Annotated in this window: 92 protein-coding genes (1 of these 92 running past the window's edge); 39 read left to right on the top strand and 53 right to left on the bottom strand. The window is 44.7% G+C overall.

The annotated features are described in order from the left end of the window. Positions 1–511: the 3' end of a TrlF family AAA-like ATPase gene (locus AB6D58_RS05250; protein WP_372156622.1), read on the top strand. 2,372 nt of this gene lie to the left of the window's left edge; only the last 511 of its 2,883 coding nucleotides appear in the window; its start codon lies off the left edge, out of view; its stop codon occupies positions 509–511. 166 nt (positions 512–677) lie between these two features. Here the strand turns inward: AB6D58_RS05250 and pheT are convergent, their stop codons facing one another. From pheT to AB6D58_RS05215, 7 genes are all read right to left on the bottom strand, one after another. After that, complete coding sequence (gene pheT, locus AB6D58_RS05245) at positions 678–3,065, bottom strand: phenylalanine--tRNA ligase subunit beta (protein ID WP_372156619.1); 2,388 nt, start codon at positions 3,063–3,065, stop codon at positions 678–680. Positions 3,066–3,083: 18 nt separating this feature from the next. Continuing rightward, complete coding sequence (pheS, locus tag AB6D58_RS05240; RefSeq protein ID WP_004734764.1) at positions 3,084–4,067, bottom strand: phenylalanine--tRNA ligase subunit alpha; 984 nt, start codon at positions 4,065–4,067, stop codon at positions 3,084–3,086. A 218-nt stretch (positions 4,068–4,285) separates the two neighbouring features. After that, entirely contained in the window at positions 4,286–5,395 is a 1,110-nt protein-coding gene (locus tag AB6D58_RS05235) for a GGDEF domain-containing protein (RefSeq protein WP_029235308.1), read from the bottom strand. A gap of 202 nt (positions 5,396–5,597) precedes the next feature. After that, positions 5,598–6,806, bottom strand: a complete 1,209-nt coding sequence (locus AB6D58_RS05230; RefSeq protein WP_017060449.1) for a hypothetical protein — start codon at positions 6,804–6,806, stop codon at positions 5,598–5,600. Positions 6,807–6,815: 9 nt separating this feature from the next. Beyond that, the gene (locus AB6D58_RS05225; RefSeq protein WP_017060448.1) at positions 6,816–7,622 is read right to left on the bottom strand and encodes an outer membrane lipoprotein-sorting protein; all 807 of its coding nucleotides are present in this window, start codon (positions 7,620–7,622) and stop codon (positions 6,816–6,818) included. A 44-nt stretch (positions 7,623–7,666) separates the two neighbouring features. Then, positions 7,667–10,129: an RND family transporter gene (locus tag AB6D58_RS05220; RefSeq protein ID WP_372156617.1), complete on the bottom strand. Its 2,463-nt coding sequence runs from the start codon at positions 10,127–10,129 to the stop codon at positions 7,667–7,669. Between the two features lie 170 nt (positions 10,130–10,299). Then, entirely contained in the window at positions 10,300–11,085 is a 786-nt protein-coding gene (locus AB6D58_RS05215) for a TetR/AcrR family transcriptional regulator (RefSeq protein ID WP_004741595.1), read from the bottom strand. A gap of 545 nt (positions 11,086–11,630) precedes the next feature. Between AB6D58_RS05215 and AB6D58_RS05210 the strand changes: the two genes are divergently transcribed. Then, positions 11,631–12,404 (top strand): hypothetical protein, encoded by a 774-nt coding sequence (locus tag AB6D58_RS05210; RefSeq protein ID WP_017070878.1) that lies wholly within the window; start codon positions 11,631–11,633, stop codon positions 12,402–12,404. Then, a complete protein-coding gene (locus AB6D58_RS05205; RefSeq protein WP_136974838.1) occupies positions 12,325–13,107 on the top strand; it encodes a hypothetical protein in 783 nt (260 codons plus the stop codon). The genes AB6D58_RS05210 and AB6D58_RS05205 overlap by 80 nt, the downstream gene beginning before the upstream one ends. Before the next feature lie 155 nt (positions 13,108–13,262). Here the strand turns inward: AB6D58_RS05205 and AB6D58_RS05200 are convergent, their stop codons facing one another. The 3 genes from AB6D58_RS05200 to AB6D58_RS05190 all read right to left on the bottom strand — a co-directional run bounded on the left by AB6D58_RS05200 (position 13,263) and on the right by AB6D58_RS05190 (position 19,471). Next, positions 13,263–13,757: an outer membrane beta-barrel protein gene (locus tag AB6D58_RS05200; RefSeq protein WP_372156614.1), complete on the bottom strand. Its 495-nt coding sequence runs from the start codon at positions 13,755–13,757 to the stop codon at positions 13,263–13,265. Positions 13,758–13,900: 143 nt separating this feature from the next. Continuing rightward, positions 13,901–17,944 carry an ATP-dependent RNA helicase HrpA gene (gene hrpA, locus AB6D58_RS05195; protein ID WP_017065439.1) on the bottom strand — a complete coding sequence of 1,348 codons (4,044 nt, stop codon included), beginning with the start codon at positions 17,942–17,944 and terminating at the stop codon, positions 13,901–13,903. 198 nt (positions 17,945–18,142) lie between these two features. Further along, entirely contained in the window at positions 18,143–19,471 is a 1,329-nt protein-coding gene (locus AB6D58_RS05190; protein WP_017068787.1) for a MipA/OmpV family protein, read from the bottom strand. An 80-nt stretch (positions 19,472–19,551) separates the two neighbouring features. Here AB6D58_RS05190 and AB6D58_RS05185 point away from each other — a divergent pair, with 80 nt between their 5' ends. From AB6D58_RS05185 to AB6D58_RS05175, 3 genes are all read left to right on the top strand, one after another. Continuing rightward, complete coding sequence (locus AB6D58_RS05185) at positions 19,552–20,037, top strand: hypothetical protein (protein ID WP_372156612.1); 486 nt, start codon at positions 19,552–19,554, stop codon at positions 20,035–20,037. A gap of 24 nt (positions 20,038–20,061) precedes the next feature. Next, entirely contained in the window at positions 20,062–22,089 is a 2,028-nt protein-coding gene (locus tag AB6D58_RS05180; RefSeq protein WP_372156610.1) for an alkaline phosphatase family protein, read from the top strand. Positions 22,090–22,242: 153 nt separating this feature from the next. Then, positions 22,243–22,692 (top strand): TerB family tellurite resistance protein, encoded by a 450-nt coding sequence (locus tag AB6D58_RS05175; RefSeq protein WP_017060439.1) that lies wholly within the window; start codon positions 22,243–22,245, stop codon positions 22,690–22,692. Positions 22,693–22,814: 122 nt separating this feature from the next. On the opposite strand, the gene AB6D58_RS05170 is transcribed toward AB6D58_RS05175, so the two are convergent. Further along, positions 22,815–23,345: a 3'-5' exonuclease gene (locus AB6D58_RS05170; RefSeq protein WP_017068784.1), complete on the bottom strand. Its 531-nt coding sequence runs from the start codon at positions 23,343–23,345 to the stop codon at positions 22,815–22,817. An 87-nt stretch (positions 23,346–23,432) separates the two neighbouring features. Continuing rightward, the gene (locus tag AB6D58_RS05165) at positions 23,433–24,971 is read right to left on the bottom strand and encodes a diguanylate cyclase domain-containing protein (protein ID WP_372156608.1); all 1,539 of its coding nucleotides are present in this window, start codon (positions 24,969–24,971) and stop codon (positions 23,433–23,435) included. A gap of 348 nt (positions 24,972–25,319) precedes the next feature. On the opposite strand from AB6D58_RS05165, the gene AB6D58_RS05160 reads away from it, so the two are divergent. The 3 genes from AB6D58_RS05160 to AB6D58_RS05150 all read left to right on the top strand — a co-directional run bounded on the left by AB6D58_RS05160 (position 25,320) and on the right by AB6D58_RS05150 (position 30,904). Further along, positions 25,320–25,952, top strand: a complete 633-nt coding sequence (locus AB6D58_RS05160; RefSeq protein WP_017060436.1) for a DUF2760 domain-containing protein — start codon at positions 25,320–25,322, stop codon at positions 25,950–25,952. After that, positions 25,952–27,925 carry an Hsp70 family protein gene (locus tag AB6D58_RS05155; protein ID WP_372156606.1) on the top strand — a complete coding sequence of 658 codons (1,974 nt, stop codon included), beginning with the start codon at positions 25,952–25,954 and terminating at the stop codon, positions 27,923–27,925. The genes AB6D58_RS05160 and AB6D58_RS05155 overlap by 1 nt, the downstream gene beginning before the upstream one ends. Positions 27,926–28,063: 138 nt before the next feature. Beyond that, the gene (locus AB6D58_RS05150; RefSeq protein ID WP_372156604.1) at positions 28,064–30,904 is read left to right on the top strand and encodes an Hsp70 family protein; all 2,841 of its coding nucleotides are present in this window, start codon (positions 28,064–28,066) and stop codon (positions 30,902–30,904) included. A gap of 171 nt (positions 30,905–31,075) precedes the next feature. On the opposite strand, the gene AB6D58_RS05145 is transcribed toward AB6D58_RS05150, so the two are convergent. From AB6D58_RS05145 to tyrR, 4 genes are all read right to left on the bottom strand, one after another. Further along, positions 31,076–31,291 carry a hypothetical protein gene (locus AB6D58_RS05145; RefSeq protein WP_102394306.1) on the bottom strand — a complete coding sequence of 72 codons (216 nt, stop codon included), beginning with the start codon at positions 31,289–31,291 and terminating at the stop codon, positions 31,076–31,078. Between the two features lie 268 nt (positions 31,292–31,559). Beyond that, complete coding sequence (locus AB6D58_RS05140) at positions 31,560–32,033, bottom strand: DUF2947 domain-containing protein (protein WP_017060433.1); 474 nt, start codon at positions 32,031–32,033, stop codon at positions 31,560–31,562. Between the two features lie 152 nt (positions 32,034–32,185). Next, positions 32,186–32,773, bottom strand: coding sequence for a ribosomal protein S5-alanine N-acetyltransferase (rimJ, locus tag AB6D58_RS05135; protein WP_065584184.1), 588 nt, complete (start codon positions 32,771–32,773; stop codon positions 32,186–32,188). A gap of 18 nt (positions 32,774–32,791) precedes the next feature. Beyond that, positions 32,792–34,336 carry a transcriptional regulator TyrR gene (gene tyrR / locus AB6D58_RS05130; protein WP_372156602.1) on the bottom strand — a complete coding sequence of 515 codons (1,545 nt, stop codon included), beginning with the start codon at positions 34,334–34,336 and terminating at the stop codon, positions 32,792–32,794. A gap of 265 nt (positions 34,337–34,601) precedes the next feature. Here tyrR and traF point away from each other — a divergent pair, with 265 nt between their 5' ends. Then, positions 34,602–35,750 carry a conjugal transfer protein TraF gene (traF, locus tag AB6D58_RS05125; protein WP_372156600.1) on the top strand — a complete coding sequence of 383 codons (1,149 nt, stop codon included), beginning with the start codon at positions 34,602–34,604 and terminating at the stop codon, positions 35,748–35,750. Between the two features lie 56 nt (positions 35,751–35,806). Here the strand turns inward: traF and AB6D58_RS05120 are convergent, their stop codons facing one another. The 4 genes from AB6D58_RS05120 to AB6D58_RS05105 all read right to left on the bottom strand — a co-directional run bounded on the left by AB6D58_RS05120 (position 35,807) and on the right by AB6D58_RS05105 (position 40,314). Then, positions 35,807–36,859, bottom strand: a complete 1,053-nt coding sequence (locus AB6D58_RS05120) for a YcjF family protein (RefSeq protein WP_017068778.1) — start codon at positions 36,857–36,859, stop codon at positions 35,807–35,809. A 14-nt stretch (positions 36,860–36,873) separates the two neighbouring features. Continuing rightward, positions 36,874–38,247, bottom strand: coding sequence for a YcjX family protein (locus AB6D58_RS05115; protein ID WP_372051713.1), 1,374 nt, complete (start codon positions 38,245–38,247; stop codon positions 36,874–36,876). 199 nt (positions 38,248–38,446) lie between these two features. Next, positions 38,447–38,632, bottom strand: coding sequence for a hypothetical protein (locus AB6D58_RS05110; RefSeq protein ID WP_004734731.1), 186 nt, complete (start codon positions 38,630–38,632; stop codon positions 38,447–38,449). Positions 38,633–38,796: 164 nt separating this feature from the next. Continuing rightward, entirely contained in the window at positions 38,797–40,314 is a 1,518-nt protein-coding gene (locus tag AB6D58_RS05105) for a fumarate hydratase (protein ID WP_102320448.1), read from the bottom strand. A 254-nt stretch (positions 40,315–40,568) separates the two neighbouring features. Between AB6D58_RS05105 and pabB the strand changes: the two genes are divergently transcribed. Next, positions 40,569–41,948 (top strand): aminodeoxychorismate synthase component I, encoded by a 1,380-nt coding sequence (pabB, locus tag AB6D58_RS05100; protein ID WP_017065426.1) that lies wholly within the window; start codon positions 40,569–40,571, stop codon positions 41,946–41,948. A gap of 162 nt (positions 41,949–42,110) precedes the next feature. On the opposite strand, the gene AB6D58_RS05095 is transcribed toward pabB, so the two are convergent. Then, the gene (locus AB6D58_RS05095) at positions 42,111–43,829 is read right to left on the bottom strand and encodes an ATP-binding protein (protein WP_136979629.1); all 1,719 of its coding nucleotides are present in this window, start codon (positions 43,827–43,829) and stop codon (positions 42,111–42,113) included. Position 43,830: 1 nt separating this feature from the next. Further along, complete coding sequence (locus tag AB6D58_RS05090) at positions 43,831–44,373, bottom strand: heme NO-binding domain-containing protein (RefSeq protein WP_065584176.1); 543 nt, start codon at positions 44,371–44,373, stop codon at positions 43,831–43,833. A 303-nt stretch (positions 44,374–44,676) separates the two neighbouring features. On the opposite strand from AB6D58_RS05090, the gene AB6D58_RS05085 reads away from it, so the two are divergent. From AB6D58_RS05085 to AB6D58_RS05075, 3 genes are all read left to right on the top strand, one after another. After that, positions 44,677–45,276, top strand: coding sequence for a CoA pyrophosphatase (locus AB6D58_RS05085; protein ID WP_102320451.1), 600 nt, complete (start codon positions 44,677–44,679; stop codon positions 45,274–45,276). Positions 45,277–45,585: 309 nt separating this feature from the next. Then, positions 45,586–46,839 carry an aromatic amino acid transport family protein gene (locus AB6D58_RS05080; RefSeq protein WP_048609200.1) on the top strand — a complete coding sequence of 418 codons (1,254 nt, stop codon included), beginning with the start codon at positions 45,586–45,588 and terminating at the stop codon, positions 46,837–46,839. A gap of 120 nt (positions 46,840–46,959) precedes the next feature. After that, positions 46,960–48,321 (top strand): L-serine ammonia-lyase, encoded by a 1,362-nt coding sequence (locus AB6D58_RS05075; protein ID WP_017060420.1) that lies wholly within the window; start codon positions 46,960–46,962, stop codon positions 48,319–48,321. 133 nt (positions 48,322–48,454) lie between these two features. Here the strand turns inward: AB6D58_RS05075 and AB6D58_RS05070 are convergent, their stop codons facing one another. After that, positions 48,455–49,597, bottom strand: coding sequence for an amino acid permease (locus AB6D58_RS05070; RefSeq protein WP_017060419.1), 1,143 nt, complete (start codon positions 49,595–49,597; stop codon positions 48,455–48,457). Positions 49,598–49,678: 81 nt separating this feature from the next. Further along, complete coding sequence (locus AB6D58_RS05065; protein ID WP_048611631.1) at positions 49,679–49,876, bottom strand: hypothetical protein; 198 nt, start codon at positions 49,874–49,876, stop codon at positions 49,679–49,681. Between the two features lie 501 nt (positions 49,877–50,377). Here AB6D58_RS05065 and AB6D58_RS05060 point away from each other — a divergent pair. Beyond that, the gene (locus AB6D58_RS05060) at positions 50,378–52,000 is read left to right on the top strand and encodes a methyl-accepting chemotaxis protein (protein ID WP_372156598.1); all 1,623 of its coding nucleotides are present in this window, start codon (positions 50,378–50,380) and stop codon (positions 51,998–52,000) included. Positions 52,001–52,102: 102 nt separating this feature from the next. Here the strand turns inward: AB6D58_RS05060 and AB6D58_RS05055 are convergent, their stop codons facing one another. Continuing rightward, the gene (locus tag AB6D58_RS05055; RefSeq protein ID WP_017068770.1) at positions 52,103–53,593 is read right to left on the bottom strand and encodes a SulP family inorganic anion transporter; all 1,491 of its coding nucleotides are present in this window, start codon (positions 53,591–53,593) and stop codon (positions 52,103–52,105) included. Positions 53,594–54,150: 557 nt separating this feature from the next. Between AB6D58_RS05055 and asnS the strand changes: the two genes are divergently transcribed. Then, positions 54,151–55,551 (top strand): asparagine--tRNA ligase, encoded by a 1,401-nt coding sequence (gene asnS, locus AB6D58_RS05050; RefSeq protein ID WP_017060416.1) that lies wholly within the window; start codon positions 54,151–54,153, stop codon positions 55,549–55,551. Between the two features lie 133 nt (positions 55,552–55,684). On the opposite strand, the gene AB6D58_RS05045 is transcribed toward asnS, so the two are convergent. Together AB6D58_RS05045 and AB6D58_RS05040 are read right to left on the bottom strand one after the other, a co-directional pair. Continuing rightward, entirely contained in the window at positions 55,685–55,891 is a 207-nt protein-coding gene (locus tag AB6D58_RS05045) for a hypothetical protein (protein WP_004734707.1), read from the bottom strand. Between the two features lie 127 nt (positions 55,892–56,018). Next, the gene (locus AB6D58_RS05040) at positions 56,019–57,422 is read right to left on the bottom strand and encodes a PLP-dependent aminotransferase family protein (protein ID WP_017065418.1); all 1,404 of its coding nucleotides are present in this window, start codon (positions 57,420–57,422) and stop codon (positions 56,019–56,021) included. A 218-nt stretch (positions 57,423–57,640) separates the two neighbouring features. Here AB6D58_RS05040 and AB6D58_RS05035 point away from each other — a divergent pair, with 218 nt between their 5' ends. From AB6D58_RS05035 to AB6D58_RS05025, 3 genes are all read left to right on the top strand, one after another. Then, positions 57,641–57,940: a hypothetical protein gene (locus tag AB6D58_RS05035; protein WP_017060414.1), complete on the top strand. Its 300-nt coding sequence runs from the start codon at positions 57,641–57,643 to the stop codon at positions 57,938–57,940. Positions 57,941–58,190: 250 nt separating this feature from the next. Further along, positions 58,191–59,732 carry an HD-GYP domain-containing protein gene (locus AB6D58_RS05030; protein WP_017071957.1) on the top strand — a complete coding sequence of 514 codons (1,542 nt, stop codon included), beginning with the start codon at positions 58,191–58,193 and terminating at the stop codon, positions 59,730–59,732. A 202-nt stretch (positions 59,733–59,934) separates the two neighbouring features. Further along, complete coding sequence (locus AB6D58_RS05025; protein WP_017065416.1) at positions 59,935–61,125, top strand: amino acid aminotransferase; 1,191 nt, start codon at positions 59,935–59,937, stop codon at positions 61,123–61,125. Positions 61,126–61,249: 124 nt separating this feature from the next. On the opposite strand, the gene AB6D58_RS05020 is transcribed toward AB6D58_RS05025, so the two are convergent. Next, a complete protein-coding gene (locus AB6D58_RS05020) occupies positions 61,250–61,891 on the bottom strand; it encodes an outer membrane beta-barrel protein (protein ID WP_017068768.1) in 642 nt (213 codons plus the stop codon). A 150-nt stretch (positions 61,892–62,041) separates the two neighbouring features. Between AB6D58_RS05020 and AB6D58_RS05015 the strand changes: the two genes are divergently transcribed. Further along, the gene (locus AB6D58_RS05015; protein WP_017060410.1) at positions 62,042–63,931 is read left to right on the top strand and encodes a DUF294 nucleotidyltransferase-like domain-containing protein; all 1,890 of its coding nucleotides are present in this window, start codon (positions 62,042–62,044) and stop codon (positions 63,929–63,931) included. A gap of 5 nt (positions 63,932–63,936) precedes the next feature. Next, positions 63,937–64,653, top strand: a complete 717-nt coding sequence (locus AB6D58_RS05010; protein ID WP_017060409.1) for a 3'-5' exonuclease — start codon at positions 63,937–63,939, stop codon at positions 64,651–64,653. Between the two features lie 211 nt (positions 64,654–64,864). Here the strand turns inward: AB6D58_RS05010 and AB6D58_RS05005 are convergent, their stop codons facing one another. From AB6D58_RS05005 to AB6D58_RS04990, 4 genes are all read right to left on the bottom strand, one after another. Beyond that, positions 64,865–66,754 carry a GGDEF domain-containing protein gene (locus AB6D58_RS05005; protein WP_372156652.1) on the bottom strand — a complete coding sequence of 630 codons (1,890 nt, stop codon included), beginning with the start codon at positions 66,752–66,754 and terminating at the stop codon, positions 64,865–64,867. Positions 66,755–66,774: 20 nt separating this feature from the next. Further along, complete coding sequence (locus AB6D58_RS05000) at positions 66,775–67,923, bottom strand: extracellular solute-binding protein (protein ID WP_372156596.1); 1,149 nt, start codon at positions 67,921–67,923, stop codon at positions 66,775–66,777. A gap of 350 nt (positions 67,924–68,273) precedes the next feature. Beyond that, positions 68,274–69,368 carry a 3-phosphoserine/phosphohydroxythreonine transaminase gene (gene serC / locus AB6D58_RS04995; protein WP_017065411.1) on the bottom strand — a complete coding sequence of 365 codons (1,095 nt, stop codon included), beginning with the start codon at positions 69,366–69,368 and terminating at the stop codon, positions 68,274–68,276. Positions 69,369–69,531: 163 nt separating this feature from the next. Further along, positions 69,532–70,794: a DUF945 family protein gene (locus AB6D58_RS04990; protein ID WP_017060405.1), complete on the bottom strand. Its 1,263-nt coding sequence runs from the start codon at positions 70,792–70,794 to the stop codon at positions 69,532–69,534. A 183-nt stretch (positions 70,795–70,977) separates the two neighbouring features. Here AB6D58_RS04990 and AB6D58_RS04985 point away from each other — a divergent pair, with 183 nt between their 5' ends. From AB6D58_RS04985 to AB6D58_RS04975, 3 genes are all read left to right on the top strand, one after another. Continuing rightward, complete coding sequence (locus AB6D58_RS04985) at positions 70,978–72,921, top strand: ATP-binding protein (RefSeq protein WP_017060404.1); 1,944 nt, start codon at positions 70,978–70,980, stop codon at positions 72,919–72,921. Continuing rightward, positions 72,914–73,411 (top strand): response regulator, encoded by a 498-nt coding sequence (locus tag AB6D58_RS04980; RefSeq protein ID WP_017068761.1) that lies wholly within the window; start codon positions 72,914–72,916, stop codon positions 73,409–73,411. Before AB6D58_RS04985 ends, AB6D58_RS04980 begins: the two co-directional genes overlap by 8 nt. A 286-nt stretch (positions 73,412–73,697) precedes the next feature. Beyond that, positions 73,698–74,240: a hypothetical protein gene (locus AB6D58_RS04975; protein WP_017065409.1), complete on the top strand. Its 543-nt coding sequence runs from the start codon at positions 73,698–73,700 to the stop codon at positions 74,238–74,240. A 161-nt stretch (positions 74,241–74,401) separates the two neighbouring features. On the opposite strand, the gene AB6D58_RS04970 is transcribed toward AB6D58_RS04975, so the two are convergent. Further along, positions 74,402–74,983, bottom strand: coding sequence for a TfoX/Sxy family DNA transformation protein (locus AB6D58_RS04970; protein WP_017060401.1), 582 nt, complete (start codon positions 74,981–74,983; stop codon positions 74,402–74,404). Positions 74,984–75,340: 357 nt separating this feature from the next. Here AB6D58_RS04970 and AB6D58_RS04965 point away from each other — a divergent pair, with 357 nt between their 5' ends. The 5 genes from AB6D58_RS04965 (at position 75,341) to AB6D58_RS04945 (ending at position 80,898) form a co-directional block, all read left to right on the top strand. Next, entirely contained in the window at positions 75,341–76,261 is a 921-nt protein-coding gene (locus AB6D58_RS04965; RefSeq protein ID WP_017066065.1) for an HDOD domain-containing protein, read from the top strand. A gap of 54 nt (positions 76,262–76,315) precedes the next feature. Then, a complete protein-coding gene (locus AB6D58_RS04960) occupies positions 76,316–77,221 on the top strand; it encodes a lysine exporter LysO family protein (RefSeq protein WP_017071961.1) in 906 nt (301 codons plus the stop codon). 174 nt (positions 77,222–77,395) lie between these two features. After that, positions 77,396–77,923, top strand: a complete 528-nt coding sequence (locus tag AB6D58_RS04955) for a hypothetical protein (protein ID WP_017066066.1) — start codon at positions 77,396–77,398, stop codon at positions 77,921–77,923. A gap of 118 nt (positions 77,924–78,041) precedes the next feature. After that, positions 78,042–79,685, top strand: a complete 1,644-nt coding sequence (gene panP / locus AB6D58_RS04950; RefSeq protein WP_017060397.1) for a pyridoxal-dependent aspartate 1-decarboxylase PanP — start codon at positions 78,042–78,044, stop codon at positions 79,683–79,685. A gap of 358 nt (positions 79,686–80,043) precedes the next feature. Beyond that, entirely contained in the window at positions 80,044–80,898 is an 855-nt protein-coding gene (locus AB6D58_RS04945) for a MurR/RpiR family transcriptional regulator (RefSeq protein WP_004734686.1), read from the top strand. A gap of 124 nt (positions 80,899–81,022) precedes the next feature. Here AB6D58_RS04945 and AB6D58_RS04940 read toward each other — a convergent pair whose 3' ends face one another. Then, a complete protein-coding gene (locus tag AB6D58_RS04940; protein ID WP_017060396.1) occupies positions 81,023–82,315 on the bottom strand; it encodes an iron-containing alcohol dehydrogenase in 1,293 nt (430 codons plus the stop codon). Between the two features lie 406 nt (positions 82,316–82,721). On the opposite strand from AB6D58_RS04940, the gene AB6D58_RS04935 reads away from it, so the two are divergent. Together AB6D58_RS04935 and AB6D58_RS04930 are read left to right on the top strand one after the other, a co-directional pair. Then, positions 82,722–82,985 (top strand): GrxA family glutaredoxin, encoded by a 264-nt coding sequence (locus AB6D58_RS04935; RefSeq protein WP_009847069.1) that lies wholly within the window; start codon positions 82,722–82,724, stop codon positions 82,983–82,985. Positions 82,986–83,234: 249 nt separating this feature from the next. Beyond that, the gene (locus AB6D58_RS04930; RefSeq protein WP_065584163.1) at positions 83,235–84,917 is read left to right on the top strand and encodes an aspartate:alanine antiporter; all 1,683 of its coding nucleotides are present in this window, start codon (positions 83,235–83,237) and stop codon (positions 84,915–84,917) included. A 306-nt stretch (positions 84,918–85,223) separates the two neighbouring features. On the opposite strand, the gene fabV is transcribed toward AB6D58_RS04930, so the two are convergent. The 3 genes from fabV to AB6D58_RS04915 all read right to left on the bottom strand — a co-directional run bounded on the left by fabV (position 85,224) and on the right by AB6D58_RS04915 (position 89,604). Continuing rightward, on the bottom strand, positions 85,224–86,426 hold the full coding sequence (gene fabV, locus AB6D58_RS04925) for an enoyl-ACP reductase FabV (RefSeq protein WP_372156594.1): 1,203 nt from the start codon (positions 86,424–86,426) through the stop codon (positions 85,224–85,226). Positions 86,427–86,636: 210 nt separating this feature from the next. After that, on the bottom strand, positions 86,637–88,919 hold the full coding sequence (locus AB6D58_RS04920; RefSeq protein ID WP_017071963.1) for an acyl-CoA dehydrogenase: 2,283 nt from the start codon (positions 88,917–88,919) through the stop codon (positions 86,637–86,639). 55 nt (positions 88,920–88,974) lie between these two features. Beyond that, complete coding sequence (locus AB6D58_RS04915) at positions 88,975–89,604, bottom strand: TetR/AcrR family transcriptional regulator (protein WP_017065403.1); 630 nt, start codon at positions 89,602–89,604, stop codon at positions 88,975–88,977. Between the two features lie 761 nt (positions 89,605–90,365). Between AB6D58_RS04915 and AB6D58_RS04910 the strand changes: the two genes are divergently transcribed. Both AB6D58_RS04910 and AB6D58_RS04905 read left to right on the top strand, forming a co-directional pair. Further along, positions 90,366–91,673: a TolC family outer membrane protein gene (locus AB6D58_RS04910; RefSeq protein ID WP_372156592.1), complete on the top strand. Its 1,308-nt coding sequence runs from the start codon at positions 90,366–90,368 to the stop codon at positions 91,671–91,673. Beyond that, positions 91,673–92,284, top strand: coding sequence for an OmpA family protein (locus AB6D58_RS04905; protein ID WP_010441482.1), 612 nt, complete (start codon positions 91,673–91,675; stop codon positions 92,282–92,284). Before AB6D58_RS04910 ends, AB6D58_RS04905 begins: the two co-directional genes overlap by 1 nt. A gap of 275 nt (positions 92,285–92,559) precedes the next feature. Here AB6D58_RS04905 and nhaA read toward each other — a convergent pair whose 3' ends face one another. From nhaA to AB6D58_RS04880, 5 genes are all read right to left on the bottom strand, one after another. Beyond that, complete coding sequence (gene nhaA / locus AB6D58_RS04900) at positions 92,560–93,726, bottom strand: Na+/H+ antiporter NhaA (RefSeq protein WP_010441484.1); 1,167 nt, start codon at positions 93,724–93,726, stop codon at positions 92,560–92,562. Positions 93,727–94,001: 275 nt separating this feature from the next. Next, complete coding sequence (locus AB6D58_RS04895; RefSeq protein WP_017068753.1) at positions 94,002–95,150, bottom strand: lipocalin-like domain-containing protein; 1,149 nt, start codon at positions 95,148–95,150, stop codon at positions 94,002–94,004. After that, the gene (locus tag AB6D58_RS04890; RefSeq protein ID WP_061039221.1) at positions 95,140–97,593 is read right to left on the bottom strand and encodes an ABC transporter permease; all 2,454 of its coding nucleotides are present in this window, start codon (positions 97,591–97,593) and stop codon (positions 95,140–95,142) included. Before AB6D58_RS04890 ends, AB6D58_RS04895 begins: the two co-directional genes overlap by 11 nt. Continuing rightward, a complete protein-coding gene (locus tag AB6D58_RS04885) occupies positions 97,574–98,245 on the bottom strand; it encodes an ABC transporter ATP-binding protein (protein WP_017060385.1) in 672 nt (223 codons plus the stop codon). The genes AB6D58_RS04890 and AB6D58_RS04885 overlap by 20 nt, the downstream gene beginning before the upstream one ends. Positions 98,246–98,367: 122 nt before the next feature. After that, positions 98,368–99,741, bottom strand: coding sequence for an MATE family efflux transporter (locus AB6D58_RS04880; RefSeq protein ID WP_372156590.1), 1,374 nt, complete (start codon positions 99,739–99,741; stop codon positions 98,368–98,370). A gap of 98 nt (positions 99,742–99,839) precedes the next feature. On the opposite strand from AB6D58_RS04880, the gene AB6D58_RS04875 reads away from it, so the two are divergent. Beyond that, on the top strand, positions 99,840–101,270 hold the full coding sequence (locus tag AB6D58_RS04875; protein WP_372099729.1) for a DUF2867 domain-containing protein: 1,431 nt from the start codon (positions 99,840–99,842) through the stop codon (positions 101,268–101,270). A 125-nt stretch (positions 101,271–101,395) separates the two neighbouring features. Here AB6D58_RS04875 and AB6D58_RS04870 read toward each other — a convergent pair whose 3' ends face one another. From AB6D58_RS04870 to rsuA, 3 genes are all read right to left on the bottom strand, one after another. Continuing rightward, positions 101,396–102,055, bottom strand: a complete 660-nt coding sequence (locus AB6D58_RS04870) for a DUF2913 family protein (protein ID WP_017068033.1) — start codon at positions 102,053–102,055, stop codon at positions 101,396–101,398. Next, positions 102,055–103,272, bottom strand: coding sequence for a Bcr/CflA family multidrug efflux MFS transporter (locus AB6D58_RS04865; protein ID WP_372156587.1), 1,218 nt, complete (start codon positions 103,270–103,272; stop codon positions 102,055–102,057). The genes AB6D58_RS04870 and AB6D58_RS04865 overlap by 1 nt, the downstream gene beginning before the upstream one ends. A 200-nt stretch (positions 103,273–103,472) precedes the next feature. After that, the gene (rsuA, locus tag AB6D58_RS04860; protein ID WP_372156584.1) at positions 103,473–104,168 is read right to left on the bottom strand and encodes a 16S rRNA pseudouridine(516) synthase RsuA; all 696 of its coding nucleotides are present in this window, start codon (positions 104,166–104,168) and stop codon (positions 103,473–103,475) included. 97 nt (positions 104,169–104,265) lie between these two features. Here rsuA and AB6D58_RS04855 point away from each other — a divergent pair, with 97 nt between their 5' ends. From AB6D58_RS04855 to AB6D58_RS04840, 4 genes are all read left to right on the top strand, one after another. Continuing rightward, the gene (locus AB6D58_RS04855; protein WP_372156582.1) at positions 104,266–106,008 is read left to right on the top strand and encodes a DEAD/DEAH box helicase; all 1,743 of its coding nucleotides are present in this window, start codon (positions 104,266–104,268) and stop codon (positions 106,006–106,008) included. 180 nt (positions 106,009–106,188) lie between these two features. Next, positions 106,189–106,587, top strand: coding sequence for a PepSY domain-containing protein (locus AB6D58_RS04850; RefSeq protein ID WP_017066076.1), 399 nt, complete (start codon positions 106,189–106,191; stop codon positions 106,585–106,587). Positions 106,588–106,648: 61 nt separating this feature from the next. Next, on the top strand, positions 106,649–107,308 hold the full coding sequence (locus tag AB6D58_RS04845; protein WP_017060377.1) for a response regulator transcription factor: 660 nt from the start codon (positions 106,649–106,651) through the stop codon (positions 107,306–107,308). Between the two features lie 104 nt (positions 107,309–107,412). Further along, positions 107,413–108,759, top strand: coding sequence for an ATP-binding protein (locus tag AB6D58_RS04840; RefSeq protein WP_017068035.1), 1,347 nt, complete (start codon positions 107,413–107,415; stop codon positions 108,757–108,759). Positions 108,760–108,836: 77 nt separating this feature from the next. Here AB6D58_RS04840 and AB6D58_RS04835 read toward each other — a convergent pair whose 3' ends face one another. Both AB6D58_RS04835 and AB6D58_RS04830 read right to left on the bottom strand, forming a co-directional pair. Next, positions 108,837–110,144, bottom strand: coding sequence for an LssY C-terminal domain-containing protein (locus tag AB6D58_RS04835; protein ID WP_017070602.1), 1,308 nt, complete (start codon positions 110,142–110,144; stop codon positions 108,837–108,839). Positions 110,145–110,158: 14 nt separating this feature from the next. Next, on the bottom strand, positions 110,159–110,887 hold the full coding sequence (locus tag AB6D58_RS04830) for a glycosyltransferase family 2 protein (RefSeq protein ID WP_372156578.1): 729 nt from the start codon (positions 110,885–110,887) through the stop codon (positions 110,159–110,161). Positions 110,888–111,254: 367 nt separating this feature from the next. Between AB6D58_RS04830 and rplY the strand changes: the two genes are divergently transcribed. After that, positions 111,255–111,533: a 50S ribosomal protein L25 gene (rplY, locus tag AB6D58_RS04825; protein WP_017060373.1), complete on the top strand. Its 279-nt coding sequence runs from the start codon at positions 111,255–111,257 to the stop codon at positions 111,531–111,533. A 168-nt stretch (positions 111,534–111,701) separates the two neighbouring features. Here rplY and AB6D58_RS04820 read toward each other — a convergent pair whose 3' ends face one another. From AB6D58_RS04820 to AB6D58_RS04795, 6 genes are all read right to left on the bottom strand, one after another. Further along, on the bottom strand, positions 111,702–112,094 hold the full coding sequence (locus tag AB6D58_RS04820; protein ID WP_017060354.1) for an NUDIX hydrolase: 393 nt from the start codon (positions 112,092–112,094) through the stop codon (positions 111,702–111,704). A 61-nt stretch (positions 112,095–112,155) separates the two neighbouring features. Next, positions 112,156–112,917 carry a nucleotidyltransferase domain-containing protein gene (locus tag AB6D58_RS04815; protein ID WP_372125367.1) on the bottom strand — a complete coding sequence of 254 codons (762 nt, stop codon included), beginning with the start codon at positions 112,915–112,917 and terminating at the stop codon, positions 112,156–112,158. 14 nt (positions 112,918–112,931) lie between these two features. Then, the gene (locus AB6D58_RS04810; RefSeq protein ID WP_102320615.1) at positions 112,932–113,468 is read right to left on the bottom strand and encodes a GNAT family N-acetyltransferase; all 537 of its coding nucleotides are present in this window, start codon (positions 113,466–113,468) and stop codon (positions 112,932–112,934) included. A gap of 50 nt (positions 113,469–113,518) precedes the next feature. Further along, positions 113,519–113,914, bottom strand: coding sequence for a DUF3465 domain-containing protein (locus AB6D58_RS04805; RefSeq protein WP_017067223.1), 396 nt, complete (start codon positions 113,912–113,914; stop codon positions 113,519–113,521). Between the two features lie 58 nt (positions 113,915–113,972). Continuing rightward, a complete protein-coding gene (locus AB6D58_RS04800; protein WP_086970286.1) occupies positions 113,973–114,224 on the bottom strand; it encodes a TIGR03643 family protein in 252 nt (83 codons plus the stop codon). 123 nt (positions 114,225–114,347) lie between these two features. Then, the gene (locus AB6D58_RS04795) at positions 114,348–115,160 is read right to left on the bottom strand and encodes a hypothetical protein (RefSeq protein ID WP_372156576.1); all 813 of its coding nucleotides are present in this window, start codon (positions 115,158–115,160) and stop codon (positions 114,348–114,350) included. Positions 115,161–115,343: the final 183 nt, after the last annotated feature.

Raw genomic sequence — 115,343 nt, 5'->3', positions numbered from 1 at the left:
TCGAGAAAATAAGAAAGAAGCACCAATATTTATAGGAGATGTCACGAACAACCGAAAAGAACTCTACGATCTTATTTTTGGATTAGAGTATTTATCACCGCACTATGATTTAAGACAAAAGGGAAAAAGTTTAGACCAGTTATCCCCGGGAGAAAAAGGGGCTTTACTGCTAGTATTCTACCTGGTCCTAGATAAGGAAGACATTCCATTAATAATTGATCAGCCAGAAGATAACCTAGATAATAATAGCGTAGCTACGGTTTTAGTTCCTTATATCAGAGATGCTAAGTTAAATCGTCAAATTATAATGGTAACCCACAACCCTAATTTAGCTGTTGTTTCGGATTCAGAGCAAGTTATTAAAGTGGAAATAGACAAAGAAGATGGCAACCGTTTTTCATTCATATCAGGTGGTATCGAATCTCAGATTATCAATAATCATATTGTTGAGGTACTAGAAGGAACAATCCCTGCCTTCACATTGAGGCGAGATAAGTATCAAATCAACTAGATTGACAACTACGCCCTTGCTTTTAAAGTATTGATTTTATTGAACTAAATAAAATCACTCGAGAGTCTAATCTTTAGTTCACCTTTCCAGTTACGATTTAGAGCCCTGCTCCACAAAAAAAGGCCTCGCAATGCGAGGCCTTTGATTTTCTATCTATCAGAAGAGATTAGTCGCGAAGTGCTGCGCCAAATTTCTCTGAGATTGAAGCTACGATAGCATCTACTGAACCAGCGATGTCTGCATCTTCAAGTGTGCGCTCTACAGACTGTAGGCTAAGTGCGATTGCTAGGCTCTTCTTACCTTCTTCAACGCCTTGACCAACGTATACGTCGAACAGTTTAGCGCCTGTTAGGAATTCGCCACCAGCAGCGATACACGCTTCTACGATGTCGCCAGAAGCAACTGCTTCGTCAACAACTACTGCGATATCACGACGGTTTGCAGGGAACTTAGATACGGCTACTGCTTCTGGAAGCACGCGAGTGTTGATAGCTGCCCATTCGATTTCGAATACGATAGTGCGGCCGTTAAGACCAAACTTACGCTCTAGTTCTGGGTGAACAGTACCAATGATACCCACTTCTTTGCCGTCTACTACGATAGCCGCAGTTTGACCTGGGTGAAGTGCTGGGTGCTTAGCTGCTTTGAAGCTGTATGCGATTTCGTTTGCAGAAAGCTCAAGAACTGCTTCTAGGTCACCTTTAAGATCGAAGAAATCTACAGTGTTAGTTGCAATGTCCCAGTGCTCTTCGCCACGAGTACCAGAGATAACGCCCGCAAGCATCATTTCTTGGCGCATGCCGTTTTCAGCCGTTGCTTCAGGGATGAAACGTAGGCCTGATTCGAATAGACGAACGCGAGACTGTTGACGCTTCTGGTTGTGAACAACTGTGTTTAGTAGACCTTGGATTAGGCCAAGACGCATTGCTGACATGTCCGCAGAGATTGGGAATGGCAGGATTAGCGGCTCAACACCAGGTACAACAAGTTTTTGCTGCTCTGGTTCTACGAAGCTGTATGTGATTGCTTCGTGGTAGCCACGGTCTACAAGAAGGTCACGAACGCGCTTAAGCGGTTGGTCAGCTTCTTTGTGGTCATTCATTTTAAGTGCCGCTTTAGGCGCTTGGTTTGGAATGTTATCGTAACCGTAGATACGACCTACTTCTTCAATTAGGTCTTGCTCGATTGCGATATCAAAACGCCAAGATGGAGACGTTGCCGTCCAGCCAGCATCAGTGCTTTCAACTTCACAACCTAGGCGAGTAAGAATTTCCACTACGTCTGTAGATGGGATTTCGTGACCTAGTAGGCTATCTAGCTTAGCGCGACGTAGAGCAACTACGTTTGCTTTAGGAAGTGAGGCTTCAGATTCGCTGCCGTTTACTGGCGCAACTTCACCACCGCAGATTTCAACTAAAAGCTGTGTTGCACGCTCCATTGCTGCTGCTTGAAGTGTTGAATCAACACCACGTTCGAAACGTAGAGAAGAATCTGTGTGAAGGCCGTAAGCACGTGCGCGACCACGGATGTGATCCGGTGCGAAGAATGCAGCTTCAAGAAGTACGTCTGTTGTTTCAGTCGTAACACCTGAATCTTGACCGCCAAAGATACCAGCGATTGCTAGTGCTTTGTTGTGGTCTGCGATAACAAGTGTGTTGCTGTTTAGTTCAGCTTCGTTGCCATCTAGAAGTGTTAGCTTTTCGCCCTGCTCTGCTAGACGAACCACGATACCGCCTTCGATCTTAGCGAGATCAAATGCGTGCATTGGTTGGCCTTGCTCTAGCATCACGTAGTTTGTGATGTCTACAACTGGGTCGATTGAACGGATACCACAACGGCGCAGTTTTTCTTGCATCCAGATTGGTGTTTCCGCTTTCACGCTTACGTTCTTAACCACACGGCCAAGGTAACGTGGACAAGCATCAGTTGCTTTAATTTCAACAGATACTGTGTCTTCAATGCTTGTTGCAACAGCTTCAACTGTTGGCTCTGTAACGTCTGCGCGGTTTAGTACGCCAACTTCACGAGCAAGGCCACGGATGCTGAAGCAGTCTGCGCGGTTTGCTGTTAGGTCTACGTCGATAGTTACGTCGTTAAGCTCAAGAAGCTCACGTACGTCCATGCCTAGCGTTGTGCCTTCTGGTAGCTCAAGGATGCCGTCAGACTCTACGTCGATACCTAGCTCAGAGAAAGAACAAAGCATGCCGTGCGATGGAACGCCACGTAGTTTTGCTTTCTTGATTTTGAAGTTACCAGGCAGTACTGCGCCAACTGTTGCTACTGCTACAGTTAGGCCAAGACGACAGTTAGATGCACCACATACGATGTCTAACAGCTCTTCTTCGCCGATATCAATTTTAGTTACTTGTAGTTTGTCTGCGTCTGGGTGCTGACCGCACTCAACCACTTTACCTACTTTAACGCCGGTGAATTCACCAGCAACAGGTTCTACATCGTCAACTTCCAAACCAGCCATAGTGATTTGGTGAGCTAGCTCTTCGCTGTTAATTGCAGGTTTAACCCACTCGCGTAGCCAAGATTCACTGAATTTCATAGTTTCGACTGCCCCGGATTACTTGAATTGTTTAAGGAAACGAAGGTCGTTCTCGAAGAACGCACGAAGGTCATTTACGCCGTAACGAAGCATCGTTAGACGCTCTACACCCATACCGAATGCAAAACCAGAGTATTTCTCAGGGTCGATGCCAACAGAGCGAAGTACGTTAGGGTGAACCATGCCACAGCCTAGAACTTCTAGCCATTTGCCATCTTTACGTTTCACGTCAACTTCAGCTGAAGGCTCTGTGAACGGGAAGAATGAAGGACGGAAACGCACTTCAACTTCTTCTTCAAAGAAGTTACAAAGGAAATCGTTAAGAATGCCTTTAAGTTGTGCGAAGTTTACGTTCTCATCAACTAACATACCTTCCACTTGGTGGAACATTGGCGTGTGAGTTTGATCGTAGTCGTTACGGTAAACACGACCCGGAGCAATGAAGCGGAATGGCGGTTTGCCGTTTTCCATCGTACGGATTTGAACACCAGAAGTGTGCGTACGTAGCATTAGATCAGGGTTGAAGAAGAAAGTATCGTGATCAGTACGAGCTGGGTGATCGTCTGCGATGTTTAGTGCATCAAAGTTGTGGAATGCATCTTCGATCTCAGGGCCAGACTCAGTGCTAAAGCCAAGCTCACCAAAGAACTGTTCGATACGCTCAACAGTGCGAGTGACTGGGTGAAGACCACCGTTCTCAATGCGACGACCTGGTAGGCTCACATCGATAGTTTCTTCAGCTAGTTTCGCTTCAAGCTCTGCACGTTGTAGTGCGTCTTTGCGAGCTGCGATCGCTTGTTGAACAGCACCTTTCGCTTTGTTGATCTCTTGACCAGCAGTGCGACGCTCTTCAGGTGGAAGTTTACCTAGGCTTTGTAGTTGAAGAGTTAGTTCACCCTTCTTACCTAAATACTGAACTCGCACTTCATCAAGTGCGACTAACGAATCTGCTGTATCAATAGCAGTCGTTGCATTAGCAATGATCTCTTCTAGATGTTGCATCATTTCCTCATCTACCAGTTGGTAGTGTCCGTATCGGATGATTAGTTTTTTTAGATAGCTACACATAGTAATCAAACACGCAACCAATGCCAAATTGAATCGCTAAAAGAACAAGTTATTGCCTAAAAACACGGCAAATTTAACAGGATATTAATGAGGAGTAGGAAGAAGTGGAACAATTACAGGTTCCACTTCTTAATTTGGAAATGACCTGAAGGCTAGATCTGAATAGAACAAACGCTGTTCTTCCCTGCGTTTTTTGCTAAATAGACGGACTCATCCGCCGCTTTAATCAATTCGTTCATGGTTTCGAATTCTTGGGTCATTTCAGCGACACCGACACTAATACTGCCAATCCAAACTTGATGACTGGTTTCAACCTCTAATTCAGACACTTTCTGTCGAGCGGTTTCCGCGATGTACATCCCACCTTTAAGGTCGGTGTTTGGGCAAATAACCAAGAACTCATCGCCACCTAACCGGCAAACAATATCATCATTACGGAACGTGTTTTTCAGTTCACGCGAGAGGGTTTGTAGCACCAAGTCGCCTGCATCATGGCCGCTGGTGTCATTAATGCGCTTGAAGTGGTCGGCATCAATCATAATACACACTAAAGGCATGCCCAGTTCTTTGGAGTCTTGCCAATGCAGCGCTAACTGTTTAAAAGCACTACGACGGTTATGCAAATTAGTAAGAGAGTCGGTTAATGACAGTTCTTCAAGTCTCTTATTCGCTCGTTTTAATTCTGCCGTACGTTCCTCAACTTTATCTTCGAGTAACTGGTTGAAGCGTAACAACTGTTTGTTTCGTTCAGAGACTTGTTCAAACAGGCCGTTAAGCGCAGCCAACAGCGGGACAGTCGCAGAATCTTGCTGCTTTTCTTCCGCTTCAAAGGCTTGCAGAGGTGTCGCGCCCTCTTCTATCGCGGTCATTTGTCGCGCCATGTTTTGGTCGATGCCGAGGATGTGGTAAGCAAGCCAGTGGATCAATAAATCAAGTAACTGCCGTGCTGACGACTGATCTTCTTCCATGATGAAAGCTTGCATACTGTAGATATCTTGCATAAATACACGATGCACTTTGATATGCTCTTCAATGTGTCGCTCATACACACCGCAATCTCTCATCAAAGATTCTTCTTCTTTAAAGTGAAATTCGGCATAGCATGTGAGATCGAGTAAAGCGACGTTTATGTCGTCGATAGAGATAGTGTTCTCTGACAACAGATTTCCGTAGTGGTTGATAATACCAACAAGATATTGATGCTGTTCATCTACAACACCAATGCCTGTTTCAAAGTTTTTATCCCAATTAAATGAATTCATAAATCCCTTAAGGCCGACACCACCAGCACGATTTACATGCATATTCGGAGGTTATAGATACTGAAAAAATATAACCATTTTACCTGTAGGTTTATTCGATTGTTTGATCCACTTTATAAAAAGACGACTTTGAACATTCTAAATATGGCTCATCTTAAATTTGAGACGTCCCCCCCAACAGGAACGCCCCTCGAAGCTAACATTAGAAATAATATTCCAACGCCATCTCAACAAAGTCATCCTTGCGCGCGAAGAACAACAAGTCCTCTGGGGTTTCGTTCTCAAACAACCAAGCATTCAGTCGCCACTTGAGATTGTTGTTAATACGGCTCGATGCCTCTAGCTTGGCACTGTAGACATCACTGTTATCTAAGTCTTGAGTGATACCAGTAAGCACTTCGGTGCCGTCTTCATCGTTCAAAGCGAAACGTGCCCCAAGGAACACATCATTTTGGCCGATGGTTTGGGCATTGTTGCCTCGGCTGTCATACAGGTATTCAGCGATGAAGCCGATGTCCCAGTACGATTCAAGCGCCCCTACCCAAGTGTATTCAAAGCCTGTCGCCACGCCGGTATGGTTGTCGTAGCTGTCGCGATAAATGCTTTCCAGCTTCCATAACCAGTCACCGATAATGCCTTGAACATCCAATCCGAAGTGTTGCATTTGGGCGTAGTATGGCTTGAGTTGATTGCCTTCCACACGGTAATAAGGGTCGCGGTTTGTGCCGCCTAAGTAGCTTAAACCGACATCCCAATCACCGTACATTTGGCTGTAACGCAATGCCACATCAACGTGTTTTTCTTCTCGTGAAGATTCGTAAAGCGCATCGTCCGATACTGGCACGGTTGGCCTTAATCGACCGTCTTCGCCTGCGAAGGTACGCTCACGAAAATACGGCAGTAACATGGCGTCTATGGTGCCCCACTCTTTTATCGAGGTGAAGTGCACCATAGGCTGACCTAACTTGGATTCGCCATCGACCGATTCAATGGCATCGGTCTGGTTTACCACATCCACTAAATGCGCCGATTCGGTTACGCCCCAAAATACCTTTCCAACACCCGCTCGCAGTTCGTAATCATCCCAATAGGTTAAATACAAGGCTTCGCGAATATCACCATGAGTTCGTTCATCGTCTTCACTGTCTAGGCGATAAAACGGGGTGAAGGTAATGCTGCCGTTGCCCTCTTGTTGCTCCCAGTAAAACTCTGGCTGCAACACCAGTGAGCTTTGTCCTTTGTCTTGCCCTTGTAAGCCGTCGCTAAAGAACTGCCTATGTTCAAGGTTAACCTGCCCTGCGATATCAGGACTAAAGCCTGCCGCCACACAAGGCAACGACACCTGCATAAGCCCGACGGTCGCCGCCAAGGTTAAGGATAATTGGGTTCCTGTTGCCACAATCCTTTTCATATTCCTGCCTTATTTCGCACGTTTTAGTGTGTTCTTTTGGAAATCCTTGTCTTTAAGACCGGTCTGGAACACTAAATCTGTCGTGGTTAATACGGTGCTTTTGCCTGTTTGATGGTTTTGCATCGCCATGGTGTGTGCGCGCCAGTATTGGTTTAGGTACTGTTTGTAATCTTGGAACGATAGAGTTTTAAGCAGTGCGCCTTTGCGGTCGTAAAACTCGACTTTCATTGGGCGGTAGTGCTGTTGGTCTAGCCATACCTTTTGCATGGTGTAGCCTGAGTTTTTATCGGTCGGTACTTGCTCTAAAACAAAGGTGTCTACGCCTTCCAGTTTCGCGTCTTCAATGTAGTTGAAGGTGTACTTTTCAAGTTCAAACGAGCTTAAGTCCTCATACGCAAATTCACTGCCCATAAACGGGCCAGATTTGTTGCGTGAAGAGATGCGTTTTACACGCTTGAGTGCAGGAAGATACAACCACTGGTCATCGGATTTGGTGATGTGCGAATGGTTTAGGAAAGCCGTGCCTTTTACGTCGCGTGGTTCATCAAAAATGGTTAAGCCTTTGTCGCCATCGTCATCGACTTCCAAAGATTTCAATCGCATCAGACGTGTACTGCTTTCGCCCTGCTTGTTGCGAAGTAGCATTTCCATGGTTGCGACAGAATCGCCCCACCCGACATCGACCGCTTTACGTTGCTCGGCAATTTCTAAGCCTTTCGCAGGGTCTGCTAACGCTGGGAAAGCGGCGAATGTGCTCAGTGCCAACGAGCTAACAGTAAGTAATGTAGTAGCGAATGTTTGTTTAACGCTTTTCATAAATATCTCCTTGAGTCAGCCCACCGCAGCAGGCCGACGTTTCCTTATTTGGTCGAAGTAGTCAGTTCGGCTGTCGATCTAGGCTGCGACTTGGTATCTGGCTTTGATTCGTGCTGAGTTTTAGCTGAATAGTGGGTCTGTTTGTCGAAGATCATCAGTAAGCTTGGTAGCAAGATGAAATCGACCACCAGCGCAATGAAAATCACAATCGCGCTGAGTAAGCCCATGTCGGAGTTGAGTCTGAAGCTCGACATCGCCAGTACAGAGAAACCGGCCACTAGCACAACAGTGGTGATCCACAAAGCGCGACCTACGGTGTGGAAAGCGTATCGAACCGCTTCTTCTGCTGATTTCCCTTCGATTCTTGCGCGCTGGTATTTACTCAAGAAGTGCACCGCATCATCAACCACGATACCCAACGTGAGCGTGACCACGACTGACAAACCGAGGTTGATTTCACCTGAGATAAGCGCCCATAAACCAAAGCCAATGATCGCAGGCGCAATGTTGGGCACTAGGCTGATCATGCCTAAGCGAACCGAGCGCAATGCAAAGATCATCAAGCCAGAGATAAGCACTAGGGTGATAGGCAAAGTTGATAGCATGCTCGCCATGTTGGTTTCGCCAATATGAGCAAACATCAGTGACGGGCTCGAAGCCACCACTTCATATTGCGGTGCATTGGCTGCAAACCATGAGTAAATGCGCTCTTCGAGTTCGACTAGCTCAACGCTGCCAAGGTTATCGACGGTGAGTACCATTTTGATCGATGATTTATCGACGTTGATCTGGTTGTTCAAGTCCAAGCCGTACGGCAGAGACATTTCGTAAAGCAGCAGATATTGCGCGGCAAGTTCACGGTTCAGCGGTAGCTTGTAGTAGCTGTCGTCGTCGGCATGCATATTCTTGTTCAAACGCATATAAACATCAGAAAGCGTTGCCACATGGTCAGTTTCTGGTTGAACGCGTAGCCACTTAGTAAAGTCACCAATTGCTTGCAAGAACACAGGATCAGCAATCGCTTGAGACTCGTTAGTTTTCACTGCGATACTGAGGGTTGTCATGCCGCTTACGGTCTCTTCCATGAAGTCAGCCGCTTGTCTGAATTCACTTGAGGTATCGAAATACTTCACCGATTCATCGTTGACTTTGTTGAGCGGAATTAACGCGGCAGCGCCAACAATCACTAGCGTAGAAATCGGCAGCAGTGCTTTACGGTTAGTTACGACAAAATCGCCCAGCTTATCCATGAAGGTGACTTTGTCTGCCGCCTTAGGGTTGGCAGGTAGACGTTTGACTGGCAGCAGTTTTAGCAACGCTGGCAACATAGTCACAGACAAGAAGCACGCAATAAGTACACCCAGTGCCGATAAGTTACCGAAATCACGCAGCACTGGTGAGTCCGACATGTTCATCATCAGGAAACCAATCGCAGTGGTCACCGAGGTGATCAGAATCGGCATCGCATTGAGCTTGATGCTGTATTGAATGGCTTGTGCTTTCTCCATACCGCGCTGCATCGCTTGTCTCATGGTCACAATCACGTGAACACAATCAGCCACCGCCAAAGTTAAAACCAAGGTTGGCACATTCACGGTTGCGGTACTCAAGAACATCCCTGCCCAACCAGACAATCCCATGGTGGCAACAATCGAAGAGATGATCACAATGAGCGTCGCCACCACACTAAAGAACGAGCGCAGCATAAAGGTCAGGAACACCAGTACCACCAACAGCATTAAGGGAACGAGCGTTGAGCTGTCTTCTTGAGCCGAAGTCATAAACGCGTTGTTCATGGCTATGATGCCCGCTTTATGGAATTCGACATTAGGATACTGAGCTTGGTACTTGCCGATCATGGTATTGATTGCCGCAATCACCTCTTGCACTTCTGCGGTTTTGTCCACTTCTGGCAGTTGCACGGTGACGTTCACAATCGTCACATCGCCAGAGACCGACACCAAGGCATTCTTAAGCAACGGCTCGTTAAGGGCGATCTGTTTTACTTTGGCGATGCGTTCTGGTGTGTGTTCGTACTCTTCATACAGCAAGTCTTCTACCAAAAGATCATCTTCAATGGCTTCGGTGTGCTGATAATTAGCAAGGGAATCGACACGGCTTGAATACGGGATCTGCCACGCATCAACCGTGAGGTTTTGAATTAAGGTGAGGGTTTCTGGAGTGAAGACATTACCGCCTTCAGGTGAGACAACAATCGCGAGGTTGTCAGTTTTCGCAAAGGTGGTTTGGATTTCATCGAACGCCATCAACTGTTTGTTGGTGCCTTCGAAGAAGATATTGTAGTCCCCTCTAAAGTAGAGGTTCTTAGCCCCTAATGCAGAGAGAATGATGATTGAAAACACCACCAGCAGAACGATAAACGAACGCTTGGTAGGTATTGAGTGCCAACTGTTTAGATCTGTGTTTGCGCTATCAGCATTAGGGTTATCTCGGTTTTGCTGATCGAACGTGGGCTTCTGGCTGTCGTGTTTCATCACAGTCTCCATTTGTGACGATTCGTCATATTTGTGTCATAAAAAGCCAGCCGAAGCTGACAAAAGACACAATGCTTAGTCAAACACTCAAGAAAACAGCAACCACAGTCGGTCAGTCTCAAGTTTGTGACGAATCGTCAAAAATGGTTATTAATAAACCCACATTGTGGGCTTAACGGAAGCTATCGACCTACAGACTCTAAGTAAGCGATCTCTTCACTGAACAGTTCTTGTTCTACACGACGCCAAGTTTTGCGGTAATCCCAGTCACTAGAAAGGGGCTGCCAATTTAGGCCGTCTAGAATCATGTTCGCGTTGTGTAATACTGAATACGGGTCTTGTAACCGCTTAATACAATGACTGTTTGATGCGTTCTGTGACAAGGCATTTGAACCAAATGCGATTGACCAGTTAGCAAAAACGATGGCATCTGAGCCAACGCCAGAAGAGAACTTTAGGTCACCCGCTTCTACCGCTTGGTTAACCATAGAGTCGCATTGTTCAATCACCAACTCTTCCAGTTCATTCATCTCGGCGACGCGTGCACTAGACGCTTTCTCTAGTACCCACGGGCTTTTAGCCATGATCGCACAGGTTGATAGTACCGGTTCCATGCGAGCATAGATTCGGTAAGCAACGTGCAATGCGACGATCTTTTCACGTGTGTTGCCTTCAAACTCTCCAGAGCGAGCAAACATCATTGCTTCTGTCTTGAGAGAGTGAATACATAACGCTAAAACGACGTCTTCTTTGCTGCAAAAGTGATTGTATATCGTACCTTTAGAATAAGAGCTCGCTGCCGTTAGCTTGTCCATCGTGAGGTTTCCGAACCCTTGTTCTCGAACCAGATCTTTTGCTAACAACATCAACTCTACTTCTCGGTCTGCAATAGACTGCTGCTTTTTAGACAACACGCCTTTGCAACCAAAGATACCTTGTTTATCGCCTTTACAACCAAAGCCAAACATAATTTTTTAGTCCGTATATGAGCTTAGCCGTTATCTAAGCTTCGCCAGTATTTAAAACACTCCTATCCAATATATTAACACGAATAGTAAATTCATGTAGTTAACCATTTTGTGACGCTTCGTCATTTCTGACTTATCGTCATAATAGCGCAAGTATTGATCATATCAAGGGGTCTTATAAATTAAATACATTTTGTGAATGGAAAGAGAATAAATGGGATATAGCTAAGAAAATCATCAATAGTTGACCTAAAGAGAAGACTTTAAAAGAAGACCTGTATTGTGACCAACAGAATGTGGACGCGAATTGGGCATTCTTAACCTAACAAAGAATGTAGGCACTTTAAGCTGCTATGCGTATTCATGCCCAATGATTCCTAGCTTAAACCACAAGAATGAATGACTGTAGGCTTACTTTATGGGGCAGACGTCTCCTTATGGTCAATATTTGGCTTACTAATGCCGTTTTCTGTTAAGTTGCTATAAATTCGGTAAGGGGTGACTTACAATAGTGACAACGACTTACCTTTTTTGAGAACACGATATTGAGCGCCAAATATTCTTATTTAGCTTGGCAAGTGAATACTTCTAGCCCTGCAGAAAAGCTGGTTTTATTGATGCTTGCAGACGGTGCTGACGAATTCGGCTACACCAATGTGTGCCTACAAACAGCAGGTCAACTTTGTGCTCTCTCTACGTTTGGTTTAGCCGACTGTCTTAAGTGTTTAGTCGACCAAGGTTTTCTCGATAAGGTAAAAGTAGATTATCGGGATAAAAAAGAGATTCACGTTTTCAAAATGCTCATTGAGCAAGAGCAAACTGCGGCGCACGTTGAGGTTCAACCGACCAATAGTATTCCGGTCTACTCTACGGCACCTGCACCTGCACCTGCACCTAAGTTTCAGCCTGCTCCGGCACCAATGCAACATATGCAGCAGGCCCCTCGCCCACAAGGTCGAGGCTCAATGAACAGCAACACCGTCTCTACTCATGATCTCAACGAAGAAGAGATACCATCATGGGCAGAACGTGCGTTTAAATTCTCCGGTTTGACCGGTGACCATAGTTTAGTATGGAAGAAATTTGTCCTCTGGTATAAAGCCAAAGCCAATGAATTAATGCCATTATCTCGGATTGAATCCAAGCTGCAGTACTGGCTAGTTAACGAGAAGCAAAATGAAAGACAACAACAGCAGAAGACCTCTCAATATTCAGGAAATGCAGGACAAGCTCAAGGAAATGGGTATAGACAAAAGCTTAGCCCATCTGAACGCTTCAGGCAGCAGCTCATTCAAAAAGGCAAAAAGCCAACCTTCTGAGCCAGCTCAACCTGTTGTACCTGACGCTACAGGTCCATTAGTACCTGAAGTGATTGAAGCGCAAAGTACCGAAGTGAAAGTAGCGGCTGCACAAGCTGCGGATTCTGGTGCGTCTCAACAAGTACCTGTTGTTGATCAAGATCCTGCAGAGCTGGAACTAACCGATTGGTGTATTCACGTGTTCGGCTCTTTCTTGAGCGTGTACGAAACGCAGTGGGAATATCAGTACGGTAGTGAGCCAAGCGGTAAGTTCATTGAGTTTGCCAACTCTGTTGATTCAGACGGCCTTAACCGCGTTTTAATGCACTGCCACGAACGTATTCAGCTTGGCAACAGCTGGCCGCCGCAAATGGGTGAGCTGTGGATCCTGAAAGATTCTTTAACTGAAGAAGAGTTGCTGGATAGCCGTATCCGTGTGTTGTCTCGCACCGCTGCCAACAAAATTGAAAAATGGCTGATTCAGAACAAACTGTATGACTTGAAGCGTACGGCTGAAAACAAGCTGGATGGCCTGTTTAAGAAGTACTACTTGGAAGCAAAACGTTTAGATGAGAAAGGCATGCTGGAAACGGAGTTGCCGCAATTCCTGCTTGCCGCTAACTCAGTGAAAAACCTAAACGATTTAAAACGTGAAGAGTACGAAAGCCAGCACGGCAAAGCGATTAACCCAAGAATCCAGCGTATTCTGAACAGTAAAAAATAACCATCCGCTTGCTATCTGTTATAAGAAAACAGAGTAGCGATTACACGGTTAACAGAGACAAAAATGCCAGCTATCAAGCTGGCATTTTTTACGAATTCTTACGAACTCTACAAATATCCGTGACCAACGGTACGTCTGTCATTGACTGCAAGTAATTACAGTAGGTGGATAGTTGCGTTTAGCGTGAATACGCCAGAGTCGTCATCTTTCATTTTGAAGTTTTGGTAGCTAGCGCCTACAGATAGTGGACCAAAGATGAAGTATTCAGCGCCTACACCGTACATGATATCAACATCGTCTTGCTTGAAGCTATCAGCTTTAAGCTCGTAAGAGTGAAGACCACCCTTCGCGTATACGTGAAGAGGACCAAAATCGATGCTTGGTTTAATCGCTAGGTAAGCAGTGCTTGCGTCTAAATTCTTAAGATCGCGGTTGCCGTAATTAACGCTGCCGAAAGAACCTAGATCCCAGTAACCCGCTTCAACACCGATTAGTGGAAGGATACCTGTACCTACGTGGATGCCCACCGCGTTTTCATCTTCACCAGCGAATGAGTTTTGACCACCCATTACACCGCCGTACAACCAAGAATCAGCCATTGCTGTTGAAGATGCACCTAGTAGTGCTAGTGCCAATAACGTTTTTTTCATATTCGACCTTTTTCGTCCTAGTGGCAGGCCTTGAGTGGTAATAAATTGCCACCAAGTCGCCCTGTATGTAATAACTATTCAATTAGTAATGCAATAAGCAAGATTTATACCCAAACCTTGCCATTGCGTCTAGCTTTATTCCTTTAGCAAGCATCAATCGCGTTTTTAACACGCTTATCTGATACTGGGTAAGGCGTACCGAGCTGCTGTGCGAAGAAGCTTACACGAAGCTCTTCTATCATCCAACGCACCTCTTTTACATTTTCTGGAACCGCGATCCCTTTTGGAATTTTATTCAGCAGTTCTTTGTAATCATTCATTACTGACTCAACTTTGATCATGTGAAGACGATCTTTGTTCGGGTCAATTGGCAGTTTTTCCATGCGGCGTTCAATCGCTCTCATATAGCGTAGAATATCCGGCAAGCGTTTCCACCCACATTCTGTGGCAAAACCCTTAAAAATCAAACCTTCTACTTGAGCTTTTATGTCAGAAAGTGCGAATGCCATAGAAAGATCCACGCGTCCTTTCAGCTTTTTACTGATGCTGAATGCCGTGGTTAGGATGGTTTCAACCTGTTGAGCAATCTCTACTACGGTATCACCCAGCTCTGCACGTACGTGTTCTTTCAGAGCTTCAAACTGCTCTGGTTCCCAAACCAAACCGCCCTTCTCTTCAATCAGCTTATCAATACCACAAGCGATACAGTCATCGATAAGATCGAGTACCTGTCCGTATGGGTTGAAGTACAAGCCAAGTTTCGATTTGTTCGGCAGGTTCGAGTGCAAGTATTTGATCGGTGATGGCACGTTCAACAAGATTAAACGACGCTGACCCGATTTCATTGCCGAGATTTGCTCTTGCTCGGTTTCGAACAGTTTGATCTCTACGCTGTCTTTGGTATCCACCAGCGCAGGGAAGGCTTTAACATCGTAGCCACCACGTTTCTGTTGGTAGACTTTTGGTAATTCACCAAAGCTCCACGTGTGCAGGTTCTGCTGCTCGATATCGTCGTCTGCCACTTTAGAAAGCGTTTCTTGAACCTTGTCTTTCAGGCTCTCTTTCAACTCATGCAGATCTTTCTGTTCTTTCAGCTTACGCTTGCGATGATCTACAGCGCGGAATGTTACCTTTAAGTGCTCTGGAATCTGGTCTAACTTCCAGTCATCACGTACCACTTCCACACCCGTCATGCGGCGTAGCTCTTTCTCAAGAGAATCCAGTAACGGTGCTTCAAGCGGTGTCACACGTGCCAAGAATGCATCTGCGTAGTTTGGCGCAGGTACAAAGTTACGGCGTAGCGTTTTAGGTAGTGACTTAATTAGGCTAATCACCAGTTCCTGACGCAGGCCTGGGATCTGCCAATCAAAACCGTTTTGGTCAATTTGGTTCAAGATAGGCAGCGGAATGTGTACCGTTACACCATCGTTGTCGTCACCTGGTTCAAATTGGTAGCTCAGTTTCAACTTAATACCGTTTTGGTGCCAGAAGTTCGGATAATCCAAATCAGTAACGTGGCTAGCATCGCCTCGGAACAGCATCGACTTTTCAAAGTTAAGCAGCTCAGGAGTTTTCTGACTGGTCTTCTTCCACCACGTATCAAAATGACGGCCTGACACTGCCTCTTCGCCAACACGTTGATCATAGAAGTCGAACAGTTCATCATCATCGATCAAGATGTCGCGACGACGCGATTTATGCTCAAGCTCTTCCACTTCTTGCAGGAGCTTGCGGTTCTGTTTGAAGAACGTATGTTTGGTTTCCCACTCACCTTCAACCAATGCACTGCGTACAAACAATTCACGGCTGACAGTGGCATCAATCGCACCGTAGTTAACTAAGCGTTTTGGAATGATTGGGATTCCGTAAAGCATCACTTTTTCGTGTGCCATTACTGCCGCTTGCTTCTTCGACCAATGTGGTTCGCTGTAACTACGTTTAATCAGGTGTTTCGCTAGCGGTTCAATCCATTCCGGTTGAATCTTCGCGATAACGCGCCCCCAAAGTTTTGAGGTTTCTACCAGCTCCGCAGACATGATCCACTTAGGCTGTTTCTTAAATAAGCCAGACGCAGGGAAGATATGGAAGCGTGCATTACGTGCACCTTGATACTCATTCTTCTCTTGATCTTTCATACCGATGTGCGAAAGCAGACCTGATAGCAGTGACATGTGAATGCCATCGTAGCTGCCCGGTTCTGTATTCAACTTAGTATCCAGTTCACGCATTGCTTGGTGAATTTGGAAGTACACATCTTGCCATTCACGGATACGTAAATAGTTGAGGTAATCTTGCTTACACTGTTTGCGGAACTGGTTACTCGACAATGCTTTTTGCTGCTGCTTGATGTAATCCCATAAGTTCACAAACGTGATGAAGTCAGACTCTTTATCGAAGAAACGCTTGTGCTTGTCATCAGACGATTGTTGCTTATCTGATGGACGCTCACGCGGATCTTGAATCGACAACGCAGACGCGATCACCATCACTTCGTGTAGGCATCGGTTACGTGGCGCTTCAATTACCATACGCGCTAAACGTGGATCGATAGGCAGTTTTGCCAGCTTACGACCAATCGCGGTTAGCTTCTTCTTGTCGTCGCCGTGGTTCTTGTTTTTGTTCGCTGACGGTTCAACGGTGGCGATCGCACCAAGCTCTTCAAGCAGCCTTACACCATCTTGAATGTTGCGCTTATCGGGCGCTTCAACAAATGGGAACGCTTGAATGTCGCCTAGACCAAGCGCTGTCATCTGAAGAATTACAGACGCTAGGTTAGTACGAAGGATTTCTGGGTCAGTAAACTCTGGGCGTGATTCGAAATCTTCCTCTGAGTACAGACGAATACAGATACCTTCCGCAACACGACCACAACGACCTTTACGCTGGTTAGCACTCGCTTGAGATACTGGTTCAATCGGTAGGCGTTGTACTTTAGTTCGGTAGCTGTAGCGGCTAATACGCGCCGTACCCGGGTCGATAACATACTTGATGCCCGGAACGGTTAACGAGGTTTCTGCCACGTTGGTTGCCAGAACGATGCGTCGACCAGTATGAGACTGGAAGATACGGTTCTGCTCACCCGCCGATAGACGCGCGTAAAGCGGGACAATTTCGGTATCACGAAGGTTGCGTTTACTTAATGCATCTGCGGTATCACGAATTTCTCGCTCACCGTTCATGAAGATCAAGATATCGCCAAGGCCTTCATCACACAGCTCATCAACGGCTTCAAAGATGCCTTCGATTTGGTCGCGGTCTGAATCACTTTCATCACCACCTAATGGGCGGTAACGCGTATCAACTGGGTAAGTACGACCAGACACTTCAATGATCGGTGCATTGTTAAAGTGCTTAGAGAAACGCTCTGGATCGATGGTTGCCGACGTGATGATCACTTTCAGATCAGGACGCTTTGGTAGCAACTCTTTCAGGTAACCCATGATGAAATCGATATTTAGGCTACGTTCGTGCGCTTCATCGATGATGATGGTGTCGTACTGATTTAAGAATCGGTCGTGTTGAATTTCCGCCAGTAGAATACCGTCGGTCATCAATTTGATTTGGGTATTGTCAGAAATTTGGTCATTGAATCGAACCTTATAACCAACGAACTCACCCAGCTGTGTTTCCATCTCTTCAGCAATACGGTTCGCAACCGAACGCGCCGCAAGACGACGGGGCTGAGTGTGACCAATTAAGCCAAAGCGGCCGCGGCCAAGCTCAGAACAGATTTTTGGTAGCTGAGTGGTTTTACCCGAACCCGTTTCACCCGCCACGATAACCACTTGGTTTTCAGCGATGGCTTTCGCGATGTCTTCGCGCTTTTGGCTAACCGGTAGAATTTCTGGGTATTCAATCGTTGGTTTCTGTGCCGCGCGCTGAGTTGCCGTCATCATTGACTTAGCAATGTCTAACGCAATCTCATCAAAGACAGCGTGCTTAGCTTGTTCGTTCTTAATTTTACTCGCACCAGCAATTCGCTTACTCAAACGGAAGCGATCGCGCATCATACATTCGTTGAGCGCTTTACGAAGAGAGGCTGGGCTATTCTGAGATGATTTGTTGTTTGTCGCTGATTGTTCAGCAGATTTTTTCGATGCAGCTTGGTTTGGTTTCGCTTTGCTCTGTGAAGAACTTGGCTGTGCTGCATTCTTGTTGTTATCTGCTTTTTCCGGAGACGAAGTCAAAGCGTGTCCTATTCTTGTACTTATTAAACTCGCGCGATTATATCACAAGTCTCAAACAAAAAAGCCTGACAGCAAAGGGAAAACCTTTAGCTATCAGGCTGATTAATCTCGCTAACACTCGCAGGAGCTATGAAAGCGCGGTCAAATGTAAGTCGTACTTAGTAAACTCTGGTTTAAAGCTAACGTTAAAAACTGCGCTTAAAACTCATATTGGAAGTAAACCGTGTTGTAGTTACTACCGCCTTTGATACGACCATACTGAGAGGATTTTTCAAAGATTGCAGAACGGTGATGCAATGAATAACCGAACCATAAGTTGTTCAAGTCATTCTTGCCAATCAAGTCGCCAACGTTGACATCGAATGAGAAGTCTAAGTAGTTCAACAGATGACTGGCTGTGTAGCCTTTACGCTCCATCTCAGAGCCTTCGATGTAGGTAATCGAATCGATGTAAGACATACCTTCTGCCACACCAAAACGCCACTGAGTTGGCCAATCAAAGGTGTAATACGCTTTGATTGCGATAATGTATTCGGTGCTGCTTGATTGAACGTCTGAGCTCCAGTGGTGGGCAATACCTGGGGTCAAATAGATATCCAATGGCAAGCCGAAGATCTCATCAGTTAATGGGTGTCCATAGAAGAACGAGGTCAACTGGTTGTTGTATTCGTCTTTTTCTCTATTGAACTTCATGATGTCGCCAATATTGGATGGCGTTCCCCAGCCGTGTGCGACACGTAAGTACGGCGCATTGCTCAGTTTAGGTTTTGGCGCTTTCTCTTTGTCGTTAAAGAAACCAAAGCCAAGGTACAATTCCCCCTGATAACGGTCTTCAACAATCGAAGAATCGTAAGCGTTATCGTCCAATCGAGTCACACTGGTTGAACCCAATAAGTACAAGTTAGAAACCACATGGTAACGCGTTTCAACACCAACATTTAAGTCAACACCAGCACCAATGGTTTCATTAGATGCGGAGTAATACTCACTGTTGAAATCAGCACTTTTATAACGCAGCGTCGCGCTCGGGTAAAACTCCCAATCTCCAGTTTCATACTTGGCTTTAGCTCGTAAGTTACCGTGGAAGTTGTATTCACTGTCGCTCATTAACTCCGTCTCGACAGACCAATAATCATCAAGTTGGTAGGTCAGTTGAGCACCAAAGTCCGCCGTATCGCCTTCAATCGCGTTCTGCTCAGATGCAGGAATATCAATAAAGCGCATGCGAGAGATAGCATTGAAAGACCACTTCTCATCGTCAGTTTGATAGAGGTATGCCCCCATCTCAGTACCGTCAATAAACACATAATCGTTCTTGAAAAACAGCATCGGTACGAATGAGCTAACCGATTGGTCGCCACCAGACGTGTCATAAGGGATGCTTGCTGTACGGAACATTGCAGCGATGCCCCACTCTTGCTCTTCAGCGGCCCACGCATTAGCACTTACGAAAATGCCACTTAGGAAAGCGCTACCTAGTAAAACCAATCCAGATGAAGGAAGAGTCGGTAAATATTTGAGCTTCATTCTTGTGTAATTACTCTTTGAAAAAATATTGTGTTACTGATTAGACATTTATTAACCATGACGGCTAACTATTTTTAGGTTTGCTCGGCATTGACCGTTACAATGTAGAATATTCTCGGTTAAATGAAAGTATTGTGAAAGTCTCCGAATTACAAAACATTATAGATCACTTACCCAAAGATTCCGATCCAGATATTGTTATGGGTGAGGCGTGGTTGCCTGAGCGTTTGGTGGATACCAACCTAGACGGTGACATGCTATTTCTTGAATTCGATAGTGCCCCTGAAGACAATCAAGGGGATGAAGAAGGCCGTGGCTTTGTTGAGCACGAGATTGCTATGATTCGAGAAAAGCTCGAACTGTTATTAGACGAGCCTTCCGATACCAAGACCAAAGCCGATGCCCTATTGGCAATATTTCTAATGGGCCATGAACTTTCTAGCTCAGAAGTTATCGAAGTTCTTGAATCAACAGAATCTGACTCAGTAGAATTTGAAGCATCAACGCTTGGAACCACAAAGCCAGACACGAACAAGCTCGAAACAAAAGAACACCACGACGACTAGCCACCAACGATTTTAGGTACCGTATTGAAACCCTCTACGACATCATCTCTTCCCCTGTTACTCGCCGGACCCATTTTAAGAAAAACCACCGCGACTGAAGTAGTACTTTGGTTAGCCACCAGCTCGCCTCTTACAGGCAGAGCCGAGCTTCATACTCAAGAAATAGACGATTCTGAAGCAGCACAAGACCAGCCGTTTTATACCTCATCGCTTGAAGAACATGATTCGATTCAAATCGGTACACATGCGTGGATAACGCTAATTCGCTTACAAGGTGAGTTCCCGACTAATACGCGGCTTGAATATGATATTCACACTGAGTCAGGTTCACTAAAAGAGCTCGCCCCTCACCTTGTTTACAACGGTAAATCTCGCGTTGAGTTTAAGATATCGACCTCGGCTGATTACATTCTTCATGGCTCTTGCCGTAACCCGCATCATCCAAGCAAAGACAGCTTAGTCGCAGCCGATAACAAGATAGCCGATCAAAGCGTCGCTGAAAGACCTGACATGCTGATGATGAGCGGCGATCAGATCTACGCCGACCATGTGGCAGGGCCAACACTTGATGCTATTCAGCAGGTGATTCAACTGCTTGGCCTTGTAGGTGAGAGCTTACCGACTGACTCGCAAATTAAGCAAATCAACAGCAGTGACGCGCTGTATAGCAGTGAATATCACCTATATCAGCGTCATCACTATTTACCGCACCACACCGCTTCAGAATCCATGCTCGATAAGTTCTTCCCGAATCGTGGCGTGCCGATTTTTAGCTCTACCGATTGTGAAAACCACTTAGTCACGCTGTCTGAGTTTATCGCGATGTACTTATTGGTTTGGTCTCCGACACTGTGGCAATGCGTCAATCGAGAGCGTTTAATTGAGAATAACTTCACTCAAGGTGGACGCCAATTAACACCGACTGAGCAGCAACAATGGCGTGATGAAAGCGTCATCATGGATGATTTCATTGCTGGCTTACCGCAAGTGCAACGTCTGTTCGCGCATATTCCAACGTACATGATCTTCGATGATCACGATGTGACGGATGATTGGAACCTTACCGTGGGTTGGGAGCATGCCGTCGACCAAAACCAGTTCGCGACCCAAGTCATTGGTAACGGCCTTGCGGCTTACTGGATGTGTCAAGGTTGGGGTAACAAACCGGAGAGCTTCGATGAAACGTTTATCGAGCAAGCAAAACAGCTTTTTGTCGCTCAACCGCTCATTACTAAACAACCGCGCATTAGTAAACAAACTCATAATGAAGGCGGCAATGCAGCGACTACTCACTCTATTGGCAACATCGAGCCAGACAAGCATCAAGCCTTTATTGAGATGCTGAGTCGCTTTGAAGAGTGGCATTACACAATAGATACCTCACCCAAAGTCATTGTGTTGGATACTCGTACGCGTCGTTGGCGTTCAGAGTCACGCATGAACAAGCCTTCAGGTTTAATGGACTGGGAAGCCTTGATTGAGTTTCAACATCAGTTAATGAATCAAGATAAAGTGGTGATCGTTTCTGCTGCACCGATGTTTGGCGTGAAGTTTATTGAAACACTGCAAAAGATGGCGACCACAATCGGCAAGCCATTAGTGATTGACGCTGAAAACTGGATGGCACATCCGGGCAGTGCTAATACGCTGATTAGCATCTTTACCCATACCAAAACACCGACCAACTTCGTGGTACTTTCTGGCGATGTTCACTACTCCTTCGCTTATGACATCAAGCTTAGGTATCGTCGCAACAGCCCGAACATCTATCAAATCACCTGCAGTGGTATTAAAAATCAGTTCCCTGCTCCGCTGCTTAAATTCTGCGATGTATGGGACCGCCTGTTATACAGCCCTCGCTCAGTTTTGAACTACTTCACTAAACGTAAACGCTTGAAGATCGAAAAGCGAAGCCCTGACAATCAGACCTTCTATCGCCTTTCAAACCGCAGTGCGATTGGAGAATTGAGGCTAGACACTGATGGGAAACCGCAATCGATCACGACACTCAGTGGCGACGGTAAAATTACCCGTTTCCCAGAGCCCGATTGATAAAATGCTCCTTATCGCTCGCGTATCCGTAATGTCAGTTTTTAGTAAAGACGCTTGCGATCACACTCTGTAGACCCAATAGTTATGCTTATGGTTATAGTTGATAGCTATCAGCGTTACGGAACTCGATACAAATTTTAACTGGAGCTCGTTATGTTCAATTCTCTCACATCAATGTTTAAACAATTGATTGAAGGCCAGGACCTAAGCAAAAACCAAGGCACATCACCTAATATCGCCATCGCGAGTTTGTTGTGTGAAGTCGCGGGTGCCGACCATCAGATCAATGAATCAGAAAGAGTCGCTAAGCTACAGCTTCTGCAGCGTTTGCTGGATTTAGATGAAGAACAAGCAAAGGTACTGCTCGCGCAAGCAGAGCCGAAAGTAGAGCAATCAGTATCGCTGTATGACTTTACATCGCAACTCAGAGACCTATCTCAGCCAGTGCGAATCGACTTAATCAAAGCGATGTGGGAAGTAGCGCATGCCGACGGGGAAATTGACCCTATCGAAGATTCTGTGATCCGCAAAACAGCAGAACTGCTCTACGTCGACCACTGTGACTTCATCAAGAGTAAGTTAAGTGTTTTAGGCGAAAATTAGTGCCTGAAATAATGAATTGGAAACTGAAATAAATAAAAGCGACGGGTTAAGAAACCGGTCGCTTTTTTGAATCGGTAAACTGAAAGCTGACTAAACAGGGCTGAGAGGAGCTAAAAATTTAGCTACAACATAGTTAATGTGAGTTTCGCAAGATTATAAGCATCGACATAACCCGAGTGCTGACGACCTTCCCACTCAATATTTTTGGCTTCTTGAGCAGCGCGGTGACCAATGCGTTTGTCTTTCAAACGATTCTGAACACGGTAAAGCGTTGCGATGTTTAAGAACTCGCTAAACGGAGGCTCGATGCCTTTTTCAATACACTCTTTGTGTAAGATAAGGTCGTCACGTCCCCACGCTGCGTAGATTTTTTTGGGACCACCAAAGTTCTTAATCATCGACTTGATGACAGACTCTAATGGGCGACCCTGCTTTTCGATTTTACGAGGTGTAATGCCCGTTAACTCGGCACAGAATAGAGAGACTTCGTCTTTCTCTGGCTTAACGTAGTATTGTGCTCGCTTCACGATAGTACCGGATGCGAGATCAATCTCAGCAAGACCAACTTCAATGATCTCTCCTGTTGTTCCCACACCGTCTTCGCTCCAACAGCACATTTCCAAATCGAAACACACAACTCGATTGTGATTCATACGTCGCCTAATTCTCTCGTCAAAAATTTTGTGAAATTGTACATGAGCCCAATACAGAACTCGACCCTAGTTGTATCAAGTGCTCATTTAGCCTGCAATTGTCACTCGATTTCGGCCATTCGACTTACTTTGATAGAGCATACTGTCTGTTTTTTGCAGAATCTCTTCCGTGTTTTCATTAGCGTAAATAGCAGCACCAATACTCAAAGTACAACTGAGCTGTCGACCTTTGTGCTCACAATGAGACTGGCTCACTGTTCTTAGAATACATTGTAAGTATCGTTCTAGGGCTTCATGGTTTGTAATACTAGAAATGATACAGAACTCATCTCCACCTATACGAAACAGGTTATCCCCCTCTTTCAAGCTCACTGAAATCAATTTAATTACATGAATGAGTAAAGCATCCCCTGCAGGGTGACCGAATTGGTCGTTAATGCCTTTGAACTTGTCGACATCAAATCCGATGAGACTAAAGGGTTCATTTCGCTGTATCGCTTTATCTAACATCTTATTGAAAGCACGTCGGTTATAAACCTCGGTCAGGCTGTCGTGGTTGGCTAGAAAACGAAGCTCTTCTGTTCTTTTATCAAGCATTTGATACAAGCGCTCTTTCTCTCTAATTTGCAGGTTCACAATATAAGCAAGCAGCAATGAGATAGTGGTACCAACTATGCCGATTCCCGCCAACACTAAGTAACCATTAAATGAAATACATGCATCTATCTTGAAGTCGATAATCCATTCACGGTTAGTTAATGTAATCGTCTTTGTAATGTGCTGCCCAGTTACCGCTTCATAACCATTGGTTTCGAACATTATCGGGGCATCTTCAGCTTCAAAACCGCTATCGGTAACACGCACATAAACGTCCATATCGCCGACAGTAGATGCCAGAAGTTTCTCAAAATAATATGTGGTACGAACAACACCAATTACAACGCCGAGTAAGTTGTCACTCTCTCCCTCAAAGACAGGGTGATACACCAACATTCCGCTCTTAGGTGTGTTGCTGTCTAAACCGTCTTGCAACAGACGAACTTTGTCTGAAATATTCGCTTCACGTGTTTTTTTAATGTTATCAATGACCAGGTTAAACCGCTCACGAGAAGAGTAAAAACCCAAAACACCGTTGTTCACTGGATCATTCGGATAAATATCTGTCGCGATAAATACGGGCTCGCCATCCAAGACATAACCATAAGTTTTTGGCCCATGTTTAGGGATAGTAAACATTCTATAGGATGGGTATTGAGCTTTCATTTTGGCGGTGTGCTCGGCAAGATCTTCTACCGCTACTTTTTGCATCCACTGCAATCCGATCAGGCTTTTCGAACCGTTAATCGTTTGCTGAGCAAAACGATCAAATCGATCCCGACTATCGACATCATTAGAATAGAAAAAATTCGCACCGGAACCGATATAAGCAACATCGTTATCAATAAACGCTTTTAAACTGAGCGTTTGATGCTGAGCAAAGCTATCCAGATTCTCATTCAAAGACCTATTTTGATTCGCCGCAACCAAAACAAAACACAACACCGTCATCAAAAATGTGGCAAAAAAGACAACTAACGGCAAAGTTCGTTTCTTCAACCCTGTTATGGGGTCGGTAGTGTGCGGCATGTGGCTTCCAAATAGTCTCTAATGAGTTAAAAGTATATAACGGAAGGGAATCATGCTCCATTTCTGTTTAGTCTTAAAACTGACATAAAACGGGCATTGTTTACCTTGCCCTCACATCGACGACCAATATTCGACCGAATCTCGGCTAAATTTCAAGCTAACACACCAAAAACCCACTTGATTAAAAACATTAAATACCACTCTTAAGCCTTGAATATGCTAGTATCCATCCATATTTATAGCTTGAAAGTGACCGTTTCGGCTTAGTGCCAATGAGTTTCTTTCCAACCTGTATATTCCTTTGAACCGACGAATATACCGTTAAATCAATTTTAAAGAGAAATCACTATGATCGTTGATTTGAACCTAATCCCACAAACGTTTGATATGCTTCACGCAGGCCTAACTGCATCAAGCGTTTTACTACTGTTAATTGCCGTTTCTCGTAAAACCAAAGTGGTTGAGAAAGTCGTAGAAAAACCAGTAGAAAAGGTCGTTGAAGTTGAAAAGCCAGTTGAGAAAATTGTCGAAGTAGAGAAAGTAGTAGAAGTTGAACGTGTGATCGAAAAAGTAGTAGAAGTTGAATCTAAGCTTGCTACAGCACCAACAGACTCTGCAATGCAGCTACTGTCTATCATGCAGCAAGAAGCGCGCCTTATCGACTTCTTAAAAGAAGACCTAACGTCATTCTCTGATGAAGAAGTTGGCGCAGCAGCTCGTGTTATTCACACTGGCGGTCAAAAAGTATTGGCTGATTACGTAACGCTGTCTCACATCCGCACTGAAGATGAAGAAACACGTATCACTATCGCTGAAGGTTTCAACCCTCAAGAAATTCGCCTAACTGGCAACGTAACGGGCAATGCACCATTCAACGGCACACTAGTTCACAAAGGTTGGAAAGCAACTGACATGAACCTGCCTAAGCTTGCTGAAAACTACGATGCATCTGTAATTGCACCGGCAGAGGTGGAGCTATAATGGAACACCAAAACCATTCTTCATCGCAAGAGCATTCACAAGAACCATCTTCTCAAGAGCAACATCAGGCGCCTAAGTTCAGTGTTGGTATCGATTTAGGTACCACACACTGCGTTTTGTCTTTCATCGACACAACAAATGAAGACGCTCGCGTTGAGGTGATGCAAATCCCTCAACTGACGGCGCCAGGTACAGTAGAAACTCGCAGCCAACTTGGCTCGTTCCTATACCAACCGCACGAACATGAAATGAATGCGGGCTCTCGCGTTCTTCCTTGGTCTTCAGAGCCAAAAGCACTAGTGGGTGCAATTGCTCGTAACCTTGGTTCTAAAACCCCTATCCGTTTGGTAGCAAGTGCAAAATCTTGGTTATGCCACAGTGGTGTTAACCGTCGCGATGCTTTCCTTCCTGCAGGCAGCCCTGAAGAAGTTGAAAAAGTATCTCCGCTTAAGACAACTGAATTGTACCTTGAGCATCTTAAAGACGCATGGAACCACGCAAACCCAGAACACAAACTGGCAGACCAAGATGTAACGATCACGGTTCCAGCTTCGTTTGATCCTGCGGCTCGTGACCTAACAGCAGAAGCTGCACGTAATGTTGGTTTCACTCACCTAACGCTTCTTGAAGAGCCACAAGCGGCCCTGTACAGCTGGATTGATAACAGCAACGACACATGGCGTGATGAAGTAAACGTTGGTGACATCGTTCTTGTTGTCGATATCGGTGGTGGTACAACCGACCTTTCGTTAGTTGAAGTAACACAAGATGACGGCAACCTAAGCCTGAACCGTATCGCAGTAGGTGAACATATCCTACTTGGCGGCGACAACATGGACTTAGCACTGGCTTACCGCTTGAAGATGAAACTGGCGCAAGAAGGCAAAGAACTGGCTCCTTGGCAGGTTCAAGCAATGACTCACGCATGTCGTGATGCGAAAGAAGCACTGCTAAACGATGCTGAACTGCAATCTGTGCCTATCGTTGTTCCAAGCCGTGGTTCTAAACTGCTTGGCGCAACACTGAAAACAGAACTGACTCAGCAAGAAGTTCAACAAACATTAGTGGACGGCTTCTTCCCTAAAGTTGCTGTAACTGAGCACCCTGTACAAAAGACGCGTGGCGCACTGACTCAAATGGGTCTGCCTTACGCTCAAGACGCAGGTATTACTCGTCACATTGCCGCATTCCTTTCTAAGCAAGCGAACGCGCTTTTTGGAAATAGCGAAACGGCTCAGCAAGATTTCAACCCGTTTGCAAACATGCCCGGTATGCCCGGTACGCAAGGGTCAGAAGCGCCAGCGGCAGACTTCATCAAGCCAACAGCAATCCTGTTCAATGGTGGTGTTCTAAAATCGAACCTACTTGCTGATCGTCTTTCAGATACGATCAACGAATGGTTGATCAATGCTGACGAAGAGTTCGCAAAACAGCTTTCAGGTTTAGATTTAGACCTAGCGGTTGCAAGTGGCGCTTCATACTACGGCGCAGTTCGTCGTGGCCAAGGCGTTCGTATCCGCGGTGGTATCGCTTCTTCTTACTACGTAGGAATTGAAAGCGCGATGCCAGCTATCCCAGGTATGGCTCCTCCGATGGAAGCTTTGTGTGTTGCACCATTTGGTATGGAAGAAGGTTCAAGCGTACAAGTACCTAGCCAAGAATTCGGTCTAGTGATTGGTCAGCCAGTACACTTCCAGTTCTTCGGTTCAACCATTCGTCGTGAAGATGAAGCGGGTACGCACCTTGATCACTGGGCGCCTGAAGAGCTTGATGAGCTTCCTGAAATCCAAGTGACATTGCCGGTTTCTGAAGGCCGTCGCGAAGGTGAAGTGGTTCCAGTGACTTTGGCTTCTCGCGTTACTGAGCTAGGCACCTTACACCTAGAAGCGATTGCTACTGACAACGGTCAGAAGTGGCACGTTGAGTTCGATGTTCGTGAAGACTCGAATAACGACTCAAACGAACAAGCATAATGAATCAACGGCACCTTAACGGGTGCCGTTACTTTATCAATGCGATTCCCTAGCCCTGTATTAAAAGCATTCCAAAGACAATAATAAGACCAAGATTATCCATTAACTGGTCATCACTTTGGCAGAATAAGGTTTTGTATGGCAACTCCTCGTTTTTTAGTCGGCATTGACTTAGGTACAACCAATACGGTTGTCGCTTACTGTGAAATCAACGACGACCTACAACAAGCTCCCGTTTCTCTTTTCGATATTGACCAACTCATCGGCCCCGGTGAAGTGGTTCGCAAGCCCCTACTTCCATCCTTTCGTTACCACCCAGCACAAGGTCAAATCTCCCCTTCTGACCTGACGATGCCGTGGGAACCAAGCCCCGTTGAAGGCGATATTAAGAACGTTATCGTCGGTGAATGGGCTCGTGAATTAGGCGCTAAGGTTGAAGGCCGCCAAGTATCGAGTGCTAAGAGTTGGCTATCACACCAAGCGGTTGATCGTAACTCCGACATTCTGCCTTGGGCTGGCGCAGCTGATGTCGATAAAGTCTCGCCAGTTGTGGCGAGTGCAAGCTACCTCAACCACATTCGCCAAGCATGGAACTACCGTAACCCGAGCAACAAGCTGGAAGACCAAGATGTTGTGGTTACCGTTCCTGCTTCCTTCGATGAGACAGCACGTAAGCTAACACTCGAAGCCGCAGAACTGGCGGGCTTAGGTAAGATTCTATTACTCGAAGAGCCGCAAGCCGTTTGTTATGACTGGTATGCCCGTCACCAACAAACCGCAGCAGATGAACTTCAACAAATCCCACTGATTCTAGTGTGTGATGTTGGAGGTGGTACCACCGATTTAAGCTTAATTGAAGCCAAATTCGATGCGAACAGCGACGGTAATAACGAGCTCGCACTCGACCGTATTGGTGTTGGTGAACACTTGATGCTCGGTGGTGACAACCTCGATTTAGCGCTTGCCCACCTTGCAGAGCAACGCTTCAATCAAAACAAAAAGCTGAATGCCTCTAGCCTAACCAAACTGATTCAACAGACTCGCGCCGCAAAAGAGAGCCTGCTTTCTGCCAATGCGCCCGATGATGTAAAGATCACCATGCTGGGCAGCGGTTCAAAACTGCTTGGCGGTACTAAGAGTATTGGTTTAACTAAACAAGAAGTCCATCAAATCGCATTGGAAGGTTTCTTCCCGCTTTCTGAGTTTACTGAAACACCCGACAAACGCCGCAGTGCTGTGGTTGAGTTTGGTCTGCCTTACGTGGCTGACCCTGCGGTGAGTAAGCACGTTGCAGAATTCCTAGCAACGCACCAACAAGTGTCTAAAGCCGCATTGGAAAACTCAGACTCTATTGAGTTCGATGACACCAAACCTGCAATTCCAGTTGGCGTGCTGCTCAATGGTGGTGTGTTTAACAGTGAACTGGTAACAGAGCGAATTACTCAGCTACTGGGCAACTGGAACGGTTCTCCTATCACAGTGCTTGATAACCCTCATCCAGATTGGTCTGTTGCCCTTGGCGCGGTTGCCTTTGGTAAAGCACGCCGCGGTGCACAGCTGAAAATCGGTGGCGGTGCTGCCCGTTCTTACTTCTTGCATCTGCAAGAGAAAAACAAGATGGGTAAAGCGCTTTGTCTGCTTGCCAAAGGAACCGAAGAAGGCCAAGAGATACGCTTGAACAGCCGTCGTTTCTCGCTGACTTTAGGTGAGCCAGTACGATTTAATCTTCTGACTTCAACACACGATCAAATTGCTCATGACACCGCCATTCAAAACGGTGTGATGGTCAATGTGGATGCCGACTTGTTCTCCCCTCTCCCACCGTATATTTCTACGCTGGAAGGCTCAGGTACTGCAGAACTTCAAGCCAACCAAAAAGAGCGTGTTGAAGTACTGCTCGCTTGTCAGTTAACCGAAGTCGGCACATTGAAAATGGAGTGTGTGAGTATAGAAGATGACTCTAAGCGTTGGTTGCTTGAGTTTGAAGTAAGAAACAAGCAAGGCGATGAATCTGATACCTCCGCGCTTCACCCAAGATTGGAAGAGTGTAAGGAGTTGATTTCTCGCCTGTACAGCGGCAACAAGAAGAGTGCTGAATCGAAAGAGATCAAAACACTATCGAAAGATCTTGAGAAGCGACTAGGTAAACGCGATGAATGGGACTTCACGACCCTTCGTCATCTATTTGATACCTTCTCATTAGGTCGTAAACGTCGTCGCCGCTCAGAAGCACACGAGAAGAACTGGCTACGTTTGGCGGGATACTCGCTACGTCCTGGCTTTGGCGATCCGACTGACTCATGGCGTATCGAACAGATTTGGGGCCTTTACCAACAGAACATTCAGTTCAAGAACCACCAAGGCTGGACAGACTGGTGGGTATTCTGGCGTCGTGTCGCTGGTGGGCTAAACCAAGAGCAGCAAGAGAGTATCTTGGCTGACATCGCTAAATACCTTCACCCAGGTGCAATGAAGAACCCTAAGACAGCCAAAGATGCGCAAGATAATGGTTATGAAGCCATGGTCCGTTTAGCGGCGTCACTTGAGCAACTTGAGGTTGAAGACAAAGTGCTGCTGGCAAGTTGGTTCTTAAGCAAAGCGATCAACCATAACCAATTTGAACAGGCTCACTGGTGGGCGCTAGGACGATTAGCATCAAGAACGCCTTTGTATGGCAGCCAACACAGCGTAATTCCTAGAGAGCAAGCTGAACAGTGGTTACCAAAACTGCTTGAACAAAACTGGCAGAAAGAGCAGATGATCGCCTTCGCAGCGGTGATGATTTGTCGAAAAACCGGTGACCGTCAGTTTGATATCTCTGACGACTATCGCAATCAAGTGATTGAGAAGCTTAAGCAAAGCAAGGTACCTGACTCATGGTTAACACTAGTGAGTGAAGTGACTGAGCTTTCTGAGAGTGAATCTAAGCGTGTGTTTGGTGATGCGTTACCAAGCGGATTAAGCCTAATCAATAACTAGGTTTGAAAACGATTAGCTTTCGTTGCTAATGGTAAAGAAGCTAGCAAGAAAAGAAAAAGCCACTTTCGATTCGTTGAAAGTGGCTTTTTTATTGGTGGCTTAAGGCTGGTATGTGTAATCGACTTATAGCTTTTTGGTTAAGAGCCTTAGCCGTGTTGCAGTTCATCATTGTTAATGTTTGGTTCCAGTTGGGTTGATAGGAAAATCTGTATTTTCATAAATGTCAGATAGTTTTTTCGGTTTCTTCTCTTTCGCTCCTTTGTTCAATTGATTATGAGTTTCGCTTAAAAGCCATTCCTCATGCATTTTTGCTGAATCCAAAAACTCTGGATCCTCCATTGCTTCCTTGCGAAGTTTATTTACACGTTCGAGAGTATCCCAAATCATAATACTTCACCTCCACTAAGGCAGTAATATAAAGATAGCTCAACCCCATAAAACTTCAACTAACCCAATGAGATAGCGATCTCAATTTCGTAATTTACCCACTTTAAACACATGAAAATGGTCACCTTTAGCTGGGCTCAAACAATGGGTATTTCCCCATGTTCTTCGAAGATCATTAGGCACAAAAAAAGCGAGCTCAATGCTCGCTTTTTGTTTGTCTATCTGTTGTTCGAAACACAAACACTCACTCGATTAAATCACACCGAGGTTAAGCACGGTTACCGATTTTTACCTTGCCATTGGTAGCAAACCAAAGGGCTTCTGAACGACGGCGACCAATTAAAATCGGGCCATCATCGTAGAACAAGAAGTTCTTCCAATGCTTCTTGAAAATCGCCCATTTAGTTTCAAGAACATTGTATTTTTCGTAACAAAAATAAACAGTTACGTCATCTTGCCAATCAATAAAGTTAAGAATTTCTTCTGGCATTTCTGGCTCATCCGCTTCCCAATGCGCCATCCAGCTGATCTCTTCATTCCAGTTCGATGCTTTGCTTGGCCAGTCTTGCGAGCTCAGTCGTTCTGCGTCTGGACTTTGAGGGCTCACGTTCTCTTTCCAGAACTGAGATGCTCTCGCCTGTGTCATTGGCTTAATCTTTTCCAAGTCCTCTGCCGGCAGCGGCATTGACTGGTGTGTGAAAATCCATTTTCTTTGGTATTCGTCCAAAGTTGTGTATGACATCAAAATTCCTCAAATATCTTCTCAGGCTGATGGATTTACCATGCCTATCTGTTCTTTTTGATGCAGTGACGGTTTCATTTTATCTATGTCGTCACTGCCTCTAAATCTGTATTTACGCTTAATTGGTACTTACGCCTAATGACTATTGATCTCTATACAGCGCGTCTATCTTCCCAGTTTGGGTTAACTAATGCCGTCAGTATATGGTCTTCCCATTTACCGTTAATCTGTAGGTAGTCTTTAGCAAAACCTTCTCGGACAAAACCAAGATGTTCTAATACACCAGCACTGCGTTCGTTGTGAGGCATGTAGCCCGCCATTAAGCGGTGCATGTTCTGCACATCAAACATGTAGTCTTTGGCCATGTTCAAACCTCTGCGCATGTAACCGTGGCCCTGTGCACTTTGCGCCAATGAGTAACCGACATTACAAGCGTAGAACGGGAAACGAGACAAATTACTGAACGATATGGTGCCTAACATTTCATTAGAGTCAGCGTTAATCAGTAAACAGTAATAGCCTAGCCCCATTTTATGAAGCTCGTTTAACTTGATCAGTCGCTGCGCCCAACTCGCTCTATCAAAGAACGCGTCTTCGCGAATCGGTTCCCAAGGTTTCAGGTACTCTCTGTTAACCTGAAAGTACTCGCTTATCATGCCAGCGTCATCAATTTCAGCCGTACGTAGAATCAGATTACCATCATGCTTATAAATGCGCTCTGGTGTACTCAAATCTTCCATAATCTTGTTCTTATTCGATCAGTTCTTTCTGATACCATAATCACGAAGCTTATTCGCAATTGAGGTATGAGATACATTCAAACGTTTTGCTAGCTTACGGCTTGATGGGAAAGACTGATAAAGCTTCTCTAGAATCTGAGATTCATAGTCTTTCATTATTTCATCGAGCGAGCCATCTAAGCTCAGGTTCGCCATTCCAGCCGTCATTGTTTCAAGCTGTGGCAAATGGAATTGCTCAACCGTTAGCGTGTCTGAATCCAACTCTGTTAGTGCGCGTAGAACCATGTTGTCTAACTGGCGAATGTTGCCCGGCCATTGGTAATTACCAAGCTGGTCGATCAGCTCTTGAGTCAGTTTTGGTTTTAACATACCTAACTGCTGCGCGTACTTTGCAACGAACAGTTCCAACAGTGGCACTACGTCGTTTGAGCGTTCACGCAATGCAGGGATAGACAGAGTCAGTACATTCAAGCGGTAAAACAAATCTTCACGGAACGAACCCGAGTCGGCTAATTCAGAAAGACGGTGGCGCGTTGATGCAATAATACGAACATCCGCGTGCATCTCTTCTTCTTCACCAACACGACGGAATGAACCATCTTGTAGGAAACGCAGCAGCTTGATTTGAAGATGCGGGCTCATCTCGCCAATTTCATCTAAAAATACCGTACCGCCATTCGCTTGCTCGAAAATGCCTTTATGACCTTGCTCATGGTTGAATGAACCCGGCGCATGACCAAACAATTCCGTTTCCGCTACGTCATCAGGCATCGATGCACAGCTTAGAATCAAGAATGGGAAAGACGATCGATTTGAACGGTTATGACACGCTTTCGCCAGCATCTCTTTACCCGTACCTGTATCGCCTTCAATTAATAGAGGCTGATCCAGCATAGCCAATTTCCTAGCTTGGCTGATCAAGGCTTTATGGCGATTAGAGACACCAACAAAGTGTTCAAAACCCAGGTTGTTCTGTTCTGGGATTGAATCTGGCGAGTTCATCTCTTGATTACAAGAACGAATCGTCATTACTGCGCTTGCCAGTACCGCTTCGTTGACATCACCACCAAGGTAAATCGGCAGGATCTCAATAGAGAAATCTAAGCCATCTAACACGACAACTTCACGATGGCGCGTTACATCGCCTTCGATCCAACGAGCAAAGTTAAAACTAGGAACAAACGTCGCGAGCGGTTCACCGATGACTTCATCTTCTTGTTTGTTGAAGAGGCTCAATGCGGCGTGGTTAGCCATATCGACTGAGCCTTTAAGGTCAATCGCAATCACAGGATCAGGTAGGTTTGCCAGCAGAGCAATCAGCTCTGTGTTATGCCTTTCGCTTGGCATAAATTGGATTTTACGTACATCCTTCACACCTGAAATTCGGCGAATTTCAGCCATAAGTTCACTAAAAGCATCAAAATCAATATCAGGGCAGTTTAGATAAATAATACCTTTAACATCAATTTCGATTCCTCTTAAATCAATGCTTTTTGAGGCCAAGATATCGAGCAACTCACGCGTTAAGCCGAGTCTGTCTTCACACAATACTTCAAGACGCACAAATAGTCCTATTATAGGTGTCAGGATAAGTTGACAGTAGTGTGGATTAAGCTCTGAGTTCAGTCAAGAAGAAGAGTTATCATATATCTATTCAATTTTTAGATATCAACACCTTAGAAAGATCTAAAACCATTCACCACACTTATCAACATTTCCAACCGTAACACCTCGCAATATCCCCTTACTTTATAAATGGTTATTTTATGGAACTAAAGTCAAATCACCCATAGCCTATATTCTTCCGTATAAAAACATCGGCTTAAATATGAAATACTCTAAACTATTCCTCACAATAATCAGTACCTTCTCTGCGTCTAGTTTTGCAATGACTTCTTTCGATACAAGAAGTGTTGGCATGGGCAGCACTGGAGCTGCGTCAGCCTCTTACCTAACATCCAGTTTTCATAATCCTGCTTTAGCGGCTCGTTATAAAGAAGGAGATAACTTTGGGTTAATTCTTCCCGTTCTCGGAGCAAGGGGTCATGATGCAGATGACATGATCGACAAGTTGGATCACTTCAAAGATATTGATGATCGATTGCAATTTGATCCCGGGAATGAAGAACTATTAGAGGAATGGCGCAAAGCTTTAAAACAACTAGATAACGGAAACTTAAACGTAGAAGCTAATCTAGGTACAGTATTCGCTATTCCAAATAAACACCTGAGCACCAACTTCTTCATTAAATCTCAAGTAGCCACCATTGCTAGATTCAATGTGAATGATGATGACTTACAAAATGATAACCCTACAGATTCAGAACTGCTCTCAAGTGGTCAAGCGGTTGGTATAGCAATTGTTGATGTAGGTTTTACTTTTGCTGATACATTTACTTTTCAAGAACACGATTTTATGTTGGGTATTTCACCCAAATACCAACGAATTTATGGTCTGAACTACGTTGAAACACTGGATGATTTAGATGACGACTTTGATATTGAAGAGGATTACGTAGAAAAATCCGCATTCAACATAGATTTTGGTGCTGCTTATGAATGGGGAGATAACACCATTATTGGGTTGTCTGCTAAGAACCTCCTGTCACAAAAGCTAAAAACTAAAACTCACATGGGACAAAAAGCAACGGTACTTGTTGAACCAGAATATGTATTAGGTATTTCCTATGATAAATCGTGGTACAACCTTACAGCGGATATTGATTTAAACGCCGTCAAGCACTTTAAAGAGTACGACTACAAAACTCAGTATGCAAAAGTGGGCGCTGAGCTTGATGCATTCAGTTGGGCTCAACTTCGTTTAGGCTATATGCATAGTTTAACTAACTATGCAGATGACCTAGCCACTGTAGGCTTAGGCTTTAAACCATTCGGTATCTTTGGATTCGATTTAGCGGCACAAGTAGGCAAAGATAATAACTACGGGGCTTCTGCTCAGCTCATCATGCATTTTTAGTCTCTGCCAAAAGAACAATTTAAATAAACCGCACCCATTTTGTGGGTGCGGTATTGTTATTTGAGAGTGATACGCTTTATTTCAGATAGGACGGCTTTGCGGAGGTCTGCCAGTTTTACTTTTCGTTCGTTATGCCAAGGCATAGGACGCAGCAATGTCATGGCTTTTAAGCCCAGTCTTGCAGTAAGGATACCGACACCTAGACCCTGCCCTGCTCGAGCTGAAACCTTGCCTGCAAGATCCATCGAGACGAGATCCATACTTGCATCAATTGCGAGTTCACTGGCTCCCGCTGCTGCCATGTTGATTAACACCAATTTAAATAGCTTAATCCTAGACCAGTAGCCAAGTTCAATGCCATACACATCAGCAAGCTTGTCGATCATGGTGAAATTTCGCCAAGCCACCAGCAACATATCAGCCGCCGCCAATGGACTCACTGCAACCAAAGCCGCCGATTCGGTCGAAAACTTAGTGACGATTTGAGTCGCTACTTTGTCTTGTTGACTCACGACTAACGCATCGTACATATCCAACACTTCTGCATCACTGTGTGCTGGGTTAATGCTGTTTCGCCACTTATCGTACGAAGGAGACTCAGCGATAATGCCACCTTGCTTGGCGATGTTTTCACAGAACGCTTTGCCCTTGCCGACACTTTGACTTTGGAGTAGCTCTTCACTCTGCTCTTGCACACTAAAGTGATCTTTAAGTGAACGCAGTTTCCACAGCTCTTTGCCTATTGCGCCTAAACCCAATGAAGCAATGGCAGCAATAAAGCCTGCCCAACCTAACGCAAGCCAATCAGCAGTTTGAATTGCGGTAATGACCGATTCAATTGCTTGCCATCCAACTAGGCCAGAAAAAGCGACCAATAAACCCGTTCCAAACCACTTCTTCTTTTTGCTCGGTCGAATCACTTGTTCCAATTGCTGCTCAGCTTCACCATCAAGTTCGGCTTCCACTTGCGGTGCGACAGGGACAAATTTCTCTTGCTCTGTGAACAGTTGTTGAGCACCTAAATCCGGGCCAACGTCGGTCTTGTCTTGCTCATCAAAAGAGGTCTTCAACGGTTCATTAAAGACCTGCTTTGTTTTTAATTCACTCATTTTGATTGCCTCAATTACTTCAACTTGTCGCCAATGAGATACTCTAAAACCTTGTCGACTCTTAGATGTTGGCAAGGCTCATCGGAATGTTGCTCCATCGGTCTAAAGCTCGTGAAATCAAACTGGTTGGTTTCCCAATACTGTTTGTTGGGCAACTTACGCGGCACCTCTCCCGGATACATGGTTTGAGGGACATTATCCAAAGTCACACCTTGCAACGCCGGAACATTGTCTGAGCCAGACGAGATATAACCCGCGCTGGTCGCTTGAATAGACGCGATACTCATACAACTCATGTCGATGTGTTCAAACGCCGCCTGCTGCCAAGCCGGATGTACCATCTGTTGTAACAGTGACACCAAGTTCGGATGTTGATCCGGTGTCACGTGGTCAGCCTTGGTGGCTGCAAACAAGATCTTGTCGATCTTCGGCGCAAATAAACGTCTTAAGATATTGCTTCGACCGTACTTAAAGCTCTTAAGTAACTGTTCTAACGCGCCACGCATATCCATGAAAGAGTCATAGCCCGCATTAAGTGGCTGTAAGCAATCCACCAACACGATTTGTCTGTCGAACGTCGCGAAGTGATTCTTGTAGAACGCTTTCACGACCTTCTGTTGATACTCTTCATAACGCGCTTTCAGTACCGCATAGTTACTTGTTTTTGAGAACTTACCCTCAGGTGCGAGACACGGGAAGAATTGCAACACAGGCGCGCCTTCAAGCTCACCCGGTAATACGAATCGACCCGGTTGTACCCAATGCAGTCCGTTACTTTTACAAGTATGAAGGTACTGGGTGTAGCTATCGGCAATCGCGACCAGTTTCTTTTCGTCCGCTTCTGCTAGCAAATCGATATCACCACGCATTACGTTCCACTGTTGCGAGTAAGTTTCTCTGTCGCCTTTCAATGCGGCAAACTGAGATTGGCTCCAGGTATCGAAGTCCATATCCAGTAACGGCAAATCAAGCAACCATTCACCTGGATAATCGACAATATCGAGATAAAGGGTGCTGTTTTTACTCAGTAGCTTCTTTGCGCCCTTCGCAGGCTTATATTTGATGGCTAAACGAATCTCACTGACATCACGCGTTGGTACCGGCCATTCTGGTGGCTGTGCATTCAACGACTCCATCGCTTCATCATAAGAGAAGCGTGGAATCATCATGTTGTGTTGCGGGATGCGCTTTGCGCCAATAATTCTTCCATCTCTCGCCGATGCAAGCAGTGGCAAGTTTTTGTGGGTAGACGTATGAAGAAGCTGATTAACCAGCGAAGTAATGAATGCTGTCTTACCCGCACGAGAGAGCCCCGTGACCGCTACTCGAATATGAGAATCCGTTCCTCTGCTTATAAAGTCACTCATTTCTTGAGTTAGGTGTTTCATTTGAACGACTCCGTGATAGTTAGGCTAGCTGGTTATGATAATAGAAAGGCAAGCCTATGTTCTTTCCCCGTTGGGATAGTTTGTATGCTTTTGCTTATGTTGATGAGTATGCAATACACATTCTTAATGCTAGATGAATAAAAGCCCCTGACTACATTCATAATCAGGGGCTTTAGAATTTTTGCACGATATCCGACGTCTAATCGTCTTCAATCAACTTGTAGATAACAAACAGTGCAATCTCTGCAATTAGCCAAAGCGCACATGTAATCGTCACGTATTTATTATCAAAGATACTGATCCCTTTCAAGATCAGGTCGTAGCCAACAAAAGCACCAATCACCACTGCCAAGATAATCTGTAGGATCTGAATAAAACGAGGCATTCCTCTCTCCTATGTTCTTATATCAAACTATGTGTTTATCACTATATCATTGATAATAAGACAAAAGTGCAGATAATGCTGCACTTTTGTCTTTAACTTTCTGTCAAAAATTGCAATTCAAACGCTGAAGTTAGCGACAATTACGATTTTTTGGCGTCGATTAATTACGCTTTCTCAGCTTCAGCAATCTTCACTTTCCACGTGTCAGGGCCAATCTGGTGTGCGTTCACGCCGTTAGAGTCAACCGCTACCGTTACAGGCATATCTTCAACTTCAAACTCGTAAATCGCTTCCATACCGAGATCTTCAAACGCAACAACGCGTGCTTTTTTAATTGCTTTTGCGACTAAATAAGCTGCACCACCAACCGCCATTAGGTAAACCGCTTTGTGCTCTTTGATTGATTCAACCGTTGCAGGGCCACGTTCCGCTTTACCGATCATGCCCATAATGCCAGTTTCGTTCAGCATCATGTCAGTGAACTTATCCATACGTGTTGAAGTTGTTGGGCCCGCAGGACCTACCGCTTCATCACCTACAGCATCAACAGGACCCACGTAGTAAATGAACTTGCCTTTGAAATCAACGCCGGCTGGTAAGCCTTCGCCGCTTTCTAGCATGCCTTGAATACGTTTATGAGCAGCATCACGACCGGTTAAGATCTTACCTGACAGAAGAACCGTTTCGCCGGTCTTCCACTCTTGTACGTCTTCTTTAGTCACTTCATCAAGGTTAACACGACGTGTATTTGCGCCCGCTTCCCAAGTGATGTCTGGCCACTCTTCTAACTTAGGTGGCGTTAGCTCTGCTGGGCCGCTGCCATCTAGTGTGAAGTGAACGTGACGCGTTGCTGCACAGTTCGGGATCAAACATACAGGCTTAGAAGCAGCATGAGTTGGTGCTGTTTTGATTTTTACATCAACCACAGTAGTGAGACCGCCAAGACCTTGTGCACCAATGCCAAGCTTGTTTACACGGTTGAAGATGTCTAAACGAAGCTCTTCTTCTGCGTTCTCAGGACCTTTCTCGATAAGCTCTTGGATATCGATGTGTTCCATCAAAGATTCTTTCGCTAGCACAGCTGCTTTCTCAGCCGTACCGCCGATGCCTATACCTAGCATACCCGGTGGACACCAGCCTGCACCCATTGTTGGCAGCGTCTTCTCTACCCATTCTGCAATATCATCAGAAGGGTTCAACATAACCATCTTGGTTTTGTTCTCAGAACCGCCGCCCTTAGCCGCGATTTGAATTTCAACTTTGTTGCCTGGAATCATATTAATGTGGACAACCGCTGGTGTGTTGTCTTTGGTATTAATACGCTTACCTGCAGGGTCCATTAGGACAGATGCACGCAATGGGTTATCTGGGTTGTTGTAAGCTTGACGAACGCCTTCATCAACCATCTGCTGTACTGTTTGATCCGTTTCCCACCTAACATCCATACCGATGTTCACGAAACAAGTAACAATACCCGTATCCTGACAAATTGGACGATGGCCTTCCGCAGACATGCGCGAGTTGATAAGAATCTGAGCGATCGCATCTTTAGCTGCTTGGCTCTCTTCTTTCTCGTACGCTTTTTCTAGGGCTTGGACAAAGTCTAAAGGGTGATAATAAGAAATGTACTGAAGTGCGTCAGCGACACTGCTGATCACATCTTGCTTACGAATAACCGTCATTGCATGCCTCTTTATTGTTCTGGTTCCATGTGGGTTCACAGTTTGACTATATGTGCCAAATCGAATTAGGTGGTTTAGCTTTTTATTGTGTTGAGCTGTATTTAGTTGCTTTAGCAATCGCTTGCATAGCTTTAAACTAAACCACTTGGATTACTCCGTTCTAATCAAGAACCCATTTTATTTTCAATTTATGATACTCTTGCTTCCTCTCACACGCCATGCAGTGATCGAACTCTTTGTCACAAATTAAACAAATGAATAACAACGAATTTCGCTCTATCCAAATCAAGCCGCTTGAATATCAATCAACTTTAGCTAAACAGCTGTTTTCCCATATTGAAAACCTGCCGTGGGCAATGCTATTACGCTCCGCTTCAGAAAGCCACGTTGATAGTCGATACGATATTTTAGTTGCTCAACCCATCGCCACCTTCGAGACAATCGGTGCAGAAACGACCGTTAATGTTAATGAGACGTGCGAGGTTTCAGACTCTGATCCTTTCGAACTACTCGACCAATATCAGCAACAATTATTGCCTGCGACTAAAGAGCACACTCAGTTGCCATTCGTTGGCGGCGCTTTAGGCTATTTTAGCTATGATTTAGGGCGCAGAGTCGAGACACTTCCATCACTCGCAAAGCGTGATATTGAAGCACCTGACATGGCAGTTGGCTTGTATGAATGGGCTGTTATCGTTGACCACCAATTGAAAACGGCGTGTATTGTCGGTAGCAATATCGATGAACATCATGATTGGCTAATGCAGCAGATGGCTCAATCACACCTATCACATGCGCCCTTTGGGTTAACCACACCGTGGCAATCCAATATGAGCGAAGAGAGCTACGCCACTAAGTTCGATAGTGTTCAAGAGTACCTGTTATCCGGGGACTGCTATCAGATTAACTTAGCTCAGCGCTTCAATGCCCAATACCAAGGTAGTGAATGGCTGGCTTATGACAAGTTAGAACAGTACAACTCAGCGCCCTTTTCGGGTTTTATCCGTTTGGCCGACTGCGCAATCATCAGTGTTTCGCCAGAGCGTTTCTTAGAACTCAAAGACAACGTCATTGAAACCAAGCCAATCAAAGGCACACGACCTCGTTCTGAGGACCCGATGATTGATAATGCCAACGCGCAAGACCTAGCAAGCGCCGATAAAGATCAGGCGGAAAACTTGATGATCGTCGACCTACTTCGTAATGACATTGGCCGAGTAGCAAAACCGGGCACAGTGCATGTACCAAAGCTCTTCGATATTGAAAGCTTCCCTGCCGTGCACCACTTAGTGAGCACGATACGAGCGGACCTTGATGACCAATACTCTGCAACTGACCTTCTGAGAGCCTGTTTCCCTGGAGGCTCGATTACTGGCGCACCAAAAGTTCGCGCGATGCAGATCATTGAAGAGTTAGAACCGCATCGACGTTCAGCGTACTGCGGCAGTATTGGCTACATCAGCCGAAATGGCAGAATGGATACCAGTATTACCATTCGTACATTAGTCGCCGAGAACAACACGCTTTATGCTTGGGCTGGCGGTGGTGTGGTATTTGATAGTGATTGTGCTTCTGAATACCAAGAAACACTGGATAAGCTGAGTCGAATTCTACCGGTACTTGAAGATTGCTAAACCTAATGTCATTAACTGCGAGTTCCGCGACTTAATGACGAGTTCCGTAGCTTAACGGCTAGCAAAAGTTCGATATAAAAAGAAACCGAAGGATCGTAAGATCACTTCGGTTTTTTAGTCTGTAAGTTAGAGTACATAACTCACAACGCTTTATTCGCGTGTTTAAGCGACCTTCACCGCTGAGACACCCCACTTCTTGAGCATCTCTTTCAGATCGTTGGCGGTGTAAGGCTTACTCAAAATGTCATCCATTCCACACTGAATACAACGTTCGCGTTCTTCCAATGTCGTTCCGGCGGTCAGTGCCACAATAGATTTAACGTAACCCTTCTCTCTTAGCTTCTCTGTTGCTTCAAACCCGTCCATAACAGGCATTCTGCAATCCATGAATACAATGTCGTATTCGTTGTCTGACGCGAGCTCAAACCCTTCGACACCATTGCTTGCGATAGCGGGTTCAATCTCATGTTTACGAAGCATTTGCTGGATGATGATCTGGTTCATCTTAATATCATCAACCACCAGCACTTTAAGTAGTGACAATTCCGCTTCAGACTCAAAGCCCTTGGCGACACTATCACTCTCTGCCGGAACATCGACAACTTGAAGAGGAATCGAGATGGTAAAGGTCGTGCCTGAGCCAACAACACTGGTCACCCCAATATCGCCATTCATCAGAGCCACCAGTTTGCGACAAATCGCTAAGCCAAGCCCGGTGCCCTCATAGTTCCGACTACTTGAGTTATCTGCCTGCGTAAAAGGTTCAAACAGCGTCTTATGCGCCGATTCAGCGATTCCGACTCCGGTATCTTCTACAGAGAAAACAAATTGGTTTTTGTCCCACTCAATATCAACATTCACATGCCCTTCTTCTGTAAATTTAATCGCATTACCTATTAAGTTCACAAACAGTTGTGTGATGCGCTCTAAATCGCCTTGGAAATGGGAGGGAACGTTTGACGCAACACTGATATTGAATTCGAGCTGCTTCTCAATTGCTCGATTGACGAAGATGCTTTCAATCGTGTTTCTCAAATCACGTAGGGCAAATTTCTTTGGAATAAGCTCTAACATCCCTGCGTTAATTTTGCTGTAATCCAATAGATCATTAATGATGGTTCGGAGAAACTCTCCAGATTGGCTCAGGTTGTTCACTATCTCACGCTGAGAGCTATTCAGTTCGGTATCACTGATCAACTCGGCACTGCCTAGTAAGCCATTAAGTGGAGTTCTTAACTCATGATTAATCATGGCCACAAAGTCACGCGTTGCCCTTTCGGACTCTTCCGCTCGTTTACGTGATTCAATATTTCGGTTGATTGCTAGTTGATGGGTTAAGGCACTGCAGATAAGGTCCGTGACCAACAACAGTTGGCTTTGGATAAACTCGTAGTCTTGGTCTAACAACCTGACTCTGACGATTAACGCACCAACTATGACTTTTTCAACCTCTAAGGGCACGGTCAGTAGGTTGTCTTGCCAATGAGGTTCTTGAATGTCTTGCTCTAACACCTCGACAGTCTCATCGCCATAATCATAGGTCTGTAACTGAGGGATGAGCTTGGGAGGTAGAATCAAACGACTGGCTTCGATTAAGTAACTGTTAGTCACGTTGGTCGTTAGTTCAGATAGCATGACATCATCGAGATCATTTCTTAGAAACGCGCGCCCAAAATCAATCAACAGGTTGTCGATTTGTTCTTGGAATTCAATGCGGCGTATATTCGCGTTGGAGCGCTTTTCTAACTGACGCAAAGCAAGCTCAAGTTGTTGGTTAGCCTCGAACAGTTCGAGGCTCTTCTGTTCCAACAATCCTTCAGCCGCTTTTCTTGCCGCGATTTGACGCTTAAGCTTCTTCTCTAGGGCAGATGCCAGATCCATATTACTTTTCTACTTTGAGATTAAACCTAACCACGCTTTGGTCATCATTTTGTGGCGTCATCTCCACCGCGATAGATTCACCGTGGTATTCAGCACATCCTTCAATAAGCCCTAAGCAAACATGAGACATACACCTTGCGCTTTTGTAGTCAAAAACAAGTTGTGCTTCGTTCGTGGTGATAAAACTGAATTCAGGTGGCTCAGCATCTGGATAGAGCTTCTTCACTTCAACATGAATGTAACGCTCTACGTGCTGAATAAATTGAAAGGTGGTATTGCTGTGAGCAAGGCTCGCTTTATTCGGTAATGAGGCCAGTAAGTTCTTAAATACAGACTGCCCAAACACGCGTTGCAAGCTTGCCGCATCAATATCGGTTTTCTTACTCAAGTTGATAATCAACCTGACAAGGTCTTTGTGGTCGTAACTGCCGACCGACGTATAGATCCCTTCATCTTCTGACATTTCTAGAACTTCTTCCAAAAGCTCTAGCCCAAACTTGTCTTCAACAAGCTCTAAAAATTCGGTGAATATGATTCCTTTCATCTCATACCTTTTCTTCTATTTCTTTTTAGAATGGTCCACTAAGTTATTGTTATCAAATTCTTAAACAAAAAATCTACGTTTCGTCACCCAATTTTATGACATGGGTAACGCTTACTCGCCTGTATGCACATATTGAATATAGCAAAAATCGTCATTTTGAGGAGATTCATCGGTAAACAGCCTCTCATGACGCCCAATTGATAACTAAAAGAGGGAAAGTGAATGAAGAAAAACTCGATATTGGTAATCAACCCACGGTTATGTCTATACTTAAAATCATAATAATCAATATATTGGCTTGATATGAATAAAGAAAACTTCCTTCAGCAATTCCAACTTAACCCTACCGTTGGCTATCATCCTGAGTCAGTAGAGCGTGTTTCGCACATCAGTGGCGAGCAATTACGTAAAGCGGCAGTGGTGGTAGGTTTAGTTGAAAGAGAAGATGGTTTACATGTCATTTTTACTAAAAGAGCGGCTCATTTAAAGCATCACCCCGGCCAAGTCAGCTTTCCTGGTGGTAAACACGAACTTTCTGACCCTTCTATGCAATTCACTGCACTCAGAGAGCTCCATGAGGAGGTGGGAATTCGATCGGATCAAGTTAAAATTATTGGGCAATTACCAGCATTGAGTACTATTAGTAAATTTTCTGTGACGCCGATTATTGCCATGGTCGATCCTGACTATGAAGCCATCATTGATGAGAACGAAGTCGCCTCAATTTTTGAGGTACCCGCTACCTATGTTTTAGACCAAGCCAAGTTACACAGCCACACTGTTAACTTTAAACAAATCAAGCATCGGGTTTTTGCGATGCCTTTCCAAGAGCACCTAATTTGGGGCGTTACGGCGCAAATTATCCAATCGCTGCAGCAACACGTACTGCAACGAATCACATAGCAACTACGTTTTGTTTAATCTCTGTTAACAAAATCCAGACTTTCTATGGAACAGATTTATTAATGCAATTTTACGCAAACGTTTCCCTGGTATAAATCTATACAACCCCGCCTTTCGCATAAATAAAACTAATACCAGGCATAAACATAAATCACATGTAGCACGCTATTTTCGTGATCAAAAATTCGTTTTTCGCATATCATGTGACACGCCGTTTCATTACATGATTTAGATCTATTTTTTGCAGAAGAAAATTCTGCAGAATTAGCCCCGACTTATTTCCTGTTCCCAAAAAATGAGTAATTTAACATGAACACAACAACTTCTTCGGCAAATGCCGTTAAAGATTCAAGCAAGTTTAACTATAAAGATTTTACCTGGTGTTTATCACTATTCGGTACAGCAGTTGGTGCTGGCGTACTATTCCTTCCAATCAAAGCTGGTGCGGGTGGTTTTTGGCCATTAGTTATCCTAGCTCTAATTGCGGCACCAATGACTTGGTTCGCACACAAATCTCTAGCTCGTTTCGTACTGTCTGCTAAAAACCCTGAAGCTGATATTACAGACACAGTTGAAGAGCACTTCGGTAAGACTGGCGCAAACATTATTACTTTTGCTTACTTCTTCGCTATCTACCCGATCGTTCTTATCTACGGTGTTGGTATCACAAACACAGTTGATTCTTTCCTAGTAAACCAAATGGGTATGGAATCTATTCCTCGTCCTCTTCTTTCTGGTGCACTTATCCTTGCTATGACAGCAGGTGTTGTATTCGGTAAAGAGCTGATGCTTAAAGCAACTTCAGCAATGGTTTACCCACTAGTATTCATCCTACTAGCGCTATCTTTTTACCTAGTTCCTGATTGGAACACTTCAATGATGGACGTAAGCCCAGAATGGTCAACAATGCCTTCTATTATCTGGCTTGCTATTCCAATCATCGTGTTCTCTTTCAACCACAGCCCAATCATTTCACAGTTCTCTAAAGAGCAACGTCGTGTATACGGTGATGACGCAGTTAAGAAAACTGACGCGATCACTGGTGGCGCAGCAATGATGCTGATGGGTTTTGTAATGTTCTTCGTATTCTCTGTAGTGCTTTCTCTATCTCCAGAGCAACTAGCAACAGCGCAAGCACAGAACATCTCTGTTCTTTCTTACCTAGCTAACGTTCACGAGTCTCCACTTATCTCTTACATGGGTCCTCTTGTAGCATTCGCAGCGATTACTTCTAGCTACTTCGGTCACTTCCTAGGTGCTCACGAAGGTCTTGTTGGTCTAATCAAGTCTCGCTCTGGTTCTTCAATCTCTAAGATTGAAAAAGCATCTCTAGCGTTCATCGTTGTTACAACTTGGATTGTTGCGGTAGTTAACCCAAGTATCCTAGGTATGATTGAAACAATGGGTGCTCCAATGATTGCAGCTATCCTGTTCCTAATGCCTGTGTTCGCGATGCAGAAAGTACCAGCTATGGCTAAGTACAAAACTTCAGCTCCTGTGCAAATCTTTACGGCTTTATGTGGTCTAGCGGCTATTAGTTCTGTAATCTACGGCGCTCTTTAATCTCAAGCCCTTTTTATAAGATGGCATCCATCTTATATCGCGAGATTAGACAAAAAATATAATGATAATAAATGAGCCTCCCTACTCCCCTTGGGAGGCTCTCTTTTTGAGGTAATCGCTATGATTAGTGTATTTGATATCTATAAAATCGGTGTTGGTCCATCGAGCTCACACACAGTTGGACCAATGAAAGCGGGTAAAGAATTTATTGATGACCTACGTTCAATGGGAAAATTGCGCGACATCACTAAAATCACCGTGGACGTATATGGATCGCTATCACTGACAGGGAAAGGTCACCACACAGATATCGCAATCATCATGGGTCTTGCTGGCAATACTCCTGAGCGTGTTGATATCGATTCTATTGCTGGCTTCATTGCTCGCGTAGAAGAAACTGAGCGCCTTCCTGTTGGCATGCACTGTCATACAGTATCGTTCCCACGCGATGGCGGTATGAACTTCCACACTAGCAACCTTTCTCTACACGAGAACGGCATGAGCATTCATGCATGGGTTGGTGACGAAGTTGCATACTCAAAAACGTACTACTCAATTGGTGGCGGTTTCATCGTTGACGAAGAGAACTTCGGCAAAGAAGAAGAAAACCCAATCAAAGCACCTTACGAATTCACAACAGCTGAAGAGCTGGTTAATCAGTGTAAGGAAAGCGGTCTTTCTATCAGTACACTGGTTATGAAAAACCAAGCAGCATTCCACTCAGACGAAGAGTCTCGCACTTACTTCGCTAACATCTGGAAAACGATGCGTGAGTGTATGGATCGCGGTATGAATACTGAAGGTATCCTGCCTGGTCCACTACGTGTACCTCGTCGTGCAGCAGCACTTCGCCAACAGCTAATGACTTCAGAAAAAACAACCAATGATCCAATGTCGGTTGTTGACTGGGTAAACATGTTTGCTTTCGCAGTAAACGAAGAAAATGCAGCTGGCGGCCGTGTAGTAACGGCACCAACAAACGGCGCATGTGGCATCATCCCTGCTGTATTGGCTTACTACGATAAGTTCATCCAAACAGTGACAGAGAAAGATTACATCCGTTACTTCGCAGCTTCTGGCGCGATCGGTGGTCTTTACAAGCGTAACGCTTCAATCTCTGGTGCTGAAGTTGGCTGTCAGGGTGAAGTTGGTGTGGCATGCTCTATGGCTGCTGCTGGTCTTGCTGAGCTTATGGGTGGTAGCCCTGAGCAAGTATGTATGGCTGCAGAAATCGGCATGGAGCACAACCTAGGTCTAACATGTGACCCAGTTGCTGGCCAAGTACAAGTACCATGTATCGAGCGTAACGGTATTGCTGCAGTTAAAGCAATCAACTCGACTCGTATGGCACTTCGTCGTTCTTCTGCTCCTACTGTTTCTCTAGATAAAGTTATCGAAACAATGCTAGAAACAGGTAAAGACATGAACGCTAAATACCGTGAGACTTCTCAAGGTGGTTTGGCTGTTAAGGTTGTTTGTTGATAGCCTTTGAATCAATCTGTTTTTAATCAGCAGATAATAAAAAGGAACGCCGATGCGTTCCTTTTTTGTATCTGAATTCCGGCCACTTATATCTAAGATGCTCGATTCGCATCTTAGATAATGGACCAAAGAACTAGATCACTTGTGAGATAAGCAGGAAGCAACCAAACAGCAGTGAGAACAACATCATTGCGCTGCCACCTTCTGCTCGGTATCGGTCATCAGCAACTTTCATGAAACGCTGTTTGTGGACCATAACCAGAGGAACAAACACCGCTAGGAACACCAAGATGATACCTGCGTAATTCAGTACTTGTAGGAACTTGTCTGCCGCAAGCAATGAACCAGCCAACGGCAAGATAAAGCTAATGCAGTACGTTACCGCTGTATTTTGGTTGAACATGTCTTTGTTCTGGTTGAACAACGCCATCGCCACACCAAAGAAAGAGGTCAACAACGCCAAGCCCGTGAAGGTAGACAGAACGTTACCCACCCAAGGAGACTGAGCCTCAAACGCCGCCATCAAATCTGATACGTTCTCAAAGCTTCTGAATTGCTCTTCACTCAAGTTGCCCACTACCGCAAACAACCAACACAAGTAACACACTAATGGGATCAGAGAACCGATGATCACCATGTTACGTAGCTGTTTGTCTGTCGCTTCGTGGTTGTAAGAAACCAAGGTTGGAATCACCACCATAAAGCCAAAGCTCGTAAACAGGATGGCACTGGTTTTGATTAGGTCAACGTGGTCATGGCTGGTTACCTGCATCAAGTTTTCTTGAGTCATGCTCGGCGCTAAGAAGGCCATGGTTGCAAACAAACTAGCAAGCATCACGAAGAACAATGCTCGATTGAGCTTATCAATCACACCAGTACCACTTGCGACTACTGCGCCAGCAAGCAAGGTAAACACGGTTTGGCTGGTAGTCGCGGTAATTTCGACGCCAAAGTTAGACAGTAACTTACTCAGCAAGTCACCTGCGCCCAGAATGTAAGCCATTAATAGGCAAATCAACAACGCGTATAGCAAGCCGTTGGTAAGCAACTGACCTTGTTTACCCAAGGTTTTTCGGGCAATAGAGTTTAATCCTAGACCGCCACCCGCTTTGATGGTCGCTTCTAGAAGTAGTAATGCTGCGTAAGTCGTACCGAAACAGATCAGTACCATAAGCAGTGTGCCGTAAAGCAATCCGAATTGAGCTAATACCATTGGGATCGCAAGCATACCAGCACCGAGAGCGGTACCAGCGATAATTAGGGAGCTACCCATCATTTTAATATTCATTGTTTTTAACTTATTTGTTTAGTTTTTATAGATGTGAGTCTTCGTTCATCGAGCGGATGACAACGGAGTTCAGATAGAAATAAAGTTATAAAACGAATAACAATAGGAGCGATAAGCGGTAAAGAAGCGTGCAGAGACGTTGTCGAACAGGGCGTTCAAAGGGGAGCTTGTCTTAAAAGAGGTAAAACGAGAAGCGTGAGTAAGCATTAACTGATGTGGTGAACCTTCCGTAGGTTCAATAATCGGTGATGTAATCTTGAATTTCATGTATGTGTCCAATAAGTCACATTCCATAGTATTTGAAGCAGCGTATCCGTTGCTGCCCTACCTCTATCATAGAGGTCTTTTCATCTTATCGAATGAGCCTCGAAACACAACGCTATAACCACAATTTTTGCTATTAAATTGAACAAAACAACCATTTGGATATAAATTGACCACTAAGTCGTCTAAAACAATAGTCTTTATTGATAAAAGACAAGCGGACAAATACATCGAGCTAATTAACAACCTAGGCTTTTCTAATTATCAGCACAATCAAAACTCGATGCTGCACTTCAATTTTCCCAAAACAACAGTCTGTTTTAAGAACAGCGAGGAGCTTGAAGCGCGTTCCATTTCAACATCAGACACGACACAAACTCGCTACATCACAGAAACATAACCACAACCGGAGTGTGGTCACACAATTCGTTATACCCCATAGGTGGTAGGAATTCTTACTAGTACAGTATTTGCGTCATTATAATTAATAAAAACAAACACCTTATGCGCTCAACAATCACCTTTAAAATCCTAGTGGCCCTCGCCATCGTGTTCACCTTTTTGCTGGCAATATCGACCTATTTCCAATATTCGCAACAAAAGCAACTTGTAAACTCAGTGTTAAGTGAGCAGCTTCACGACAAAGCAAGTAACTACTTCGATAGCCTCAATATGATGATGCTCACCGGCACCATGGCACAAAAAGAGACCCTTCGTCAGAAAGCACTGGCTCAAGAAGGCATTGAAGACGTTCGTGTTTTACGCGCCGACGCTGTCAGCAAGTTATATGGCCCAGGTAATGACAACCAAACACCGGTTGACGATATTGATAAACGAGCGCTAGCGGGCGAAACCGTTATCGAACCTTTTTCTGCTGATTGGGGCAAAGGCTTGGTTATTGCTCTGCCAATGAAGTCGAGTGAAGATTACCGAGGAACCAATTGTGTCGCCTGTCATATGGCACCAGAAGGTGAAGTCTTGGGTGCGATTCGTCTCGAATATAACCTTAACCATGTTAACTCGCTGATTAACACTCAAACCATGGCTGCTATTGGCATTATGGCAGTGATCTCGTTTGCCGGATTTGTCCTTACGATGGGATTAATTCGTAAGATTATCGTGCGCCCGCTGCAACAGACTTCTCGCTTTATGACCCAAGTCAGCAACGATAAAAACCTATCCACTCGCCTGCCGGAACAAAGCAAGGATGAGATTGGCACGCTGGCTAACTCCATCAACTCGTTCATGGGAACCGTATCTGACAGCTTAGAAAAGGTACAAAGCACCTCGCACAAGTTAAATGCGTCTGCCAACCAACTGACTAGTGTCGCGCAAATTACCGAGCAAGCCGTCAGCGACCAGCAAAGCGAAACCGCAGAAGTGCAACACAATGTCGAAGGAATACAGGCACAGCAAGTCAATGTAGAACAAGCGACTTTAACAGCTTCAGAGCTTATCAATCACACCGCTGATGTGGCGTGTAAGAGTGCCAACCAAGCACACGAAGCAAGCAGTGAGATAAAAAACCTCGTTAGCAGCATAGAAGAAGTGAAACACAAAATACTGACACTCAATGAGCAAACCGGAGAGGTCTCTTCAATATTGAGTGTGATTCGTGGCATTGCTGACCAAACCAATCTTCTGGCCTTGAATGCAGCAATTGAAGCGGCACGTGCGGGAGAACAAGGTCGTGGGTTTGCGGTGGTGGCTGATGAAGTTCGCCATCTTGCATCACGAACCGCTGAAGCAACAGGCAGTATTGAGTCAATCATTCATCAGTTCCAGCAAGGCAGCGAAGAGTCGCTGAATTCTGCCGATCGCGTTTGCGAACAAGCCCATCAAAGCTCAACCGATATCGACGCACTTTCAATTGAAATGAATGGTGTGGTCGAAGAGATGAAACAGGTGCTGGCTCACGCACAGAATATTCAGCAGCAAACGCAATCCACCACACAAGCGACTCAAGATGTTCAACAAAAGGTTGAAACCATCACCTCTCACGCCAACAACACATCGCAATCCGCGGCTGAAACTCGCAACATCAGCAATGACTTAGAAGAGCTATCTGATCATCTTGAATCGCTGATTAATCAGTTTACTTTGTCGAGTACAAAGAAGAAGTCATAGATCGCCAACAAAAAAGCGCTCAACAATGAGCGCTTTATCTTCATAGCAACGTCTAATTCAGGCTTTCAGGCTTTCAGGCTTTAAAAGAACCGTAAACCAAGATTAGTGCGTAATGGAAACCGCGGTTAAGTCTTTATGCTTGTGATACATCGCGTGTTTTACTATCAGATTCGCACTCACGCTATCCATTCCTGACACTTCAACGTAAGCCCCTTTTTTACGGAACTTGAACACAACCTTATCAAGCGCCTCGACCGAGGTATTATCTAAGAATGACGCATCCGATATATCGATGGTCACTAAAGAGGTCGCGTTGTCATAATCAAATAAGTCGACAAACGCATCTGACGAAGCAAAGAAGACATGGCCTTTTACTCGGTGAATGGTGTGCATTTCGTTTGTCACGACTTCATCGGATATAAACACCATGGATTTGCTGGCATGTGCATAAAACAGAGCCGACAGCACCACGCCAACCGCAACACCTATTGCTAAATTATGAGTAAACACCACCACCGCCACGGTTGCTAGCATGGTTACATTGGTTGGCAGTGTGTGATCTTTAAGCTCAACAATGGAACGCCATGAGAATGTGCCGATAGAAACCATGATCATCACAGACACTAAAGCGGCCATCGGTATCAGCTTCAACCAATCAGAAACAAACACCACCATTAGCAACAAAACCACCCCAGCGATCATGCTGGACAATCGGGTTAAGCCGCCTGATTTGATGTTAATGATCGACTGACCGATCATTGCGCAGCCCGCCATTCCACCAAAAAGGGAAGCCACGATGTTCGCAACGCCCTGCCCTTTACACTCATTGTTTTTATTGCTTTCAGTATCAGTCAGGTCATCGACTATGGTCGCTGTCATCAAGGATTCCAACAAGCCAACCAGAGACAGAGCAATCGAATATGGCAGGATGGTTGCAAGCGTCTCAAACGTGAATGGAATATTAGGAATCAAGAACACAGGCAGTGAATCGGGAAGCTTGCCCATATCGCCAATCGTTCTCACATCTAAGCCGAAGAGCAAACTAATGATTGTCAGGGTAACAATCGCGACCAGTGGAGAAGGTATTGCGCGACCAAACTTGGGGAAATAAGGAAGCAGATAAATGATCGCCAAACCCAAAGCGACTAACACGTAAACGCTTGAAGGGACGTTGATTAATTCAGGAAGTTGGGCCATGAAAATTAGAATGGCGAGCGCGTTAACAAATCCAGTAATCACCGATTTGGAAACGAAATTCATCAGGTTACCAAGCTTGAGATAACCAGCTGCGATCTGAATGACGCCAGCTAGAAATGAAGCGGCGAGTAGATATTCTAGTCCGTGCTCTCTCACTAAAGTGACCATTAGTAGCGCCATAGCGCCTGTTGCACCGGAAATCATTCCCGGACGACTGCCAACCAAAGCAGTGACGACACAAATACAGAACGAGGCATAGAGCCCTACTTTAGGGTCAACGCCTGCAATAATTGAAAATGCGATGGCTTCAGGGATCAATGCGAGTGCAACCACAATCCCAGATAATGAATCTCCTTTAACGTTTGATAACCAGTGTTTTTTTAAATAATTAAGCATGTAATTCTCTTTTACTTGTACAGCCAGTCCTGCCTTGTTGAGACATAATTTGATCGACTGTTTTTCTTGAATGAGCGAGCGCTCGAAAAGTGCGGGTGTAGAGAGAATGCAGGGGTTAAGGCGGCGTAATTAACACGTAGATATTAAACTCCTCTTGTACTTTAGTGGGAAATTAAGAAGGTGATCAAGTCCAAAATGACTGAATCCGCGCCAATATAGAGTGAGTCTCAACACAATCACACTCCCATTATTGAAAACAAAGGTTTCGATTACGCCATGCTCGTTCAGCAGCTCACATAGGGTGAAAGGTAAGGCTGACGCTAAGATCGAACAAAAAACACACCCTCAAACCTATTTATCGTCAGTAGACACAATATTTCTTTCACCAAGCAAGAATAAAGGTTGAAGCTGTCGGTATGACAGGTAATATGTTCAATCGATTTAAAAAGTTTATACAACTTAATGTTTCGGCTAATTATTGTGCAAATGTATATTTATTTGCAGCAATGCCAGAGACTTTGAGTTGAATTTGTCCCTCAATGGAGAATGAAATCAACATGACTTACGCGCCTGTAACAGACGTACTTGGCGGCAAGCTAGCGGTAGACAGTGAAGTAACTGTTCGCGGCTGGATCCGTTCACGTCGTGATTCCAAAGCTGGAATCTCTTTCCTTGCCATTTATGACGGCTCTTGTTTCGACCCGATTCAGGCCGTGGTTCCTAATAATCTTAATAATTACGAAAACGAAGTATTAAAGCTAACAACTGGCTGCTCTGTTGAAGTAACGGGTAAGATTGTTGAGTCTCCTGCGAAAGGTCAAGACTTCGAACTAGCAGCAACTGACGTTAAAGTTGTAGGCTGGGTTGAAGACGCTGACACTTACCCAATGGCTAAGACGCGTCACTCTATCGAGTACCTTCGTGAAGTTGCTCACCTACGTCCACGTACAAACGTGATTGGCGCAGTAGCACGTGTACGTAACTGTCTATCTCAAGCGATTCACCGTTTCTACCACGAGCAAGGTTTCTTCTGGACTTCTGCTCCGCTTATTACTGCATCTGATGCAGAAGGCGCTGGTGAAATGTTCCGTGTTTCTACGCTAGACATGGAAAACCTACCACGCACTGAAAAAGGCGACGTAGACTTCAACGAAGATTTTTTCGGTAAAGAGACGTTCCTAACAGTATCTGGCCAACTTAATGCTGAAGCTTATGCTTGTGCACTAAGCAAGGTTTACACGTTCGGTCCTACGTTCCGTGCTGAAAACTCAAACACAAGCCGCCACCTAGCTGAGTTCTGGATGGTTGAGCCTGAAGTTGCGTTTGCAGACCTTAACGATGTAGCGAAACTGGCTGAAGACATGCTTAAGTACGTTTTCGCTGCTGTTCTTGAAGAGCGCCGCGACGACCTTGAATTCTTCGCTTCTCGCATCGACAAGCAAGCAATTACTCGTCTAGAGCAATTCGTTGACGCTGACTTCGCACAAGTTGACTACACTGACGCAATCCAAATCCTACTAGACTCTGGTAAGAAATTTGAGTTTGACGTTGAGTGGGGCATCGACATGTCTTCTGAGCATGAGCGTTACCTAGCTGAAGAGCACTTCAAAGCACCTGTTATCGTTAAGAACTACCCGAAAGACATCAAAGCTTTCTACATGCGCTTAAACGACGACGGCAAAACAGTTGCAGCAATGGACGTACTTGCACCAGGCATCGGTGAAATCATCGGTGGTGCACAACGTGAAGAGCGTCTAGACATTCTAGACGAGCGTATGATTGCTATGGGTATCGACCCTGAGCACATGAGCTGGTACCGCGACCTACGTAAATACGGTACAGTGCCACACGCTGGTTTCGGTCTTGGTTTCGAGCGTCTAGTATCTTACGTAACAGGTATGGGTAACGTTCGTGACGTGATTCCATTCCCACGTACACCACGCTCTGCAAACTTCTAATTCGAAACCTATTCGATATTAAAAGTTAAGAACAAACAAAAACCTCCGCACTTGCGGAGGTTTTTTTATGTTCGGAATAAAACGAGTCCAGATGCTTCTGCGTGCCACTATCTGAGACTCATTATTTCAAAAGCTAATCCACATCTTGGTCGATAGCGTATTTTATTGCAAGACCGCAAATTGCCATCATAACGAATGGGATCGCGGCAGTGGTGTATTCCGCCCACGCCATATCAGCGAATGCTTTTGCCAGCAGTACGTGGCCGAGAATAAGCAGAAGCGCACACACAATAGCGACAATAATCAGCTTAACTTCATTTCCCATAGTCATTTTCAACATAACGGTATCTCCAATATTTGGTCTACCGTTATTGAATCACAACTCTTTGGTCAATTAGGCGTACAGTTACCCCACAAACAACCCGTACAGTTGGAATGATTGTTTTTTTTATGAGGGACTTAAGGTTTTACGAGTGCGTAAGTTGATGTGCCAGTTTGCCAAGCCAGATGAGCGCCTGTTCTTTCTCTTCTGTCAGTTCATAAGAGAAGTTCAATCGTATCGCGTTATCCACTCTGCCATGCTCACTAAACAGATCGCCAGATGCAACGCTAATACCTTGTTCGATAGCCAGTTGATGAAACTGTTGGCTGTCGAATTTTTCAGAAAAGCGAATCCATATCAAGTAACCACCAGCCGGCTCTTCAATCTCGATTGAATGCGGAAAGTACTGCTTAATGACATCGATAAATCGCTCTTTCCTGACGACAAGGTTTTTACGCAGTTTACGAAGGTGATTGTCGTAGCTTTCATGCGTTAAGAAATGAGCGACACCAAGTTGAACAGGAGCGCTACTCGATAACGTAGAAAGAAGCTGTAACTTTTGAATCGCGTCGTTAAAACGCGTGTTCACAACCCACCCTACTCGATAACCAGGACACAAACTTTTTGAATACGACCCACAAAGCAAGACGGAATCGGTCTTATCGAAGGCCTTTAGTGGCTTCGGCTTATGCCCTTCGTAATAAAGATCGCCATACACGTCATCTTCAATAATGTAGGTTCCATGCTGTTCTGCAATCTCTACCACACGGCGCTTTGCCTGTTCCGACAAACTGGTTCCCGTTGGGTTTTGAAAAGTCGTCATCAGCCAACACGCTTTAACATCTTGGTTTTGTAGCGCGTTTTCAAACTGCTCTATATTCAACCCATTGATTGGGCAAACGTCCACTTCGATAGGGTTAAGCCCGAGCCTCTCGACAGCCTGCAGAGCACCATAGAAGGCGGGAGACTCAATCACGACGTTATCACCCGACTTGGTGACCGTTTGCAGGCTCAAGTTGAGCGCTTCCATAGCACCCGACGTAATCACGATGTCTTGATGATTAACCGTAATCCCTTGCTGCAGATAACGCTGTGCGATTTGCCTTCTCAAGGACTCACTGCCCGGTGGTAAATTATTTATCACACTCGCGCCAGTCATCTTCCTACCCGCGCTGGCAAGGTTTCGAGTCAAGGTAGGTAACGGGAAAAGGTCGGGATCTGGGAATGCAGAGCCGAAAGGAATCACACCTTCGGCTGAACTCGACTTCAAGAAATCAAATAAGCGGTCATTAATGGCTTTCTTTTCACTAACGAGTGGCTGTGCGTAGTCAACGCCGTCCAGCCTTGGCGCTACAAAGTAGCCCGACTGAGGTTTAGCGATGATCCACCCTTCGCTTTCTAGCAACTGGTAGGCTTGTAAGACAGTACTATTGCTGACGTTGTAATTTCGACAACTCATGCGTACCGAAGGGATCTTCTCTCCGGATCGCCACGTATTGTTGGCTATCTGAGTTCGAATATCCTTTGCAAGCTCTTCATAACGCGCCATCTAATTGTACTACCTAGAGAAATTCTGTGAGCCGGTGATTTTATCACTTACGCCAACAACTATTGCTGCTATCCATATGATCGCACCTAATTTCCACAATAGTGTGAATTGGTTCACAGATAACTTTGTAAGCTTTGCTAAGTTTGTACCCAAGGTAGGAGCTAAGTTGGCTTTCTACCTCAATAATTTGATGTAACCCAAAAACATGCGAGATAACAATGAAAAAAATAGAAGCAGACCAATTAAGTTATAAAGGAGAGTCAAACGGTGTTCACAGTTGGACAACACCGAGCGGTCAGCCATATTACTGGCACCCAGATTGGCTCCATATTGCTGAAGATGCGACAGGCTCACATCCAAAGCAAAAGATCGATGTCGAACAAGACCAAGCACCAACGGAAAAACACGCGGTGTCTGCTATTCTGAAACACATCAACCAATGGGCTGCAGACAAACTAGCGTCTCACCCTGAGATTGAAACCGGCTCAATCGAAGCTGAAATCAATCTCAAAAAGTAACGGGTTAAAGTAGATAGCGAACTCAATCACGCGCGATTCTAACCCAATACACAGACTGAATAGCCTCGACCCTCGACCGGGGCTATTCAAGTATCTTCATAAAAATGCTGCAATAACCCCCACCTAGCTAACAAATCTCTAACACAAACCAGTTTCTTGTATCAATCCACGAAAGCTATCGATAGAATTTCCGGTCTTATTCACGTCAGTTATGCTAATCATTCGCAATTCTAAAGTCGTGAATCAATGAATGCGTAAATCTAATAAGAATGAGAACAAAGGCTTACCGATGGATACTTCAAATTACAATCAATCGCTAACGACTAAGTTATACGTCATTGCTGGCGTGCTGTTTGGCACCTATGGCAGTCGGGTGTGCCCTATGCTCGATAGCTTAACGACGTTAGAGATTTTCACACAAGTCAGTATTGTGTTTATCTTATTATGGCTCGCACGTCGTTACCCATTGGCGCAACATACCTTGGTCAAGCAAGGCCGATTCACGCAACTCGATACCCTGCTATTTTTTGCTGCAAGTGTGCCTTTCGCGCTCTACTACAACTTAAGCTATGAATTCACCATAGATAGTAATTTGAAGGTGCTGTTTGGCATGAGTCTATTCGGCTTCTTTACCGGAACCATTCTTCAATTGAATGCCAAGCTCAGCCAAATGGATAAAATGGAGACGACTGGACAATTCGACTTCCAACTGGTTGGTGAAAGAAGTTCACTGGTCAAGCAGATGATAGGCTTGGTTATCGTGCTTCTGGTAACACTGACGACTATGTTGACGATGATTGCTGTCAAAGACATCTTCTGGTTAGAACATAACCCTGACCGCTTATTGGATGGCACCGGCAAGATCAGCGTGATCAAAGAGTTTATTTATTTGGCTGTGGTACTGGGTGGCTACGCGATAACCATCATGACGCTTTGGAGCAAGCTAATTAAGCGTATTCTCCTAAGCCAAGAGCACGCATTAAACAAAGTCACCAATGGCGAGCAAGGCGTTCGCTTACCTATTTTCGGCTACAACGAGCTTGGCTCAATGGCATCTATGACCAATACAATGCTTGATAGCCTTGAAACCGCGCAAAACGAAGTCAAAACCACACGTGACGTGGCCATTGTGAGCTTATCGGCATTGGCTGAATCTCGAGACAATGAAACGGGCGCACATATCCTAAGAACTCAAGAGTACGTCAAGGTGCTCGCACAAGAGCTCAGCAAATCAGAAACCCACTCAAGCTTGTTAACACCAAACTACATCGAGTTGCTCTACAAATCTGCGCCTTTGCACGACGTGGGCAAAGTAGGTGTTCCTGATAGTGTGTTATTGAAGCCGGGCAAATTGACGGACGAAGAGTTTGAGATAATGAAAGGTCACCCCGCGATTGGGGCTGAAGCGTTATCTATTGCAGAAAAGCAGTTGGGAAGTAGCTCTTTCTTAAGAGTCGCAAAGGAGATATCTCTGACTCACCACGAGAAATGGAATGGCAGTGGTTATCCTAATCAGTTGTCTGGTGAAGATATCCCGTTATCTGGCCGTTTAATGGCATTAGCTGATGTTTATGATGCGCTCATCTCGAAGCGAGTCTACAAGCCACCCTTTACTCATGAACAAGCTAAACAGATCATCTTAGAGGGCAATGGGACGCATTTTGATCCGCAAGTTGTCCAAGCTTTTCTGGTCGTCGAACAAGCGTTTGTTTCAATTGCTGCGACCTACAAAGATGGCAAAAATGTAGCGAGTGAACTCGAGCGCGAAAGCTTTATTGCTCAACCAGCGTAATCTATTCAAAATCCACTAACTTCTTGCACCCTATAGGTTAATCCGTAGGGTGTTTTGTTATCAAATATCCTCTTTAGTCAATAAATCTGATTGAAATGGATTTTTTTTGGTCTTTCTGTTCACTTCGTATTGTCTTAAAAATTCCATACAGGTATAACTACCCATAGATACTATCCCCTCTCAATTGACATGGATGAAGATTATGTTTGAAAAAGTGTTAGCTGCTCCCGCCGATCCTATCCTCGGCCTTACTGAAGAGTTTAAAAAAGACTCTCGTGCAGAGAAAATCAACCTTGGCGTTGGCATCTACAAAAATGAAGATGGTCAAACACCAGTACTTAAAACAGTAAAGAAAGCAGAAGCTGCACTTCTTGAAAACGAAAAAACCAAATCTTACCTAACGATTGAAGGTACAGCTGAATACGGTCTAGCGGTTCAGAAACTTCTTTTCGGTTCAGACGCAGAGATCGTTGCATCTCAACGCGCTAAAACAGCACAAGCTCCAGGTGGTACAGGTGCACTTCGCGTAGCGGGTGAATTCATCAAGCGCCAACTGGGCGAAGTGAAAATCTGGATCAGTAACCCAACTTGGGCTAACCACAACGGCGTTTTCGCAGCTGCGGGTATCGAAACTGCTCAATACAGCTACTACAACGCTGAAACTAAAGACAAAGACTTCGCTGGCATGGTTGCTGACCTAGAGAAAGCTTCTGAAGGCGATATCGTTCTTCTTCACGGCTGCTGTCACAACCCAACAGGTATCGACCCAACAACTGAAGAGTGGGAAGTACTGGCTAAATTGGTTGCTGAGAAGAAACTGCTGCCTCTATTCGATTTTGCTTACCAAGGTTTTGCAAAAGGCGTTGAAGAAGATGCTGCTGGCCTACGTATTTTTGCTCAATACAACAAAGAGATCCTTGTTGCTAGCTCGTTCTCTAAGAACTTCGGCTTGTACAACGAGCGTGTTGGTGCATTCACTCTGGTTGCTGAATCAGCAGACGTAGCAACGACAGCATTCTCTCAAGTTAAGAGCATTATCCGCTCTATCTACTCTAACCCACCAGCCCACGGCAGTGCTGTCGTTACTCACATCCTTGGTGATGCTGATCTACGTGCTGAATGGGAAGCAGAAGTGGCAGAAATGCGTGACCGTATCCAAGAGATGCGTGAACTATTCGTAACGACACTGAAATCAGAAGGTGTTGATGCAGACTTCACATTCATCGAACGTCAAAACGGCATGTTCTCGTTCTCAGGTCTAAGCAAAGAGCAAGTAACTCGCCTAAAAGACGAATTCGCAATCTACATTGTTGGTTCTGGCCGTATCAGTGTTGCTGGTATGACTAAGTCAAACATGGGTCCTCTATGTAAAGGTATCGCTGCGGTTCTTTAATCGAAAAGCGAAACCTGTATTTGCAGACCAATAGATGTGTAAAAGCCAGCAATTAAGCTGGCTTTTTTGTGTCTCTCTCTTTGTATATAAGAGCTATTAGTGCACTTAGCCTTTTCGTTACTGGCTAATACTCTAGGAAAAATTCCACTCCTAGCTCGTGAGTACGCTCGCTACGAATTTTACCTTCACCATCTCGATGTTGATATGACCCACCAATCGCAAACTTATTGGTCACTAGATAACGTAAACCTAAGTGATAGACCTCTTCATCAAACAGGTCACTTCGATTCACTTGCACACTCCCGTTAGCTATCCAACGTTTCGCAAAGCCATAGTTAAGCTCAGCTTTTACCCCTTGGATGAACTCAGTGTCTGAAGATTCAGTTCGGTTGGTGTCATTATCTTCAACCTTACCTTTTGTGATACCAAGCAGGTAGTAAGCCACTATATCTAAATCTTTCTTAATGCTGTAACGGTAACCAACACCTGGCATCAGCGTATCAATTCGAGTTGTGGTGTCATCAGGGTGAATAAAGCGTGCGCTGTAGTCTCCCAGCAACAACCAATCATCCGTCATCGCGTAACTGACGCCTAATCCATACGACGAGGCGTTATTATTACTGCCTGCATCTTCATTTAAACTGCCCGAATGCGCCGTGGCATAAATATGGTCGTAATCTAAAATATCCACCGCGTTAGTGTCCGCCCACAAACTTGGAGAAAACATAAAAACCGCAGATACAAAACTAAGCTTCCACTTCGACATTCCTATCATCCTTAAACTGTCACTCCATTAATTGAAAGGTTAGTCTATCCATAAGACTTTAAAAAGGTTTTAGCTCACAGATTGATTTGTGACGGCAAAATATTATCAAATGTTGTACCATGAAATCATACAAACCAATGGATGATCATTATGGATGCTGAGTTATTAGAGATTCAAAACTTTCTGGCACAATACCCCCCTTTCACAGAACTCCCTGAGGAGATGTTGGCGAAAGTGACCAGTAGCGTGGAAATTTCTTATTACCGCCAAGATACCCCTATCATTCACTTTGGTGATCAAATTCATGACTTATACATCGTTCGAAGTGGCGAAGTCGAAGTCTACCGCCGTAAAGGCGAACTCTATAACCGCCTGGATGAAGGCCACTTGTTCGGTCAAATGGGCCTACTGACCAACAACAAGGTGCGTTTCCCAGTTAAAGCCACCGAAGATACCCTGCTTTACTGTATTCCTGAGCCTATCTTCCAAGAGCTCTACGACAACTACGACTCCTTTGCCGATTTCGTAGAAGTAGAAGATAACGCGCGACTGCGCCAAGCCAACTCAGACAGCAACGACGCTAACGACTTAACGACATCCAAGGTTAAAACGCTGCTGACCAGCGAAGCACCAATGATCGAAAAAACGCGCACGATTCAGCAAGCTGCGACCATGATGGCACAGGATAATGTTTCCTCTTTGTTGATCATCGACCCAGAAATCGTTGAAGATGATGAAGATGACTCAACACCCGTGATTGGCATCATCACCGACCGAGATTTATGTACTCGCGTTTTAGCTGAAGGGCTTGACCCATCGGATGAAGTCTCTAGCGTAATGACACCTGAGGTTATCTCTCTCGATCACAATGCTTACGTATACGAAGCTATGATGACCATGCTTCGCTATAACGTGCATCATTTACCAGTGCTTAAAGATAAGAAGCCGATTGGTATTATCGAAGCGACCGATATTGTTCGTTATGAGTCTCAAAACTCGCTGTTATTGGTAAGTAGTATCTTCCAGCAACAAAGTATCGAAGATCTGAAGGTGCTTTCCGAGCAAGTAAAAGACAGCTTTGTGCGCTTAGTTAACGAAGATGCCAACGCCCACATGGTGGGTACTGCAATGTCGGTAATTGGTCGTAGCTTTAAGCAGCGAATTATCGAACTGGGCGAAGAGAAATTGGGCAAGTCGCCTATTCCTTACTGTTTCCTCGCACTGGGCTCTATGGGGCGTGATGAGCAGCTGCTGGTTACCGACCAAGATAACGCAATCATTCTTGATGATACCTACGACGAGAAAAAGCACGGTAAATACTTTGAGGAGCTGTCGACCTTTATTTGTGATGGCTTAGATCAGTGTGGCTATGTGTATTGTACTGGCGATATCATGGCGACTAACCCAACGTGGCGTATGACTCGTCGACAATGGGAAGAGTGCTTTGCCGATTGGATTGATGATCCAAACCCGAAAGCACTGTTAAATGCTTCAATCTTCTTCGACTTAGATGGCGTTTATGGTCGTCTGAAATGGGCCGAGCAATTGAACAGCTTTATTGTTCGACGCGCACGTAAGAACAATCGCTTCTTGGCGTGCCTTGCACGTAACGCACTCAACCGTACACCTCCGCTCGGCTTCTTCAAAGATTTCGTGATGGAGAAAGATGGCCGTCACAACAACTCTATCAACCTTAAGCGTCGTGGTACTGCGCCACTCGCCGATTTGATTCGTGTTCACTCGCTCGCGGTAGCGTCTCGCTCTAAGAACTCGTTCGAACGCTTAGATGACATTATTGACGCCGGTATTCTGCCAAAAGGCCGAGCTCAAGATTTGAAAGATGCGATGGAGTTTATCTCTCTGGTTCGTATTCGCCACCAAGCACACGATGTCGACAACAACATCGAGCCTGATAACAACATCGAGCCAGAGAACCTGTCTGACTTCGAACGACGTAACCTAAAGGATGCATTCCAAATATTAAGTAATGCGCAAAACTTCCTTAAGTTCCGTTATCAAGCCAGCAACAAGTTTAAGTAGGGCCTATGAACAAACTATTCAGATCACCTGCGGTCGATTGGCCATTTAAGTTTGCTCAGAAGCTTGAACGAGCGAGAGACGAGCGCTTAAAGCACTTTTATAGCCAGCCTCTTCCTGCGCCTGATACGCCACTTTCAGAAGTGATGTTTTTGGCTGTCGACTTTGAGACAACGGGGTTAAACCCAAACAAAGACGGCATCATTACCATTGGTTTAGTGCCATTTACGCTCAATCGCATCTACTTGCGACAAGCCAAACACTGGACTCTAAGACCAAAACAGAAACTTGAAGAAGAGTCTGTCGTGATTCATGGCATCACTCACAATGACATCATTGATGCGCCAGACCTTAGCGAAGTGTTGGGCGAGATCTTAGAATCAATGGCGGGACATATCCCTGTGGTTCACTATCGTCGTATCGAACGTGACTTTTTGGACAATGCATTGAAAGTGCGACTCGGTGAAGGCATTGAGTTCCCAGTCCTCGACACGCTGGAGATTGAATCTCAGATCCAAAATAAACTGGCTGGCGGCTTGTGGAACAAGCTGAAAGGTAAGAAGCCAGCTTCAGTGAGACTGGGTCAGAGTCGTCGTCGATACCATCTGCCCGACTACACGCCGCATCATGCATTAACTGACGCTATTGCGACCGCTGAGCTACTCCAAGCGCAAATTGCTCATCACTTTGACTCTGAGATGCCTCTGAAGAGTTTCTGGCTCTAGCTGAGTTACGTAAGCTAAATACAAACACAAAGCCCATCAACTTTCCATTGGTGGGCTTTTTCATTTTTATCGTCTGTGTTTAAGCAACGGTTGGCCCGACTAAGCGCATTTCCCATAAGCGTTTAAACATATTATAACGTCACACCGCAGCAGTTCCGCTCTAATGGACGTCGAAAATCGTGATCGCTATTTGTCAGCGTGATTGGCATTATTACTTCCCAACCACAGACAACGTTTGGTAATAAAGACGCTTTTGCTGATACATATTCTCATCAGCGACTGAGAACAATTGCTCAACGTCTGTTGAATTACTAGAGGCTGCACCAATCGAGAATCTGACAGGAATAGAGATACCCGCTTTAGTCTCGATTGCCTGTTGCTCCTGAGCAATGTACAACTGCTCAGTCATCTTTGCGACATTGAGCGAACTCGACTCACCAGACGTTAAGGTAAGCACCGCAAATTCATCTCCACCCAAACGGTATAGATTACTGGCAGGTGTCAATTCGTGGCTGATTACGTCTACGCAGCGCTGTATCAGCTCATCCCCGATCTCATGCCCATGAACATCATTGGTCGTTTTCAAGCCATTGATATCAATAATGATCAAAGAAATCTGATTTTGATTGTCGTTAATGCTGCGTTTACTGAATTCGAGATCTTCATTAAAAGCTTTACGATTCAAACAGCCAGTCGGCATGTTAATCCGTGTAATATTTTCGAGCTCTAGCCAACCAGCTAACTGTTTTTGGTACATGTCAAAAATCAGAAGATCTTCTTCACTGAGGACATCAAATGAACTTGAACAAAAATACCCGATCGCCGTCCCCTGTGAGTCACAGAGTATCAGGTCAGCCTCGCCAGTCCGGTTAAAATGAAACTGAATCGAATGTTGAACAAGTAATGTCTTTAACTCTTGATCGACCATTTGAGGAATCAACCGATATTCAGCCGCGTGTCTTGATGATGCAAACTGAACGATCTTCAAAAGACGATGCTTCTGGGATTCTTCACGCGCGAGCGAATACGTTAACTTGCTGGTTTTCTCTTCAACTAAGTCCTCTAGCAGAACATTAAACCTTTCGAGTTTATCGTTACTTTCTGTAAGCTCACGGACTTGGTATTGTATGCGACCCCACAAGGTTTCCAATAAACGACTCAGCGTGACGAACTCTGTAAAACGATGTTCATCCACACTATGAGTCGGTGACTGGTTATGCGAATACGACGTAACAGATTCAGCCAACAGGTTTAACTGCCCTGAGAACCAGCGGCTTAGGAACAGAGCAAACACAATCGCGATGGCAAGCGTCGCCACCAATATTCTGACAAAGACCACCTGAGCTTGTTGCATCTCTAATAAACGCTCACTGTCGGAAATATGATGTTTGACGTTCAGTACCAATTTGTCGGTAAAGAATGTGCTGTCGATAGAGATAATGTTCGCACTTTGTTCAGAAAATTGAGCATCCGTTGAATCAATATAGTTAAACTCAACCGACTCATTTTGATAAAGGAAAGGCGTCACTTTAGTCTTAAGTCTGTCATACCCCATAAGAACCACAAGATAACCCTGCGGCGTGTATGTAGAACCTTCTATCAAACGATAAGGTAAAATCGGCGCGACAAAAGCGATACCTGCAGCGGCATTATCCGCCACTTCAGTTTCGGTAAACTCGGTGTGGAACAATTTCCCTTGCCCATAAACCGATTGAGGACGCTTCAAGCTTTCTAATAACTGGCTCTGCTCAAAATGGTACAAGCTGCCTTTGCTGTCATAAATGGGCTTCCAGTTTTGGTCCAGAATATAAGTCGCGGACACACTCTCCGCTAGCGCATTGAAGCTATCCATCTTGTCCCAAACAACACTCGAGAAAAAGATATTACCACCCGCTTTAATCAATGATCGGTCATGCGAGTACCATTGAGTTAGGCTCGCCGTCAGCTTAATTTGCTCTTGTACGGTTTGACGAATACCGGTCGTAGAGTTGTCCAGCTTGGTTTCTTTTTGCTCTAAAGAACTTTGGTTTTGTTTATTGAGAATCAACTGTCCCGCTAGGTAAACAGGAAGCATTGAGCAAGCCAGCAACACCAAGCCCATGGTGTATTTTAATGATAGCTTCAATCTCTTACCCTCATATTCGCCGAGTAATATTGAACAAAATCATTGTAAAACTTATGCAGTTCACTCTTTGGCATCCCTGACTTGTAACGCTGATACGCCCGAGCCGATGCCTCCCAAACGATCGCCATCTTGTAGTCACTCGACATCATTTGCGATGCTTGAAACTCATCGTACATATTTGAAAGTGTCTGGTTACCTTCCTCAACACGGCGTTGATTAACCTCATAAAACGGCGAAACCATGGCACTCGAGTGAGCTAAATAGGTGAAACTGTTTGATTGCAGGTATTGAACGACTTCTTTCAAAGCCAATTTCTTATCTGGGTTTTGCATGCCTTTTTCCGTGACAGCAAAAACCTTTGCGCCACTAAATGAAGACATACTTTCACCACGATAGGTCGGCAACGAATTGATGTACAAATCTCGACCAAAGGCGGCATCGAGTTCGCTGAACGCCCAATCACCGTCAATCAAAAACTCGACTTCCCCATTGATGAACCTCTGCCTCGCGCAAATATCGCTGCACGATGATTCGATGACTTTTTTCTGCTGCAACATGTCGATGAAATCAAAGATAGCAACTAACCCTTCACCATTAACATTCTTCGACGATAATAAGTCTTCAGAAAAAAGCTGATAGAAAGCTAGATAGAAGTACATGTTTGGATTGGGAAAAAGCACGCTCACTTGATCGGACTGAGCAGAGCGTTCAATTAGGCTCTCCCATGTCACGACTTGCGCTTGAGGCTTGCTCGAATACAGAACGACTTGGTTTCCAATACCAACCGGTAACGCCTTAAGCTCACCGTTAATGACCACTGCATCGAGCGCCTTTTTCTCATAGCGTTGGGTATCAACCCAAGCCTCGGGAAGTGTCGCTAATTCGATATATTCAGTTAGACCTAAGAAGTCCGAAGGAACCCAAATGGCGTCGGGAAAAGTATTGTCTCTAGGGTCAGCAACAAGCAGTTCAGAACGAATACTGTTGACGTCAAACGAACGAATTTCTACACGATGATCAGTCATCGCTTCGATATGTTCTTTTACATAATCGGCCGTTTCATAATTAATACCAGCCCATATTTCAAGTGTGGACGAACAAGCAACGGCTGGAAATAGCATCGCAAATAGACTCAATAACCTCACTCTTGCTTCCTTGTGGTAAAAATTAGACGTTGGATTTTAATCGCCCATCAATAAACCGGGCGATGCGACTTATCGCTCGCTGCTCATGATTAGAGACCTAACTTTGGGCGACACGTTATATAGTAAAAAGTGCCTGAATAACAGTTGCTACTCTCGCTTTAAGAGAAAGGTCTGCTCATTCCGATACATCCGTCATATCTCTGGATGACTGTTCTTACAATAAATCAACATACCATACCCTTTATTATTAACGACAAAAAAATGCCGCAAAAGCGGCATCTATCTCGTTCGGTGCATTCGACACAATAAAAATCAAATAAGCAATTTATCAGTCAAAGCCCTATCATCGATTAAGCGTATTTCTCTTCGAAATCTTTCATGAAGCTAACCAGCGCTTGAACGCCTTCCAGAGACATTGCGTTGTAAAGTGAAGCTCTCATTCCACCTACTGCTCTATGCCCTTTCAGTGATTTCAGACCTGCAGCATCAGCCAATTCTAGGAACTTGCCATCTAACTCAGGTTTCGCCAGTTGGAACGGCACGTTCATTCTAGAACGGTTTGCAGTGTGAACATCGTTTTTGTAGAAAGCTGAGCTATCGATTGCATCGTAAAGCAGCGCTGCTTTCTCTTTGTTCACCAACTCCATCGCTTCAACGCCACCTTGAGCTTTCAGCCACTTGAACACAAGGCCTGATAGGTACCAAGCGTAGGTTGGTGGTGTGTTGAACATTGAGTCTTTTTCAGCAAGTACTTTGTAGTTCAGAATACTCGGCAACACGTCGTTTGCGAGTTCGAGTAGATCATCACGTACGATTGCAATGCAGATACCCGCAGGGCCGATATTCTTTTGCGCGCCCGCGTAGATAACACCGTACTGAGACACATCAATCTTACGAGACAGAATGTTAGATGACATATCCGCTACGATTGGCTTATCCGTTTGAGGAAGCTCGCTGATTTCAATACCATCGATGGTTTCATTCGGACAGAAATGTACATACGCAGCTTCCGGGTCAATTTTCCAATCTTTAGCTGGAACAACCGCTGCTTTACCATCAATTGACGTCTTCGCGTTGAATACATCGATTTCGCAATATTTGCTCGCTTCAGTCACTGCACTTTCTGCCCAGTAACCCGCATCAATGTAAGTCGCTTTCGTCGCATCACCTAAAAGGTTTAGAGGAACAGCAGCGAATTGAGCACGAGCGCCCCCCTGACAGAAAAGAACTTTGTAGTTGTCTGGGATGTTCAGAAGATCACGTAGGTCCTGTTCGGACTCGTCAGCAACTTGAATAAATTCCTTGCTGCGATGGCTGATTTCCATCACGGAAGTCCCTAAACCATTCCAATCAATAAAGTCCGCTTGCGCTTGTTTCATTACCGGTTTAGGCAGTGCAGCTGGGCCAGCACTGAAGTTGAATACGTTATCTAATGTAAGTTCCATGGGGATGATTGCTCCTGCTAAATAATAACTATGCAAGTAATACCATGTTTTACCCAACATAAAAACAACAAAAGAGGTCTTAAGACCTCTTTTGTTTTGTACCGTATAAAATGTTTAAGCTTAACCTGCTAAATCACCCTATCAGTATTCACGCCTGCTCTGTTTATTGAACAAAAACCGGCATAAGTAGAGCGATTAATGGAATTTCTTGTCCATTTTCGAACACTAGGTTTCCATTTTCTAAGTCAGCGCTGATTTCATAACCACTGTCTGTTTCCTTGATCATTTCCATCACAAGCAATTCATCGATACCTTCACGGATGAATGGGTATTCTTCAACAAGCTCATTTGAGAAGCTAGAGTGAACGTTGCCCGTTAATGCAGGCATGATCATCGAAGGGTTGCTGCTGATGTTTTCTGTCCCTTCCGGTACGCTCACCAACCACTTAGATTCGAACTGTCCCTTACCTAACTCTAACGACATGTTGTTCATTGAAAGGTCGAAACCTTTAGCAAACAGGATATCGATAAATGGAATGATCTCTGCAACGTCTTCTTGCGTCATCACAGGATTAGATTGGTAAATCTCAAAGATTTTCTCAAACGACTCGCTATCCAACTTCGACATTTCAAAATCGACGTTTAGGTTGTTCAACTGGCCTTCACTGGTCTCGATGTTTGCGATATCCAGCTTGAGGTTGCTGCGCAGACGCTTAGTTGCTTCATCTAGATGTGATTCAAAATCGTACTTAGAATTTTCAATGGTCATGAAAGGCTGCATTGCAGAATCTGAAACCAAGAAGCTATCGATAGTAAAATTCTGAGTACCTAACCAGTAGCCTTTCGCTTGTTGGCCTGAACCCACACCTTTCAGATTAGACAGCGTTACCTCTTCACCGGTTTCAAAATCAATTTGAACTGAAGGGATTGAAAGCTCGTAATCAACTTGGCCTAAAACAGTCGCATGGCCAGAAAGATTCGATTTAGTGATCGAGACCGAAGTCCCATTCTCATCAGAACCTTGGTGATTGAACTGGCTTAACTCAAAGTTAAAGTCAGTGTTGCCGTTTAGCTCAGTACTGGTGGTCAGAGTTAAAGGCAGAATATCGGTATTCTCAAACGTCGACAGTGCATTTAGACTCACCAAACCATGGCTAACCGCACTATTTATGACAAACTCACTCGGCAACCCATCAATCGCAAGTTGCTCTTTCAGGTTTTCATCCGTCACAGTTAAACGAGTGGTTACGTTGGAAGACAAGTAACCTCTATCGTATTCCACGATCTCAGCTTGAATGCTTGAATTGTTAAGCTTTGCAACGCCATCGGTAATCGCATTTTGTCCAATTTGCCCAACCGCTAGCGGCCAACAAAGTGCCAGTGAGATTGCTCCGCCAATAGCACCAATTTTTCTTAACTGTTCCATGAGTTCTCTTTCTACACGTGTCTATTTTTTTTAGTCTAACCCATCAGTAGCAAACAAGAAACATTGAGTTAAATCAGTCTATTGCTCGATACTTCGATTGCCTCAATAAATTAACGGCTAGCTCTCATCCTTATTCGGCGGTTCTTGCTAGGCTAAAGACGTCGCTACTATTAAGGTTGAGCTGTGAATCAATACGCTGTTATCTGTTTGGACAATAATCCGGTTAGCATTGAAAGAATACGTTCGGAGCTGGCTCCGTTGGCTTCTGTATTCGATATTTATACTGCCGAGAACATAGAAGACGCACATCACGCATTAGAAGATATTCATGATCACAACCAAACCGTTGCCTTGGTGATCACTCATCATCATTCTGAATTTAATGGCGTGCAATTCCTGATTGAACTTCAACAGCTGCCCCATAGTAATACCGCAAGAACGATATTAGTCAGCGCTTCGTCAGACATTCAATCCATTTTAACCGCTGTGAATGAAGGTAGGCTCAACCACTGTTTAACCAAACCGGTTCAAGATCAGGTTCTGTTCAAATCAGCGCAAAAAGAGCTGACCTCTTTTGTTATCCAATACGACTCAGAAAACCTGCTCTCTTACAGCGATGCATTGGATCAACAACGCTTACTCAGAGCGCACATTGAGCAAAAGATTCACTCTTTCCAATCGGGTTTCATTCACGACTACCACCAGCTTTCTGATAATGCCCTTGCAGAACGTGTCGTCAGTGCCTTACAAGATGTGTTTTCAAAAGATGACAAAACTAAGGCCATTCGTGACTATTCCCCCGAGCATCTACTCACTGTGGAAGGCGAAGACAATCGCTTTTTATGGCTGATCATTGAGGGTGAAGCAGCTCTTTATAAGAAAGATGAACTTGGGCAACAGCGGGAAGTGGTACGTCACTCCAAAGGGAACATTGTTGGCGGGATGTCATTTGTAACAGGCGAGCCTTCGTTTTCTACGGCGATCACCCTAACGCAGACTCGCGTTATCAAACTGGATAAAGATAGCTTTGCTCAGGTGATGCATTCAAACAATACCCTGCTGCCTTTATTTACCAATCTATTGCTCCGTCATTTTAATCGACGTTTGCAACGCAGCATCACCAATAAGATCAAACTGCAGCAGACACTAGAATCATTAGAGTCTGCACATCAACAACTGATCGAGAAAGAGAAAATGGCGATGCTCGGGCAGCTAGTCGCGGGAGTCGCACATGAGCTGAATAACCCGATTGCTGCCATATTAAGAAGCATCGAAACTCTGTCAGACCATCTCGACCAAATATTGGCAAACCTATCCGTTCCAGAGTCCAATAAAGGGACTGACGTACTGGCACATTCAAAGTTAGCTAAGCCACTATCAACAGCCCAAGAAAGACAGCTCGTAAAGCATCTTACGTCGACGATTAATGACCGTGCTTTAGCAAAAAAAGCCGTGAGACTAAACCTAAGCCAAGACTCTACGGTTCTAAACACATTAAAGGCGTCCCCTGTCGCAGGCAAAGAGCTGCTCAATGACTTAGAGCATTACCATTATGTTGGAAACTCTATCCGCTCAATTCAAGTGTGCAGCAAGCGTATTGCCGATATGGTCAAAAGCTTAAAAAGCTATGCTAGAGAAGATGAAGAAGTTCGCCACTACACAGATATCCACGAAGGGCTTGAAGATACCTTAGTGATCTTCGAAAACAGGCTTAAACACCACCAACTCGAAAAGCATTACGATACCGACTTACCGCCTTTATTGTGCCAGTCGCTCTCGCTGCAACAAGTGTGGACCAACCTTATCTCCAATGCGCTCGATGCCCTATCTGAACGAGGAAAAGTGACCATCACCACTTCTCAACAGACAAAAGGCGACGACGCGTTTCTTGTGGTGCAAATCTCCGATACTGGCCACGGCATTGCCAAAGAAGACATCAACACCATTTTCAACCCAAATTTCACGACTAAAAAAGAAGGCAACTTTGGTTTAGGGATTGGGTTATCCATTTCTCAACAAATCGTTTCGGCTCATCAAGGGTTTATTTTGGTGGAGTCAGAGGTAGGCAGCCATACAAACATGCAAGTGTGGCTTCCATTCAAACAAGAAGGAGCACCTCATGAATAAGTACCTAATTTTATGTGTCGATGATGAACCTGAAGTTCTCAATAGTGTCCTTCAGGACTTGGCGATATTTGAAGAGAACTTTCTGGTTGAAGGTGCAGAGTCGGTCGGTGAAGCCAAGCAAGTCATCAAAGAAATGGGACAAGATGGTATTAAGCTCGCGTTAATCTTGTGCGACCACATCATGCCAGAAAAGACCGGCATCGATTTTCTGATCGAACTCAATCAACACGACGCGACGAAACCAACACGTAAGCTGCTGCTCACAGGGCAAGCTGGGCTGGAAGATACCGTCACGGCCATTAACAACGCTGCACTTGATTTCTATATTTCAAAACCTTGGCAAGGCGATCAACTGAGAGACACGATTACTCAACAATTGACTGACTATGTCATTGCCAACGACAAGCAATTGCTAAACTGGACTTCCATCTTAGATACCGAGCGCATACTGACTTCAATGGCGGATAAACGCACCAGTTTTGGTGAATAGCACTGATTGGTTAATGGATACTGAGAATAGCGTCATCCGATATAAAAACCTTCCGAATGTATACAAATTTTGGATAATTCGCTCGTCTATTTTTCTCATTCGCCCTAAACATGAGATCTCCGTTACATACTGATCCTTAATTTGCTTGTTTTTTAACTAAATGAGTAAGGTTTTACATTTTAAAGGATTACTTTTCCGTGAGTTAGATTAAACTGTCTCAATGTTTATGGTTTGCCGATTTGTCTCAAACCAAAGGAATTAACACTAATATAGGTTTACGGTCGTTATGCGCAAAATTCTACTTACTACCGCTATGCTATTGGCTTCTGGTCAAGCACTAGCTGTTGATGAACAACCACAGGTAATGAGCAACTTTAACTATGATTACTTTGAAGCACGTATCGGTGCTAGCCCAGTAACATTTGGTGGTGCGTTCAGTAAGTCCATTCACCCGAACGCTCACGCTATAGCACGTATCGATTCAGAATTTGAAAGCGATTACGACTCAGCTGTAGGTCTTGGTTTCCACGCTCCATTAAACAACTGGGCAGACCTAACAGGTGAAATGCTAGCTCGTATCGTTCAACCTGAGAACTCAAGCTCTACTGATATCGGTATGGAAATCAACATTGGTGTTCGCCAATGGCTTGGTCCACAACTAGAAGTTGGTGGTAAAGGTGGTTACGTTTCTATCGATGACAACGATGATTGGACAGGTTCTGTTTACGCGCGTTTCCACTCTACAGAGCTTTTCTCTTTAGGTGCTGAAGCTCGTATTAACGACTTCTACGGTGACCAACTTATGTTCACTGCTCGCTTCAAGTACTAATACTTAAAGCTCAAGCCCTAGCAAATAAGCTCTCTATGAGCACTTAGCCTTTTGATACTTAGTCTTTTAAGAAATCCGGCTAAGACAGAAACAAAAAAACCGAGGACATTCCTCGGTTTTTATTTATTAACAGTAATCTTAAGCATATAAGGTAAACTTCTTTAGTGGCAGCTCTTTAGTAATTGCTGCTTGCGTGGCTCTTGTAATAGTTTCCAGTGAATACCATCAATTGCACCCGCAAATTTCCAAAGTAGTTTTAGGTCAACATCGTTTCCGTACGCTTCGCGAACCTTATTAAACACTTCAGGTGCGCCCAACTGCATAAACATTGAAACATCATCCACACCCGCCTTTTTAACCATGCGCTCTAACGTAAGCTGCATGTTTGGTAGATCTCTTAATCTACGGCTAGCTGATGACTTCTTGAAGCTACGCTGCTGAATTGAATTATCGATTGAAGTACGAATAATACTATCCAATTCAGGATGTTCACAGGTAAACAGATCCGTAATGTCGTAATAGTTTACGGTTGCTGTTGTCTGCTTCTTTACATGACGATACTTTTCACAATCAAGATCGGTCAGTTTTTTATCTAATGATTTTCCACCTCTAATGAATAAACAACCTTCACTCAATAAAGCGAACATAGCGTCATTTTGAAAGAGGCCAATACCTCCGAACATAGAACGTTTTTGATGCTCACCAAATTGATTCACGTAATTAATAAATGCTGTCTCGGTCATATCCGTTGATCCTTAATCAAATTACCCCGATTAGGTTGATCACCAGACAAGCAGCTTGTTATGCGAAAATTTTAAATCTATTTTGTTATTCTATAGGTGAATATTATGGTTTCGTTTTTCACCTTTAAATAAATCATACTTCGAAAAGAAAAATAAGTCTGGACTTAGTTCACATCAATCAATTGAGTATTCCGGTTTTTCATGATTGACTTCACAGTAAACTATCAAACCATGCTTGAATTTGGACACCTAGTGATACACCGGTTCAAATTATTAAAGGTTATGTAGACGGGTGAGTATTGCCTCGCAGCATCGTGGCTTGTAAAATGGCAGGACAGACCTGTTTTTACTTTTTATATGAATCATTTATCGTTTTTCTGGCTACCTCAAAATAAGACTCTTCTCTTAAAGGGTCTAGAATCAGAGTTTGCCCAACTTGTTGGACATTCTATCTCAGCGGGAAAAATAACACTTCCTCCTATCCCTAACGTTGTACTGAAGATTCAATCGCTTTGTACCCTTGAATCAACTGGGATTGCTGACGTTGCCGAGTGCTTACTCGAAGACCCAGGCCTCGCTGCTATTGTCATTCGTGTGGCTAACTCTGTCGTCTTTAACCGACGTAATATTACTTGTGTTGATATTATGACGGCGGTGTCGCGCCTTGGCATATTAAGAGTACGTGACATCGTGACGGCTCAGGCTATTGAGCAACTCAAACACTCAGTCAACCTCAGTAAAGAATGTAATAAGGTATTGGTTCAGAGCGCTTCTGTATCAAAAGAGCTGGGCGCTACTATGGTGCTTGTTACCAACAGCTTCAAAGAGCTCTCCCCTACTGAATACCGTTACCTTGAGCATGAAAAATCGCTGCTTGTTGGATTACTGGCTGATATTGGTTTGTTCTGTTTGGTTAGCGAATACCACCTCTACCTCGAAAATGGCAATTACCTAGATCACGACATCGCTCTACAAATCTTCCAAGGCCAATGTTCTGCTACCAGTAAATTGGTGCTTAACCGTTGGGGCTTCGACAGCGACTTTATTGATGTGTGCAGCAATACCATCAATAACCACGAACAGCGTGAAGTCTCTTACTTAGATATCGCTCGAATCGCTAACCACCTGCTGATGTTCAGAAACAAGGATGAGAACATCGATGATCACGAAGTTGAACTTAACGTGACAGGTGCAGAGGTGCTTTATAAATTAAGCAACTTGAGCAAGCATGATTTTAATGCAAAGCTAAGCGACGTGATCAATACTAGCGGCTTCTAAGTCACTGTTAAATTACAAGTAAGTGTAATATGAAGTAAATGCAATGGGGAAAGCATGTTTACAGGGATGATCTTTATATTTGCGCCACTCGTCGTGGGGTATCTTTTTGCAATTTCGAACGCTCAGACATTAGAATTTATCAACCGCTCAACATCGCGGTTGATCTACGTGATTCTGGCGTTAATGGGACTAAGCTTAGCCGCCCTCGATAACCTAGGCAGTAACCTGCAGACAATCCTTCTATATACCGTCACTTTCTTTGTCTGCTTAAGCGTATGTAACCTAATGGCACTGCCCGCTATTGATAAGTTATTGCCACTCAAAACCGACAGTAGCAAGAAGAAGCTTCCCCTCTCTTCTATGGCGATGGAATCTGCAAAACTCATCTTAGTGGTAGGTTCAGGGCTAATCGCTGGCTTAGTGCTGCCTATTGGCCTTGATTGGGTTGATACCGCAAGCGAATGGATTCTGTTTGTTCTTCTATTCTTTATCGGCATTCAGCTGCGTAATAGCGGACTCACACTTCGTCAGATCTTACTCAACAAGCACGGTATGGTTATCGCAATCACCATTATCATCACCTCAATGTTAGGTGGTGTAATCGCGGCTTACATCCTAGATATCCCTCTGTTCAAAGCCTTGGCAATGTCTTCTGGATTTGGTTGGTACTCTCTGGCTGGTATCTTAATGGGTGACGCCTTTGGTCCTGTCTATGGTGGCGCTTCTTTCATGCTTGAGCTGTTAAGAGAGTTAGTTGCCTTGGTACTGATTCCAGTGCTAATTCGCAGCTACCCATGCACTTCCATTGGTTATGCTGGTGCGACTGCTATGGACTTCACCTTACCGGTCATTCAAACAACAGGCGGCGTTAGATGTGTGCCTATCGCTATCGTCAGTGGCTTTATCCTCAGCTTGCTTGTTCCGATATTGATGTTGTTCTTTGTATCTCTTGCTAACTAGATCGCAGGAATAGCGTTTGTTTTAGATTAGAATGCAACTCGAATACCAATGCCCAAGACACCGATACAGTTACCGAAATAAAAAGACACTAAGTGTCATTGCTCAACAAATAACGATCACGGTAACCTGTAACGACAAAGTTATAAAAAGAATAAACTTACAAAAGGAACCACTATGAAACGCCTTTGCGTCGCATTACTGCTAGCTTCAACTTCTACTTTCTCTTTTGCAGCAGATTCAATGTCTGAGACAAACCAGTGCCAAGCAAAAAAATATGATGCGTACATCGACGCTTCTTTGAATTGGTATGCCGACCTTGCTGCATTAACCTCTGAGCAATATCCAGAGCTAACAGAAGTGAGTGAGTGGTTCCTAGAAGGTCGTAAGCACCACTTTGAGCTTAACCGTGCTGCGGTTCACTACTACTTAGTAAACGACTCAAGCAAAGTGGCAACAGAGCAACCTGTAGAAGGTTGGTTGCAACTTGAGCAACACGACATTAAAACGCTATCAACACGTGATGATGAGCTTGGTAAAATCGCGAAAACAACATTCGATGACCGCCAATCAACGCCTCACGCTCAAAACTACGAACTACGTTCTGCCTTTGCAGAGCTGCTTAGTCACCCTAAGCAAATCGACTCAGCGCTGCAGCGTTACAACCAGTCGATCAGTAAACTTGAAGCGATTAAGTGTAAATAACCCCGCATTTAATATGCTTTTTTGAGAAGTTGGATTTCATAATTAAGACGGGACATTGTTCCCGTTTTCGTTTAGATTGTCCCGCTCGCGTCAATATTAGAAAAATAACTCGCTTGCTATGGTTACGGAACAAAAAACAGCAGATGTTAGCTTCGACAGTCTTCTACGTATCTTCACGGTACCTGAAGGCCCAGATTCAACACTCACTCAAATTGAAGACAAACTTTCACGAAACCTGAATCAATTCTTACGTGAACATATTGTGGCTGAAGAAAAGCCGCTACGTGAAATTGAGAAAGATTTTTCAAATGCTCATATCCCAGAGCAGCCTGAGTTTGTTTCTGAACATACTGAGCATCTCCTCGATTCTCTTGTGTCTCATTCGGTTCACACGTCTTCGCCAAGTTTTATTGGCCATATGACCTCTGCGTTGCCGTACTTCCTGATGCCGCTTTCAAAAATCATGATTGCGTTGAATCAGAATCTAGTAAAAATCGAGACCTCAAAAGCTTTCACTCCCCTAGAACGTCAAGTTCTGGGCATGTTACATCGCCTGATTTATCAAGATAGTGACCAGTTTTATTCTCGTTGGATGCACAGCGCAAACCACTCTTTAGGTGCGTTTTGTTCTGGCGGTACCATCGCGAACATTACAGCGCTCTGGGTTGCACGTAACAACGCACTAAAAGCGCAAGGTTCGTTCAAAGGTGTAGAAAAAGAAGGCCTGTTTAAAGCCATGAAGCACTACGACTACGAAGGCCTTGCCATCTTAGTCTCTGAACGTGGCCACTACTCTCTGAAAAAAGCCGCGGATGTCCTTGGTATTGGTCAAGAAGGTCTAGTGTCTGTTAAAACAGATAACGACAACCGTATTTGTACTGATGATTTAAGACTCAAGATCGAGCAGCTCAAGCAGAACAAGATCAAACCTTTCGCCGTCATTGGTGTGGCTGGTACAACCGAAACCGGTAATATCGACCCGCTAAGAGACATTGCTGAGGTGTGTGCCGAATCCGATTGTCATTTCCACGTTGATGCAGCTTGGGGCGGTGCGACTCTGATGTCTAACAATCATCGTCACCTACTTGATGGTATTGAACTGGCGGATTCAGTCACGATTGATGCGCATAAACAGCTTTATATCCCTATGGGTGCGGGTATGGTTCTGTTTAAGAAGCCAGATGCGATGACTGCGATTGAACATCATGCTCAATACATTCTTCGTAAAGGCTCAAAAGATTTAGGCAGCCATACGTTAGAAGGTTCTCGTTCAGGTATGGCAATGCTGGTTTACGCCGCAATGCACATCATTAGCCGCCCAGGTTATGAACTGCTGATCGACCAAAGCATCAACAAAGCGCGCTACTTTGCCGACCTAATTAAAGATCAGAGCGACTTCGAGCTGGTTTCAGAACCTGAGCTTTGCCTACTGACTTATCGCTATGTCCCTGAGTCAGTCAAAGCGGCACTGCTTAAAGCTGAGCCTGAACATCGTGTCGAACTGAATGAGTTGCTCAATGAGCTGACTAAGTTTATTCAGAAGAAGCAGCGTGAAACAGGTAAGTCTTTCGTGTCACGTACACGCTTAAACCCTGAAGCATGGGTACATCAGCCAATCATCGTTTTCCGCGTGGTATTAGCAAACCCACTAACAGGCAATGACATTCTTTCGTCAGTGCTTGAAGAACAGCGTGAGATCTCTAAACTAGCACCAAACTTGATGGGCAAAATCAACAAACTGGTTACGCAAATCAACGCATAGTCATTCAATTTTAGTTGCATCAAATTGAAAATTTCTTTCTTTTTGATGTAACTAAGCTGTCAGTTCATACCCATTTTGCATTCTTTTTGCTCAAACTCTCTTCCAATTCTGTAGTTTTCTAAAATTTTGTTGAGGTTTGTCATATTCTTAAGCATTCATGCCCTGTTTTTGTATTAGTAAATAGTATGTTGGGTTTATACTGACTCTATGGTGCTAGTTAGCTTGATATCTATTTGACGCAGCAGTATTTACGAAACCGAATATACATCGGCTTTGTGTTTACTGATATTTGCTTCAGCCATACCCCCTGGTAAAAGATATTAACTAGCAAGTTGTTCTCTATACCCTTGTGAACACTATGAATACATTAGAAAAAATACAAAAAAACCTGGAAAATTTCAGCAAGTCTGAGCGCAAGGTAGCCGAAGTAATTATGGCTTCCCCTCAAACTGCAATTCATTCTAGCATTGCTACCTTAGCTAAAATGGCTGACGTGAGTGAGCCTACAGTTAACCGCTTCTGTCGTCGATTAGACACAAAGGGCTTCCCTGACTTCAAACTTCACCTAGCTCAAAGCTTGGCAAACGGTACACCTTACGTGAACCGTAATGTTGAAGAAGATGATGGTCCAGATGCTTATACGCATAAGATTTTCGAATCAACTATGGCTTGTCTAGACGTTGCTAAAAACAGTCTAGACGCGATGCAAGTAAACCGTGCTGTTGACTTGCTGACTCAAGCAAAACGCATTTCGTTCTTCGGACTGGGTGCCTCTTCTGCTGTCGCCAAAGATGCTCAAAACAAGTTTATTCGTTTTAATATCCCAATCACATGTTTCGAAGACATCGTGATGCAACGAATGAGCTGCATTAACTGCAGTGATAACGACGTTATTGTTCTTATCTCTCATACTGGCCGCACTAAAAGCCAAGTTGAGATTGCAAACTTAGCGCGTGAAAACGGTGCGACAGTTATTGCTATCACAGCAAAAGATTCTCCACTGGATAAAGCGAGCTCGTTGTCTATTTCTCTGGATGTTCCAGAAGACACTGACGTTTACATGCCAATGGCAAGTCGCGTTGTTCAGATGACGGTTATCGATGTGCTAGCGACAGGCTTTACGCTACGTCGTGGTTCTGGTTTCAGAGAGAACCTAAAGCGCGTCAAAGAGTCACTTCGTGATTCACGTTACGAGAAGTACTCTCAGTTCTAATCTGCTTAGTCATGAACTGAAAACAGATGACCAGAGAACAAGTTGAATTAAAAAAACGGAGCCTAGAGCTCCGTTTTTATTTGTCTGTATAAAATGACTTATACAACGAACAAGTTTAAGACCGTTAGATAGTCCAACTATTGCCCTTCTCAACCACGCTGTTTTCGGACGCATAAGAATTGATAATGGTAAAGCTCGACTCGACAGCTGGCTCTTGCCCAATTTGATTCATTGAAGCTCCCTCATGATGCCCTTCTCTACAACTGCACTTCTCGCATACTTGCTTCAAAATATGCACGAGCCTCTCTTGGTTAAGCGGCAAAGGGTTTCCTTTAATCGCCACTGATTTGAGCGCGTCGGCAGACACCTCATCAAACTGGGCTTCACAGACACCAAATTCCAACAAGTTGGGTAACTTAAGCGTATCAAGCACTTCCGATAACCAAGAAATTGCCTCCTCTTCTATTGCTTCTACGTTACCTGTTACTATCTGAGCGATTCGCTGATAACGCGCTAGGATGTCGCTTCTTTGCTGCTCTTTTGCAACGGCTATGTTCTCCAACATCACAAACGGCGCTAAACGCGCGGTAATCACACTATGAGGCGCAGAAATCTTACCTCCTAGTGCGGAGGCTAAACCATGGGCTGCGCCAAGCTTGGCATTAGTTATCGCCATACCACCGAGCATAGAAGCGAAAGCAAGATCAGAACGTGCTTGAGGCTCATCATAAACACACGCTTTAACCACAGAACCACTCAACTTACGCAGCCCTTCTTCACAAATCATATCGGTTAACGGATTCGGTTCACCACACACGTAGGCTTCCATTAGATGAGTAAAGGCATCCATCGCACCTCGCCCAGATAGATATAGATTGGTTCCATGAGTTAGGGTTGGGTCGACAATCGCAACGTCGGCCAGCATGTCTGGGCTTCTCAGGCTGATTTTTACTTGGTCTTGGCCTGATTTCAGCACCGCGTTTTTAGTGACCTCGGCGCCGGTACTCGCTGTGGTTGGAATTGCGATAAACGGAAGTGGTTTGGTTTTAAGAGGAACATTACGCCCGACCACTTCAACATAGTCATATAAATTGCCTTGATTAGGTAAAACCGCAGCCAACGCTTTGCCCATATCGATGGCGCTACCGCCCCCCATGGCGACAACCATATCTGGCTTAAATCGACGAGCAGAAATAGCCGCCTCTTCAACCATTTTGATATTAGGTTCACCGGAAACGGCAATGTGCTGATAACGCATACTCTGCGCATCAAGATAGTCAGTAACTATTGAAGTGCGCTCTAATGTATTGCCTGTAACCAATAGCACGCTGTAGCCATATTGATTAAAGAGAGACAATGAAGCGGAAAGTGCTCCATCACCAAAGATGATCTTTGTAGATGTCATAAATTGAAACATGGTGCCTCCTGCGCCTATGACCGAACAAAACTGCGAACTCTTGGTTATTGGAATTTAGCCTTTATATAGTGCATCAGTATTAAGATGCCTCGTTCTGTATGCGCTTTTTTTGACGAGGTGCAACTTGTCGCATTAAAGATGGATTAATGTCGTATTCTTAGGGGTAATTCACACTCTTAAATTAAGGGTAATCAATCTGAATACCCATCAGAAATCAGCATGGATCCTTTTTGTGACCATTATTTGCTCTGATAGACAAAACCTATTGTATTAAGAGGTAATTCCATCTTTATTTCCCCATGGCATTGAGGCATAGTTGGTTTTATGAAATTTTGAGTGGCATTCACTAAAGAATAGTTAACATAATCGAGTTAACGAGCCTCATCCCGTATTTAGGAGAAATTAAATGTTTGTAGTTATTTTTGGTCGCCCTGCTTGCCCATTCTGTGTTCGTGCAAAAGAGCATGCTGAAACTCTTAAAGCTAAACGCGATGACTTCAACTACCGTTACGTTGACATCCACGCTGAAGGTATCAGCAAAGCTGATCTAGAGAAGACTGTTGGTAAACCTGTCGATACAGTTCCACAAATCTTCATCGACCAAGACCACATCGGCGGCTGCACAGAATTTGAAGCATACGCAAAAGAAAACCTAGGTCTTTTCGACTAAGCTAGGATTTCTCAAACGAGAATCAGGGCTAAAGCCTTAAACAGCTGACCCATTTAGGCGTTAGACTGTACGATTTATAGAAAGCCCGCTCACTGTAGCGGGCTTTTTTATGACCAGTTTTCATACGGAATAAGAATAAGGTCAAAATCAAGTAAATTAACAAAATATTGCTTATAATTTATTTATATTTAGATACAATTCACCTCTCAAACTTACCCTGTGTTCCACGCCAATTATTGAGCGACCACCGTGAATATCGACGTTGTTTTTCTGTTAGAACAAAACCCCATTCTCCTCATCTTTGTTGTTTTATCGATTGGATTAGCCATTGGTAAAATTCGTTTCGGTAGCCTACAACTTGGTAATTCAATCGGTGTTTTGATTACTTCCCTTATCATGGGACATCTTGGCTTTTCTTTTAACGCAGATGCGCTCACCATTGGTTTCATGCTGTTCATCTACTGTGTTGGCATTGAAGCTGGACCAAACTTCTTCGGTATCTTCTTCAGAGACGGTAAGCACTACCTCATTCTGAGCCTTGTGGTACTTTCTACCGCAATTGCCCTAACCTATTTCAGTAGTCATTACCTTGGCCTAGGCTTTGGTTTATCTGCAGGCATGATGGCAGGTGCCTTAACAGCAACGCCGATATTGGTAGGTGCTCAAGATGCTCTGAATTCTGGGCTTGCAGAATTACCAAGAAACATGGACTTGAGCCTGATTATCGAAAACCTTTCAGTCGGTTACGCGATGGCTTACTTGGTTGGCTTAATCAGTATGATTATGTTTGCTCGCTTGATTCCAAAACTTCAAAAAGTGAACCTACACGACTCGGCAGAGCAAATCGCCCAAGAACGTGGGTTAGGCGCTTCAGGTCAGCGTAAGGTTTACTTGCCCATTATTCGTGCTTATCGAGTGGGACCAGAGCTCATCTCTTGGACTGACGGTAAGAATCTGCGTGAACTGGGCATCTATCGCCAAACAGGCTGTTACATCGAGCGTATTCGACGTAATGGTATTCTTGCCCATCCAGATGGTGATGCAATTCTGCAAGAAGGCGATGAGATCGCATTGGTTGGTTTCCCAGATAGCCACGCTCGTCTAGACCCAAGCTTCCGTAACGGTAAAGAAGTTTTCGACCGTAACCTTCTCGATCTGCGTATCGTGGAAGAAGAGATCGTCGTTAAGAGTGACAGTATCGCAGGTAAGCGCCTATCAGACTTAAACCTGTCTGAATACGGCTGTTTCCTTAGCCGCGTAGTACGTGCTCAGATTGAAATGCCGATGGACTTAAACATCGTGCTTTCTAAAGGTGACGTCCTACAGGTGAGTGGTGAAAAGAGTCGAGTGCACGGCCTAGCTGAGAAAATTGGTTTCATCTCAATCCACAGCCAAATGGCGGATTTGATGGCCTTCTGTAGCTTCTTCATTTTGGGTATTTTGTTTGGTTTAATCACCATGACATTCGGTCAGGTATCGTTTGGGCTAGGTAACGCGGTTGGCCTGCTTCTATCGGGCATCATGCTTGGTTTCCTACGAGCGAACCACCCTACTTTCGGTTATGTGCCTCAAGGTGCTCTGAACATGGTCAAAGACCTCGGTTTGATGTTCTTTATGGTCGGTATCGGCTTGAGCGCCGGTGGTAAGATATTTGAGCACTTAACCCAAGTTGGCCCACAGGTAATAGGTATTGCCCTAGTAGTGAGTGTGCTGCCAGTATTCTTCGCTTACTTGGTTGGCGCTTACGTATTGAAGATGAACCGAGCTTTGTTGTTCGGTGCAATCATTGGCGCGCGAACTTGCGCTCCAGCGATGGACATCGTAAATGACCACGCTCGCTCAACGATTCCGGCTCTGGGTTATGCGGGTACTTATGCGATAGCCAATATATTGATGACCTTAGCAGGTACTTTCATCATCATAATTAGCTAGCATCTGCTGCATTAAAAGCAGCCAAGCTTAGATATTTCGAATGCACGAATTCACTTTGGGTTAGTGCATTTTTTATAACCTGTTTTAAGCGGTTCAAGCCTTCTTCCCCACTCCTGCTCTTAACTCTCTTCATCCCTTATTTCTACTCTTGTCCCCCTTCGAATCGCGGTAGCCGTATCCGCTCTTAAATCTCTTCGCATCCCGCCACTCGAATCCCATATCTGCTCTTAATCTCTTGAACCAAATAGCAGACAAAAAAATAGGCGCTCAATGAGCGCCTATTTCGTTTAGATTCGATAACTTGAATTAGATGTCAGCTACATCAAATTCAACAGCTGGGTTAACGTCAGCTTCGTAATCAACACCTTCAACACCGAAACCAAATAGCTTCAAGAACTCTTCTTTGTACTCTACGTAGTCAGTCAGTTCTTTTAGGTTCTCAGTTGTGATTTGAGGCCATAGGTTACGACAGTGATCTTGAATGTCTTCGCGAAGCTCAAGGTCATCTAGACGTAGACGGTTCACTTCATCCACTTCTGGCGCGCTGCCGTCTTCTTTGTATAGACGTTGGCTGAACATACGGAAGATCTGTTCCATACAACCTTCGTGAATACCTTCTTCACGCATCTTCTTGAACACCATAGCGATGTAAAGAGGCATTACAGGGATTGCAGAACTTGCTTGAGTCACTACAGACTTAAGAACAGCAACGTTTGCAGTACCGCCAATTTGGCCTAGCTTCTCGTTCAGCGCTGTCGCTGCACGGTCTAGATCCATCTTAGCTTTACCTAGTGCGCCATCCCAGTAGATTGGCCACGTTAGTTCAGTACCGATGTAGCTGTAAGCAACCGTCTTACAACCGTCCGCTAGAACACCAGCTTCAGAAAGAGCATTGATCCAAAGTTCCCAATCTTCACCGCCCATTACAGTAACAGTGTCTTTGATCTCTTCTTCAGTTGCAGGCTCTACGCTTGCTTCGATGATTGTGTCTTTGTTCGTATCAACCGCAGTTGACGTGTACGTTTCACCGATAGGCTTTAGAGATGAACGAATTACTTCGCCAGTCTCTGGCATTTTACGCACTGGAGACGCCAGTGAGTATACAACCATATCGATTTGACCTAGATCTTCTTTGATCAGGTCAATTGTTTTCTGTTTCGCTTCGTTAGAGAAAGCATCGCCGTTCAGGCTTTTTGAATACAGGCCTTCTTCTTTAGCTAGCTTGTCGAACGCTGCTGAGTTGTAGAAACCAGCTGTGCCCGGCTTTTTCTCAGTACCGGCTTTCTCAAAGAAAACACCGATAGTTGAAGCGCCGCCACCAAATGCAGCCGCAATACGTGAAGACAAGCCGTAGCCACTTGAAGAGCCAACAACTAGTACACGTTTAGGTGCGTTTGCGATTGGGCCTTGAGCTTTTGTGTAAGCAATTTGTTCTTTTACATTAGCTTCACAACCGACTGGATGTGTTGTAGTACAGATGAATCCGCGAATTCGAGGTTTGATGATCATATTCAACTTCCTTAAAAAATCAGGTTAAGGATAAAAGTTTCGTACGCAAATGGCATCTAATTTCTGTAAAAATGTGGCGAAAATGCAAGTGGTTGGAGCACTCAGTGAATATTTGCTGACTAAGTCACCATTTGTTAACGCCTCTATTGCAACTTCTACGACAAAAACAAAAAAAGGCACCTAATAAGGTGCCTTTTGTCATTTCTTTATCTAAGCAACGCTATTTAGCTTAGGTTTTAACTCTTTTCGCGTCAAAGTTTCACTGTAATCATGACTGAAGTGGTCAACTTGAATCGCTGCGTAGCGAAGTTTGTCTGCTGCAATGATTTGGTCAACTTCGTCTTGAGTAAGAACATCTGCCGCCAGTGCTTGAGCAAGTTTATCTTGCAATAGACCTTTACGAGCCACTTTGCCCTCTTTCACTGCTTTGAAGATCTTACGTTCGAGAGGCTTGATGCTGTACATCGCGTTGAACGCATTCTCCATTAGGCCAACACTATCCTCTTCTTCTTTGCCTATGTAGCAAAGGTGAGTTAGACGTTCACGGTGTGCACCCGGAGTCATCAAGCTTTCTGCCAGTTGTACCGTTAGATTATCACTTGGTTTTTCAAAGTGGTTACCGACAGGGAAAACTAGACCTTTAAGTACTTTACCTACCATCTTGTTCGGGAAGTTTCTGTACGCTTCTTGTAGCGATTTAGCCGCGTTATGGAAACAGTGTTGAACCGCGTAGTGTACGTAGTCTAGGTCAGCTTGTTGACGACCTTCATCTTCATACTTCTTAAGCGCTGCAGACGCCATGTATAGGTAACTTAGACCATCACCTAGACGTGCAGAGATAAGCTCTTTACGTTTCAGTTCGCCACCTAGTGTAAGCATTGCGAAATCCGCACTCACTGCAAGCGCACGGCTCAAGCGAGTTAAGTCTTGGTAGTAAGGCTTCGTTGGACCGCTCATATCCGCTTTAATGAACTTAGAGCCTGTCAATGCCGCACCGAACGCACCAAACGTGTTCTTAGTTGCGTGAGAGATATGCTTAAACAACAAATTATCGAAATCCTTCGCACCTTGCTTCTCATCTGGGTTTGCTGCCGCTTCCATTTCGCTTAGCACGTATGGGTGACAACGTGTCGCACCTTGACCGAAGATCATCAGGTTGCGAGTTAAGATGTTCGCACCTTCTACTGTGATAGCAACTGGAATACCTAGGTAAGGCGCAGCTAAGTAGTTCATTGGACCATCTTGAATTGCACGACCAGAGTGGATATCCATTGAATCATTCAGGATAGTACGCGCCATTTCTGTCATGTGATATTTCGCGATAGCCGTAACGATACCCGGCTTCTCTTTCATATCGAGTGAAGTAGTTGTTAGTGTACGAGTCGCTTCTAGTAGATACGTTAAGCCACCAATACGACCTAAACTCTCTGCAACTCCTTCAAACTTACCAATCGACATACCGAACTGCTTACGAACATAAGCGTATGCGCCGGTCGTTTTCGCCGTTAGGTGGCCCATCGCCGTGCCAAGTGCGGGTAATGAGATACCGCGACCTGCAGACAGACATTCCACCAGCATACGCCAGCCTTTACCTGCGTAATCGGCACCACCGATTAACCATTCCATAGGAATAAACACATCGTGACCGCGTGTTGGACCATTCATAAACGCAAGACCAAGTGGGTCATGACGCTCACCAATCACAACACCTTCGTGGTCAGCCGGGATTAGCGCACAAGTGATGCCAATGTCTTCTTTGTCACCCAGTAGCTTTTCTGGATCGTGCAGTTTGAAAGCCAGACCAAGTACCGTCGCCACTGGTGCTAGTGTAATGTAGCGTTTGTTCCAGTTAAGCTTGATACCTAGCGTCTCTTTACCTTCGTGCATGCCCATGCACACAGTACCGACATCAGGGATACCACCCGCATCAGAACCCGCTTCTGGGCCTGTTAGTGCGAAACATGGGATATCTGTACCGTCAGCAAGACGAGGTAGCCAGTAGTCTTTTTGGTCTTGAGTGCCGTAGTGAGACAGCAGCTCACCAGGACCAAGAGAGTTTGGAACCATTACTGAAACCGCAGTACTGATACTGCGAGTCGCAATCTTAGTTACGATAGTTGAGTTAGCGTGTGCTGAGAATTCACGACCGCCATACTCTTTCGCAATAATTAGCGAAAAGAAACGCTCTTTGCGTAAGAAGTTCCACACCTCTTCAGGAAGGTCTCGATCTTCTTTTACAATTTGGTGGTCATCAAGCATAGCGAGCAAGGTTTCAAGCTCATTATCCATGAACGATTGCTCTTCTGCTGTCAGCTGAGGTTTTGGGTATTGATGCAGCTTAGTGAAATCTGGTTTACCAGAAAACAGCTCTCCGTCCCACCACACGCTACCCGCTTCCATCGCTTCTTTCTCGGTGCTAGATAGTGGTGGTAGTACTTTTTTAAAGAGTTTAAAAGCTGGGTCACTTACCCATTTTTGTCTTAGAGAGCTCATAGTTCAGATCCTTTTGTTCACTATATTGGTTGTGAATGTTTCGCTTTTTATTGTTTTATTCTTCTGCTGACATGCCTGCGGCTAAATATGGAATAAGAATATCGACCACTGCCTTAGCATCTATCTTTCTGTCATAGTCATTCTCTGCAATTTCTACCAGAGCCTGACTTGATGCCATGGTGAATACACAAGTCCCTAGGGTGAAGTGTAATCGCCAAAACAACTGTTCTTGAGTGAGGTTCGGATTCGCCTTCATTACAGATGTCGTAAACAAAGAAAGTACTTCGCTGTAGCGAGTAGTAATGAACCAACGCAAGTGTCCTTGCACATCCGTATAGCCTCTGCCGATAAGTAACATGAATCGGCTTGTACCATTTGGCCTAACATCATTAAGTGCTCTTAGTGGCTGTCTCAACGACTCAAACACGTCACTCATAGAATACGTTTCGTTCAAGTTTAAGTTCACTAATGCATCTTGCAGTGCTGGCATAAATGCTTCTAAGTAACGATTGAGTACCGCACGAACCAGAGTCTTCTTATCGCCAAAGTGATAGTTCACTGAAGCTAAGTTGACATTCGCTTTACTCGTAATCGTACGTAAAGAGGTGTCATTAAAACCGTGCTCAGCAAATAAGCCTTCAGCCACATCTAAGATTTTGTCTTTGGTTGTACTTCTTGGTGCCATTTCAATCACTCGTATTAAACAACTGTTTGAAATATACGCTTTGTACATTTATTTAACAAGCAAGCAACATCACATTTTCACAAATTGGTCGTACCAGTTAATAAAACTCAGCACTAACCGATTGAATCGCTGTGTGTTTATAAAAAAAGAAAAAAATAATGAATTTTCTTGGAACTGAAATGGAAATGGAGAGTCCTAAATTAGGTAGAAAACAGCGTATTTAGAAGTTTAACAGGCCGTCAAACTTGTTCTTCTCACTGCTTTCTTAATTACTGCATTTTCCTTATTAACTCCTATACTTGTATCCGCCCAAACCACGTTGGTTTGGGCTTTTTTTTTGTTTGTTGTTTGGGACGAGAGTGAGCCTTACTTACCCCTCTTCACAGCTACTAACTACAACCTGAACAGCGCGACCGCCTCTTTATATGCTGTCATTTCTTCCTAAGAGTCGAACTACCATGCTTGGCACATTGTTATCACTGGAACTCGTATTTCAAACAACCTACTAGCCAACGTTTACCTATCTGAGTCCAAACCTAATACTACGTTTCCTCTATTTACGGTGCATCCATTCGAAGCTTGCCACTTGCTACTATTGGTAAATTAATCAATAAGGATAGAGACTTACATTCGAAATAAAGCCAACAAACTTAGCAATTTCTTGCAGATGTCCTAAGCTTCGTTTAATACCCTTTTCAATTAAGTAGTTAAACGCTTGTTGGGAAGCGGCGGGAGCTTTTAAAAGTAGAAGGAGACCTACTTTGAGACTGTTGAAATTACCTATTATGTGTTGCTTAGTTATTGCAGCTCCACTCTCTGCTCAAACTTTAGAACAGGCCGTAGCCATTACCTTGGCTACAAACCCTGAGATAAAGAGTATCTTTAATGAGTTTGTGAGTGTACGGAAACGAAATGACGCCGCAGGTGGTGCTTATAGACCTAGTATCGACCTGGATGCTGGTATTGGTTACGAAGGCATAAACCCTGCACCAAATAACGGCCCCGATACCGATCTCACAAGAAAGGAAGCGACGATTTCCCTCACTCAGTTGCTGTGGGATGGTTCATCGACTCTCAATGATATTGACCGTACTGCCGCAGAAGCGGAATCGGTTCGCTTACAATTACTCGCGGATGCCGAAGACAAAGCGCTAGAGGTCACACAGATCTACCTGGATGCAGTCAAAGCAACTGAAGTTTTAGCCCTTTCGGAAAGTAACCTTGCTATCCACAAGAAAATCTATAAAGACATCAAAAAACGAGCAGCCTCAGGCATAGGCTCAACCGCAGATGTATCTCAAGTAGAAGCTAGGATTGCAAAAGCGCACGGCAATTTATTAGCCGCACAGAACAACCTAATTGATACCCACACTCAATTTAGAAGAATAGTGGGTCAAGAACCGCTTGGCTTGGTCTACCCAAGAGCCGATATTTCTATGATTCCTCTGTCATTGTCAGACGCCCTTGTTAATGCTCTGGACCAACACCCGGTAATCAAAGTCGCAACTGCAGATGTCGATTCGGCGCACTTCCAGTACAAACAATCAAAAGGGGTTAACTACCCTACTTTCTCTATCGAGGCATCTCAATCATGGCGCGATGATGCGGGAGGCGATGAAGGTTCGAGCCAAGAGACGTTGGCAATGTTAAGAATGCGATACAACCTCTACAACGGTGGTACCGATAGTGCTAATTCAGAAGCTGCAGCTTACCAACTTAATAAAGCGAAGGATCTAAGAGATCGTGCTTATCGACAAGTGGAAGAAGGCCTTCGCCTATCTTGGAGTGCATTGGATCTGACGTTGCAACAAAAGAACTTCTTGTCTGATCACGTGGATTCGGCGTCAGAAACCGTTATCGCTTATGAGAAACAATATCGAATCGGCAAACGTACACTCCTTGACCTGCTTAACACTGAAAACGAATTGTTTGAAGCCCGTAAAGATTACTTAGATGCGCATTACTCTGAACAGTACGCTAAATACCGTGTAATGAACGCGACAGGCTCTCTATTGAACGCTCTACTGGTCGACATTCCAGACGAGTGGACAACGGCCGTGGAGTATTAATGATGAAAATACCTTACTTATTGCTTTCCGCATTAACGATAACGCTATGTGCATGCTCTAGCCAAAATGAAGAGCCCTATATAGAAACGCCAGAAGCGGAGCAAATTTCAGACCTGCAAGACGATGATAATGATGGGGTGGTCAATGCACGAGATACCTGCCCAAGTACACCTAGAGCGTCATTAGTTGATAATGAAGGTTGTGGCGAGACTATACGCTCAGAAGAAATCAGACAGCTGAACATCCTTTTCGCCAATGACTCTTATGAAGTTAACCCTATCTTCTCAGATCAAATCACTACCATGGCTGAGTTCTTAGAAACCTACCAAAGTGCATCGATAGAAATTCAAGGTTACGCCAGTAAAGTCGGCGCGAGTGAATACAACTTAGAGTTATCAAAGAAGCGCGCTCACCACGTTGAAGATGAATTATTGTCGAATGGTATAGACCCGAGCCGAGTAAGAGTTGTCGGTTACGGTGAAAACCGCTTAGAGAGCGATGGCAACGATGCTACTTCTCATGCACTGAACCGTCGAGTAACAGCAACGGTTGTCGGGCTGAATGAGCAGATCGTCGAGGAGTGGACCATATTTACCACGCTAGAAAAATAACATGACACTGTCACTCTGGTCATCCAAAACGATCCGCAATTCATGCCGATCAAAATAATGAGTTGAATCTAGGAGTTTTAGATCATCAATAACTAACCAAACTAAAAATACTAGCAGTTAGGATCAATAAAGCCGAGATAGGAAACCCTATCACGGCTTTTTTGTTCTTTGCTGTCACATGAATCGGGGAGGATGATTCTGTGACTCGTCTTGCTACTCAGAAGTTAGCTTGTTAATCAGTGAATAGGCTCGCCGTTAAACGAGCCTACCGCTGATTATAGTTTTACTTCTTGTTGCTTTGCTGTTTTCGGTAAAGAAACGCTTAGCAGGAAGTAACCTAGAATTGCAGCTGTTGTAGATCCCATCAGGATGCCTAGTCGAGCTAGTGTGTCAAACTCTACATTCGTTGGGCCAAATGCTAGTGATGAAATAAAGATAGACATTGTAAAACCAATACCACACAGGACAGATACTGCGAAGATGTTCATAAAGTTCACACCTTCAGGGAGCTTAGCAACACCCAATTTCACCGCACCCCAGCTGAATGCAAAGATACCAAGAGGCTTACCAATCAATAGACCCATAGCGATACCAAGCGGTAGCATACCTGTTAGGCTTGAGATTGAGATACCTTCCAATGAAATACCTGCGTTTGCAAAAGCAAAGACTGGTAAGATTGCAAAAGCGACGTATGGGTGCAGAGCATGTTCTAGATGCTTCAGCGGAGAATGTTCACCTTTATTGCCTTTCAGTGGGATAGCAAAACCAATCACTACACCAGCCAGCGTTGCATGAACACCAGACTTCAATACTGCAAACCACAGAATTGCACCAACAATGAGATACACACTCAGCTTAGTTACATGCTTGTTGTTTAGCATGAACAACACACCAGTCGCGATGAAGCCAACTGTAAGTGCAAGTGTTGATAGGTCGCCTGAGTAGAACAGAGCAATGATAACAACAACACCTAGGTCATCGATAATTGCCAGTGCTAGCAGGAATACCTTCAAGCTTACCGGTACACGGTTACCAAGAAGAGCCATGATACCCAATGCGAATGCGATATCAGTCGCTGCTGGGATAGCCCAACCTTGAAGCGCTTCAGGGTTACTTGAGTTAAATAGCACGTAAATAAGTGCAGGAGCTAACATACCGCCAACGGCTGCGATAGCTGGGAAGATTGCTGTCTCTTTAGACTTTAATGCGCCTTCTAAAAGTTCGCGCTTAACTTCTAAGCCGATTAGAAGGAAGAAGACAGCCATTAAGCCATCGTTAATCCAGTGAGACACAGACATACCAAGAACGTAACTATGCAATACGCCTTGGTACATTTCGTTCAGTGGTGAGTTTGCTACAAACATTGCGATCGCCGCAGCGATGACTAGTATGATGCCGCCAGCAGATTCCATTTTAAAGAAGTCACGGATGACGTCGGTCATGATTTCGCCCTTATATTTATTATTTAAATAAACGAATAACAAAGAATAACCATGAGTTTATATCCAAGCGTAATCGATAGATAATCACTTCTTCGGATGTTTAACTTCGGTTTTTCCTACAAATACTAAACAATACGTCGTATATTCCATAATGTTGTTATGCACCATGAATTAAGTATAGATGAGATCATCGAACCTGTATGCACAATTCATTGGGGGACGCTAAAAGGCGCAGGCATAAAAAAAGGCTATCAAATTATAGCCTTAGGTGTTTTTTAGTAGCCAGTTAACTGCATAAAGCCTGTCGCTTCATGGCTCCCGCTCGCCTTAATCGGCCCTTCCCAATATGGTATGACAAATGGAAGCCACATATCCCTGCGTATAATACGCGTTGTGAGGTTGATATCATGCTTAGGGACGTTAATGATCCACTGCAAAGGCATCCGTCTTCCATTCATCAACGTTGTATTTTGCAATGGTTGAATGGAAATGTCGGATTCCGTTAATTGGTAAACTTTGCCTGAGCGCGTTGCTAATGTCCCGAATATGTAAGGCAACTGTTGGTTATGACGATAGCGGTTAATGCTCAGCGCTGTGCCGTCATCGAGGTTAAATACAAACCAATCCCAACCTTGTTGGCCCACTCCAAGTAAGCCACTGCCCCACTCTTTATGTACCCACGCAGTTCCTTCCACTTCCTTGGTAACGCCGTCTAGGTTCAACACACCGCTCAACGATAAAAATGGAGCGCTGAAGTTATAAGACGCGACAGGTAATAAGTCGTGCTTTTTCTGATAACCGTTATCGCCGTTGAGCACATAGGGCCCTTTTGCAATGGTGTCGAGTTCTAGTCCAAACGTATCAGTTTGCACTTGAAGGCGCCCGGGGAATGGGGTGTTGCCGAGTGCACGCCAGTTCCAGTTATCAATCCAAAGTCTGAATGGACGATTAGTCATTCCCGCTTGGCCAATACCGCCACGAGCCATGCGCTGTTCTTTCCATACTTTGGACTTAGAAGAGACCACTACATTTGAGATATAGACTTGAGGGCTTTGCCACCCTGGTGTTTCACGTTCATCCGTTGCGATACGGAAAAAGCTCCACTGGACCGAATAGTCTTTACCATCATCACCTTTCAAAGATGCAAAGTAATGCCACCACTCGTGCTGAAACTCTGGGTGGAACTTAAAATCTTGTGGTAGCGAAACATTACGGTCTGGCAAAACAGGTTCGAACACATTGAAGTGTTCATTAACCAATATTGAGTTAACTTCATTCACGCCCTTTTCACCAGGATCGATGAAATAGGAGTAATAACCCCAAACACTTAAAAAGATGCCGAAGAAACTGATTAATAGCAGAGAAGACAGAATTCGTTGTCTTAACTTAGTTGAAGTATTCCGTAAAAACATACTAAAGCGCATCCCTCAGTGACTTCATCGGAGTGTTCCGAATCATTCTCATCACTGGTAAAGCACCAGCTAGCATCAATGCTGCCATGGCCCATGCAAATGTCTGCAAATAGTCCCAAGGAATCACTTGTAACTCGAGTGACCACCCAAAAGACTGCTTTATCACGATATCAACAATTAGGCTCGCTAACGCCAATCCGAGCGGAATCGCAATTAAGGAGGAAATAAGCCCAAACACAAACAACTGCAAACTACCTGTCAGGATCAGCTCTTTCGCCGAGACACCCAAACAGCGCTGCAAGGAAATATGCCTTTGGCGAGACACTTCTCCCGCAACCGTCGCAAAGAAAATACCGAAGACGGCGATAACCAAGGTGATGTTACCTAATGTATCTGCAATCGCGAACGTCCTATCGAACACCCGCATTGCTTGACTGTGAATATTGTTGTTATCGAAAACGCGCTCGGAGCCAAGCCTGAATACGCTTTCTAATCGGCTGCGAAGCCCTAATGAATTCACATCGTCTTTGAGTATTACCCCAAGGCCGACATTACCCCGCCCTGCAAACCCATACAGCCAGTTTCGATGCGACATCATGACTTGATGGTAAGGGTTACCATAATCGTAATAAACACCGACAACCTGCCAACCAGAGCCGAGACTATCATAGAGGTCAATGTAGTCGCCAGGGCGAATCCCCAGCTTGAGAGACATCGATTCACTGATCAACACGCCTTTAGAGTGATGTAAGTGATACCAGTAATTCGGAATACCTAATTTGATCGTCAGCGCTTCTAGCTCACCTTCAGAAGGCCCCGTACTGACCACCTGAATACTACCGACTGGAGACGCCACATCTTTCTCCCAACGCCACCAAACCGAATCCACTTCAGGTTGGTCAGATAACCAATTACTCATACGAGCAGCGGCATTGTTGGTTGGGTAGATATACAGATCGGCAGCCAAACGCTGTGTTAGCCATTTATCAGTGGTATCTCTAAAGCTACCGACCATGGTTTCTACACCAATATTGGCTGTTAAGGCTAACATAAACGCCATCGTCGCCACGCCACGGTAGCTCATACTGGAAGCTGCATCAGCAAAGAACCAGCGAGCACGAACCCAGCGCAACGAATAAGAGAGGCTGTTAAATAACTTCCACATCAAAAACGGGGTAAATAGCGCCACACTGATCAGCATTAGCGCGATAATCGCAAAACCCGTCTCTTGAGTCTGAGGGGCTTGATACACGGCGACAGCAGCAACCAAGAAACCACAGCCAATCAATGCTTGCCAAGTAAACTCCGTACCCGCAAAGCGCATCAAAGATAAGCGAGAGGTCAAACGAATCGGTTGTGATCTAAGCAAGCGCACCAATGGCCAAGCGCACGCTAAAAACGCACCAAGTAACGCCATCAATAAGCTGTAGCCGCTCCATCGCCAATTCCAGTCGATCGTTAAGCCAACGTTGGCGTCGTATAAGTCGCCTAAGCTTGAAGATACCGCTGGTAACAATTGGTTGGCTAACATGACACCGAATACATTACCGCAGATCCAGCTCAGTACGACCAATATCAACAATTCTAAGCAAAGCGCTTTAGCCAATTGCCAGCCCGATACACCTGTTTGTCTTAAGATTCCGACTAACGGTTGGCGCTGAATAAATGACAACGACATCGCTTGATAGAAAATAAATAAACCAACCACAAACGACAGCATACCCATCGCTTTTAGGTTTAAGTGGAACGCACTGGTCAGCGACTCAAGCTCTGCCTTAGAGCTACGAGAGATCGTCAAACCATTAGGTAACATATTTTTAAGACGTTCAAACTTCTCAGTGGGCATGTCTGAACAAGCAATCACTGAAAGCCCAGCACTGCGTTTAAGCATTCGGAGCAAGGAGATATCCGCAATCAACCTTGTACCATTAATCATATTATTTTGATCAACAACCACAGGACCAAGTTCAGAACCATCCATCAAAGGGATGTAATCGCCGTTGTGCCATTCCATGTGTTCAGCAAGATCATCACTGACAAGGATTGGATATGGTGGCTTCATGAGATTCAAAGCGGTGAGATCTTTTAACGCTATACCAGGTTGTAGCTGAAGCATAGAAACAGGATCTATACCGACAACCATGAAGTTTGCGCCATTTTCATCAGTGATACGATGGTGATCAAGAGGAGAACACTGTTGAAAACCTTCACGGCGAAGTTGGATATAAAAGCCTTGCGGGATTTTATTGGCGTTGTGTTTTGGTCGAATACGGTAAGGAAGAGGATTCGAAAAGAGTTTTTCGCCATGCGCATAGCTTTGCTTGGCGTGTTGGTTGATAGCAGTAACACCAACCAAAAGTGATACGCCGAGGGTTAAACCAAGCCATACCAAAATAATCTGCAGTGGGTAACGTCGATAGTGACCGAGTAGTGCCTTAACTACGGGCCATAACATGCAGTTGCCCTCCTTGCAGACGGATCCTACCATCCATATGCAGAGCTACTTTTTCACTGTGTGTTACCAACAGCAACGTACATTCTAATTGACGAGCCAAAGAGGTCAGCAAACGCATTACCGCTTCTGCATTACGCTCATCTAAACTACCGGTCGGCTCATCGGCCAGCAATATTTTTGGTTCCATATACAGCGCACGCGCAATGGCCGCACGTTGTTGTTGGCCACCAGACGCTTCTTCAGGGTAACGGCCAAGTAAAGGCATAAGATCTAAAGCAGAGAGAATCTGTCTCCAGAGACCTTTGTCTTCAGGTAAGCCTTTTAACTGGCGGCAAAAACGGATGTTATCGGCAATATTTAACGTTGGCAGTAAGTTGAATTGCTGAAAAATATGGCCAATGTTGTTTCTGCGATAAGCGGTGCGGTCACGCTCGGTTGAGTCGTGCATATTGAAGTGAGGAAAAGCGATTTCACCTGAGTCCGCTAGGTCTAAGCCCGCGATAAGATTCAGTAAAGTACTTTTACCTGAACCGCTTTCTCCCATTAATGCCAGCTGGTCACCTTGGTTTAATGTTAATTCAGCACCTTGCAAAACAGGGTGAAACTCCCCCCCATCGACATAGCCTTTACATAGGTCTGACAGCTTTAACATTAAACAGCTCGCATTAGTTAGAATTTGGAAGGAGAATCTACACTAATTCCCTGTTAGGAGGAAGTATTTTGAAAGATAGATCACACGCCAACGATAAAGTGATGCGATTGGTGCGCCCTACTTCAACTTCCTATCAAGTTTTTAATCCATTTTCTTGTTTTCATGCGATAGAGCGACCCGCCCCACTTGAGGACTTCTTCCGTTAGGAAAAGCAGATATACCCACTCAGGTGGAAACTTAAAATAGATAGCCGCGATGGCTGCCAATGGGATACCGATCACCCACTGAGCAATCAAATCTTGATAGAGGCAGAAATTCACATCACCACCCGCTCTCAACACACCAACGATCACAGTCAATGGCACCGAGCGAATGACAATACCCACACAGAGGATCAGAATAAACTTCTCTGAGAGTGCTCTGGTTTCTTCAGTCAACGCGCTGAACGCATTAAGTATTGGTACTTGCACAAAATAAAGGAAGACCGCCACAACAATACTGGTCAAGAAACACAAAATGGTTAGGCCGAGAGCTTGATAGTAAACCGCTTCATTATTCTTTGCGCCAAGTTGATTCCCGACCAAAACAGAAGCTGCATTCGACATGCCAATCAATAGACTCAACGAGATAGACTCAACCGGCGTCATTACTGACAGTGCCGCCAAACCTTGTACACCTGATTGCCCCATGATTGCGTGATAAGCAAAAAGACCACCAGCCCAAGCTAAGAAATTAAACGTCGTCGGCAACGATAACTTCAAAAAGCGAATCACTTTTTCAACGGTCGCTGCCGCTTTGATATCACAGAATTTAAAGGCTAATAAATGTTTAGAGAAATAGAGGTAACCAAACAAGGTCGCTACTTCAATAGCCCCACTCATTACCGTCGCAATCGCTGCGCCTTTTATTCCAAGAGCAGGAAAGCCCCAATTACCAAAGATCAGTACCCAGTTTAAGAACACATTAGAAAGGATGCCAATACCACTAAAGAAAGTACTGAGCCCTGGTTTATGCATCGCTCTCAAGCCAACAGCCATACTGCTGACACACGATACCGCTAGCATGCTAAATGAAGTGATAACGATGTATTCCATACCCAAGTTAATGACTTCTTGAGAGTCTGTCGTCACACCCATGATTTGCGCTGGGAAAGAGACAAAGAAAACAATAGTCAGTAAGGCAAACAACGTCGAAACCAACCAGGTCAGAGCGGTACTTTCTCTCACGCCTTGTTTGTCCCCCGCTCCCCAGTATTGTGCCGTCAACAACGCGCCACCCGTGGTAACACCAACTAACATAATGGTCGTCACGAACATCGCTCGGCTCGCCACCCCCACAGCTGCGATGTCTGCTTCGCCAAGTTGGCCCAACATCAATACATCCACCAAGCCTCGGCTTGAAAACATAATGCTCTGCAAGGTGATGGGCAGTGCAATCGCAATAAGCCTGCGAACAAAATCACCTCGTGTGTGATGAATAATTGAAGAGAGCAACATAGAGAGATACCTAAACGGAACGTATTGATGAATAAAGATAAATATCGCGCTATTATATCAATGTTCGGTTTTTAACCACAGATATAAATGGAGTAACAATGAAGAAAGTACTGGTTTTAGGCGCTTCTGGATATGTTGGTTCGCAACTCCTCCCTCTCCTGCTTGAGCAAGGCTATCAAGTCACGGCAGCAGCAAGGCATATCGACTATTTAAAGGCACGGACCGAGCCTCACGAAAGCTTATCGCTTGAGTATCTTGATCTGGCCGATCAAGCTGCGACACAAGCCTTAGTCCCCGACTTTGATCTTATCTTCTTTCTCGTCCATGGCATGGCGGAAGGCCACGACTTTATCGATTATGAGCTGAACTTAGCCCGTAACTTTGTTTTTGCTCTTGGGCCAAAGAATCAACACGTCATCTACCTGAGTTCTTTACAGCCTCAGACTGGTGATTCAGAGCACCTTCAAGCGAGAAAGAAAACCGGCGAATTGCTTCGTAAAGGGCCTGTACCCGTTACCGAACTTCAAGCTGGCGTGATCATTGGCCCAGGATCTGCGGCATTCGAGATCATGCGAGATTTCGTGTACAACTTGCCGATTATGATTGCGCCAAAATGGGTTGACTCTAAAGCCAACCCGATTGCTTTGCAGAACCTGAACCACTATTTACTAAAACTCGCACAAGACACGCCTAGCGAAAGCCAAACCTTTGAGGTTGGCGGGCCGGATATTGTCTCTTACCGAAACCAATTTGCTCATATTGCTAAAACCGCCGATCGTCCACTCAGACTATGGGCGACATCGCTACTGACACCAAAGATTGCTTCATATTGGTTAGGTGTGGTGACTTCTGTACCGTCTAACATAGGTAGAGCACTACTTGCAGGCTTAAAGCACGACTTCATCGCCAGTTCGACCATCATTAGAGAAAAGTACCCTCAGAAGCTTATCTCGTTCGAAAATATGGTTGAACAAGCCATTCACGCTGAAGGAAACTTTGTCAAAAGCAATGTATGGGGCTTTGATAAAACCGCATTCAAACGCTGGCAAGCTGGGTATGGCTATTACCCGAAGAAAACAGGCGCAAGTATCACCTCAAGCGCTTCATTGGAATCGCTTTGGCATGTTGCTCAGCAAATCGGAAGCCCGAAGCAAGGTTACTTCTTTGCTAACACTTTATGGCGCACACGCGAATGGTTGGATGTTCTTTTCGGTGGCGGTGTACCGGTTCGACAAATGCCAGAAGGGCCCAACCTAAAAGTCGGTGACAAAATCGATTCATGGAAGGTCATTCGCTGTGAAGAGAATCAGTTTTTATCTCTGCTTTTCGGTATGAAAGGCCCCGGTTTAGGGCGACTCGAGATTACTGTCTCTGACCACGGTGACTCTCGCGAGCTGAATATCTCGGCTTGGTGGCATCCAAAGGGGTTTCTAGGGTTACTGTATTGGTTTGCTATGATGCCAGCCCACCTGTTTATTTTTAAAGGCATGGTGAAGGCAATTGAGAAGCAAGCTAAAGAACAGGATTAAAAGCAGATGCGAGATTCGGGTAACGGGATGCGAAAAGACTTAACAGCAAATTAGCGACACGCGCTATGAGAGACAAAAAAGAGCGGATAATTCCGCTCTTCGTATCTCTCATCTCGAATCCGCTATTAGCCGATAACGCTAATTGGGATCTCAGCCAGTTGGTTGCCTTGGTTAGCAGGGTAAACGATGTATTCACCGTGATACTTCACCGCAGACTTATAGTCCGTTACTTTGTGAAGCATGAAGCCCGCTTCCATCGCCGCTTGGATGAACTCAGCATGGTTGCCACGAACAAACCAGTTCATTGGCTTAACCATCAACTCCCCGTCGAAAGAGTCGTCACACTGTTTACCGCATAAAGCAAAAGAGTGCTCGCCATCGGTGAAGAATTGAATCTTGCCGCCAGTCGTTAGCTCGTCTTCACTCGATACGCTCCAACCCATCTCGTACATTTTGTCCATGAACGCTTCAACATCACTGTCTTTTAGCGTTTTAGGCTCTTCGCCTTCAGGGAAAAAACGTCCGTAAAACGCAGAAATACGTTTAAAGGTAAAAGTTAAATCAGAGTTGTTGCCTTTTGAGCGACCCTGTTTCTGCCAGCGAACTAAATCAGGCACAATCACGCGATCATAAGCTTGAGATTTAATCGCTTTTGTTACCCAACGAACAAGATAAAGGTTGTTCGCGATAGGTGCGTCGATCGCTTTACCAGACTTATGCAGAGCATACAGCTCGTCCAGCGCATCGTTCACTAACTTCTGAATTTCAATATAGTATTTTGACATTATGCCTTCTTTCCTAATGTCCAATATAGTAATGCTGACAGTATTGCACATGCTGCCATCATCATAGCCATTGGCCCTGCAGTGTCACTTGGTAGCATGGCAACAATTGCCCCCACTACAGAACCAGTACCAAATCTTAATGTGCCTGCAAGCGAAGAAGCTGTGCCGGCCATATTCGGGTATCCGCTTAAAAGCAGTGCCATTGAGTTACTACCAATGGTAGACAGTGTGCCGATAAACAGCATCACGAATGGCACAATACCCCACAAACCGATATCTAACATCCAACCAACTAACAGACCTAAGCCTGCAAACAGTTGAATGGTTAAGCCGACTCTGAGCATAGCGTGAGAGCCCACTTTCTTAACGATTCGACCGTTGATGCTCGTCATCAAGATCATAGCAACAATATTCAAGCCGAACAGGTAGCCAAACAGATCAGGGCGAACGCCATAGATATCGATGTAAACGAATGAACCTGCCGTTAAGAACGCAAACATCCCTGAAAATGAGAATGCACCAGAGAAAATCAGGCCCATCGCCGTTGGGTTCTTACACAGTCGAGCATAGTTACGAATCGTTGTTTTAAAGCGCAATGGTTGTCGGTTTTCTGCAGGAAGCGTTTCTGGGATCTTCATCGATACCGCCAGAATCACGATCACCGCAAAAATAGCCAGAACCCAGAAAATTGAACGCCAACCGAACCACAACGCTAAGTAACCGCCAATCATCGGAGCAACCAATGGCGCAACTGTCATCACCAAAGTAACGAAAGACATGGTTCTTGCGAAATCTTCACGATCGAACATATCTCTTACCACCGCTTGGATGATAACGGCCGCCGCAGCACCAGCAAAACCTTGAGCGGTACGGATGTAAGTCAGCGCTTCAATGCCATGAGTTGTCGCACTCACCATAGAAGCGATAGCAAACAAGAACACACCAATAAGCAGTACAGGCTTGCGACCATAGCTATCCGCCAACGGGCCATGCAGCAACTGCCCCAGCGCGAACCCTGCGGTATAGGCTGTTAGCGTGATTTGTCCCTCCCCCGCCGTCACACCAAGATCTTTAGCAATGGTCGGCATCGCTGGCAGATACATATCAATGGCTAGCGGAGTAAGTGCACCAATCGCACCTAGAATCAAAAACAGCACTAAGCCTAATTGAGGTGTTTCTAGTTGGGAGCTTTGGCTCTGTGAGGTCGATGTTTGCATGGTTCTCCGAATGTTCAACTGATAGAGCTAGGGACTAGCGTGAGTACGCGAGTCAAAGATTGGCTGAGACTTTCCTAGTACCAGTCAACATCATCAGCCGACGCTATCCATGGTCGGCTTTACAACGAAAGGGCTATTTCCAGCAAAAGTGGTCTCTTGTTAAGAACAATTTCTTGTTAAGAGCAACTTCTAGCTAAGGACTACTTCCAGATTGAATCGACTTCTTCTTGCGTTAGGTAACGGTATTCACCTAACTCTAAAGATTCGTCCATCTCAATTTCGCCAATACGTTCACGGTGTAGTGCTTCTACCTTGTTACCAAGAGCAGCAAACATACGTTTAACTTGGTGGTATTTGCCTTCTCGAATCGTTAGCAGCACTTCACGCTCTGCACGAACTTCTAGGTGTGCAGGAAGTGTTAGGCCATCTTCGCTCTTAAGCTGGATGCCCTCTTTGAATTTTTCAACGTAATCGTCTTCAACAGGTTCAACCAACCACACACGGTACGTCTTCTCGCACTTGTGCTTTGGCGAAGTGATACGGTGAGACCACTTACCATCGTCTGTAATCAACACAAGACCTGTTGTATCAATATCTAGACGACCAGCAAAGTGCAGCTTGTCCATTTTGATTTCATCAAGTAATTCAAACGCGATACGATTTGCGCCATCTTCATGCGAACAAACAAAGCCTTCTGGCTTATAAAGCATGATGTAACGTGGGCCGTGAACATTCAGTTCATTGCCTTGCCATTCCACAACGCACTCTTCAGTTACCTTGAGTGAGCCGCTTTTTTGAATGACATCATTTACTGTCACTGCCTTGGATTTTAATAAGTGTGTTGCTTCTCTTCGAGTGACGCCTAATGCATCGCACAGAAATTTATCTAAACGCATGAATACCTCAACTAATCTAAGTCGGGTATTATAGTCACCTTTGCTCAATTAGTTGAGCTATTTCACACTATTTGTTTTCCTTCTTACAAGACGCGATATGTATACACTCCGCCCGTACCAAGCTGATTCTGTAAAATCAGTGATTCATTACTTCAGAAAACACCAAACTCCGGCAGTGCTCGTGCTTCCGACAGGTGCAGGAAAAAGCCTTGTGATTGCAGAGTTAGCAAGGCTTGCGAAAGGTCGAGTGTTGGTGCTTGCTCACGTAAAAGAGTTGGTTGAACAGAACCATGAAAAGTATGAAGGTTACGGGCTGAAAGGCTCGATTTTCTCTGCGGGTTTAGGACGCAAAGAGACCGACCAACAAGTCGTGTTTGCTTCGGTGCAATCTGTGGTGCGAAATCTCGATTCATTCTCTAACCAATTTTCGCTGTTGGTTATCGACGAATGCCACCGTGTTCCCGATGAAAAGACCAGTAGTTATCAGAAAGTCATCACTCACTTACACGAGAATAATTCGGGCATCAAGGTGCTTGGATTAACAGCGACCCCATATCGTCTTGGGATGGGTTGGATTTATCAATACCACACTCGCGGTCAAGTGCGTTCAGATGAGCCACGTTTCTTCCGCGACTGTATCTTTGAGCTGCCGATTCGTTACCTGCTCGATGAAGGTTTCTTAACTCCTGCACGCATGATTGATGCACCCGTGTTGAGCTATGACTTTTCGCAGTTAAAGCCCGCGAGCACTGGTCGCTACAAAGAAGCAGAACTCGACATGGTGATCGAGCAATCGAAACGAGCGACCCCACAGATTGTCGATCAGATTATTCACCTAGCCCAAGACAAGCTAGGCATCATGGTATTCGCTGCGACCGTTCGACACGCGCAAGAGATCCTCGGCTTATTGCCAGAAGGTGAAGCTTCAATTGTGATTGGTGATACACCAACTCTCGAACGTGACCAAATTATCAGCGACTTCAAAGAACGTAAAATCAAGTTTTTGGTTAACGTATCGGTATTAACCACAGGTTTTGATGCGCCACACGTCGATTTAATCGCGATTTTGCGCCCGACAGAATCCATCAGTTTGTATCAACAAATCGTTGGCCGTGGCTTACGCCTATCTCCGGGTAAAAAAGAGTGTTTGGTGCTCGACTATGCAGGCAACAGTTACGATCTTTACCAACCTGAAGTGGGCGACCCTAAACCCGACTCAGACAGTGAAATCATCACTATCCCCTGCCCTGCATGCGGCTTCAACAATAACTTCTGGGGCAAGCTAGACAGCAATGGCTTCTTGCTCGAGCATTTTGGCCGTAAATGCCAAGGCTACTTTACCGATGAAGACACGGGCGAGCGCGAACACTGTAATTATCGCTTCCGAGCCAAATACTGCGGTGAATGCGGCGCTGACAACGACATTGCCGCGCGCATTTGCCATGAGTGCGATGCCACCTTGGTCGACCCAGATAAAAAGCTTAAGGAAGCGTTAAACCTAAAAGATGCGTTGGTGTTTGAGTGTTTAGAGATGGATCTTAACGTTCTCAAGGACGACAAAGGTAAATCACAACTTAAGGTCACCTATCGCGGAGAAAACCAAGCGCAAGTGCATGAGTTTTGGTCATTAACCAGCAAAAAGCAGAAGCAGAACTTCAAAGACCAGTTTGTTCGCCCTCACCTTGCAGACAGACATCGCCCTTTCGAAGAAGCCTCACCGACGAAAGTGGTTGCTCACCAACATAGATTCCGCCCACCTCAATTCGTGATTGCCCGTAAAGTCGGACGCTTTTGGAAAATGAGAGACAAGATATTCGAAGACGAACTACAGCAGCGTTAAGGTTAAGAATAAAAGTAAGTCTTACGTTCTTAACACTCGGCAATTAATCTTATGTATTAAAGCCTGCGCCATTTAAGCGTTAAGTTTTTCGGTATCAAATTCTCATTATTAATCAGGTTCACTTTCTGTTCAGAATTACTTTTTTATACTGAACGCTATCAACCTTCTCTAGGATTCGCTATGTTTAGTAAAGCTATGATTTCTTTGTTTTCTATAAGCTTAGGCTTATTTGTTTCTGCTGGCGCATGGGCTGACTCACATCATAATGGTCATGAATTAGTGCAGGACGTTCATAAAGCAGGAACCAGCATCGAATTTGAAGAAGATCAAGACGAAGTCTATGAAGCCGTACGAGAAGGCTACATTCGCCCTTTCTCAGAAATGTATGCGGCGGTTGAAAACGATCTTCATGGCAGAATCATTAAAGTAGAACTAGAAGAAGATGACGACATTTGGGTGTATGAACTAAAAATCAATTACCAAAACAACATCATCAAAGTCGAATACAACGCTGAGACGTTAGAAATGCTTATGATCAAAGGCCGCAACTTTAAAGACGCAATTAAACACGGCGACTAGTTACGTACGACGAAGAGCTAAGCACGACGAACAGTCATTAGAAGAAATTAGAAGAACAATTATGAAAATTTTAGTCGTTGAAGATGAGCCTCGTTTGGGCCAACAAATTATTGAAACACTTGAGGGGGCCGACTGGGTTCCAGAGCTCTCTCAAGATGGTATCGACGCACTCTACCGTGCAACGTCAGAAGAATGGGACGCGATTGTCCTCGATTTAGGTTTACCTAAGCTTGACGGCCTAACGGTATTAAAAGGCATTCGAGACGAAAACATCAACACGCCAGTGATTATCTTAAGTGCTCGTGACACGCTAACTCAACGTGTTGAGGGCTTGAACGCCGGTGCTGATGACTACCTAACTAAGCCATTTGAGATGGTCGAGCTGATTGCCCGTATCCGAGCTCAACTGCGCCGAGCATCAGGCAGTGCTGCTCCGATACTTCAAATCGGTGATCTAAGCCTAGACACACGCAGTTCTAAAGTGTTGTGGCAAGGTCAAGCAGTTAGCCTCACGGCGCTGGAATATAAAGTTGTCGCGTACTTCATGCATAACCAAAACAAGGTTATCTCGCGCACTGAGTTGGTTGAGCATATCTACAAGCAAGACTTCGACCGAGACTCAAACACGGTTGAAGTGTTCATCGGTCGTATTCGTAAGAAAATCGCACCAAAGATCATCAAAACCGTTCGTGGCCTTGGCTACCAACTGAATGCTGAATAGCTCAGTCGTCAATCACGCCAAGAGCAACCATTAATTAAGTGGACAGCCTGTTCTGATCATCGCAATACGATAAGTTACGATGAGCAAAGGCAGGTTGGAAATGCATGAATCTAAAGAAACGAACACTTAAAAACATCAGTTTAAAAAGCCGCTTGCTCCTTGCTGCGGCTTTTTGGCTAGGTGCGATGATATTAGCGGCTGGTGTCGGGATTCCGAAACTGGTTAACGACTACCTCGTCGATGACATGAAGCAGCAGCTTGGCTTAACCATGGATGAGTTAACCGCCAATATCGAAACCAATGACAGTGGTAACCTGATCATGGCAGAGCGTCTGTCTGATCCTAGGTTCAACCAGCCCTACAGTGGTATTTATTGGCGCGCCGCTACCCAAGAGCAGATCATTCGATCTCGCTCGCTATGGGATAAAGACCTCACCATCAAGCGTTCACCGATTCACACATCAGTCAAAGGGCCAGAGAAAGAAAAGCTGATTTACATCGAGCAAGATATCTACCTGCCTGAACTGAGCGACCCTGTCACGATCACCATTGGTATTGATGAAGATCCATTAGAATCCACACTGACAGAGCTTACTGGTCAAGTCTGGTTGATCCTAATGTTGCTGTTTGTTGGCGTGCTGATGTTGATCGGTATTCAAGTCAGTTGGTCGTTATTACCGCTCAGCAAGATGCAACGCGAACTGGTAATGCTAAGAAACGGCGAGCAACAAGGGTTAAGCGATAACTACCCGAAAGAGGTTTCTCCATTAGTCTCTGACCTCAATGCCCTGCTCTTTCACTATCAAGAGTTATTAGAACGAGCTCGTAACCACGCGGGTAACTTATCTCATGCGTTGAAAACACCGCTTTCAGTTCTAAAAAATGAGATAGAGCGACTTCCAGAGGATGACAAGGCACTGCTGCAACAGCCCATTCATCAGATTCAAAGCCAAATTGATTATCACCTTGGCCGCGCTCGTATGGCAGGTGCAATGAACATTCTTTCGGTGAAGTCTTCACCTTGTGAGCGTGTCGAAGCTATCTCAATGGCGTTTGATAAAGTCTACGCTGCCAATGAAGTCACCATGATTAACGAGCTAGACTCTGAGATTGAAGTGGCAGTAGAAAAAACCGACCTTGATGAAATGGTCGGCAACCTACTCGAGAACAGTTACAAGTGGGCGGGCAGCATTATTCGCGTCCATGCAAATGAACTCGACGATGGCAACATAGAGTTGGTGATTGAAGATGATGGCCAAGGCATTCCTGAAGAGAAGCTTGAGCAAGTGACCAAACGTGGCGTCCGACTTGATGAAACCACACCAGGAACAGGCTTAGGGCTTAATATCGTAAATGAAATGGCACACAGTTACCGAGGCAGCCTAACGCTCAGCAAGAGCTCAATGGGCGGCTTAAAAGCTTCTCTGGTGCTTAAAGTAAGTAAAGGCTGAACAAGCTAAGTAAAAGTTAAACACAATAAGCCCTAACGTAATGCTAGGGCTTAATTCTATCGACCTTATATACAACTCTATATATCGTTCACAGCAACATCCAAAGTTTGTGAATTATCACTAAGGGTCGTTGCTCCAATCGTTAATACCCGGCCATCAGTGTAATAGTCATGATCGTCATTGATCACTTCCACCGTTGCTAATGGGTACTTGTCTAACTCGATGTCTGGTAGTAACGTTCGTATCTGATTAGCAAGCCGATCTCGCTCTTCATCAACATTAGGGTCAATGTTATGAAGCACGGTCACAATGCCTGAGTAAGGCGTGACTTTAAGGCCATCATCATAGCTAATTGCGCCTAACCACTGAGGCTGGTTAGTTTTAATATCAACACCTGCACGCCACCAACGAATATGGCTGCGCTTCATCAGGTTACCCGGCAATTGAAAAGCCATATCTTGCGGCTTGTCTCGCCAATATAAATCAGACACTGGCGGCGTTTTTTCTCTAAGCAATGCGAGATAACCAACCCATTCAATCTCATTTCGAGAGAAGGTTTGATTCTCTATCCAGCCTAATTGCTTCATTAAGTCTCTTGGGGTTGCTCCAACATAAATTACGTTGATCGCTTGCGCCGAGTAGAACGAAGATTTACCGGGGAACGCTTTATAGGTAACCGAGTTCCAGTCGACTTTGTTTATTTGAGCCGTCTCTGGTTGATTCTGAAAGTCATCCGCTTTCCAGAAAAAGTGAGCGTAGTTCGCAAACAATACCCACGCCAACAACAGCGCACTAGACTTAAGTACTAAGCATCGCCACTTCATTCGGTAACCGATAATGGTGAAGACTAATACCGCGAACACACCAACGATCAAGCTATTATGCTCCGAGATAAATATCTTAAGGCTATTAAGCCACGGGAAGTTTTCAACGCCGTGCGCCAGTAACATGCCCCAAGCAATGAACTGCCCTCCACCAAGGGCCAAACCGATAAACGCCAACACACTAAAATTACGCCACGGTACACGATGCGAGCCAGCTATAAATGGCACAACCCAAGCGATAGGCCCTAATAAACGAGCAAAAAGAATGATGTATGTGCCTTTGCGAGCAACCAGATAGCGGCAGCGCGCAATTAATCTTTTGGTTTTAGGGCGAAACTTAATGAGCCTTCGTTGCACCTTAACACCGTATTTATAACCAATGAAATAACTGAGTTGATCACCAAGCAAACCACCTAGCATCACCAAAACCAACGCCATCCATGCACCTGAATACAGTTGAAAGCCCGCTGCGATAAAGAACGGCTCTCCCGGTACAAATAGGTTTGGGCCAATGAGAGCATCACCCAATGCTCCCAGAAACAACCCTAGTCCATCAAACATAACAACCTCAACGCTTACTGTTCTTTGTAGTGACCAAACTTGTAGTTCATCTCGTTATTACGCATTTCTCCTTTAAAGAAGCGTCTTACATTGGCTTTAAGATAAGTAGAGCCTGTCTTCACAACGCCATCTTGGTCTAAGCGACGTGGGTCAAAACCAAAAGTCATATTTAGGAATCTAAATCGCCATGTTTTGCTCGCACGTTTTACGTAGTCACAATCTTCACACAGGACGATCTCTTCATCAAAACCGCCGATCTCATCATGCGCCCGTTTAGTCGAGAAAATACATGAGCCAATCGCCGTCGGGAAAAAGAACTGAGTAGTAAACAAGCCTGCGTTAAATAGCCCGTAACCAAACTTGTGTACAAGCGGCAAACCTTTCGAGCTCATGTACACACCCGCCACTTCAAGCTTCTTCTCTTCTAGTTCATAAAGCGCTTTCGCAAGGAAGTTTCGAGGCAAGCTCACGTCAGCATCTAAGAAAAGGATTCGGTTGTATTGCGCCAATGAAGCACCCGTGTTTCGGCCAAAGCTCACACCACGGTTTTCCATGTGATGCACCGTTAATTTTGGCAACGCGTTTTCATAAGCTTGCGCCACTTCTCTGGTGTTATCTTCACTGTTCGAGTCGACAACAATCACTTCAAACTCTTGGTGGGTTTGCACGCTCAACTCTTCCATTAAGCGGCTAATGCGTTTCTCTTCGTTTAGCGTAATTACGACAATGCTTACCGGTTTCATATTTTCACCTATTCATTCTGCTGTTTAATTAACACTAAGATTAACGAACTAAGACTTAACCAAGTCTTAGGCAAACATTCATTTTCCGTTCATTAACTTGATGATTTAGCAGTGATATAAATAGATAAGGATTGCGATGTAAAAGGGAGTAAAATGCGCTAAACAAGCGTTAGCGAACGTTTTATCTCCAAACGAACCCATTATCGAAGGAAATTCACTTTGAGATGGGCTTCTGACTTGCTCATATTGGAATGTGATGTTAGTATCCGCGCTCGCTTAAGCATGAACTTTTATGTTTAAGCATTACCACACACTCAAGGTCGCATTGAGGTGTGAAGTTAATTTTTACTAATTTGAGAGTAAAACTATGAAATTTGAAGCAGTAGTACGTACTGAACTAGGTAAAGGTGCGAGCCGCCGCCTACGTCACGCTGGTAAATTCCCAGCTGTAATCTACGGTGGCGAAGCTGAAGCTGTAGCTATCGAACTTGTTCACGCTGACGTGATCAACCAAATGGACAAGCCTGAATTCTACGAAGCAATCACTCTACTGATTGACGGCGCAGAAGTTAAGGTTAAGCCACAAGACGTTCAACGTCACGCGTTCAAGCCAAAAGTTGAGCACATGGACTTCATCCGCATCTAATTCCCTACCAAGGAATAAGATTGGATTAATCCAGCCTTCTGCATAGAAAAGATAATCGATCTTACCAGTCGAGAAATCTAGAAATTCGAAACCCCGATGCTACCAACATCGGGGTTTCACCGTTTTTGAGCCCTCAAAAAACGTCCAAAACATCTTATCGAATCCAAACTAAAGATACCTACCCACGCGCTCTACTTCTTTCAAAGCAATACCATCGGCTGCTATACCAACAGGAGCTGAACCTAGTGAATACCACTTAACATCATCAGTCTCTTGAGCGGTGATATCTCCTTTCCAGTCACTCACGATAAAATAATGAATCAACTGAAGTTCCTTCGTAGGATGGTAAAGCGAACACAAGTATTGGTAATCAATCGGAACAACATTAAGCTCTTCATCAAGTTCACGAAACAGCGCCTGAACCTGGTTTTCACCGTGTTCAATATGGCCGCCAGGTATAGTGATTAAACCGGGATCGGTCTCCCTAGACTCACTACGCTTTTCTAGTAATACCTGCGATTCCTTCAGCATGATAAAAGAAACACACTCGTGGACATCCATCTAATTTTCCTAAAGCCGTTACAAAGGTAGTTAAGTTTGTTGTTCTAGCTTGTGTTAATGCTTAATTTACAACAAGCTTTTTACTCAGCCTTTCATACAATTCAAAAGCTTCTGTTTTAGATATCAAATTTCCGAGAGCGTATTGATGAGCTAGCTCAATATCGTCGCTTTGATTGGAGTAATAGCGCTTGGCGACTGCAGCGCACTGGCTCAGATTGGTGTACCAACTGCCGTCTTGCTCAGCCACAAAATAATACGCCGCTCGCACTAACTTTTTACCAATTACCTTAACGATATCCGCATCAGTCATTGTTTTGAAACTCGAGGGCATTTGCTCAAGAAAAGTAGACAAGTCACCATTGAGAGCTTGAGCGATTTCAATGCTTGGTTTGTATAGTGGGAACTCATTAGATAAATCATTCCCCCAAACACAACAGCAGCAATGCTTGATCCAAAAGTGCCAGTGATACTTTTCCGTGGGTTGCAGAACATCCCGCAGGAAGCCAGGATCGATATCAAGCTTGGTCACTTGCGGATAGGTTTGGGGTATGGTGCCGGAAAGTAGGTTAAATACTTCCTTTTCTCTCTGACCAACAGGCGTAGCGAGTACGATAGAAACATCCAAATCAGAGCGACCAACAATGGCCGTTCCTCTAGGCACGCTTCCATACAAGTAGATACCATCAACTTGACTTGGAAGTTCTCTTAGCAACGAATCAACGACTGCTGACACCACTTCTTGAAATTCAGGCGCAATGTTCTTTGGCGAATAAAGATTTTGAATGAACCCTTCTCGATCGAGCCCTCTATCTAGCTTCTGCATACCACTTTCCATCACTAAGCCTTTTTCCAATCAGAACGTAGAACCGCCAACACAACTGTATCCCACCATTGACCTTTGAAGAATCGATGATCTTTAAAACACGCTTCTTGTTTCATTCCTAGTGACTTACATAATTTAATCGCAGCCAAGTTCTTGCTGATGGTTTCAGCGTAGATACGGTGTATGCCTAACTCTGAGAAACCAAAATCAGCGAGGGCTTCAGAAGCTTCTATAGAAAGCCCTTTTCCCTGAATTTCCCTTGAGAAAGCACAGCCCATTGAAGCTTGTTTATCGCGTTCAAGACGTAAACAAACGGTTCCAATAAACTTCCCCGAATCTTTGCTTTCAACCGCTAGCTGATAGGACTGGCGTGGTACTTCCAAAGCCTGTGCAACAAACAACTGGGTTAGCTCTCGATATTTGTTAGGTTCACAATCACTTTCATCATAGAAACGCTGATACTTAGCGTCTTGAGACATCGCAACAAAGGCACACTCGTCTTCGAGACTCATATCTCGAAGAATCAACCTGTCAGTTTCCAGCTTAAACATCAAAATTCCTTTTTATCTTATAGCCTTGAAAGGAAAAGTCTCGGAGGTGTTTACTCGTATACTTTCCCGTTATGCTTCAACCAACCATGAGTGTGATGATTACGAGGGTCTTTGTGCGTCCAGTGCATTACGCCACCTTTCTTGTTCCATTCATATTCACCATAAAATTCAACTCGATCGCCCTTTGCCAGTCCCTGAACACGAGGCGCTAAGTCAATATTATGTGCGACTAACAAGGTTTGTCCGCTATCGAGTCGCAAAATGAATTTCTGATGTCGAGAGCCTTTATTATCATCAGGAAGTACTCGATACACCGTACCCGATCCGCGCACCTGAACGTCGCTTTGGTGATTTTCGTAAGCTTGCTTAAGTCGCGTATCATTCGCTTGAACATGACTGATGCCGAAGCTAAGCAGCACCAAAAGTAGAGCGCAAAATTGTTTCATTCCTTTCATTTCCCATATCTGTGTGTTGATTTGGGATACTGGCTGGGCATCCCCTCTTTTAACGATGCTTGTACTGAGTCGGACAATAACCTCTCGAAACGTCCGAACTGCGCAGTTTTACATGCTTGGTCGAGCGCCCAGAAACACGTGAGCGCCACAGCTTAAAACTGCCAAGCTTGAGATGGCTACGCATAAAACGAATCACTTGCGATTCATTTAAACCAAATTGCAGTTCTATTGCTTCAAACGGCGTTCTGTCTTCCCACGCCATTTCGATAATTCTTGATTCATTCTCTTTAGATAGCATCATGCATACTCTTCCTTTATAAACTGGGAGAAATACGCTCGTTCCAAATTTAAAGATCACAGGACAAACACTTTGAATTGAACGCGTTATAACGTTCGATAAAACAACAGGCTACCAACTAGGCAATCATGGGGTTAAATAAGCTTGTGCGAACTCTCTAAGCACTCTCGCATTATTGTGGTATTTGCTATCCCCGCAATTTGTGCCATCTACTCTGATGTCCGGGCTGGAATATGCAGGTATAACATCTCGCTCATAAGACATCACTGTGCCTCTGTCAGCACAAATTGTACCGAAGGAATATTGAGGAGCTCTTGGATACGTTCCAGAAATGTAACTTTCTATACTATCAAAATCTTTCAATAACGTTTTATAGTCATGATTAGCACCACTTAAATGGCCAATTTCATGCTCCATTAAGTAATCAGGGCAGTTTATCGCTAAAGAAAAAAAGTAGGATACCGAAGAAGACATACCACAATAATCAGACTCAAAGCTAAAATTATAATTAGAAAATACTATCCCAGTAAAAATGGGGACGCCGTCTTCTGTTGTTTCTGGAATCGGTTCTTCCATCGAGAGTTTTAATAACCTCTCTGCTGCGCCCAAATCTTGAAACCAAAGGCTGTCGATTTCAGACGTATAAGTCACCTTGGTGACTTTTCTCGTCATAGGGACGCAGGAGTTTTTTAACACCAGATTCGAATAGCTTTCCCATGTCGCTATTTTAGAGGCTATAAATGCTTTGGAATATTCATCTAACACCGATTCATCAACATAAAGGTGGATTTCTGTATTCAAAACCTCGCTCTGTACACAATTAGGAAACTCGATGCTTTGAGCATTGGAGAGTCGACTATTGCTCAACACTATAATCAAAACACAACCAACTAACTGGATGAGCCTTTTAAAAGAACTCTCACTGACTCGTGTATTCATTTCCACCCTCTCCCTATATTCAAAACCACAAAGAGCATCAAAAACGCCGTGACTTAAGATTCATATCAACCCCCATTACACATATAAGCATTGGCCTCTCAAAGTAACCTGCACTACCTGTGTTTTTCAGAAATCGAGTAGGAGGAGGCCTCACGGCCTCCGTCCTCTCACACCACCGTACAA

Origin of the sequence: Vibrio sp. 10N.239.312.D08 (assembly GCF_041466145.1) — a bacterium.
In the GTDB taxonomy this organism is placed as follows: Bacteria; Pseudomonadota; Gammaproteobacteria; order Enterobacterales; family Vibrionaceae; genus Vibrio; species Vibrio crassostreae_C.
The sequence above is the reverse complement of the archived record's forward strand: the minus strand, read 5'-3'. Positions and strand labels throughout refer to the sequence as shown.

Bases quoted from the DNA above. Each gene is read 5' to 3' on its own strand.
- pheT (WP_372156619.1), bottom strand. From the start codon at position 3,065: ATGAAATTCAGTGAATCTTGGCTACGCGAGTGGGTTAAACCTGCAATT.
- pheS (WP_004734764.1), bottom strand. From the start codon at position 4,067: ATGCAACATCTAGAAGAGATCATTGCTAATGCAACGACTGCTATTGAT.
- AB6D58_RS05235 (WP_029235308.1), bottom strand. From the start codon at position 5,395: ATGAATTCATTTAATTGGGATAAAAACTTTGAAACAGGCATTGGTGTT.
- AB6D58_RS05230 (WP_017060449.1), bottom strand. From the start codon at position 6,806: ATGAAAAGGATTGTGGCAACAGGAACCCAATTATCCTTAACCTTGGCG.
- AB6D58_RS05225 (WP_017060448.1), bottom strand. From the start codon at position 7,622: ATGAAAAGCGTTAAACAAACATTCGCTACTACATTACTTACTGTTAGC.
- AB6D58_RS05220 (WP_372156617.1), bottom strand. From the start codon at position 10,129: ATGGAGACTGTGATGAAACACGACAGCCAGAAGCCCACGTTCGATCAG.
- AB6D58_RS05215 (WP_004741595.1), bottom strand. From the start codon at position 11,085: ATGTTTGGCTTTGGTTGTAAAGGCGATAAACAAGGTATCTTTGGTTGC.
- AB6D58_RS05205 (WP_136974838.1), top strand. From the start codon at position 12,325: ATGGGTATAGACAAAAGCTTAGCCCATCTGAACGCTTCAGGCAGCAGC.
- AB6D58_RS05200 (WP_372156614.1), bottom strand. From the start codon at position 13,757: ATGAAAAAAACGTTATTGGCACTAGCACTACTAGGTGCATCTTCAACA.
- AB6D58_RS05190 (WP_017068787.1), bottom strand. From the start codon at position 19,471: ATGAAGCTCAAATATTTACCGACTCTTCCTTCATCTGGATTGGTTTTA.
- AB6D58_RS05175 (WP_017060439.1), top strand. From the start codon at position 22,243: ATGTTCAATTCTCTCACATCAATGTTTAAACAATTGATTGAAGGCCAG.
- AB6D58_RS05170 (WP_017068784.1), bottom strand. From the start codon at position 23,345: ATGAATCACAATCGAGTTGTGTGTTTCGATTTGGAAATGTGCTGTTGG.
- AB6D58_RS05165 (WP_372156608.1), bottom strand. From the start codon at position 24,971: ATGCCGCACACTACCGACCCCATAACAGGGTTGAAGAAACGAACTTTG.
- AB6D58_RS05160 (WP_017060436.1), top strand. From the start codon at position 25,320: ATGATCGTTGATTTGAACCTAATCCCACAAACGTTTGATATGCTTCAC.
- AB6D58_RS05155 (WP_372156606.1), top strand. From the start codon at position 25,952: ATGGAACACCAAAACCATTCTTCATCGCAAGAGCATTCACAAGAACCA.
- AB6D58_RS05150 (WP_372156604.1), top strand. From the start codon at position 28,064: ATGGCAACTCCTCGTTTTTTAGTCGGCATTGACTTAGGTACAACCAAT.
- AB6D58_RS05145 (WP_102394306.1), bottom strand. From the start codon at position 31,291: ATGATTTGGGATACTCTCGAACGTGTAAATAAACTTCGCAAGGAAGCA.
- AB6D58_RS05140 (WP_017060433.1), bottom strand. From the start codon at position 32,033: ATGTCATACACAACTTTGGACGAATACCAAAGAAAATGGATTTTCACA.
- rimJ (WP_065584184.1), bottom strand. From the start codon at position 32,773: ATGGAAGATTTGAGTACACCAGAGCGCATTTATAAGCATGATGGTAAT.
- traF (WP_372156600.1), top strand. From the start codon at position 34,602: ATGAAATACTCTAAACTATTCCTCACAATAATCAGTACCTTCTCTGCG.
- AB6D58_RS05120 (WP_017068778.1), bottom strand. From the start codon at position 36,859: ATGAGTGAATTAAAAACAAAGCAGGTCTTTAATGAACCGTTGAAGACC.
- AB6D58_RS05115 (WP_372051713.1), bottom strand. From the start codon at position 38,247: ATGAAACACCTAACTCAAGAAATGAGTGACTTTATAAGCAGAGGAACG.
- AB6D58_RS05110 (WP_004734731.1), bottom strand. From the start codon at position 38,632: ATGCCTCGTTTTATTCAGATCCTACAGATTATCTTGGCAGTGGTGATT.
- AB6D58_RS05105 (WP_102320448.1), bottom strand. From the start codon at position 40,314: ATGACGGTTATTCGTAAGCAAGATGTGATCAGCAGTGTCGCTGACGCA.
- pabB (WP_017065426.1), top strand. From the start codon at position 40,569: ATGAATAACAACGAATTTCGCTCTATCCAAATCAAGCCGCTTGAATAT.
- AB6D58_RS05095 (WP_136979629.1), bottom strand. From the start codon at position 43,829: ATGGATCTGGCATCTGCCCTAGAGAAGAAGCTTAAGCGTCAAATCGCG.
- AB6D58_RS05090 (WP_065584176.1), bottom strand. From the start codon at position 44,373: ATGAAAGGAATCATATTCACCGAATTTTTAGAGCTTGTTGAAGACAAG.
- AB6D58_RS05085 (WP_102320451.1), top strand. From the start codon at position 44,677: ATGAATAAAGAAAACTTCCTTCAGCAATTCCAACTTAACCCTACCGTT.
- AB6D58_RS05080 (WP_048609200.1), top strand. From the start codon at position 45,586: ATGAACACAACAACTTCTTCGGCAAATGCCGTTAAAGATTCAAGCAAG.
- AB6D58_RS05075 (WP_017060420.1), top strand. From the start codon at position 46,960: ATGATTAGTGTATTTGATATCTATAAAATCGGTGTTGGTCCATCGAGC.
- AB6D58_RS05070 (WP_017060419.1), bottom strand. From the start codon at position 49,597: ATGATGGGTAGCTCCCTAATTATCGCTGGTACCGCTCTCGGTGCTGGT.
- AB6D58_RS05065 (WP_048611631.1), bottom strand. From the start codon at position 49,876: ATGAAATTCAAGATTACATCACCGATTATTGAACCTACGGAAGGTTCA.
- AB6D58_RS05060 (WP_372156598.1), top strand. From the start codon at position 50,378: ATGCGCTCAACAATCACCTTTAAAATCCTAGTGGCCCTCGCCATCGTG.
- AB6D58_RS05055 (WP_017068770.1), bottom strand. From the start codon at position 53,593: ATGCTTAATTATTTAAAAAAACACTGGTTATCAAACGTTAAAGGAGAT.
- asnS (WP_017060416.1), top strand. From the start codon at position 54,151: ATGACTTACGCGCCTGTAACAGACGTACTTGGCGGCAAGCTAGCGGTA.
- AB6D58_RS05045 (WP_004734707.1), bottom strand. From the start codon at position 55,891: ATGTTGAAAATGACTATGGGAAATGAAGTTAAGCTGATTATTGTCGCT.
- AB6D58_RS05040 (WP_017065418.1), bottom strand. From the start codon at position 57,422: ATGGCGCGTTATGAAGAGCTTGCAAAGGATATTCGAACTCAGATAGCC.
- AB6D58_RS05035 (WP_017060414.1), top strand. From the start codon at position 57,641: ATGAAAAAAATAGAAGCAGACCAATTAAGTTATAAAGGAGAGTCAAAC.
- AB6D58_RS05030 (WP_017071957.1), top strand. From the start codon at position 58,191: ATGCGTAAATCTAATAAGAATGAGAACAAAGGCTTACCGATGGATACT.
- AB6D58_RS05025 (WP_017065416.1), top strand. From the start codon at position 59,935: ATGTTTGAAAAAGTGTTAGCTGCTCCCGCCGATCCTATCCTCGGCCTT.
- AB6D58_RS05020 (WP_017068768.1), bottom strand. From the start codon at position 61,891: ATGTCGAAGTGGAAGCTTAGTTTTGTATCTGCGGTTTTTATGTTTTCT.
- AB6D58_RS05015 (WP_017060410.1), top strand. From the start codon at position 62,042: ATGGATGCTGAGTTATTAGAGATTCAAAACTTTCTGGCACAATACCCC.
- AB6D58_RS05010 (WP_017060409.1), top strand. From the start codon at position 63,937: ATGAACAAACTATTCAGATCACCTGCGGTCGATTGGCCATTTAAGTTT.
- AB6D58_RS05005 (WP_372156652.1), bottom strand. From the start codon at position 66,754: ATGGGCTTGGTGTTGCTGGCTTGCTCAATGCTTCCTGTTTACCTAGCG.
- serC (WP_017065411.1), bottom strand. From the start codon at position 69,368: ATGGAACTTACATTAGATAACGTATTCAACTTCAGTGCTGGCCCAGCT.
- AB6D58_RS04990 (WP_017060405.1), bottom strand. From the start codon at position 70,794: ATGGAACAGTTAAGAAAAATTGGTGCTATTGGCGGAGCAATCTCACTG.
- AB6D58_RS04980 (WP_017068761.1), top strand. From the start codon at position 72,914: ATGAATAAGTACCTAATTTTATGTGTCGATGATGAACCTGAAGTTCTC.
- AB6D58_RS04975 (WP_017065409.1), top strand. From the start codon at position 73,698: ATGCGCAAAATTCTACTTACTACCGCTATGCTATTGGCTTCTGGTCAA.
- AB6D58_RS04970 (WP_017060401.1), bottom strand. From the start codon at position 74,983: ATGACCGAGACAGCATTTATTAATTACGTGAATCAATTTGGTGAGCAT.
- AB6D58_RS04965 (WP_017066065.1), top strand. From the start codon at position 75,341: ATGAATCATTTATCGTTTTTCTGGCTACCTCAAAATAAGACTCTTCTC.
- AB6D58_RS04960 (WP_017071961.1), top strand. From the start codon at position 76,316: ATGTTTACAGGGATGATCTTTATATTTGCGCCACTCGTCGTGGGGTAT.
- AB6D58_RS04955 (WP_017066066.1), top strand. From the start codon at position 77,396: ATGAAACGCCTTTGCGTCGCATTACTGCTAGCTTCAACTTCTACTTTC.
- panP (WP_017060397.1), top strand. From the start codon at position 78,042: ATGGTTACGGAACAAAAAACAGCAGATGTTAGCTTCGACAGTCTTCTA.
- AB6D58_RS04945 (WP_004734686.1), top strand. From the start codon at position 80,044: ATGAATACATTAGAAAAAATACAAAAAAACCTGGAAAATTTCAGCAAG.
- AB6D58_RS04940 (WP_017060396.1), bottom strand. From the start codon at position 82,315: ATGTTTCAATTTATGACATCTACAAAGATCATCTTTGGTGATGGAGCA.
- AB6D58_RS04935 (WP_009847069.1), top strand. From the start codon at position 82,722: ATGTTTGTAGTTATTTTTGGTCGCCCTGCTTGCCCATTCTGTGTTCGT.
- fabV (WP_372156594.1), bottom strand. From the start codon at position 86,426: ATGATCATCAAACCTCGAATTCGCGGATTCATCTGTACTACAACACAT.
- AB6D58_RS04920 (WP_017071963.1), bottom strand. From the start codon at position 88,919: ATGAGCTCTCTAAGACAAAAATGGGTAAGTGACCCAGCTTTTAAACTC.
- AB6D58_RS04915 (WP_017065403.1), bottom strand. From the start codon at position 89,604: ATGGCACCAAGAAGTACAACCAAAGACAAAATCTTAGATGTGGCTGAA.
- AB6D58_RS04905 (WP_010441482.1), top strand. From the start codon at position 91,673: ATGATGAAAATACCTTACTTATTGCTTTCCGCATTAACGATAACGCTA.
- nhaA (WP_010441484.1), bottom strand. From the start codon at position 93,726: ATGACCGACGTCATCCGTGACTTCTTTAAAATGGAATCTGCTGGCGGC.
- AB6D58_RS04895 (WP_017068753.1), bottom strand. From the start codon at position 95,150: ATGCGCTTTAGTATGTTTTTACGGAATACTTCAACTAAGTTAAGACAA.
- AB6D58_RS04890 (WP_061039221.1), bottom strand. From the start codon at position 97,593: ATGTTATGGCCCGTAGTTAAGGCACTACTCGGTCACTATCGACGTTAC.
- AB6D58_RS04885 (WP_017060385.1), bottom strand. From the start codon at position 98,245: ATGTTAAAGCTGTCAGACCTATGTAAAGGCTATGTCGATGGGGGGGAG.
- AB6D58_RS04880 (WP_372156590.1), bottom strand. From the start codon at position 99,741: ATGTTGCTCTCTTCAATTATTCATCACACACGAGGTGATTTTGTTCGC.
- AB6D58_RS04875 (WP_372099729.1), top strand. From the start codon at position 99,840: ATGAAGAAAGTACTGGTTTTAGGCGCTTCTGGATATGTTGGTTCGCAA.
- AB6D58_RS04870 (WP_017068033.1), bottom strand. From the start codon at position 102,055: ATGTCAAAATACTATATTGAAATTCAGAAGTTAGTGAACGATGCGCTG.
- AB6D58_RS04865 (WP_372156587.1), bottom strand. From the start codon at position 103,272: ATGCAAACATCGACCTCACAGAGCCAAAGCTCCCAACTAGAAACACCT.
- rsuA (WP_372156584.1), bottom strand. From the start codon at position 104,168: ATGCGTTTAGATAAATTTCTGTGCGATGCATTAGGCGTCACTCGAAGA.
- AB6D58_RS04855 (WP_372156582.1), top strand. From the start codon at position 104,266: ATGTATACACTCCGCCCGTACCAAGCTGATTCTGTAAAATCAGTGATT.
- AB6D58_RS04850 (WP_017066076.1), top strand. From the start codon at position 106,189: ATGTTTAGTAAAGCTATGATTTCTTTGTTTTCTATAAGCTTAGGCTTA.
- AB6D58_RS04845 (WP_017060377.1), top strand. From the start codon at position 106,649: ATGAAAATTTTAGTCGTTGAAGATGAGCCTCGTTTGGGCCAACAAATT.
- AB6D58_RS04840 (WP_017068035.1), top strand. From the start codon at position 107,413: ATGAATCTAAAGAAACGAACACTTAAAAACATCAGTTTAAAAAGCCGC.
- AB6D58_RS04835 (WP_017070602.1), bottom strand. From the start codon at position 110,144: ATGTTTGATGGACTAGGGTTGTTTCTGGGAGCATTGGGTGATGCTCTC.
- AB6D58_RS04830 (WP_372156578.1), bottom strand. From the start codon at position 110,887: ATGAAACCGGTAAGCATTGTCGTAATTACGCTAAACGAAGAGAAACGC.
- rplY (WP_017060373.1), top strand. From the start codon at position 111,255: ATGAAATTTGAAGCAGTAGTACGTACTGAACTAGGTAAAGGTGCGAGC.
- AB6D58_RS04820 (WP_017060354.1), bottom strand. From the start codon at position 112,094: ATGGATGTCCACGAGTGTGTTTCTTTTATCATGCTGAAGGAATCGCAG.
- AB6D58_RS04815 (WP_372125367.1), bottom strand. From the start codon at position 112,917: ATGCAGAAGCTAGATAGAGGGCTCGATCGAGAAGGGTTCATTCAAAAT.
- AB6D58_RS04810 (WP_102320615.1), bottom strand. From the start codon at position 113,468: ATGTTTAAGCTGGAAACTGACAGGTTGATTCTTCGAGATATGAGTCTC.
- AB6D58_RS04805 (WP_017067223.1), bottom strand. From the start codon at position 113,914: ATGAAACAATTTTGCGCTCTACTTTTGGTGCTGCTTAGCTTCGGCATC.
- AB6D58_RS04800 (WP_086970286.1), bottom strand. From the start codon at position 114,224: ATGATGCTATCTAAAGAGAATGAATCAAGAATTATCGAAATGGCGTGG.
- AB6D58_RS04795 (WP_372156576.1), bottom strand. From the start codon at position 115,160: ATGAATACACGAGTCAGTGAGAGTTCTTTTAAAAGGCTCATCCAGTTA.